At 46.3% G+C, this 111,705-nt stretch carries 99 protein-coding genes, 14 pseudogenes and 1 other annotated feature; of the genes and pseudogenes, 11 read left to right on the top strand and 102 right to left on the bottom strand.

What is annotated here, in order from left to right; all coding sequences use genetic code 11:
* The 23 genes and pseudogenes from FU659_RS10835 to rsgA form a co-directional block, all read right to left on the bottom strand.
* Nucleotides 1–345: pseudogene (locus FU659_RS10835) on the bottom strand (hypothetical protein); the annotation flags it as partial.
* Between the two features lie 164 nt (nucleotides 346–509).
* Entirely contained in the window at nucleotides 510–1,625 is a 1,116-nt protein-coding gene (gene rpoD, locus FU659_RS10830; protein WP_090816012.1) for an RNA polymerase sigma factor RpoD, read from the bottom strand.
* A 37-nt stretch (nucleotides 1,626–1,662) separates the two neighbouring features.
* Nucleotides 1,663–3,509: pseudogene (gene dnaG / locus FU659_RS10825) on the bottom strand (DNA primase).
* A 48-nt stretch (nucleotides 3,510–3,557) separates the two neighbouring features.
* Nucleotides 3,558–4,022 carry a YaiI/YqxD family protein gene (locus FU659_RS10820; RefSeq protein WP_147947587.1) on the bottom strand — a complete coding sequence of 155 codons (465 nt, stop codon included), beginning with the start codon at nucleotides 4,020–4,022 and terminating at the stop codon, nucleotides 3,558–3,560.
* Nucleotides 4,023–4,113: 91 nt separating this feature from the next.
* Nucleotides 4,114–4,929 (bottom strand): pyruvate, water dikinase regulatory protein, encoded by an 816-nt coding sequence (locus FU659_RS10815; RefSeq protein WP_147947586.1) that lies wholly within the window; start codon nucleotides 4,927–4,929, stop codon nucleotides 4,114–4,116.
* 180 nt (nucleotides 4,930–5,109) lie between these two features.
* A pseudogene (gene recO, locus FU659_RS10810) lies at nucleotides 5,110–5,857 on the bottom strand (DNA repair protein RecO).
* Between the two features lie 37 nt (nucleotides 5,858–5,894).
* Complete coding sequence (locus FU659_RS10805; protein WP_147947585.1) at nucleotides 5,895–6,047, bottom strand: YqzL family protein; 153 nt, start codon at nucleotides 6,045–6,047, stop codon at nucleotides 5,895–5,897.
* Between the two features lie 97 nt (nucleotides 6,048–6,144).
* Nucleotides 6,145–7,044, bottom strand: a complete 900-nt coding sequence (era, locus tag FU659_RS10800) for a GTPase Era (RefSeq protein ID WP_147947584.1) — start codon at nucleotides 7,042–7,044, stop codon at nucleotides 6,145–6,147.
* A 6-nt stretch (nucleotides 7,045–7,050) separates the two neighbouring features.
* Nucleotides 7,051–7,464, bottom strand: coding sequence for a cytidine deaminase (gene cdd / locus FU659_RS10795; protein ID WP_147947583.1), 414 nt, complete (start codon nucleotides 7,462–7,464; stop codon nucleotides 7,051–7,053).
* A gap of 31 nt (nucleotides 7,465–7,495) precedes the next feature.
* Nucleotides 7,496–8,200 (bottom strand): diacylglycerol kinase, encoded by a 705-nt coding sequence (locus FU659_RS10790; protein WP_147947582.1) that lies wholly within the window; start codon nucleotides 8,198–8,200, stop codon nucleotides 7,496–7,498.
* Nucleotides 8,200–8,724 carry an rRNA maturation RNase YbeY gene (gene ybeY, locus FU659_RS10785; protein WP_147947595.1) on the bottom strand — a complete coding sequence of 175 codons (525 nt, stop codon included), beginning with the start codon at nucleotides 8,722–8,724 and terminating at the stop codon, nucleotides 8,200–8,202. Before ybeY ends, FU659_RS10790 begins: the two co-directional genes overlap by 1 nt.
* A gap of 39 nt (nucleotides 8,725–8,763) precedes the next feature.
* Nucleotides 8,764–10,992 (bottom strand): HD family phosphohydrolase, encoded by a 2,229-nt coding sequence (locus FU659_RS10780; protein WP_147947581.1) that lies wholly within the window; start codon nucleotides 10,990–10,992, stop codon nucleotides 8,764–8,766.
* A 39-nt stretch (nucleotides 10,993–11,031) separates the two neighbouring features.
* The gene (locus FU659_RS10775) at nucleotides 11,032–11,997 is read right to left on the bottom strand and encodes a PhoH family protein (protein ID WP_147947580.1); all 966 of its coding nucleotides are present in this window, start codon (nucleotides 11,995–11,997) and stop codon (nucleotides 11,032–11,034) included.
* 6 nt (nucleotides 11,998–12,003) lie between these two features.
* Entirely contained in the window at nucleotides 12,004–13,197 is a 1,194-nt protein-coding gene (gene yqfD / locus FU659_RS10770) for a sporulation protein YqfD (RefSeq protein WP_147947579.1), read from the bottom strand.
* 34 nt (nucleotides 13,198–13,231) lie between these two features.
* Entirely contained in the window at nucleotides 13,232–13,510 is a 279-nt protein-coding gene (gene yqfC, locus FU659_RS10765; protein WP_147947578.1) for a sporulation protein YqfC, read from the bottom strand.
* 22 nt (nucleotides 13,511–13,532) lie between these two features.
* Complete coding sequence (locus tag FU659_RS10760) at nucleotides 13,533–14,126, bottom strand: hypothetical protein (RefSeq protein ID WP_147947577.1); 594 nt, start codon at nucleotides 14,124–14,126, stop codon at nucleotides 13,533–13,535.
* A 40-nt stretch (nucleotides 14,127–14,166) separates the two neighbouring features.
* The gene (gene floA / locus FU659_RS10755; RefSeq protein ID WP_147947576.1) at nucleotides 14,167–15,156 is read right to left on the bottom strand and encodes a flotillin-like protein FloA; all 990 of its coding nucleotides are present in this window, start codon (nucleotides 15,154–15,156) and stop codon (nucleotides 14,167–14,169) included.
* A 32-nt stretch (nucleotides 15,157–15,188) separates the two neighbouring features.
* The gene (locus FU659_RS10750) at nucleotides 15,189–15,842 is read right to left on the bottom strand and encodes an NfeD family protein (RefSeq protein WP_147947575.1); all 654 of its coding nucleotides are present in this window, start codon (nucleotides 15,840–15,842) and stop codon (nucleotides 15,189–15,191) included.
* 142 nt (nucleotides 15,843–15,984) lie between these two features.
* The gene (locus FU659_RS10745) at nucleotides 15,985–16,428 is read right to left on the bottom strand and encodes a GatB/YqeY domain-containing protein (RefSeq protein ID WP_147947574.1); all 444 of its coding nucleotides are present in this window, start codon (nucleotides 16,426–16,428) and stop codon (nucleotides 15,985–15,987) included.
* Nucleotides 16,429–16,436: 8 nt separating this feature from the next.
* Nucleotides 16,437–16,610 carry a 30S ribosomal protein S21 gene (rpsU, locus tag FU659_RS10740; protein ID WP_029195880.1) on the bottom strand — a complete coding sequence of 58 codons (174 nt, stop codon included), beginning with the start codon at nucleotides 16,608–16,610 and terminating at the stop codon, nucleotides 16,437–16,439.
* A 114-nt stretch (nucleotides 16,611–16,724) separates the two neighbouring features.
* A complete protein-coding gene (locus tag FU659_RS10735) occupies nucleotides 16,725–17,075 on the bottom strand; it encodes a histidine triad nucleotide-binding protein (RefSeq protein ID WP_147947573.1) in 351 nt (116 codons plus the stop codon).
* 161 nt (nucleotides 17,076–17,236) lie between these two features.
* Complete coding sequence (locus tag FU659_RS36310) at nucleotides 17,237–17,416, bottom strand: hypothetical protein (RefSeq protein WP_222708526.1); 180 nt, start codon at nucleotides 17,414–17,416, stop codon at nucleotides 17,237–17,239.
* 6 nt (nucleotides 17,417–17,422) lie between these two features.
* Nucleotides 17,423–18,484: a ribosome small subunit-dependent GTPase A gene (rsgA, locus tag FU659_RS10730; RefSeq protein WP_261807743.1), complete on the bottom strand. Its 1,062-nt coding sequence runs from the start codon at nucleotides 18,482–18,484 to the stop codon at nucleotides 17,423–17,425.
* A 190-nt stretch (nucleotides 18,485–18,674) separates the two neighbouring features.
* Here rsgA and FU659_RS10725 point away from each other — a divergent pair, with 190 nt between their 5' ends.
* Nucleotides 18,675–20,597, top strand: a complete 1,923-nt coding sequence (locus tag FU659_RS10725) for an FAD-dependent oxidoreductase (protein ID WP_147947571.1) — start codon at nucleotides 18,675–18,677, stop codon at nucleotides 20,595–20,597.
* Nucleotides 20,598–20,674: 77 nt separating this feature from the next.
* On the opposite strand, the gene FU659_RS10720 is transcribed toward FU659_RS10725, so the two are convergent.
* Nucleotides 20,675–22,624 carry a stalk domain-containing protein gene (locus FU659_RS10720; protein WP_147947570.1) on the bottom strand — a complete coding sequence of 650 codons (1,950 nt, stop codon included), beginning with the start codon at nucleotides 22,622–22,624 and terminating at the stop codon, nucleotides 20,675–20,677.
* 77 nt (nucleotides 22,625–22,701) lie between these two features.
* Nucleotides 22,702–23,544, bottom strand: coding sequence for a TrmB family transcriptional regulator (locus FU659_RS10715; protein WP_147947569.1), 843 nt, complete (start codon nucleotides 23,542–23,544; stop codon nucleotides 22,702–22,704).
* A gap of 162 nt (nucleotides 23,545–23,706) precedes the next feature.
* On the opposite strand from FU659_RS10715, the gene FU659_RS10710 reads away from it, so the two are divergent.
* Complete coding sequence (locus tag FU659_RS10710; protein WP_147947568.1) at nucleotides 23,707–24,627, top strand: DMT family transporter; 921 nt, start codon at nucleotides 23,707–23,709, stop codon at nucleotides 24,625–24,627.
* Nucleotides 24,628–24,819: 192 nt separating this feature from the next.
* Here FU659_RS10710 and FU659_RS10705 read toward each other — a convergent pair.
* From FU659_RS10705 to addB, 6 genes and pseudogenes are all read right to left on the bottom strand, one after another.
* Nucleotides 24,820–25,383, bottom strand: a pseudogene (locus FU659_RS10705) (SbcC/MukB-like Walker B domain-containing protein); the annotation flags it as partial.
* Between the two features lie 113 nt (nucleotides 25,384–25,496).
* Nucleotides 25,497–28,301, bottom strand: a complete 2,805-nt coding sequence (locus FU659_RS10700) for an AAA family ATPase (RefSeq protein WP_147947566.1) — start codon at nucleotides 28,299–28,301, stop codon at nucleotides 25,497–25,499.
* Nucleotides 28,302–28,371: 70 nt separating this feature from the next.
* Nucleotides 28,372–29,549 (bottom strand): annotated as a pseudogene (locus FU659_RS10695) (exonuclease SbcCD subunit D).
* A 55-nt stretch (nucleotides 29,550–29,604) separates the two neighbouring features.
* Nucleotides 29,605–33,558 (bottom strand): helicase-exonuclease AddAB subunit AddA, encoded by a 3,954-nt coding sequence (addA, locus tag FU659_RS10690; RefSeq protein WP_147947565.1) that lies wholly within the window; start codon nucleotides 33,556–33,558, stop codon nucleotides 29,605–29,607.
* Nucleotides 33,559–33,583: 25 nt separating this feature from the next.
* Nucleotides 33,584–34,168 carry a PD-(D/E)XK nuclease family protein gene (locus FU659_RS37025; protein ID WP_261807747.1) on the bottom strand — a complete coding sequence of 195 codons (585 nt, stop codon included), beginning with the start codon at nucleotides 34,166–34,168 and terminating at the stop codon, nucleotides 33,584–33,586.
* A complete protein-coding gene (addB, locus tag FU659_RS10685) occupies nucleotides 34,129–37,110 on the bottom strand; it encodes a helicase-exonuclease AddAB subunit AddB (protein ID WP_261807741.1) in 2,982 nt (993 codons plus the stop codon). The genes FU659_RS37025 and addB overlap by 40 nt, the downstream gene beginning before the upstream one ends.
* A gap of 183 nt (nucleotides 37,111–37,293) precedes the next feature.
* Here addB and FU659_RS10680 point away from each other — a divergent pair, with 183 nt between their 5' ends.
* Nucleotides 37,294–37,731 carry an Rrf2 family transcriptional regulator gene (locus tag FU659_RS10680; RefSeq protein ID WP_147947564.1) on the top strand — a complete coding sequence of 146 codons (438 nt, stop codon included), beginning with the start codon at nucleotides 37,294–37,296 and terminating at the stop codon, nucleotides 37,729–37,731.
* A 56-nt stretch (nucleotides 37,732–37,787) separates the two neighbouring features.
* Here FU659_RS10680 and FU659_RS10675 read toward each other — a convergent pair whose 3' ends face one another.
* The 3 genes from FU659_RS10675 to FU659_RS10670 all read right to left on the bottom strand — a co-directional run bounded on the left by FU659_RS10675 (nucleotide 37,788) and on the right by FU659_RS10670 (nucleotide 41,625).
* Entirely contained in the window at nucleotides 37,788–38,915 is a 1,128-nt protein-coding gene (locus FU659_RS10675; protein ID WP_147947563.1) for a citrate synthase/methylcitrate synthase, read from the bottom strand.
* Nucleotides 38,916–39,312: 397 nt separating this feature from the next.
* Nucleotides 39,313–39,543 carry a hypothetical protein gene (locus FU659_RS35350; RefSeq protein WP_187274066.1) on the bottom strand — a complete coding sequence of 77 codons (231 nt, stop codon included), beginning with the start codon at nucleotides 39,541–39,543 and terminating at the stop codon, nucleotides 39,313–39,315.
* A 711-nt stretch (nucleotides 39,544–40,254) separates the two neighbouring features.
* Entirely contained in the window at nucleotides 40,255–41,625 is a 1,371-nt protein-coding gene (locus FU659_RS10670; RefSeq protein ID WP_147947562.1) for a class I SAM-dependent rRNA methyltransferase, read from the bottom strand.
* 99 nt (nucleotides 41,626–41,724) lie between these two features.
* Between FU659_RS10670 and FU659_RS38255 the strand changes: the two genes are divergently transcribed.
* Nucleotides 41,725–42,420 (top strand): Na/Pi symporter, encoded by a 696-nt coding sequence (locus tag FU659_RS38255; protein ID WP_315971301.1) that lies wholly within the window; start codon nucleotides 41,725–41,727, stop codon nucleotides 42,418–42,420.
* A complete protein-coding gene (locus FU659_RS38250; protein WP_315971302.1) occupies nucleotides 42,315–42,755 on the top strand; it encodes a Na/Pi symporter in 441 nt (146 codons plus the stop codon). The genes FU659_RS38255 and FU659_RS38250 overlap by 106 nt, the downstream gene beginning before the upstream one ends.
* 201 nt (nucleotides 42,756–42,956) lie before the next feature.
* Here FU659_RS38250 and mtaB read toward each other — a convergent pair whose 3' ends face one another.
* From mtaB to prmA, 4 genes are all read right to left on the bottom strand, one after another.
* The gene (mtaB, locus tag FU659_RS10660; RefSeq protein WP_147947561.1) at nucleotides 42,957–44,306 is read right to left on the bottom strand and encodes a tRNA (N(6)-L-threonylcarbamoyladenosine(37)-C(2))-methylthiotransferase MtaB; all 1,350 of its coding nucleotides are present in this window, start codon (nucleotides 44,304–44,306) and stop codon (nucleotides 42,957–42,959) included.
* 6 nt (nucleotides 44,307–44,312) lie between these two features.
* Nucleotides 44,313–45,080, bottom strand: a complete 768-nt coding sequence (locus FU659_RS10655; protein WP_147947560.1) for a 16S rRNA (uracil(1498)-N(3))-methyltransferase — start codon at nucleotides 45,078–45,080, stop codon at nucleotides 44,313–44,315.
* Between the two features lie 104 nt (nucleotides 45,081–45,184).
* Complete coding sequence (locus tag FU659_RS10650) at nucleotides 45,185–45,856, bottom strand: site-2 protease family protein (protein WP_147947559.1); 672 nt, start codon at nucleotides 45,854–45,856, stop codon at nucleotides 45,185–45,187.
* A 13-nt stretch (nucleotides 45,857–45,869) separates the two neighbouring features.
* Complete coding sequence (prmA, locus tag FU659_RS10645) at nucleotides 45,870–46,841, bottom strand: 50S ribosomal protein L11 methyltransferase (RefSeq protein ID WP_147947558.1); 972 nt, start codon at nucleotides 46,839–46,841, stop codon at nucleotides 45,870–45,872.
* 347 nt (nucleotides 46,842–47,188) lie between these two features.
* On the opposite strand from prmA, the gene FU659_RS10640 reads away from it, so the two are divergent.
* The gene (locus FU659_RS10640) at nucleotides 47,189–47,995 is read left to right on the top strand and encodes a glycerophosphodiester phosphodiesterase (protein WP_147947557.1); all 807 of its coding nucleotides are present in this window, start codon (nucleotides 47,189–47,191) and stop codon (nucleotides 47,993–47,995) included.
* 93 nt (nucleotides 47,996–48,088) lie between these two features.
* Here the strand turns inward: FU659_RS10640 and FU659_RS10635 are convergent, their stop codons facing one another.
* The 22 genes and pseudogenes from FU659_RS10635 to gpr form a co-directional block, all read right to left on the bottom strand.
* Nucleotides 48,089–48,460, bottom strand: coding sequence for a hypothetical protein (locus tag FU659_RS10635; protein ID WP_147947556.1), 372 nt, complete (start codon nucleotides 48,458–48,460; stop codon nucleotides 48,089–48,091).
* Nucleotides 48,460–48,549: a YfhD family protein gene (locus tag FU659_RS38245; protein WP_147947555.1), complete on the bottom strand. Its 90-nt coding sequence runs from the start codon at nucleotides 48,547–48,549 to the stop codon at nucleotides 48,460–48,462. Before FU659_RS38245 ends, FU659_RS10635 begins: the two co-directional genes overlap by 1 nt.
* Before the next feature lie 162 nt (nucleotides 48,550–48,711).
* Entirely contained in the window at nucleotides 48,712–49,500 is a 789-nt protein-coding gene (locus tag FU659_RS10625) for a hypothetical protein (protein WP_147947554.1), read from the bottom strand.
* Between the two features lie 15 nt (nucleotides 49,501–49,515).
* Entirely contained in the window at nucleotides 49,516–50,730 is a 1,215-nt protein-coding gene (locus FU659_RS10620) for an ABC transporter permease (protein WP_147947553.1), read from the bottom strand.
* Entirely contained in the window at nucleotides 50,727–51,404 is a 678-nt protein-coding gene (locus FU659_RS10615; RefSeq protein WP_147947552.1) for an ABC transporter ATP-binding protein, read from the bottom strand. The genes FU659_RS10620 and FU659_RS10615 overlap by 4 nt, the downstream gene beginning before the upstream one ends.
* 87 nt (nucleotides 51,405–51,491) lie before the next feature.
* Nucleotides 51,492–53,228: an alkaline phosphatase gene (locus tag FU659_RS10610; RefSeq protein WP_261807746.1), complete on the bottom strand. Its 1,737-nt coding sequence runs from the start codon at nucleotides 53,226–53,228 to the stop codon at nucleotides 51,492–51,494.
* A 255-nt stretch (nucleotides 53,229–53,483) separates the two neighbouring features.
* Complete coding sequence (gene dnaJ / locus FU659_RS10605; protein ID WP_147947551.1) at nucleotides 53,484–54,602, bottom strand: molecular chaperone DnaJ; 1,119 nt, start codon at nucleotides 54,600–54,602, stop codon at nucleotides 53,484–53,486.
* A gap of 142 nt (nucleotides 54,603–54,744) precedes the next feature.
* Nucleotides 54,745–56,589 (bottom strand): molecular chaperone DnaK, encoded by a 1,845-nt coding sequence (gene dnaK, locus FU659_RS10600; RefSeq protein ID WP_147947550.1) that lies wholly within the window; start codon nucleotides 56,587–56,589, stop codon nucleotides 54,745–54,747.
* 72 nt (nucleotides 56,590–56,661) lie between these two features.
* Nucleotides 56,662–57,087, bottom strand: coding sequence for a nucleotide exchange factor GrpE (gene grpE, locus FU659_RS10595; protein WP_315971300.1), 426 nt, complete (start codon nucleotides 57,085–57,087; stop codon nucleotides 56,662–56,664).
* Nucleotides 56,970–57,248 (bottom strand): hypothetical protein, encoded by a 279-nt coding sequence (locus tag FU659_RS38240; RefSeq protein WP_315971299.1) that lies wholly within the window; start codon nucleotides 57,246–57,248, stop codon nucleotides 56,970–56,972. Before FU659_RS38240 ends, grpE begins: the two co-directional genes overlap by 118 nt.
* A 65-nt stretch (nucleotides 57,249–57,313) precedes the next feature.
* A complete protein-coding gene (locus FU659_RS10590) occupies nucleotides 57,314–58,855 on the bottom strand; it encodes a TCP-1/cpn60 chaperonin family protein (RefSeq protein ID WP_147947549.1) in 1,542 nt (513 codons plus the stop codon).
* Nucleotides 58,852–59,880: a heat-inducible transcriptional repressor HrcA gene (gene hrcA / locus FU659_RS10585; RefSeq protein ID WP_147947548.1), complete on the bottom strand. Its 1,029-nt coding sequence runs from the start codon at nucleotides 59,878–59,880 to the stop codon at nucleotides 58,852–58,854. The genes FU659_RS10590 and hrcA overlap by 4 nt, the downstream gene beginning before the upstream one ends.
* Before the next feature lie 110 nt (nucleotides 59,881–59,990).
* Entirely contained in the window at nucleotides 59,991–60,470 is a 480-nt protein-coding gene (locus FU659_RS10580; protein ID WP_397355493.1) for an N-acetyltransferase, read from the bottom strand.
* Nucleotides 60,471–60,630: 160 nt separating this feature from the next.
* Nucleotides 60,631–61,781 (bottom strand): annotated as a pseudogene (gene hemW, locus FU659_RS10575) (radical SAM family heme chaperone HemW).
* A gap of 86 nt (nucleotides 61,782–61,867) precedes the next feature.
* Nucleotides 61,868–63,681, bottom strand: a pseudogene (gene lepA / locus FU659_RS10570) (translation elongation factor 4).
* 74 nt (nucleotides 63,682–63,755) lie between these two features.
* Nucleotides 63,756–64,148, bottom strand: coding sequence for a DUF3679 domain-containing protein (locus FU659_RS10565; RefSeq protein ID WP_147947546.1), 393 nt, complete (start codon nucleotides 64,146–64,148; stop codon nucleotides 63,756–63,758).
* A gap of 17 nt (nucleotides 64,149–64,165) precedes the next feature.
* The gene (gene spoIIP, locus FU659_RS10560; protein ID WP_147947545.1) at nucleotides 64,166–65,395 is read right to left on the bottom strand and encodes a stage II sporulation protein P; all 1,230 of its coding nucleotides are present in this window, start codon (nucleotides 65,393–65,395) and stop codon (nucleotides 64,166–64,168) included.
* 231 nt (nucleotides 65,396–65,626) lie between these two features.
* A complete protein-coding gene (locus FU659_RS35345) occupies nucleotides 65,627–65,794 on the bottom strand; it encodes a hypothetical protein (RefSeq protein ID WP_222708525.1) in 168 nt (55 codons plus the stop codon).
* On the bottom strand, nucleotides 65,766–66,743 hold the full coding sequence (locus tag FU659_RS10555; RefSeq protein WP_147947544.1) for a TIR domain-containing protein: 978 nt from the start codon (nucleotides 66,741–66,743) through the stop codon (nucleotides 65,766–65,768). Before FU659_RS10555 ends, FU659_RS35345 begins: the two co-directional genes overlap by 29 nt.
* Nucleotides 66,740–66,874, bottom strand: a complete 135-nt coding sequence (locus tag FU659_RS37015) for a hypothetical protein (RefSeq protein WP_261807740.1) — start codon at nucleotides 66,872–66,874, stop codon at nucleotides 66,740–66,742. Before FU659_RS37015 ends, FU659_RS10555 begins: the two co-directional genes overlap by 4 nt.
* Before the next feature lie 23 nt (nucleotides 66,875–66,897).
* Nucleotides 66,898–67,212, bottom strand: a complete 315-nt coding sequence (locus FU659_RS10550) for a TIR domain-containing protein (protein ID WP_147947543.1) — start codon at nucleotides 67,210–67,212, stop codon at nucleotides 66,898–66,900.
* 136 nt (nucleotides 67,213–67,348) lie between these two features.
* A pseudogene (gene gpr, locus FU659_RS10545) lies at nucleotides 67,349–68,346 on the bottom strand (GPR endopeptidase).
* 201 nt (nucleotides 68,347–68,547) lie between these two features.
* Between gpr and rpsT the strand changes: the two are divergent.
* Nucleotides 68,548–68,817: a 30S ribosomal protein S20 gene (rpsT, locus tag FU659_RS10540; protein WP_079411747.1), complete on the top strand. Its 270-nt coding sequence runs from the start codon at nucleotides 68,548–68,550 to the stop codon at nucleotides 68,815–68,817.
* Nucleotides 68,818–68,888: 71 nt separating this feature from the next.
* Here the strand turns inward: rpsT and holA are convergent, their stop codons facing one another.
* From holA to FU659_RS36305, 11 genes are all read right to left on the bottom strand, one after another.
* The gene (gene holA, locus FU659_RS10535; protein WP_147947542.1) at nucleotides 68,889–69,908 is read right to left on the bottom strand and encodes a DNA polymerase III subunit delta; all 1,020 of its coding nucleotides are present in this window, start codon (nucleotides 69,906–69,908) and stop codon (nucleotides 68,889–68,891) included.
* A gap of 218 nt (nucleotides 69,909–70,126) precedes the next feature.
* Nucleotides 70,127–71,350 carry a zf-HC2 domain-containing protein gene (locus FU659_RS10530; protein ID WP_147947541.1) on the bottom strand — a complete coding sequence of 408 codons (1,224 nt, stop codon included), beginning with the start codon at nucleotides 71,348–71,350 and terminating at the stop codon, nucleotides 70,127–70,129.
* Nucleotides 71,347–71,895 (bottom strand): RNA polymerase sigma factor, encoded by a 549-nt coding sequence (locus tag FU659_RS10525; protein ID WP_147947540.1) that lies wholly within the window; start codon nucleotides 71,893–71,895, stop codon nucleotides 71,347–71,349. Before FU659_RS10525 ends, FU659_RS10530 begins: the two co-directional genes overlap by 4 nt.
* Before the next feature lie 325 nt (nucleotides 71,896–72,220).
* Complete coding sequence (locus FU659_RS10520; RefSeq protein ID WP_147947539.1) at nucleotides 72,221–72,823, bottom strand: response regulator transcription factor; 603 nt, start codon at nucleotides 72,821–72,823, stop codon at nucleotides 72,221–72,223.
* Nucleotides 72,820–73,953, bottom strand: a complete 1,134-nt coding sequence (locus tag FU659_RS10515) for an ATP-binding protein (protein ID WP_187274063.1) — start codon at nucleotides 73,951–73,953, stop codon at nucleotides 72,820–72,822. Before FU659_RS10515 ends, FU659_RS10520 begins: the two co-directional genes overlap by 4 nt.
* Before the next feature lie 12 nt (nucleotides 73,954–73,965).
* Nucleotides 73,966–74,709: an ABC transporter permease gene (locus tag FU659_RS10510; protein ID WP_261807739.1), complete on the bottom strand. Its 744-nt coding sequence runs from the start codon at nucleotides 74,707–74,709 to the stop codon at nucleotides 73,966–73,968.
* A 26-nt stretch (nucleotides 74,710–74,735) separates the two neighbouring features.
* Nucleotides 74,736–75,620: an ABC transporter ATP-binding protein gene (locus FU659_RS10505; protein WP_147947537.1), complete on the bottom strand. Its 885-nt coding sequence runs from the start codon at nucleotides 75,618–75,620 to the stop codon at nucleotides 74,736–74,738.
* A gap of 94 nt (nucleotides 75,621–75,714) precedes the next feature.
* A complete protein-coding gene (locus FU659_RS37010) occupies nucleotides 75,715–76,086 on the bottom strand; it encodes a ComEC/Rec2 family competence protein (protein WP_261807738.1) in 372 nt (123 codons plus the stop codon).
* The gene (locus FU659_RS10500) at nucleotides 76,014–78,263 is read right to left on the bottom strand and encodes a DNA internalization-related competence protein ComEC/Rec2 (RefSeq protein ID WP_261807737.1); all 2,250 of its coding nucleotides are present in this window, start codon (nucleotides 78,261–78,263) and stop codon (nucleotides 76,014–76,016) included. Before FU659_RS10500 ends, FU659_RS37010 begins: the two co-directional genes overlap by 73 nt.
* 93 nt (nucleotides 78,264–78,356) lie before the next feature.
* Nucleotides 78,357–78,869, bottom strand: a complete 513-nt coding sequence (locus FU659_RS10495; protein WP_147947536.1) for a deoxycytidylate deaminase — start codon at nucleotides 78,867–78,869, stop codon at nucleotides 78,357–78,359.
* Nucleotides 78,870–78,939: 70 nt separating this feature from the next.
* Complete coding sequence (locus tag FU659_RS36305) at nucleotides 78,940–79,452, bottom strand: ComEA family DNA-binding protein (protein WP_222708524.1); 513 nt, start codon at nucleotides 79,450–79,452, stop codon at nucleotides 78,940–78,942.
* A gap of 131 nt (nucleotides 79,453–79,583) precedes the next feature.
* Here FU659_RS36305 and comER point away from each other — a divergent pair, with 131 nt between their 5' ends.
* Nucleotides 79,584–80,423, top strand: coding sequence for a late competence protein ComER (gene comER / locus FU659_RS10485; RefSeq protein WP_147947535.1), 840 nt, complete (start codon nucleotides 79,584–79,586; stop codon nucleotides 80,421–80,423).
* Between the two features lie 13 nt (nucleotides 80,424–80,436).
* On the opposite strand, the pseudogene leuS reads toward comER, so the two are convergent.
* The 20 genes and pseudogenes from leuS to FU659_RS10385 form a co-directional block, all read right to left on the bottom strand.
* Nucleotides 80,437–82,895: pseudogene (leuS, locus tag FU659_RS10480) on the bottom strand (leucine--tRNA ligase).
* A gap of 55 nt (nucleotides 82,896–82,950) precedes the next feature.
* Nucleotides 82,951–83,187, bottom strand: a binding site (T-box leader).
* A gap of 71 nt (nucleotides 83,188–83,258) precedes the next feature.
* The gene (locus tag FU659_RS10475; RefSeq protein WP_147947534.1) at nucleotides 83,259–84,020 is read right to left on the bottom strand and encodes a class I SAM-dependent DNA methyltransferase; all 762 of its coding nucleotides are present in this window, start codon (nucleotides 84,018–84,020) and stop codon (nucleotides 83,259–83,261) included.
* Nucleotides 84,017–84,916 carry a CvfB family protein gene (locus FU659_RS10470; RefSeq protein WP_147947533.1) on the bottom strand — a complete coding sequence of 300 codons (900 nt, stop codon included), beginning with the start codon at nucleotides 84,914–84,916 and terminating at the stop codon, nucleotides 84,017–84,019. The genes FU659_RS10475 and FU659_RS10470 overlap by 4 nt, the downstream gene beginning before the upstream one ends.
* Nucleotides 84,913–85,260: a ribosome silencing factor gene (gene rsfS / locus FU659_RS10465; protein WP_147947532.1), complete on the bottom strand. Its 348-nt coding sequence runs from the start codon at nucleotides 85,258–85,260 to the stop codon at nucleotides 84,913–84,915. Before rsfS ends, FU659_RS10470 begins: the two co-directional genes overlap by 4 nt.
* Nucleotides 85,261–85,281: 21 nt before the next feature.
* Nucleotides 85,282–85,845 (bottom strand): bis(5'-nucleosyl)-tetraphosphatase (symmetrical) YqeK, encoded by a 564-nt coding sequence (yqeK, locus tag FU659_RS10460; RefSeq protein ID WP_147947531.1) that lies wholly within the window; start codon nucleotides 85,843–85,845, stop codon nucleotides 85,282–85,284.
* Nucleotides 85,835–86,422 carry a nicotinate-nucleotide adenylyltransferase gene (locus FU659_RS10455; protein ID WP_147947530.1) on the bottom strand — a complete coding sequence of 196 codons (588 nt, stop codon included), beginning with the start codon at nucleotides 86,420–86,422 and terminating at the stop codon, nucleotides 85,835–85,837. The genes yqeK and FU659_RS10455 overlap by 11 nt, the downstream gene beginning before the upstream one ends.
* 13 nt (nucleotides 86,423–86,435) lie before the next feature.
* Nucleotides 86,436–86,729, bottom strand: coding sequence for a ribosome assembly RNA-binding protein YhbY (yhbY, locus tag FU659_RS10450; RefSeq protein WP_147947529.1), 294 nt, complete (start codon nucleotides 86,727–86,729; stop codon nucleotides 86,436–86,438).
* Nucleotides 86,730–86,749: 20 nt separating this feature from the next.
* Nucleotides 86,750–87,610, bottom strand: a complete 861-nt coding sequence (gene aroE / locus FU659_RS10445) for a shikimate dehydrogenase (protein WP_147947528.1) — start codon at nucleotides 87,608–87,610, stop codon at nucleotides 86,750–86,752.
* Nucleotides 87,611–87,679: 69 nt separating this feature from the next.
* Nucleotides 87,680–88,794 (bottom strand): annotated as a pseudogene (gene yqeH, locus FU659_RS10440) (ribosome biogenesis GTPase YqeH).
* Between the two features lie 8 nt (nucleotides 88,795–88,802).
* Nucleotides 88,803–89,297: a YqeG family HAD IIIA-type phosphatase gene (locus FU659_RS10435; protein WP_147947527.1), complete on the bottom strand. Its 495-nt coding sequence runs from the start codon at nucleotides 89,295–89,297 to the stop codon at nucleotides 88,803–88,805.
* 91 nt (nucleotides 89,298–89,388) lie between these two features.
* Nucleotides 89,389–90,165: an alpha/beta hydrolase gene (locus FU659_RS10430; protein WP_147947526.1), complete on the bottom strand. Its 777-nt coding sequence runs from the start codon at nucleotides 90,163–90,165 to the stop codon at nucleotides 89,389–89,391.
* 61 nt (nucleotides 90,166–90,226) lie between these two features.
* Entirely contained in the window at nucleotides 90,227–91,138 is a 912-nt protein-coding gene (locus FU659_RS10425) for a DUF4129 domain-containing transglutaminase family protein (protein ID WP_187274062.1), read from the bottom strand.
* Nucleotides 91,084–92,220 carry a TgpA N-terminal domain-containing protein gene (locus FU659_RS10420; protein WP_222708523.1) on the bottom strand — a complete coding sequence of 379 codons (1,137 nt, stop codon included), beginning with the start codon at nucleotides 92,218–92,220 and terminating at the stop codon, nucleotides 91,084–91,086. Before FU659_RS10420 ends, FU659_RS10425 begins: the two co-directional genes overlap by 55 nt.
* Nucleotides 92,178–92,456 carry a hypothetical protein gene (locus FU659_RS10415; RefSeq protein WP_147947523.1) on the bottom strand — a complete coding sequence of 93 codons (279 nt, stop codon included), beginning with the start codon at nucleotides 92,454–92,456 and terminating at the stop codon, nucleotides 92,178–92,180. The genes FU659_RS10420 and FU659_RS10415 overlap by 43 nt, the downstream gene beginning before the upstream one ends.
* Nucleotides 92,449–93,777 carry a DUF58 domain-containing protein gene (locus FU659_RS10410; protein ID WP_261807736.1) on the bottom strand — a complete coding sequence of 443 codons (1,329 nt, stop codon included), beginning with the start codon at nucleotides 93,775–93,777 and terminating at the stop codon, nucleotides 92,449–92,451. Before FU659_RS10410 ends, FU659_RS10415 begins: the two co-directional genes overlap by 8 nt.
* Nucleotides 93,740–94,699 carry an AAA family ATPase gene (locus tag FU659_RS10405; RefSeq protein WP_147947522.1) on the bottom strand — a complete coding sequence of 320 codons (960 nt, stop codon included), beginning with the start codon at nucleotides 94,697–94,699 and terminating at the stop codon, nucleotides 93,740–93,742. Before FU659_RS10405 ends, FU659_RS10410 begins: the two co-directional genes overlap by 38 nt.
* Nucleotides 94,700–94,971: 272 nt before the next feature.
* Nucleotides 94,972–95,322 (bottom strand): stage V sporulation protein AE, encoded by a 351-nt coding sequence (gene spoVAE / locus FU659_RS10400; RefSeq protein ID WP_147947521.1) that lies wholly within the window; start codon nucleotides 95,320–95,322, stop codon nucleotides 94,972–94,974.
* Nucleotides 95,319–96,338, bottom strand: coding sequence for a stage V sporulation protein AD (gene spoVAD, locus FU659_RS10395; protein WP_147947520.1), 1,020 nt, complete (start codon nucleotides 96,336–96,338; stop codon nucleotides 95,319–95,321). The genes spoVAE and spoVAD overlap by 4 nt, the downstream gene beginning before the upstream one ends.
* Before the next feature lie 4 nt (nucleotides 96,339–96,342).
* Nucleotides 96,343–96,816 carry a stage V sporulation protein AC gene (gene spoVAC, locus FU659_RS10390; RefSeq protein WP_147947519.1) on the bottom strand — a complete coding sequence of 158 codons (474 nt, stop codon included), beginning with the start codon at nucleotides 96,814–96,816 and terminating at the stop codon, nucleotides 96,343–96,345.
* A gap of 33 nt (nucleotides 96,817–96,849) precedes the next feature.
* Nucleotides 96,850–97,709 (bottom strand): annotated as a pseudogene (locus FU659_RS10385) (DUF421 domain-containing protein).
* A 194-nt stretch (nucleotides 97,710–97,903) separates the two neighbouring features.
* On the opposite strand from FU659_RS10385, the gene FU659_RS10380 reads away from it, so the two are divergent.
* Complete coding sequence (locus FU659_RS10380; RefSeq protein ID WP_147947590.1) at nucleotides 97,904–98,110, top strand: DUF1657 domain-containing protein; 207 nt, start codon at nucleotides 97,904–97,906, stop codon at nucleotides 98,108–98,110.
* Between the two features lie 168 nt (nucleotides 98,111–98,278).
* Here the strand turns inward: FU659_RS10380 and FU659_RS10375 are convergent, their stop codons facing one another.
* Nucleotides 98,279–98,419 (bottom strand): N-acetylmuramoyl-L-alanine amidase, encoded by a 141-nt coding sequence (locus FU659_RS10375; RefSeq protein WP_147947518.1) that lies wholly within the window; start codon nucleotides 98,417–98,419, stop codon nucleotides 98,279–98,281.
* 20 nt (nucleotides 98,420–98,439) lie between these two features.
* Nucleotides 98,440–99,198, bottom strand: a complete 759-nt coding sequence (locus tag FU659_RS10370) for a C1 family peptidase (RefSeq protein ID WP_147947517.1) — start codon at nucleotides 99,196–99,198, stop codon at nucleotides 98,440–98,442.
* A 221-nt stretch (nucleotides 99,199–99,419) separates the two neighbouring features.
* On the opposite strand from FU659_RS10370, the pseudogene FU659_RS10365 reads away from it, so the two are divergent.
* A pseudogene (locus tag FU659_RS10365) lies at nucleotides 99,420–99,976 on the top strand (nitroreductase family protein).
* 566 nt (nucleotides 99,977–100,542) lie between these two features.
* Here FU659_RS10365 and FU659_RS10360 read toward each other — a convergent pair.
* The 9 genes and pseudogenes from FU659_RS10360 to FU659_RS10320 form a co-directional block, all read right to left on the bottom strand.
* Nucleotides 100,543–101,270: pseudogene (locus tag FU659_RS10360) on the bottom strand (DUF6081 family protein).
* A gap of 35 nt (nucleotides 101,271–101,305) precedes the next feature.
* Nucleotides 101,306–102,229: a prenyltransferase gene (locus tag FU659_RS10355; protein WP_147947516.1), complete on the bottom strand. Its 924-nt coding sequence runs from the start codon at nucleotides 102,227–102,229 to the stop codon at nucleotides 101,306–101,308.
* Nucleotides 102,230–102,485: 256 nt separating this feature from the next.
* On the bottom strand, nucleotides 102,486–103,511 hold the full coding sequence (locus tag FU659_RS10350; RefSeq protein WP_147947589.1) for a glycoside hydrolase family 88/105 protein: 1,026 nt from the start codon (nucleotides 103,509–103,511) through the stop codon (nucleotides 102,486–102,488).
* A 55-nt stretch (nucleotides 103,512–103,566) separates the two neighbouring features.
* The gene (locus FU659_RS10345) at nucleotides 103,567–104,412 is read right to left on the bottom strand and encodes a carbohydrate ABC transporter permease (RefSeq protein ID WP_147947515.1); all 846 of its coding nucleotides are present in this window, start codon (nucleotides 104,410–104,412) and stop codon (nucleotides 103,567–103,569) included.
* A gap of 11 nt (nucleotides 104,413–104,423) precedes the next feature.
* Nucleotides 104,424–105,310 (bottom strand): annotated as a pseudogene (locus FU659_RS10340) (carbohydrate ABC transporter permease).
* 83 nt (nucleotides 105,311–105,393) lie between these two features.
* Nucleotides 105,394–106,722, bottom strand: a complete 1,329-nt coding sequence (locus FU659_RS10335; protein ID WP_147947514.1) for an ABC transporter substrate-binding protein — start codon at nucleotides 106,720–106,722, stop codon at nucleotides 105,394–105,396.
* A gap of 118 nt (nucleotides 106,723–106,840) precedes the next feature.
* Entirely contained in the window at nucleotides 106,841–108,391 is a 1,551-nt protein-coding gene (locus FU659_RS10330; RefSeq protein WP_147947513.1) for a response regulator transcription factor, read from the bottom strand.
* Between the two features lie 6 nt (nucleotides 108,392–108,397).
* On the bottom strand, nucleotides 108,398–110,167 hold the full coding sequence (locus FU659_RS10325) for a sensor histidine kinase (protein ID WP_147947512.1): 1,770 nt from the start codon (nucleotides 110,165–110,167) through the stop codon (nucleotides 108,398–108,400).
* A gap of 151 nt (nucleotides 110,168–110,318) precedes the next feature.
* Nucleotides 110,319–110,546 (bottom strand): Beta-galactosidase C-terminal domain, encoded by a 228-nt coding sequence (locus tag FU659_RS10320; RefSeq protein WP_187274060.1) that lies wholly within the window; start codon nucleotides 110,544–110,546, stop codon nucleotides 110,319–110,321.
* 94 nt (nucleotides 110,547–110,640) lie between these two features.
* Here FU659_RS10320 and FU659_RS10315 point away from each other — a divergent pair, with 94 nt between their 5' ends.
* A complete protein-coding gene (locus FU659_RS10315) occupies nucleotides 110,641–111,420 on the top strand; it encodes a sensor histidine kinase (RefSeq protein ID WP_261807734.1) in 780 nt (259 codons plus the stop codon).
* Nucleotides 111,421–111,705 lie beyond the last annotated feature (285 nt).

Raw genomic sequence — 111,705 nt, 5'->3', positions numbered from 1 at the left:
AAGCAAATAAGAAACTACAGGCGCTTTGCTGTATTGGCGATATGCGAATACATAACAAATGATGACAAAAACAATGGAAATTCCAATTTGCATTGGCATTCCAAAAGAGTTAAAATTAAGAGCAGATAAGGCCAGAGCGGCAATAACCGCCATAATGACTAACCAGATCTTCCAATTACTGTTTGCTACCGAAGAGGCTGTTACACCCATGAATGAACTTGGTTTCGGTGTACTTTCATCCAGGTACAAATTCAATAAGAAATCGCAATAATGCTCTGGCAATAATTTACTTCGGCGCCAGTGGTCAATTTCTTTAACGATTACTTTCCGTTTCTCTGTATCCATTCGTTCGCTCACCTTCCTAGCTACTTTATCGGTGATTTCAAGCTTTCGTTTTAGTATTACTTTTAAATGGACCCCGGATAAATGACTTCGTCGTCCTTCATGGACACTTTCTAATCAACAAAAAAAGACCCCACCGCAACTGGCAGGGCCCTCTTACAGCGTTTTTATTCCAAGAAATCTTTTAACCGCTTGCTGCGACTAGGGTGTCTTAGCTTACGCAATGCTTTTGCTTCTATTTGACGAATCCGTTCACGTGTAACACCGAAAACTTTACCCACTTCTTCCAACGTACGTGTGCGTCCATCATCCAAGCCGAAACGCAGGCGAAGTACATTCTCTTCTCTTTCTGTCAACGTATCCAGAACGTCTTCAAGCTGTTCTTTCAGAAGCTCATACGCGGCAGCATCTGCCGGAGCCAGCGCTTCTTGATCCTCGATGAAATCACCCAAATGGGAGTCGTCTTCCTCACCGATTGGTGTTTCTAATGAAACAGGCTCTTGTGCGATCTTCATAATTTCACGAACTTTATCTGTACTCAAATCCATTTCCTTAGCAATTTCTTCTGGAGTAGGTTCACGTCCTAGTTCCTGCAGCAATTGGCGCGAAACGCGAATGAGTTTATTGATCGTTTCAACCATATGTACAGGAATACGAATCGTTCTTGCCTGATCGGCAATAGCGCGAGTAATCGCTTGGCGAATCCACCATGTTGCATACGTACTGAATTTATAGCCTTTAGTATGGTCAAATTTTTCAACAGCTTTAATAAGCCCCATATTGCCCTCTTGAATTAAATCCAAGAACAGCATTCCTCGACCTACATATCTTTTGGCAATACTGACAACGAGTCTAAGGTTCGCTTCGGCTAAGCGTCTTTTTGCCTCTTCGTCCCCATTTTCAATCCGCTTCGCTAAGCCCACTTCATCTTCAGCAGAAAGCAACGGTACACGGCCAATTTCTTTCAGATACATCCGAACAGGATCATTAATCTTAATCCCCGGCGGCAAAGCCAGATCATCATCAAAGTTAAACTCATCGCGCTCATTTTCTTCAGGATTCAACGAGTCCTCATCGGATTCGTTCCCTACATCGATGCCTTGCTCAGAGAGCTGTTCAAAAAACTCATCGATTTGTTCAGGATCCTGATCGAAGGGAGCTAATTTTTCCATAATATCCTTGTAAGTTAGTGAGGACCGCTTTTTCCCCTGCTCAATAAGCTGGTCTTTCACCTGGTCTAGGGTCAACTCTGTCTCTAATTCTGTACGCTGATCATTCGCCATAGTACGGACTCCCTCCTCCCTAGTCATTTCAGTAGTTCTACGTTGACTTCAACCGTTTGTCTAGGGCAATAATTTCAATTGCAATTTGTGCTGCTCTTAGATGATCGCCCGCGCGCTCGGCACGAACTCGTTCTTCCCTCTTGCGTTCAACTTCTTCTTGCATTGGAACTTTGCGAATTTGGCGAATATAGTCGTCAATCACTTGTTCATTCACTCCGTGGCCTGATCCCATCATAACGATGGAACTGGCTAAGCTCTCCAACTGTTCATCTTGCAGCATGGCGATGTATCGGCTTGCATCCGGCTCAGAATTCTGAGCGTAGTAAGCATATAAATAAGCAGCTAGTACTGCGTGAGCTTCGACATTGAATTGATCACCTAACTGTGTTTCCACATGTGTACATACATCACGATCATGCATCATAATGGCAAGAAGCAGGCGTTCTGCATTGTGATATGCGGGTAAAAGTGTAGGTATTTTCTTGCGTGTTCGTTCCGCTGTTCTCTCATTATTCATAACATTATTCCACAGAATTGGTTTATTATCCCCATCCGGCCTGTTTTTTTCCGATTGCAGCAAGATTTCATGAAGGTCTAACTTCATCGCCTCATAGGAGGAATCCGGAAATTCAGAAGCCAGTTGTTTCAAATAATGTTCGCGTTCCATGGGAGAGTGAAGATCACTAATCATTTTCACAGCAGATTGCAGATAACGAATTCGGTCACCGTCCTCATGCAACTTAAAATTTTTACGAATGTACAGAAGCTTATATTTCATCGATGGTACGGCAGGCTCAATAATTTCCCGTACGAATCGGTCAAACCATACGTACTAACATAATCATCGGGATCTTTACCGTCTGGCAGCATGGCTACCGTAACCCGGCTTCCCGTTTCCTCAAGAATAGGAATACTTTTGAATGCAGCGGATTGTCCCGCATTATCTCCGTCGTAACATACGACGATTTGATCTGCGTTACGGTTCAACAAAGCCGCATGCTCCTTGGTTAAAGCAGTTCCCATTGTTGCAACACCATTGCTTATTCCAGCTTCCCAGGCTTTAATAACGTCCACGTAGCCTTCAAATAGCACTGCCTGCTGGAGCTTACGCATATTAGGTCTTGCTTGGTGAAGGTTGTACATCGTTCGGCTCTTATTAAAGAGAAGAGATTCAGGACTGTTCAAATACTTCGGTTGAGCATCGCCCATGGCTCTTCCACCAAACGCGATTACCTTGCCTGTGGAGTCGCAAATAGGGAACATGATGCGTTCCCGGAATTTATCCACATAACCGCTGCCTTCCTGTTTGGCTGAAATCAATCCGCCCTTTTCCATCAGCGGCAGCGCATACTCGCGTTTGTCCAACTGTTGAACAAGTGTGTCCCACATGGCCGGAGCGTAGCCAATCTGAAAAGCATCGATCAGCTTATCCGATATTCCTCTGGAAGTTAAATAACCTTTGGCTGCTTTGCCTTGCTCTGTGTTGCCAAGTATATAATGATACAACTTTGCAGCAAAATCATAAGCTTTCAGCAAAACAACTTTCTCCTGCTGCTGCTCTGTTTGCTCCTCCGATGCTTCCTCCCATGTAATGGGAATATCGACTTCCTCCGCTAGCTTGGTTACAGCTTCAGAAAAGCTGAGTCCTTCAATTTCCATAATGAAACGAATTAAATTCCCACCGACATTACAACCAAAACATCGATAAATCTGTTTGTCCGGTGTAACCGTGAAAGACGGGCTTTTCTCCGAATGGAAAGGACATAACCCTTTCATATAATGCCCTTGCTTGCTCAAGTGTACGTGCCTGCCAATCACATCAACAATGTCATGGCGCTTGAGGACAGCATCAATAACCTCTTCAGGTATGCGTCCGTACCTCATTTTCTTCCACCTACAATTCAGGTCGCTTTTCCGACTAATTACTATTCGCTACTTACTTTCGATTTCCTGCAAATATTTTAAAAGTTTTGTCAAACCTTGTAGAAAATTTTGACGATCAACTTCAGTAAAGGGTTTGGGGCCCTTCGTATGCTTCCCACTTCTGCGCATTTTGGCCGATACATGGCGACGTTCCAAAAGAAAGTCTATCGAGCTATCGGTATATTCTTGGCCGCGATTCGTTAAGCAAATGGATCCCTTAGCCAGCCCTAAAGCAGCAAGTCCAAAATCCTGGGTCACCAAAATATCGCCTGGTTTAATCTGATTGGCAATATACAAATCAACCGATTGATCGGAGCGATCCACTTGCACGACCTTAACACCGGGATTCTGCTTCATTCGGTGATCAAAGGAGGCCACGAGAACAACCTGGACACCAAACTGCTTGCCTGCCAGTTCAATTTCAGCTTTAACGGGACAAGCATCGGCGTCGACGATAATACTTCTCGCTTGCATGCAACTCAGCCCCCACTCTATCCGCGAAATCTCACCGTACTATTATATACGATGAACTTATAAAAAATCCTGCAAGGAAAAACATAAAAGCTTACTGGATTCGTTCAATATGATCCATAATTAAACTGGCGGTTTCCTCAACGGCACGATTGGAAACATCAAAAATGACACAACCGATTTTGCTCATAATTTTGTCAGCAAAATCCAGTTCTATTTTAATACGTTCTACATTCGCATAGGTTGCATTTTCTGCAAGACCGAGTGTCCGCAGTCGTTCTTGGCGTATGACATTTAACTTATCCGGATCAATGCGCAAACCGATAATTTTCTCTTTTGGCACGGTATAAACAGCTGCCGGCGGCTGCATTTCGGGAACTAAAGGGACATTGGCCACTTTAAACCTTTTGTGCGCCAAATACATGGATAAAGGTGTTTTGGATGTTCGCGAGACACCCAGCAAAACAATATCCGCCTTCTGAACACCGCTGAAATCACGGCCGTCATCATATTTTACAGCGAATTCTACTGCTTCTACTTTTTTGAAATAATCTTCATCCAGCGGATGAATCATCCCTGGCTGCCTCCGCGGCTCTTGTCGCAAAGCTTGCCCCAGCGTTGCAACAATAGGACCCAAGAGATCAATATGCGGAATCCCGTAATCTAAAGCCTTAGCAATCAAATCGTCTCGCAGCTCGGGAATAACTAAGGTAAACACCACAATACCGCCATGAACTCGAATGGCATTCATCACCTTATCGATACCTTCATAATCATGAATAAATGGAGCACGAATGATCTCTACCGGTATCGGATGAAATTGCATGGCGGCTGCTCGAACGACAGATTCTCCGGTTTCTCCTACGGAATCTGAAACCACATAAACACGGGTAGGTAATGGCTGATCCATTTGGCCCAATGCTCCTTTCAGCAGGGACGAGGCCCCTACATTAGTCATTTGTATGTAAACTAGGCTAGAACAGAACGAAAGCATAAAAAAACTCACCGATATGCTGACAGCACAAGGGCGAGGCGTTTTCCATCACATCATATCAAAGCATATATCGCATGTCAAATTGGTAATTGGACACTAAATGTTATACTTTTCCATTTGTTCAATAAAGCCTCTAGACTTCCATTGAACGCCTATATGAACATCCATGTAATCGCGCATACACTGCTTTAATTGCATTTTTGTTTCTTCCTTAACCTGCACGGTGCCAAGCCTGCGCATATCCATTCTAGGAAAAAGCTTGAGGAGCTTTAACGTGCCTTCGCCGATCAAAATGGCAGCTGTGTCCTTATGTCTACAGCGAGAGCATAAAATCCCTCCCATAGCCGGACTGAAGCTGGTTAGGCCCGAAGTTTCCCCGCATGAAACACAAGCATCCGTAACAGGCAAATATCCGGCCGATCAAACATTTTCATTTCATACAGATGAACCGACATCTGCATATCTTTATTCTCTTCAATCGCCATCAAACCGGCTTTTAACTGTTCAAATATGTAGCGGCTGCCAACTCATCGCCGAGCATTCGATCCGTCATTTCGACCAAATAAGAGGCATGAGCGGACTTATGCAGATCCTCGCGCAAAGCATGATGAGCCTCGATAATTTCTGCCCCATTGAGCGAGCCCATTTGGCCTCTCTGCTTGAAAAATACAAAATCGCCGTACGTAAAAAGCTGCGTAACGGCGGCATGTCGACTTTTCACTTTTTTTGCGCCCCGAGCCATGACACTAACTTTACCCAGCTCAGGGGTGAACAAACTGATTATCTTGTTTCCCTCTCCATAGTCCATACTACGGAGCACGATCCCCTGTACGCTGCGCAGCACATGACGTCCCCCATGAATGCCGCATCGAACCTAAGAATTAACCATTCCAACCTTCGAGCGGCTCTTCGTTACTTTGATCCTCATCCTGTATATCCGTATCCATACCGGGCTGGCCAGATACTTGTTTATACAGTAGGTAGGCATCTACATCACCGGTCTTTGAAAAATACGTCCACGAAAAGTCTTTCATGTTCAGCATCCTCCCCCTTGAACGTGATGTTCATAGGATGGTACATAAAAGGCTTCTCTATGCTAAGAAATAACTGGTACTTTCGAAGCCGAGTTTATTAATCGTGGCGGAAACCTAAATCACGCAGTACTCTGTCTTGATTTCTCCAGTCTTTCTTTACCTTAACCCATAGTTCAAGGAAAGTTTTCGAGCCCAACAAAGTCTCAATATCGCGACGAGCTTGTCTGCCAATTTCTTTGAGCAAGCTTCCTTGCTTGCCTATAACAATTCCTTTTTGCGAATCTCTTTCCACAAAAATAACGGCTGAAATATGCACAATGCCATTAGGTTCAACGCGCATATCTTCAATTTGCACAGCAATGGAGTGAGGAATTTCTTCCCGTGTTAGATGCAATATTTTTTCACGCACAAGCTCCGCACAGACGAATTGCTCCGGATGATCCGTAATTTGGTCAGCAGGATAATATTGTGGCCCCTCAGGCAAATAGCGGACGATTTGTTCCAGCAATGTCGTTACATTATTTCCTTTGAGCGCTGAAACAGGGACAATTTCCGCAAAATTATACAAATCTTTGTAATTTGTAATAATCGCCAATAAAGCTTCGGGTTGAACCAAATCGATTTTGTTTAATACCAAAATAACCGGCGTTGTAATATGTTTGAGCTGTTCGATAATATAGCGATCACCGCCACCCAATCCATCTGCGACATCAACCAGAAACAGCACCGCGTCCACTTCGCCTAGTGTACCATGAGCTACTTTACTCATGTAATCTCCTAGCTTGGATGTCGGTTTATGAATCCCCGGAGTGTCCAGGAAGACGATTTGACCATTGCTCGATGTATATACACCGTGAATTTTATTTCGTGTTGTTTGAGGTTTGTCCGACATAATCGCAATTTTTTGTCCGATGATTTGGTTCATCAACGTGGATTTGCCTACATTTGGACGCCCAATAATTGCGACAAAGCCTGATTTAAATTCTTTTTTAGCCACTTCGATTTATCCTCCATTTGAATGCAAATCTTTTGTTGTAAAAGCACCCGGCAGCAAAGCGGACACCGTCGTTTGTGCAAAAGCACCTTTCAGGTTACCTAAATAAACGGGCATATCTGGCGCACATAATTCAACCAGCACTTGGCGGCAAATTCCACACGGGGAAATTGGGCCTTCCGTATCTCCCATTACAGCAATCGCTTGAAAGGTACCCGGCTTTATACCACCTGCTATAGCGCTGAACATTGCTGTTCGCTCAGCGCAATTCGTAGGTCCATAGGCCGCATTTTCGATATTGCAGCCAAAGTGAACGTGGCCATCCGCATCTAGAAGTGCCGCTCCAACTTGAAAGTTGGAATACGGCGTATACGCTCTTTTCATCGCTTCTGTTGCGTATTGAAGTAATTCTTGTGGATTCATAACTTATCATCCTTTTCATATTATATTAATGTTATAGCATGTTTAAGCAAGAAAAAGCGAGAATCGTTACGACTGTACCGATCAACGCTCCCAAGATTAAAGCAGGAAAAGGCCGCGTTTTTTTATCGTAAAGCATTAAAAAAATAAGTGCAGATAAGGTATAAGCCAGCAAAGCAACTATGGTCAAGCTAACGAAAATCGTGATAACTGTTGACACTGCAAACGCAATAGCCGTGAGTAAACTCGGACGCACGAGCTTTCCTTTATCCGCAAAACGGGTTTCAATTACAATAACAGTCAATATAACAAGGGAAATTAACACCCATATCGTGCCTGCCGATATCGGCGTATCTTCTACACTTGCATGTCGAATCAGACGATCCAAGGGTTCATAGAAGACAACCATTCCCACAATAACAGCGAAACCGGCAGACACCAAGACGGACGCCGCGGCGACGTCCTTCGCAATTTTAGCTAAGGGATGGCGGTCCGGCATAGCCAAGTCCACTGTTTTCTCCACAGCTGTATTGATAAGCTCGGTAACAATCATTAATGTTACGGCTAACAAAATAAACAGGATATCCGTTTTGGGCAACCGCATAAAGAGCGCAGCTAACAAAACAAAAAAAGCCACACAAAAATGGAATTTCATATTACGCTGTGTATCTAGGGCATATTTGATTCCTTCGTATGCATACCGGAAGCTCCTGCGCCATTTACGGAAGCCGTCCGTCATTAGCGAGTAAGACCTGCCTTCTGCAATATCTCTTCCTGTTTGCCGAACATCACTTTCTCTTCCTCTTCACTTTGATGATCGTAGCCAATCAAATGCAAGAATCCGTGCACGAACAGAAAGCCAAGCTCGCGCTCAACGGAATGCCCGTAATCTTCGGCTTGAGAAATAGCACGCGGTACAGAAATAATAATATCCCCAAGAGGCTCGATAAAGCCTTCAGAAATGTTATCATCCTCTTCTGTATCGGAATCAGCCTCTTCATCAGCCTCATAGTTGATTTCGATTTCATCCTCACCAAACTCGCTCATCGCAAATGAGAGTACATCCGTGGGTTTATCCATATCCCGATACTGTTTATTTAGCTCTTGAATGGCTGCATCATCTACGAAAGTAAGGGCAACTTCACCAGTTGTAACACCTTCCTGTTCTCCCGCTAAGCGCAGCAACTCTTCCAATTTCGCAATAAATTCCGATGTGATCTCTTTCACGTCTTGTTCGCTGTTCCATTCCAACGTTAAATCCAAACTTGCCATGCTGCATGCCTCCTAAGCATTTTTTTCCAGTTATGCCCCTGATTTCTTGGGAGCAAGCTCGCTAGGGTATTCAATCCGCGAATGGAAGATGCCTAACAACGTTTCATTCAACGTTTTGGCAATGATATCCAATTCTTTGAGCGTAATATCGCATTCATTGAATTGACCGTCGTCCAAACGGGATTTAATAATTTTGTGAACCATAGAATCGATCTGCTCCAGTGTCGGATTGCGCAGTGAGCGAACCGCAGCCTCTACACTATCGGCAATACCGACAATAGCTGATTCCTTGCTTTGCGCTTTCGGTCCCGGATAACGGAAATCTTCCTCGCGAACTTCTTTAGCGTTTCCTTCTTCTTCGGATTGCTTTATTGCTTTATGATAAAAATAATGCAACAGTGTTGTGCCATGATGCTGTTCAGCAATATCTCTGATCGGCTTCGGCATTTTATAATCTTTGAGCATTTCGACCCCATCGCGCGGATGTGCGATAATGATCGATTTGCTCAAATTCGGATCGATGCGATCGTGCGGATTTTCAATATTGGTCTGATTTTCAATAAAATAGCTTGGTCGCTTCGTTTTACCGATATCATGATAATAAGAACCGACTCTACAGAGCAGCCCATCAGCCCCGATAGATTCCGCTGCTGCCTCGGATAAATTGCCTACCATGACACTGTGGTGATACGTGCCTGGCGTTTCCGTAAGCAGCTTGCGCAAAAGCGGGTGATTCGGATTCGACAGTTCCACGAGTTTAAGTGGGGAAAGGATACCGAAGGCAACCTCAAAAAAGGGCAGTAAGCCAATCACCAAAACAACGGTTAATAATCCACCGGCAGCGGCAAAGGAAAGCGAAGTTAGCGCTTCTTTCTGATAAAAATGATCCTCCAGCAGCAACATAGATGTGATCGTGAGCATAGAGAAAAAAGCAATCATAAGTCCAGCTTTCAAAATAGTCGCCCGCTGGCTGGCACGTTGAATCGTAAAAATAGCGCTGTATCCGATAACCAAGCTGACTAAACCGTATTTGAAATCAAATAACAGGTCATGTTCCGTATTAAATATAATACTTACCATTACGGAGAATAAGACCGATGAGATAAAAGCTAGCGGAGCATCCAGTAAAATAACGATCAGAATGCTGCCTAACGCTGTTGGCGCAAGATAACCAATATACGGATAATCCAAATTTTGTACAAGTGAAATAATTTTGATGCACATCACATTAATGATGAAAATGAGAATAAGCATGACTAACTGAGAATTATTGTATTTGATTGACAGCGTGCTTTGTCTGACGAACATGTACATCACAAAAGACATAAGAGCTGAAAAAATCGCTAAACCGAACTGTGGCAGATGGTTTGCTTTGTCTTTCAATAATTCTAGTTTATCAAGTCTTGCATAAATCTCAGCGGTAATGACATCGCCAACTTTCACCAATACCTCGTTTTTGTTAATATACACCGGCTTCACATTTTCACGGGCTTGTCCTTTGGCATCATCCGTACCTTTTTGATCAAAAAATTTATTCGGCGTTATGACCGCTCGTGCGATCTCAGTTACCATCTCACGCGACGTGTTTTTCGTCAAATTCGAGGTGTTTACAAGCTCAGCTACTTTTGCTCTCACCGTCTGAGCATCCAGAATTTGATCATTCATCAGCTTTGCGACAATGTCCTTGGTGACAGGACGCATATTCGTTAAGTCTTCTTTAGTCAGCCTAGGAATTTTAAAAAAGGATTCCTCAGGCAGCGGGTATTGCTGTTCGACTAGCGCTTGTTGAATTTGTTCCAAAAGCGGGTCATTGTATTGGCCGCTGGCCCGAAACGATTTAATCGATTGATTCTCTAAATCGCTAATCAATTGTGGAATAACCCGACGATAAATGCTGACTTTATCATCAAACTTCACTTCTTCATCGGCATTTATTTGAGATAATTTATCATAAATAGCGTCAATCAAGGCATCGTTCTTTAAATTGACAATTCGGTAAACAGGCTGTACGCGCTTGGCTGCATCTTCTTTGGCTTGCTCCGTGGCAATGGCATTCTCGATTTGTCTCGGCGCGTAAATCGTTTTTTCACTGATTGTTCCTAGTGCAATATCATAAACTTGCGGTACAAGCTTGGCGTATAGCGACAAATAGAAAATGAACGCCAGCAGGAGAAACAACAGCACCCGTAACCATGTACTGTATTTCCAACCGATCAGCTGGTAATGAAATTTGCCTTTCATTTGCACTTCATTTTTCATCTCGGAAGGTCATCCCTCTCTACCTAACACCTAGCTTGGCTACTTATCCTTTTCAGCATTATAGGCCACGATAATTTTCTGTACGAGTGTATGGCGAACAACATCCTGTTCATCAAAGTAAATAAATCCAAGCTCATCAATTCCGCTGAGTATGCGATCCGCCTCTACAAGACCCGAAGATTTGCCTCGCGGTAAATCGATTTGAGTCACGTCGCCAGTAATAACCATTTTGGAACCGAAACCAAGTCGGGTTAAAAACATTTTCATTTGTTCAGGCGTCGTGTTCTGTGCCTCGTCCAAAATAATAAAAGAGTCGTCCAAGGTTCTTCCACGCATATAAGCCAGGGGTGCAATTTCAATCAACCCTCGCTCTAAGGATTTGGCGACTTGATCAGGACCCAGTACGTCATTAAGAGCATCATACAATGGGCGCAAATAAGGGTCAACTTTTTCCTGAAGGTCACCAGGCAAGAAACCCAAGCTTTCCCCAGCTTCAACAGCAGGTCGGGTTAATACAATTCGTTTGACCGCTCCCTCTTTGAGACGGGTAACGGCAAGCACAACAGCTAAATACGTTTTGCCTGTCCCAGCAGGACCGATTCCGAAGACAATATCCTTCTTCTTAATCGTCTCTACATATTTACGTTGGCCAATGGTTTTAACCCGAATCGGTTTCCCACGGTGGGTTGTCGTAATCTCGCCTTTGAACAAATCTAGCAATTGATCCGCTTTCATTTGTTTGGCCAGTTCGATCGCATACTGAATATCACGCTCAGTTAACGTGTAGTTATTGCGAATCAGCTGTAATAGAACATCAAAAAGCTGCTGAAGTGAATTCACTTCCGCAGCAGCCCCTTGTATCGTAATCTCAGCTTCGCGTGTGAAGATTTGCGCCGCAATCTCCCGTTCAATCAGATGAAGGAATTTATCCTGCGGTCCAAACAAGGCTAGTCCTTCTGCCGGATTTTTCAAAGTTAATTTCACAATTTGTGCGTTGTCTGCCAACAGGTCTCATTCTCCTTGTATCACAATTGGTTGCTCTTCAGCTATATTTTCTTCCATTTCAAAATGCACTTCCATATAAACTTTACCATTCTCTGTTTTTTCATGCAAAATTTTTTCACCGACAAGCCTGGAGTCGGCTCCTGTTTCTGCCAGCAATTTGGCTCTGGCTTGCTCTAAACCAATCTTTTTCGCAGCTGCGAGTTCGATAGGCTCCTCAATCATTTGAACTTCCATCACCTTCTCATGCAGCCATCCTAGAGGCGAGGCAAATGTTCGCCAAGCGAGCGCTTTACGTTCAGAAATCGTTTCAAAAAGTGTATAGGGGAGTTCTCCATAGCCGCTGACCTTCAGCGCTCGAGTCCCAAAAACGATATAATTGCGATTCTTGGTTTCACCTGTGTAGGTCTTGTATGTACGGGTAAGAGGCGCTTCGATTTTGGAGGTATACCAAACCACTCCCCTTACTTTACCATTAGCGACCACCACTTGACTATTTTGGTCGTCGCCGATCGTACCGGAGATAAGCACGTCCCCTTTTCGCACATACGTATTTGGCTTTACCATGGGTCTTCCTTTGACTGATAAAATCTCGGTAACAAGCGCATTTTTGGAAGCGACCAAATTTCTTGGGTTCATGAGAGGTCTGCGGTCCGGGATGGTTGCCTCCACAATTTTAATTGTAATGTGCGTACCTCGTATTTCAACACCGACCCAAGACGTGCTTGGCAGCATGCTTTGAATTTCGCGGGACAAATCTTCACTTTTCTTAAGCTTGAATTTCCACTGAAAGGTATGGATCCCTACCTTGGATGCCGCTTGCAAAATATCCGCTTCCGCGATCCGATCATTCCCTTCCACGGTAACCTGCCAAACTAAGGAGCTCAGTACGTAAAGTCCAATAATAAATGCTGCCAGTCCGCCGAAAAAAAATTTTCTGTGCCCCAGTCTATCCATAAAAAATGGAAGCCCATGTCTGCTGAGGACATGCACCCTGCAGCCTGTCCGCTTGAGCAGCGGCCTTAATTTAAAAAAGTCTCTGACAAGGATATGAAATTCCAACTTGCCGTCCGGTGCAGCTTGAATATCCCAAATGGAGAAGCCTTTCTCCATCATGGGATTAATCAACCCTTCACACTCCTTGCCGCGCAATTGTACGCGCACGTACCCTCGCAAACGAGCAATGAATAGTGATTGTTTCATGACTCAACCTCCCCTTCGTCCCCGATACCCGCATCTATGGCATGTATTTCACATAATCGATCAAGCCCTCAATAAATACTTCCTCCGATAAAATAGCTCGAATAACCAAGTCTTTGCCGAATACCTCGAGCGTCCCTTTCGTTAATTCAAGCTTTAAGTTCTCGCTGGAAAAATGAAGCACGCCCCGGTGATTCTCTACATAAAGCTGTACGTTGCCGATCATCGTAATACGCGGCAAGTCCTGTACCACATCCTGCGGCAGATCCAGGATTTTGGCCGTGAATTGATTCCATTTGCGGGTCAAGCGACGCATAGCTGGGCAGTACCCCCTCTAACTAGATGATCATGACAGCAGGAAAGCACCAGACTTTCTTCCAAATTATGCGGGAAGAGCGGTTTTTATGTGAAAAATTTACATGAGAAAAACGCCCGTCTTGGAATTTCAAGAGGGCGTTAAGTATAAAGAGATTACCTTCGGTGCGGCTTTTTTGACCTTGGCGGCCGAGGATTTCGGCCCACACGATACCTTGCAGCAGCTGATCTTGAGTCGGTTGTTCAGGAAAACGGCTCGATGTGGATATATCATCCTCATAAATGGGAGAGCTCTCCGTACTAGCCTTGGCCGATGAACCGAAAGGTGATGCTTTCGGCTTCATTGACGAATCCATAGGTCGCTGCGTTTCAGAACGAGCGTATACGCTTTGAGCGCTTTCCATTTGCTTCATGGGCATTTGTCCCTGCACAGGTACCCCACGCGCTTCTGGGGCTCTTCTGGGCGCCCCTTGACTGTCTCCGAAGGAAGGCATCCCTGTTCCATTGCGATTGCTTTGCGTACTCTGATTCTTTTTGTTGCGCAGCTGATAAAGAAAAGTGATGGCAATAATGACTAGGTACCAGTGTTTCAGCAAAAACTCGATCAGTTGTTCCAAGGGATCACCTCCTAAACATTATCCTTATGGAAAACGGTCATTATTCCTTCTCGCTTTTGCCTTCGTTATTCTTACCTAAAGAAGAACGCATTTGTGTATCCGACTCAATATTTTTAAGATTCATATAATCCATAACGCCAAGCTTACCGCTTCGAAGTGCTTCTGCCATCGCAAGCGGCACTTGGGATTCCGATTCGACAACCCTCGCACGCATTTCGACAACTTTAGCTTTCATCTCTTGTTCGGCAGCTACAGCCATCGCACGTCTTTCTTCTGCTTTGGCCTGGGCAATACGTTTATCCGCTTCCGCTTGCTCGGTTTGTAAATGCGCACCGATATTTTTACCTACATCCACGTCCGCGATATCAATGGATAAGATTTCGAAAGCTGTTCCCGCATCCAAGCCTTTACCCAATACCGTGCGCGAGATCATATCGGGATTTTCCAATACATCCTTGTGAGAGTCGCTGGAACCAACCGTCGTTACAATCCCTTCCCCAACACGGGCAATGATCGTTTCTTCGCCTGCGCCCCCAACCAAACGGTCAATGTTCGCACGAACCGTTACTCGAGCGATAACTTTGACTTCAATCCCGTTCTTGGCAACAGCGGATACATTCGGTGTTTCAATAACACGAGGATTAACGCTCATTTGAACCGCTAGCAAAACATCGCGTCCAGCCAAATCAATCGCGGCGGCACGTTCAAACTCCAAATGAATTTTCGCGCGATGAGCCGCAATCAAAGCATTCACTACACGGTCTACATTACCACCGGCAAGAAAATGACTCTCAAGTTGATTCACGCTGAGATCAATTCCTGCTTTTGTCGCCTTAATCATTGGATTGACGATTCTGCTTGGCGTAACACGACGAAGTCTCATGGCAATCAATGTGATAATGCTAATACGCACACCGGAAGCTAATGCGGAAATCCACAACATCACAGGAACAATACTTAATAATATCGATAAAGCTATGATAACAATGGCTACGAGCAATACTAAATACAAGCCTGGTTCTATAGTCATACCTGAATTCCTCCTAAGAATCTCACATTTTCTTATTGTTCATATTCTTTAACCACAACACGAACGCCTTCAACCTGCACCACGATAATTAATTTAGCGTTTTGAATAAAGCTGCCATCTGTCACAACATCCACACGTTCATCATTAATGAGCGCAGTGCCTGCCGGACGGAGCGGCGTTATAGCTTCGCCTGTCATTCCAATTAAATAAGAGCGATCAGGACTCGACGTATATCCTTTATCCGTTGACAGCTGCTCCTTTAAAATAAAACGGTTCCATACGCCGCGATGCTTAAAGGTTCTGATCGCATAGGAGATGGCTACTATGGCTATCAGCAACGCTACACCAAGCATGACCGCGGCTTCCTTGGGATCCGAAGAAGCCATGATCACCCCGCCGAATAAACAAATTGCCCCCAAGACACTTAAAATGCCGAAGCTTGGAATGACCAATTCCAAAATAAGCAGTAAGAGTCCAATTCCGAATATCGCTAGGTCGCCGAATCCTGCGAAACCAGCTAAATAGAATCCGAGAAAATAAAGCCCAAAACTTACAACACCCGCTAGGGCAAGTAAACCGCTGCTAAAAAACAACAGCTCCAGCGCAATTCCTACAATACCGACAATTAAAAGAACAGTAGCTGTAATCGGATGAGTAAGGAAGGCGGACAAGTTTTCTGCAAACATACACTTTCACTCCTTTCCTAAAATCTCCTAACCTTACTTTGTACGTTTAATCGCACAAACTGTTTCACTTTATGCCCAGAAAAAAACAAAAGACCGAGAGGAACGAATTCCACACGGTCTTTTCATACATTTTTTGTTTGTATTATCCCAATAATTGTTGGACTAACTGATTGATAATCTTGCCATCAGCGCGTCCTTTTACCTGAGGCATCAATGCCGTCATCACTTTGCCCATATCCGCTTTGGAAGAAGCACCAACTTGCTGGATGGTCTGCTGTACAATGGCTTTCACTTCTTCCTCAGAAAGCTGTTGCGGCATGTACTCAGCTAAAATAACAAGTTCTGCTTTCAGGTTGTCGGCCAGATCATCTCTGCCCGCCTTTGCAAACTCTTGGAGGGAATCCTTACGCTGTTTGATTTCACGAGTTAGAACATCAAGCACTTCATTGTCATCTAAGGCTCTCTTCAGATCTATTTCTGAATTCTTAATAGTAGACCGAACCATACGGATTACGGAGAGTTTGAACTTGTCCTGACTCTTCATCGCTTGCTTCATATCTTCGTTTAATCGATCGCTTAAGCTCATGTTGCCTCCTAGAACTTTCTCTTCCGAGCAGCCTCAGATTTAAGCTTACGCTTAACGCTAGGCTTGTCATAATGTTTACGTTTTTTAACCTCTGCTAGAATGCCATCCTTAGCGATGGAACGCTTAAAGCGACGAAGTGCAGCATCTATAGTTTCGTTCTTACGAACTCGAGTTTCTGACAACAGTTTTCCCTCCCTCCGAACAGACCATCTAAGATAAAACGGTTCATCAAATCTCATTATAGGTTATAGTAATTAGAGTGTCAATCGGAATCCTAAGCTTTCTCAAAAACAACCCTAGTTATGCAAACCTAAAGGAGATAATCTAGCCCCACCCATGAGGTGATAATGAAGATGATGGACAATTTGTCCTGCGTTAGCTCCAACATTCGTCACGACACGGTATCCTGATTCAGAGACACCTGATTCACTGGCAACTTGCTTCGCAACACGCTGAATGTGCCCGATAACTGCCCAATCCTCTGGCCCTGCATCGTCCAATGAAGCGATATGCTTCTTGGGAATAATCAGCACATGAATGGGTGCGGCAGGTTGAATATCATGAAATGCCAAAATTTCATCGTCTTCATACACTTTTTTAGAGGGAAGCTCGCCCTCAACTATTTTACAAAAAATACAATCACTCATCGCTTAGCTTGTCCCCTCCACCTTCTTCAAACTTCTATCTTTAATTTTATCGGAAATAAACGAAAAAATCCAATCCAATTAACTGATTAAAATGGTATAGCTGCAAAAAAAGAAATATCATGCCAAAGGCACGATACTTCTAGCATTTATATCCTAGATTCCTAGTAATAAGGCAGTAACGATAGGACGACAAAGCCAGCCAACGGAAGAATTTGTCTAACGAAACGACGTCTGCCAAAACCATATCCCGGATACCCGTAGTAAGGAAAACCATAACCATAGCCAAAAGGTAAAAAGGCCCTTGTATATTCATGGTCCGTCCCATCGCTCATCCGACCCATGAGATTTTAACGATGAGGCTGACTTTTTACAGACTGGTGAATCTTCTTCCATTTCGCTTTCTCAGCAGCCTGAAGTCCCTTATCTTCTTTGCGGGCCAAATAAGCAAGCTCCTTTTGAAGCTTCCGGTAGCTTCGAAAACGCTCATTATCCAATTTTCCATCATCCAGCGCATTTTTCACTGCACATTTGGGCTCATTCTCATGCCCGCAATCCTGATAGAAACACTGTTCCGCCAATGCCTCCACATCTTGAAAGGAAGCGCTCAACCCCTCAGGGGCATCCCATAATTGAAGCTCTCGCATCCCCGGTGTGTCAATTAAAATACCGCCTCCAGGCAGCATGATCAGCTCACGGTGGGTAGTCGTATGCTTCCCTTTGTCATCACCCGTGCGAATATCTCCGGTATCCAACCTATCATCCCCAAAGATACGATTCACTAAGGTTGACTTTCCCACTCCTGAAGAGCCTAAAAGCGCGACCGTTTGGCCCTTAGTGATGTATACAGCAAGCTCTTCTAGGCCGCGGTTTTCCGCCGTACTAATAATATGAATCGGAACACCAAAAGCAACAGCGGAGACCTCTGCGGCTAACTCTTCCGGGTTATCACACAAATCAGCCTTACTCAAGACAATTACAGGACTGGCGCCGCTCTCCCAGGCTAATACAAGATATCGTTCTAAACGTCGCACATTGAAATCAAGGTTAAGTGCTGTTACCAAAAAGACAGTATCCACATTTGTTGCCACAATCTGCTCTTCCGTGACTTGACCTGCTACTTTGCGGGAAAACTTACTTCTGCGGGGCAAGATGGCGTGAACGGTTGCACGCTGCTCTTCCTCCCGAATGGAGAGAACGACCCAATCTCCCACGGCAGGGTAGTCTTCCCGTCGATCAGCCAAATGACGCATTTTCCCCGAAACCTCGGCTAAGGCCTCGCCAATTTCCGTTTGAACCCGGTACATATGTTTATGTTCCAGTGTCACTCGACCTACTTGGTACCCTTCCTTTCGGAAAGGTTCAAAGGCTTGTTCAAAAAAAGAATGCCAACCTAGATCAGTTTTAAACAAGTGTTGCATTCATCCTTTCTCGTGCATCTGCTCTAAAGTATAGGCCGTATACAGCCGTTCCACACGGTAAATAATCATTAGAATAGTTTTTTCCTTTTCAATATTTATACTTTGGTTAATTAACATGTAGACTGTGAGTCTATTTTTTCATATAATAAGAATAAATCGATGTTTGGAACGGAGTGCGTGGATGAGTCAATTCATGAGAGACACCACACGCAAGAAGCGTGACGTGATGATGGAAGTCGCCTTGGCCATGTTTATGGAAAAAGGCTACGAAAGTGTTTCTGTAGATGACATCATCGCAGCGACCAGTACCTCCAAAGGAACTTTTTATCATTACTTCAAAAGTAAAGATGCTATTATTTCTGCTCTTTATGGCCAGCAAACCGAATTGATTCAAGAATGGGTGAAACAGCCCCCTTCCAAGGTTCAATCCCTTGAAGGCCATATCAATCGATTATTTCTAGACTTAGCGTCCAACATTCATTTGTCAGCTCGTCTAATACGCAGTTTACAAGCACTATCCCTGCAAAATGAAACCGTCAGAGCAGAAGAACAGCAATATTTGGAAACTCTCTCGGAGAGCTTGCTGCGCTGGCTGCCTGAACCCAGAAAAATTGAACTGCTCACTTGCATGTACACCGGAACGCTCCAAACCTGGTGCAACCAAAACAATGCCGATTTGCTCTCCATGATGAAAAACAACTTAGCCTGGCTGTGGGCCGGCCTTCGTTCGGAAGAGCCTAATGCCCCCCTACAGGTAGAACCAGTCCCCAAGGAGGAAAACAAAATGAAAGTAGCTATTATTGGCGGAGGTCTGGCAGGATTAACAGCGGCCGCATACTTATCTGATAATCCACATATTGAAGGCACACTATTCGAACGCAGTCCACAACTGGGCGGGCGAGCTTTCACTTACGAAAAAGCAGGGTTTACCCTCAACTACGGTGCTCACGCCATCTACGGAATTGATCGTCATACGCTAACCTCCATGGAGCGGGAATTGGGACTTTCTTTCTCCTCCAAGCAAGTGGATAAACGCAAAGTTTTTTATGCCAAGCATGACCAGCTTACACCGGCTCCACTTGATGCGATTAACCTCTTGAAGACAGATTTATTAAGCACCGCTCAAAAAGTGCGATTCGTAGGTGAGATCGCAGCCATTATTGCGAATATTCATAACCTCAAAAATTATGCAACGTTAGCCGATTACCTAGCCGAATCAAACGCGGATGAAGATGTTAAAGAGTTATGGGAGCATCTGGTATGCTCAAATTTCTTTATCACACCTGAAGATGCGCGGAAAGTATCCGGGGCGGTTATTAGCGAGTACTACCATAATTTGTTTCTTTCCAGCAAGCCTGTGAATTATATCTTAGGCAGTTGGGCCGTTATTACGAATCAGCTGAAGCAAAAAGTGACAACAACCGGACGGTGGGAAATCGCCATACAAGAAGGTGTTGAAAACCTCCGCTATGCGGACCGTAAGTTCATTCTGCAAACGAAGAACCGCGAAGCTGCTTTTGACAAAGTCATCTTTGCAATGCCAGTCCAACAGGTTGTCAAACTGCTGAAAGGATCCGCTTGGGAGCCCTTCCTTGCTCCATATGAGTCCAATACAGCTACTGAAGTTATGGTATACGATATCGGCTTAAGTCGTGTTGTCGCTCGACCTTTCAGCTACATTAGCGACATGGACAACAAATTATTCATCAGCGATGTATCTGCAACGGATCATACATTGGTCCCGGAAGGCGGACAGCTTCTGCAAGGAATCGCCTATCTCAGCGATAATTTCGATAGCGATGACGATCGCAAAGCCTACCTAGAGCAAAAAACCTTACAAATGGAAGCATTGTTCGATCGGCATTACCCAGGTTGGCGCGATGTTACGGCCGTGAAGCGGGTTTCGAAGAAAGCCATGGTTGCCAGCGTTAAAAATATCGCGAGCAATAACCTTTTACCTACACGCGTCGAAAATATTCCTTTCTATTTCTGCGGGGACGGGTGTACAGGCAAAGGCGAGTTGGCAGAGCGCGCATTTTCCAGTGCTCGTAGCGCAGCTCTATCCATTGTTCAGGAAGTACAACAGGCACTTCAAACTGTCTAAAAACTCAAAAAAGAGCTGGTTCAAGGCTGACGATTTCGTCAGCGCATGGACCAGCTTCTTTTTTATAATAGCCTTCTTTATTTTCCTGTTGCAATCTGAACGGTTCTACTTGCACCGTCCCAACCCACTTTACCGCCAAAAGCTTCCCCAACGAAACGGGCAGGAGCCACTGTAAAGCCATTCACCAGTCGAGCAGGCTCCTCCAAAAGTACGGCCTTCTCATTCACAAATACCGTCTTCTGATCCAACGTGAGGCGCACTGTAGTGCTTCCCTTCCTTGCAGTTACGGTTCTCGTTGCCGCATCATAGTCAATCTTTGCTCCTAGAGCCTCGAAAATCGCGCGCAGCGGCGTTAAGGTTACGCCATTCACAATGACAGGAGCTTGTTCAAAGCTTACGTCTGCCTCATCAATCTGAACAGAAACTTGAGAGGATAAGCCAAACGTTCGCACAGCCACTTGCTTACCGGATTGATTATAAACCCGAATCTGAATCACAGACCCTTCCGGCACCTCGCCCGCTTTTAACGCCAACCCATAAGGCAAGTCCGTTTGAGACGCTACGAGTCTTCCATTTAGGACATACTCGATTTTACCGATGTATACTTCAGGTATTTTCACAAATGGAATCAGCTTGGTTTGCTTTGTAAAAGCTTGATGATTGGCATCAACAGGGACGTACCCCTTACCATTGGAAGGCTTTGCTGAATCGGATACAGTAGAGAGCAAGTAAGGATTATCAATAAGTTTGCTATAGTAGCTTTGGATCTCCGAAGAGCTGCTTAGGGAATAATCATTTTTGGCATTTTCCATTTTTTGATCCACATTAAAATACGTAATAGCTTTCAATCTCGGATATTTATAAGGCATAATCTCGTATAAACACTGCAAGTTCAGCTTGGCCCACTCTGTAAAGTCCTCTCCTGCTCCGTGGGCGTAATGCGGAACTCCCGTCTCGCTTAACATCAGCGGTTTACGATCGGAGTACGTGTTGTAAAGCCTTGTTAACCGCTCCACATTGCTTGTTGCAACCATCGATGGCAGCGAAGGATCCCCGTTTTCGTAGGGCTCAATGTAGAGGCTGACACCAACCCAATCCACATAAGCATCGCCCGGATAGTAAGGATCGATATCATTCGCAGGAACGTCGCCGGGGCTCCATACCATGGCAATATTCGGCGCCTCCGCGGCAAATACATCATGCAGCATGCGAAATTTCTCGATATATTGCGTAGGATTGCCATGCCATTTGACCCAAGCGCCATTCATCTCACCGGCAAAGCGCAAGAAAATTGGAATGCCTGAAGCCTTCGCGTCCTTAGCCCATTTTCGCAAATAAGCGCCATCCGCAACAGGATCTAATCCATCATCCGGCTCCCAAGCAATTTGCAAAGCGGCACCCGCTTCTTTGGCTCTCTTCGCATAAACATCAGGAAAGCCTTGTCCCCAATGTGCGTAAGCCAGATGAATGGCATGCTTTTTGCCATACACCGATGGCATCTTCGTAAATAGATTGCCAACCTTTGGGTCCTGCTCCGAATACATGCCCAAATAAGTCCCATAGGCAGGTTCAAACTTCGCCAATTGTCCGTTTGTCGGCAAGCTTAAAGCTTGCATTTCTGATACGTCATCATCTTGTCGGTAAAGTTCAACCGTTGTACGAATTTGATCCGCACGCTGCAGCTTCACGGCTCCCCAATCTTTGCCGGCTTTTACCCAATACTTATTTTCCATTTCATAATAAGGGATTGCCCGTTCATAATTGCCTACGCCATCATAATAAGCAGCCAACTGACCATTGAAGAGCGCTGCATTTTCCCATTCTCCAGTGCTTGCATAGTGGTTGGCTAAAAATTCCCAATGCGGCACAGCCCCTCCTTTATTCCCGCTTGCTTCAAGTGACTGTGCTTTTTGCCAATGATCCCAGACCATATCCGCTCGAGCAGGCGCAGGAGAACTGGCCAAGCTAGCTGCGATGAAGCCTATAGCTAACGTCATGATTCCGATTCTTTTTCTAGCTGGTCTCATTCGTCTTTGCCCCTTTTCATTGTGATTAATTGCTTATACATGAATACGTGTCAGGTGAGTTAAAGTAGCATACTAAGCTAATTCCCCACCCCTAGCTTCATCGCCATGTTGTAGCCAGAAGGCCCGAAGTTATACCTTTTTCGTAGTTCGATTAGATTGGGTCCGAATGTCTGTTCCAGCGTTTCGCGGTGTGCTTGCATAATCTCATAGATGTATAAGTCATGGATGATAACCTCGGTGATCGGCATGACGAGACCGGGATGCATAGTCCAAGCCGCACGGCTGTCCGTGCCAAGAGACACGATGCCAGCTACCACTTCGCGGTCGTCTATGCTCGCCACAATCCAGCGGCCGCCGTATTCCTGTGTAATCTCTTCGCTCGAATCGTGCGGGTAGACCTGCGCAAATTCGAACTCCAATTCTCCGTAAACAACAATCAGAATCTCAACGCCTCGTTCCGCGGCCTTGCGCAGCGCCGGTTCCAGTTTCTTGGCTTCTTCTGTCCAGATTTCCAGCAAAACACGCCCTGCCGCTCGGTTGATAGCTTCCTCGGTCCGGCTCAAGATGGCTTCGCACCCTGTAATGTTCCAAATGTTTTCCCGATTCAAGGAGAGATAAGAGTAGTGGGCAAGCGCAGTTTCGGCAGCTTCGAATGAGGATTCGATTTTGCTTTTTTTCAGTCGGATCAGCTCTTGCGGTGGAAGTGGCGTGTATAGGGAAGGATCTTCGTGGCTGACCATAACTTCGCCACGCTCCACCATTCCGCTTAGCACTTCATATACTTTAGAACGCGGAACGCCCGAGTTCAAAGAAATCGCATACCCCGATAAGGGTGATTTATCCAGCAGCGCCAGATACGCTTTGGCTTCATATTCAGTAAAATTCAAATCCTGCAGCATGTTTATTATTTCTAATTTCATTTAGAACCTCCTAGCTTCCGCTCCAATCAAATTAGGTCCGCTCGCTTCCCCGAACTCCATTATTACACTTGACAGAAGATATTGCCAATGTTATACCTTTCATATAGTAGCTACATATGTAGCTACTATAAACAATTCCTTAAAATTCTTTGGAGGTACCACATGAATGTTTCAAATGAAAGCCAGAAGGTAGTACTTTCCAAGGCTCCAAAAAGCAATAGCCTTTACTTCATCACTGCCACAAGTGCCATTTTGCTATGGAGCACCTCATTTGTCGGGACTAAGATTGCTTACAATTCTTTCCCCCCTCTCACACTGGGGGCGGCACGCTTTATAATTGCTTCGGTTATTTTAGGAGCTATTATGCTCGCTAGAAAAGAATTTGTAAGGCCCACACCGAAGGATATGGGATTAATGGGGCTGAGCGGAATATTGGGGACGACACTTTACTTTGCGTTGGAGAATATCGGGTTGGAGATGACAACGGCATCGAGCGCTGCGCTAATCGTCGCTTCTTACCCGGCGATAACAGCGCTGCTTGAGTTCGTTTTATTTCGCGTAAAAATTTCCTGGCTGAAGGTGCTGGGGATTGTGATGGCAGTAGTCGGCGTATATCAAATTTCGGGCGGCAGCCAAAGAGATAGTTCTGACCAGTTGACGGGCAACTTGATTCTGATTCTGGCGGGCTTTGTGTTTGCAGCTTATAACTTTACCACACGTAAAGTTGTCAAAAACTATTCGATGGTAACCGTTTCTTTTTACCAGACGATTGCAGGAACGATTGCCTTTATTCCTCTTGCGATAATTGAACGGTCCAGATGGCAGGTGCCAAGCACGGAGTCTCTCTGGATGCTGCTTTATCTTGGCATTTTTTGCTCTGTAGCAGCTTTTATGCTTTATAACTATGGACTGCGCAACCTCAGCTCCGGGACTGCAGTAGCGCTAATGAACCTCGTTCCGCTCTTTGGCGTGTTATTCTCAACCCTGTTTTTACACGAAGTCTTACATCTATTTGATTTGATCGGCGGCATGATAATCATCATTGGGGTTATTCTGAGTGTGAGGGAAAAACGAACATCATAGTTATCGAAGTATTCCACGTCATCGTACAACAGCTTTAGACTGACACAAATCATTAAACAGGTGGCGAGGAACCCTTTATGTGATAGGCCAACTTGTACACATTTGTTTGATGCGTTGCCTAGCGTGCTGTTTCAACTAGCAAAAAAGGCTGCTGACGATTCAATCGTCAACAACCTTTTTGTGAGGTTTTTCTTATAGCTCTTCAAGCGTAATTCTACTCCCCCGACCCGAAGGCTCTGCCGGATGGACAATCAACTTGCGCGCAAGTCGGGCCCTTAGCTCGGGCACATGTGAAATGACGCCGACAGCCAAGCTATCCATATGAAGCTTCTCCAGAGCGCCGATAACCATATCCAGCAATTCTTGATCCAAGGTGCCGAATCCTTCGTCCAAGAAGAAAAACTCCAATGGATATTCCCCTTTGAGTTGAATCTGAGCCGAAAGGGCTAACGCCAGCGCCAGCGAGGTGAGGAAGGTTTCGCCGCCCGAGAGCGTGCTCACCGGTCGCTTCACCCCTCCGTTGGCATCGTCACGAATGACAAAGCCGCCACCGGAGTCGACTTCAATGGCATAACGTCGACGCGTCAACTCACCCAGCCGCTCTGAAGCGGCGCGGCTGACCTGCATGAGCTGCTCTTCGGCCAAATACTCGACGAAGGCATTCGCCTTCAACACCGCTTGCAGCTTACCAAGCCGCTCCAGCTGTGCCGCTAGCTCCATGCGGTGCGCTTCCAACTCGGACCAACGCGCATGCCGGACGGCAAGCTCGCTCGCGCCTTGCGCAGCTTGAGCGCGCTTCTCCAGCGCCAGCTCGGAGCTGGCCTTGGCCGCGCTAAGCTGGGTCTGCGTCTGCGCCCATTCGTCCGCGCTCAGCACGCGGCCTTGCAGCTTCGCCGCCAGCTGCGCCAGCTGCGCGCGCAGCGCTTGATCGCGCTCGCGGTGCTCGGCCGCGAGCTGCGTCCACAGACGGCGCTGCTCGGGCGCCAGCGCCGCTGCTTCCGCGCTTCGCGCGACGCGAAGCCGTTTTCCTCGAGCGCGCCATGCAGCGCGCGCTCGGTGTGCGCCAGCTGCCGTGTCGCGGCGGCAGCTGCTTCGGCGGCGGCGCTGTAGCGCTGCGTCGCCGCGAACTGCTCGGCTAGCGCAGCGGCATGCGCATGCTTGGCCTGCTGCGCGAGCAGACGCAGCCGTTCCAGCGTGGCGGTCGCTTCCGCCATAAGCTGCGGCACGTCACCGACGGGTGCACGCAGAGCGAGCTGCCGCGACTTGTCAGCCGCAAATTGCGCCAACCCCTGCAGCCGTTCATGCAGCTGCAGAGCCGCTCTGTCCTGCTCCATCGCAGCACGCTGGAGCTCCTCCATTTTTGCAGCCAAACCATCGAGGAAAGGAATACTCTTCTCAATACGACCACGAAGCTCATCCGCCAGACGTTCGTTCGCCAGCAACTGCTCAAGCTGCTGTTCAATGGTATCCCATGACAACTCAATGAAACGCTCGCGCCACTGCTGCGTTTGCTCCGTTAAAGTTGTTGTTACAGCAACTAGTCGGCGATTAGCTTCTGCGAGCAAGTCTGCAGCTGTTTGCTGCTGCGTACGAACTTGAACGAACTGTTGTTCTAGTCCTGTGCAATCTTTTTGGATCATGTGGAAGTCCTGTTCCAAATGATCTACATCGGAATGACAAGATCCTGTTGCTTCCTCTAGAGCCCTCCAGGTTTGGAGAGCAGCATCCATATTTAATTCCGCAGACCCTTTTTTCTCTTCTTGCGTTACCGCAGCTTCATAAAGCCCCTTGTTCAACTGTTCCGTGGCATCCCTTTGCTGAGCAGGAAAGAAGACTGACATCTCGATAGCTTGTTGATAACTGCTTGCCATTCTACGCTGCAATTGCTGATGCGCGTACTGCCTTTCTTTGGCTTTTTGAAGAATCTCTTCTCCATGCTGAAGAAGTTCTTCAATCGAACCGGTAGTCGCTGTCTCACTATGTCCTATAACAGCTTCAGCACTTCTGGAGTCATTCGGTTGTTTAAAAAGAGGATGCTCCGTTGCTCCACAAACAGGACATGGTTCGCCCTCGAGAAGACCATGAGCCAAAGACGCAGCCAACGCATGCCGTTCAAGTGTTTTCCAACGCATTTTTTGCTCATCTATGTTAGCCTGCATAAAAGGTATGAATCTAGTTAGATTTTCACGTTGGACTAGAAGAGAATCACTTAATGCTTGTGATTGCTGCTGCCACATAGAAAGTCTTTGCTGTAAGACCTTCTGTTTACTCACTAATTGAACGTGATTTTGCTCCAAGTCTTTATAGAGCGCTTCCTTCTCTTTCTGGTTCTGGCTTGCTTCCTGCTCTTGGGTTTTAAGCTGCATAATCACTTGCTTCTCTTGACTAGCCGCTTGCGTCAGCTGCCGAGCAACAGCATTCGTTTCGATTAATGCCAGCTGTTCTTTCAACTCAGCTTGCTTAAGAATCGCTTTTTGCTTCGTTTCTAAGTTTTTGGCCAGTTCCGTTTGCAGCGCTGTGAAATGAGATTTCGCCTCACCTTCTTGACGTTGTGCGGCTTCTATCTGCGCTTGTACCTGGTTAAGCTCCTGCTGGATAACAAGAGCTTGCTGAAGTTGGTCCACACGCAGCAGCAGAGGCCCCTCTTGGGAAGCCAGTTCTTGTTGTGCATGGTCGTACGTCAAGGTTGCTTGTTGATAAGTCGTTTCAGCTGTTCGTTGGCTATGCAGGGCTGCATCAAGTTGATCTTGTCCTGTTAACAATTCCTTAGAAGCCACAGCAAACTGCTGCAAATATGGAACTACCTTTTCTGCTTGCTCTGCTTGCTGCAAAAGCTGTTCTTTTTCCCGAATCGACTGTTCCTGTTCTTGCTGTTTCAGCACTTCATTCGCGAGTGACGCTTGTTCACTCTGCCACTGAAACACTTGTTTATGCTCTTCATATAAAATTTCCGTTTGTTGCAAGTAATTGCGACTTCTAACAGCTTCCTGTTCGGCTTCCACCAATCTTGCTTGTGCCTCTTCAAGTGCTTGATTCGAAGCATCTCCAAGGCCTTGCTGTTCAGCGGCAAGTTGTTTAATTGTACTGTCTGTTTCTTTCACGCAGGAACTAACCTTTGCGCTTAAATGGTCGCCGTACCGTTCCAGATGAAAAAGTCTTTGCAGCATTTGTCTGCGATCTTTGCCGGTAAGCGTTAGGAATTCAGCGAATTTTCCTTGCGGAAGCACAACGGCTCTCGTAAAATCCTGCATCGATAAACCAAGAATATGATATACTTGCTGATTCACTTCTCCCGCTTTGTCGGCTAGTACGATCGTCTCATTGTCACGAAGATGGAGAAGACGTGTAATTGTTCCGTTAATGGACTGCTCTGTTCCGCGCTTGAATTGCCGTTCAACACGATAACGCTCCGTTCCGGCCGCATTCGTGAGTTCAAATGTGAAAGAAACGAACAGCGTCTGCTCGGCTTGATTCATAATGGCCTGTGTACCTCCGCTAGCTCGCTCTACTTTGCCATAGAGTGAAAGCGTGATGGCATCCAAAATGGACGATTTCCCGCTGCCTGTTGGCCCAAAAATCCCAAAAACGCCCGCATCGACAAGCTGTCCGAACTCTATGGTTTGCAGCTCGCGATAACTTTGAAGTCCGGATATTTGCAATTGAATCGGTCGCATTGTTCAAATCCTCCTTTCGATAAACAATTCCTAAGCACCATTCAAGTTAATCTATAGATCACAAACGGCCCTATTCACCGGCTGCTTCTGCCAGATCATTTTCCTGCAGCAGCTCCAGAAACAGCTGAACAAGCTCAGGCTCAGGCTGAGCGCCTCCGGTCTGACGCGAGTAGAATCGTGTGAAATGTTCCTCCATGGATAAGGCTGATCTTGGCTCAGCCGCTCGTATCACTTCCATTTCCGGATAAATCGGACGAATATGTATGAAGCCATCATACGCTTTACGCAGCGTTTGGATTTGTTCCATCGACATCGCTTCGGTCATGGTGATTTCGAGATCGATCCACGCCGAGGCATCTCGTCCTTCTTCCAGCCATTGATGTACCTGCTGAACGCCTTCTTTGGCTTTCCAGCTCACGAGGGCCGGCCAGAAGTTAGAAAAATTTCCCTCGGTTCAGCCGCTTGGCCTGGAGCCAGATCGAGAACAGTTACCGATTTGGCTTGACCAGCTTCCGAAAAGCTATATGCGATAGGCGAACCACAGTAGCGAATAGGTGAGTCTGCTTTGACATTTTGCGGTCTATGCAGGTGACCAAGCGCAACATATTGCGCTCCAGCGGTTAAAGCCATGGTGTCAACCGTATAGGCGCCGCCAACTTGAATCGGTCGCTCCGATTCGGTTTCATGTCCGCCTAATACATACAAGTGGCTCATGATCAAATTGACTGTTCCCGCTTCAAAGGAAGCGGCCTGCTTGCGTATCAGCGCTCCTACGCGCTCAGAGTACTTACTGCGCAGCACTTCCTCTTCGGCCACATCCGAGAGCAGTTCCTTCAATCGAGATTCCGACGGATAAGGAAGTGCTACAAGCTTAGTTAACTCACCTGTTCGCGGAATACCGATGGTTTGAATGTCAGGAACAGGCAGGCCTATGAGCGTAATTCCTTGTTTAGCTGCCAGAGGTCCTGAAGCGGCAAGCCGATCCGGATGATCATGGTTGCCTGAAATAACAGCAACATGACGTTTGCCGCCGTCAGCTAGTCTCGCTATTCCCTCGTAGAACAGCTGCTCGGCTGCCGCAGGCGGGTTCACGCTATCATAGATGTCACCTGCTATGAGAACCAAATCAATGGACTCCTCTTGCACAATTTGCACAAGCTCGTCCATAAAAGCGGCTTGCTCCACAAGCCTGCTGCGACCCTCAAGGGTCCTGCCAAAGTGCCAATCTCCTGTATGTAAAATCCGCAAGATTCAACCTCCTCGTTCATAATCCTAGAAACAACTAGTTATTGCGCGACCAAACCTACATTTCCAATAATTTGGCGCCATCAAAGAAATATAAATACTTACTTGTCACAGGTCGTTTCCAACTATGTTCAACCGCGCGTGTATAGAGCGATATTTGCTTCTCATAACGCACTTGCAGTTCACTTTCACCGCTTCCCTTGACTGCGTCCGTTTTATAATCAACAAGGACAAGCCCGAGCTCGTCTTCGAATAAACAATCGATAATCCCTTGAATCAGCACGGTTTCTCCAGTTGTTGAATGATTGTCGCCTGCATAAACCTCATCTGCAGGCAGACCATAGCTGAACGGAACCTCACGCTGAACACGGGACGCTCCGACCATGCGTTTTCCTATCTCCGTCTGAAAAAACTGTAGAATGACCGGGATATCTACGACATCCCGCTGCTCATTCGTCAGCGTCTGTTTACTCAGCATTTGCTCCAAAGTGGCCTGAATGCTCGCTTCCGTCGGCATACAATCCAAGGCCAAGTTTTGCATAACCGCATGCACAACGGTACCTCTTTCAGCAGCCGTCAGCTTCTTTTCTTCCATGAATCTCGGCCTGCGCCAAACAGATCCCCTTGAAGAAGCTGCTGCCTCTGCTGAAGGGTATTCCAACTCGTCCTGTAAACGGTTCAGCTCCGACAATCGTTTCAGCTCCGAAACGGTCGTTTTAGCAAAAAGCTTAGGCGCTTCTGGGTAGGCGTATGTCCACGCAAGACGATCGGCCAGCCATTCCTTCCATTTATCGCTCGTAGGAACAGCAGCAAGGTTTCTCGTCGCTTCCAGCCGATTTGCATCAGGCAGCGTATTCGCGAGCTCAGCTGCGGCTTCTTTTTGTAAGCTTTCAGGGGTCAGAACGGTTAACTTCCATTCCGATTTATCTTCCAATAAACGCACGCCAGATGATGATTCACTCAAACCTAAACGCTCTCTCCACAAGGCCGCATTCGGATGGCGCAGCAACGCAGGTCCAACCCAATCGAGATAACTTCTCGCTTTAGCCAGTTCAAAATCCGGTAAATACCATTCTGACCTCGCAAGCTGGCGGCCCCATACACGCAATAATTTGTCTAGCGATTTCACTGTGCCAAGTAAATAGAGCTTCTCCCTCGCACGTGTAAGAGCAACATACAAGACGCGCATTTCCTCGGCAAGCAGTTCCAACTTCATTCTTCTTTTAATCGCTAAGGAAGGCAAAGTCGGATAACTGACCCTTAAAGCTGTATCTACAAAACGAGGCCCGAACCCGAGCTCTTTATGCAATAAAAAGGCATCGTTCAGGTCACGTTGATTGAACATTTTGGCCATACCGGCAACGAAAACAATCGGGAATTCCAGACCCTTGCTTTTGTGGATCGACATGATGCGAACAACATCTTCTTGCTCGCCGAGCGCTCGTGCCGTACCCAAATCGCCTCCGCTGTCTTTCATTCGCTCAATAAATCTCAGAAAGCGGAACAATCCGCGCAGCGATGTGCTTTCATACTGTCTGGCACGATCATACAATGCCCGTAAGTTGGCCTGGCGCTGCAGACCTCCGGGTAAAGCGCCTGCGAAGTCATAATAGCCCGTTTCTCTATAAATGTTCCAAATTAAATCGGCTAAAGAACCTTGTCTGGCCTCGTTTCTCCATTTCTCCAAGTGTGCAAGAAAGTCATTAAGCTTTTGCAATAGGACGATATGGTCTGGATCGTTGAAGTGATCTTGCGAATCTGGCTGCCGCACTAGCTGCAAGACAGACTCATAGAAAGGCACAGCTTTGTCTGTTCCCCGAATTTGCGCCAACTCTTCTGCCGTCAATTGTGCAACAGGAGAGCGTAGAACAGCGGCCAGCGGCACATCCTGATACGGATTGTCGATGACTTTCAATAGAGAGAGCATGATTTCCACTTCTGTTGCGGAAAAATACCCAATGCTTAGTTCCGCATAAGCGGGAATTCCTTGCTGCTTCAACTCGTCAATAAGGATAGGTGACCACATCTGGGTAGCGCGCAGCAAAATGACAATGTCCCGATAAGTAGCTGGTCGGCTAGCACTCGTTCGCTTATCAAAAACTTGAAACGGCTCCTGTTTGCCGCCATCCCCCAACATCTGTCTGATCTGAAGAGCGATAGCACGGGCTTCCAGCTGCGCAGTTTCCATCTCCTGCGCTTCCAGCACGGGGTCTAACGCACCATTCGTTGGATCAGAAGTTTCTGCATCATTTTCTTCTTGTTCCTCGGAGCCATCAGAGATTGATTCACTTTTATCCACAGCATTCAAGCCACGATCTACAATTAGCATTTCAACGGAACAGTCGGAGTCAGGCGGTGGATAGCCCGCTCCATATACAAGCTCGGCACGATCGTCGTAGGCAATCTCACCTACCGTCTCATTCATCACTTGTTTGAAGATGAAATTGACCGCATCGACGACTTGAACCCGGCTGCGGAAATTTCGCGCCAAATCAATTCTTCCACCCAAACCTGAAGGTTCTGGGCTTTCATCTTTATTGGAACGGTACGCCTTATACTTCTCCAGAAAAAGTCCAGGTTCGGCAAGTCGAAACCGATATATACTCTGTTTCACGTCGCCGACCATAAAGCGATTGCCCGGCTGCGTATTGGATATTAACTCAACAATGGCTTCTTGTACACGATTTGTATCTTGATACTCATCAAGCAGCACTTCTGCAAACTGTCTGCGGTAGGAGAGCGCCGCCTCGGAAGGAACCAATTCACCGGGGATGGATCCCTCTGCGCAAAGAATTTGCAAGCAATAATGTTCCAGGTCGGCAAAATCGATCAGCCCTTTTGCTGCTTTGGCTTCCTGATAGCGTTGTCCGAAATCGACAACAAGATCGACTAACGTATGCAAAAGCGGCGCCATCTCGGCTATTTCCTGATGAAATTGCTCTGGTGTGCGTCCGAACAACTCATCCTTCAATTTGTTAATTTGATCCTTCGCTCGATTGCGCAGCTCCTTAACTTCTTCCTGAAGCTCTTTATCGTAGTCGTCGCCCTTACAAGCTTTGAGTTTGCCAAACTCTACGGTTTGAAACCCGAGATACAGAACGGACCATGGATAGCTCGTTGTTTCACGCAAGTTTTGTACGAGCAGTATATCTTCCCGCAAATTATCCAAATAAGGTGCCGGGCCGCCAGGCTGCTCCGCGATTTGCAGTGCCTGTTGAAGCAGATCGGCTGCTCCCTCCAGCTCTAGCGTAAGATCGCGGACGAGGCTCTGCTCCCAAACCGAATAGTCCGCTGGCTCTGCCGAAGCGGCAACATATGGCAGCACATCCTCTTTATCAGAGATGTCTTCCTCTGAGTCTGACTTAGCCTGCGTCTCTGGTGGTCCAAACATCGAAGCCGTACTTCTTAGCCAATACGTCGGCCAAGGATGGCTGCGCGACACATCATACAGCTTCTGAATAAGCTGCATGATCGCGTCGTCGTTACGTTCGCCGCTAAAGGAATCGACCAGCCGCCAAAAGGCGCTGTTCTCTCCACTCGCTGCGTAGTAGCTTTCAAGCATCTCGCCGAGCAAATCCTGACGAAGCAAATCCGCTTCCGTTTCGTTGGCGATACGGAAGCCTGGATCTAGGCGAATGAGGCTGAAGTAGCGCTGAACAACCTCCAAGCAGAAGGAGTGCAGCGTAGTTATGGAAGCACGCCCCATCAGTGCAAGCTGCTTGCGCAAATGTTGGGAATGCGGCTGCTTCATCAGCTCTTTCTCCAGCGCCTCGCGAATACGATGCTTCATCTCGGCGGCCGCTGCCTTCGTAAAGGTCGCGACTAGTAAGCGATCCACATCGATAGGCTCCCACTCATTGGATATGCGTCTAATAATCCGCTCAACGAGTACAGCGGTTTTGCCTGAACCTGCGGCAGCAGCCACCAGCATATTTTGACCATGAAGGGTAATTGCATCCCATTGATCGTCCGTCCATGTACTGCCGGCAGGTTTTGGTTGCTGTTTGTTCATAGATGCATGCTCCTTTCTTGCCTCATCATTGTTCGACTTCCTGCTCCATTTCGGACCAAATTTGTTCTTTTCCCCGCTGTTTCCACACCTGAACTTCATTGCCCTCAAATAAGGGATCAATTTGACAGATCGATTTATAAGAACAATGCATACAAGCGGTTTTTTTACCTAAACGGTACGGCGAAATATCCACGTGTCCATCTGTAATGTCCGTGCCGATTTGTTTCACCTGTTTGCGTACATATTTGCGTAGCGCATCCCATTGATCATCCGTAACGACAGAGGAACTGGAGTAGAAGGTTCCATCTTTCTTCAAGGCGACGGGAATAAGTTGAGAATGTCCTGCACTATTCACCAATTGATCATCCATTAGCCCTGCAACGTCGGCGTCGGCCGTAATCAGACCTTTCATTTTGAACCGTTTACGAAGTTCTTTCTCAACTTCCGTAGGGTCCATTGCGTTTTTTTGCTGCAGCATCGGATTATGCACGTGAAAATACAGCACGCCCGCCGGCTTCGCCGAAATGCCCAGCCACTGTTCAGCATGAGTAATAATGACGTCCAAATACGTCAGCATTTGCAGCGATAGCCCATAATAAACCTCTGACAGCTGTAAAGAGGTTTGACTCGATTTATAATCAATGACACGCAGTAGGACGCTTGCTCGCCATCAGCACGGTCTACCCTGTCAATCCGACCAATAATCTCCATGGTGCAGCCATTATCCAATTGGAAGGTAAGTGAAGGCAAATCTTTGCCTGGACCAAAATCAATCTCCAGGCCGAGCGGTATAAATTGACCGTGTTTAGCATGCTCGCCAAGTACGATGGCTGCTCTGCCGACGACTTGTTTAAGCTTTCTGGCTATGTAGGCGTAGCGGCTAGAGCTTAACAAAATCTCACCTTGCAGCCTCGGCGCGAGCTCGTCCACAACCTGAGCAGAACGCTCCATGCATTGTTCAGCGGTCAGCGAGCCCCAATCCAGTTGATCCTGCTGGAGCTTTTGGACGAATTGATTTAAAGCTGCGTGAAACAATTGCCCAATGTCGGGTGCATCCAACCGATACACACGTCTTTCTTGAAGTCTAAGTCCATGTGATACAAAGTGCGAGAACGGACAAGCCACATACTTTTCCATTCGCGATACACTTGCCCGCAAATTTTGTCCATAAAGAAGCCTGCTGGTTGCAGGTCGTAAAGCCTTCTCTTTATTGGTGTATTGAAGCGCGTGAACTAACGCTTGCAGCTTCATACGCCATTCGGGTTGGTCCACATACCAATTGTAGGTCTCCCACCACAGATCGGTCATTTTCCCACCCAACATCCAATGTTTCATGCGTACAGCCAAATAAGAGATCGTTGGGATCGGATGCGCCATGTAGGCGGATTGCTCACTTTCTGATGTCTCATTAGATGGCTCTGCCAGCAGCAGCGGCCGCTCAGCTCCACGGAACATTCGGCTCAACTGCTTGATGATCTCTGAAGGGAGCAGGGACTTCCCCTCCTCATCCGCTAACGGATAGCTGAGCCAAAGCCTTTTGCCTGGCACCGTAAGCGACGTATAAATAATAAACTGCTCATCCAGCAGCTTGCGTCGGCTTCCATCGGCCATCGGCAATCCCGACTCGGTCAAAACATGCCTTTCCGCCTCGGTAAGCACCCCTTTTTCATCCATCTGAGCCGGGATAACACCATCATTGACACCCAAGATATAAGCATAACGAATCCCGCTTGAACGGGTCCGATCCATGCTTCCGATCAATAACTGATCCATTGATGGGGGCACCAAGCCAAGCTTCATACTCTCCATCCCTGTCTCGATAAGCCCATTAAAGAGTTCCAAGGTCAAATGATCTTCACCCATGGTCTCAACAAGCTGATCCAGCATATCCATCACCGAGTTCCACATCTGGGCATGTTCACGAGCTTTATCAGGCTTCCCTTCTGCCAGTGCCTGCTGACTCCATGCTTCTAATTTATCCGGAGCCTGCACAATAACGAGAAGCTCGTACAGCGCCTCAACTTGTCCCTTTACATGTTTGGCTTGCGTAATTTTTTGGGAAAAGGCCAAAAGCGGCTTTACAATCCACTCTTTACTCCTATTTAAAGCATTCATTTCAGCTGTTTGCTCCTGAATCCCTTCATTTGCTTGTTCAAGGTTAGCTCGAAATTGGTATGTCCATGGTTTGCCGTCTGTCCATCTGTAACCTTGAATTCCGAAGGCAAGCACATAATTTTCCAACTTATCGAGTTCCTGACGTTCAGTTACGCCATCTATAGGTATCAATAAATCCGTTTTCGCGCAACGAAACACAGCATCGTAATGCCAGTTATGCTGCACAACTTCCAATGCGGAGCGAATAAATTCAACAAGTGGATGGTGCAGGACCGTACGCTTCTGATCAAAAAAGTGAGGAATTTCGTAATCGGTCAACACGGATTTCAATAAATCCTGGTACCCTTCCATGTTCCGCACCATAATGGCGATTTCTCGCCAACGAACACCCTGCTCTCGCACAACCTGCAGCATATCCCGGACAGCGCCTTCCACCTCAGCACGTCGATGCACAGCCTCTTGGATGACGAACTGATCATTCAGCTTCTCACCTGCCATCGGTTGATAAGGCTGCGCTCTCCCGCCAATACGTTGATCGAAACTGCGCTCCAAGTAGCCCAGAAGCGGGCTGTCCTCATAACGCGGAGAGGTTTCCGGTGCCAATACATCAACCTCGGCGGCAGGCAAACCTAACTGCCAAATTAGCTCTTGCAGGCGCACCATCGTCGTTGCGGTAGGATGAAATAAATCCAGTTCATCCGGCGTATCTCCCGCTTGCAGCTCGCGATCCAAACAGAGCGTGACCGTTACGTCTCTGGCGGAAGCGAACATTGCACCCAATACGGCAAATTCTTGCGGTGTAAAACCATGGAACCCGTCAATCCAAATCGTTGCTGACTTCAAATAAGCCGAATTTGGAATTTGCTCGGCCAATAAAGTCAAATAATCCTCTCCATCCAAATACTGACGGGCAAGCTCGGACTCAAACGACCTGTAAACAAGCCGAATGTCATGCATTTTCTGGCGCAACAAGCCGCTTTCCCCCAGCGTTGTTGCCCGTTTGCTCTCATGCACATCCAATTGCTCAGCCGTAACACAATATCGTTTCATTTCGGTGAATAGTTGATTAAGTCGATCCACGAACCCCATCTTTTCGGCCGAATGTCCGAATAACTGCAGCTGAGCTTTGTGCTTATGTAAAATGCTCGTCAGGAGCAATTTTTTACCGGTATCGTCGATTGGAAGCCTAGCCGTGCCTCCTTCCTCCTGCATGACACGCCATGCTAAACGATGAAAACTTAGCACCTGCGCGCGAATCATGCCATGAATAGCAGGATCAGAAACTAACGCATGCTCGGCCTGAAACGTCGCTTGCTCAGGGACTAATAGAATAAGCGGGTGACCTTCCGGCTCCGCTGCCAAAACCTGTTTCATTTCAGTTAAACAGCGCTGGCTTTTGCCGCTTCCCGCTCTGCCAATTACGAATCGAATGGTCATACAGGGTCTCCTTCACGTTTGGCAATGCCAAACTGACTTTGTACAGGGATGCTAAACCTACTTACTATCCTTCCTATTCTATCATACTTTTGGTAGAAAAGAGGTGTGGCAGATGATGGTGCTGCCCACTTGACATTCCTATTCCCTGTTATTAAACTATGTACAACAAAGAGGGTGAAACTCATGAAAAAGTTCAGCAGCCGCTTTACAATCGGTGTTCACATTTTATCCATTATCCATGTCGAAAAAGGCATCAACTGCACATCCGAAATGATCGCTGGCAGCATTAATGTAAATCCTGTCATCGTGAGGAAGCTGAGCGGCATGCTCAAAAAAGCAGGCTTTATCCATATAAGACCTGGTGTGGGTGGTGCCGCACTTGCCAAACCGCCGGAGGAGATCACACTGCTCGATATTTACCGTGCTGTTGGGGTAGCAGAGGAAACCGAATTGTTCCATTTTCATGAACAACCTAATCCGAATTGTCCGGTCGGCAGAAATATTCAATCTGTTCTCCAAACCTCTCTCCAAAGAGCGCAGCAGGCATTGGAACAAGAACTCGCGCAAGTGACACTAAGTCAAGTCGTTCATGATCTTGCAGCTAAAATTGAAAGTTTATAAATAGTCAAAAGCTGTATCCTCGTCAAGACTGTGACGGAAGATACAGCTTTTATTCGTTAGCTAAGCTTTTGGGAGAAGGCAATCCGCTCCGGCATCTCACCCATATAAATCGATTGCGGTCGAAAAATCCGATTGCAGCTTGCTTGCTCCAGAAAATGAGCTGTCCAACCTACGATTCGGCTAGCTGTAAAGCTAGGGGTAAATAAGATTGTGGGCATCTCGACAGCCCGCATGACAGCCGCGGCATAAAATTCTACATTGGCAAGCAGTTTTCTGCCAGGTTTATACTCAGCCAACAAGTCGACCGCTGTCTTTTCCACATGAATGGCGAGCTCAAACCAAGGATCCTCCGAAGCAAGCTCCGTCATAATTTCTCGAAGCGCCTCTGCGCGCGGATCACTCGTTTTGTATATGCGATGGCCAAAGCCCATAAGCCGTTGACCTGTTTCCAGTTGTGATCGGAGCCACGCCTCCGCAAGGTCTTTGCTGCCTATTTCATCAAGCATATGAAGAACCTCAGAGGGAGCTCCACCATGAAGCGGTCCTTTCATAGCCCCAATGGACGCACACAGCGCCGAAGTAAGATCAGACTGCGTTGAGAGTACAACACGTCCAGCAAAAGTAGAAGCATTCATACCGTGTTCCATAGCCAAAATAAAATAAGCTGTAAGCGCCTTTACGTGAACGGACGATGGCATTTCGCCTGTCAGCATGTATAAATAATTGGCTACATGCCCGAGCTCTGATTTTGGTTCAATAGGTCGAAGGCCCCGCGAATGTCGATACGTATAAGCAATAATGGTTGGAAGCAAGGCAGTGTAGTTCAAAATATCCTCATAACGTGGAGGCCAAACATTTTCTTCGCCGTTACTTGTACCCATCACGGATACCGCTGTTCGTACTACACTCATCATATCACTATTCACCGGAAGCACATCTATCACAGCCTTCACTTCTGCAGATAATGAGCGATGAATGGCAAACTCAGCCTTAAAATTAGCAAGAACCTCGTCGTTGGGCAGCACCCCTTTCCAAAGCAGATAAGCGATTTCCTCAAAGCTGTGGTGAAGGGCTAACTGCTTAGCTTCATATCCACGATATACAAGATAGCCTTTTTCCCCGTCTACCAGAGACAAGTCTGTTTCTGCTGCCACAACTCCTTCTAATCCTGTTACAGATGGCATATCGTCATCTTTCCTTCCATGAGGTATTTGCAATTCTTCTATTCTTACATCCTACTGGAAGTTCTCACATTCATCCAATTGTTGTTTTCTTTCATTTCAATAAATAAACGTGTTCACTCAAATTAATTCAATCATTTATTTTTATGAAACTACAGCTGGAATCGGTATAAACCGAGCCTCATGTTACTCTGGTGCCGAAGTGCAGCATGTGTCGCGTTAAGCGTCTATTCCGTTGTACAAACTAGAAAAACCGTCAGGGAAGATCGAGGCCACTGAAAAAGCCCCTTTTAAAACTTAAAACCCGGGGGGGGGGGGGGTTCCAATATCTATTCTAAGGGATGCACTTTATAAGTAAAAAAAAGTAAAAAAGGCTCACTTTTAGAATCCGTGCTTGACTTTAAATAATCAGGTAAGAATGGCTCCCTGTGAATTCGGACCCACCTGTCTCGACTGCGATGGTAACACCTTTGGATAGGCAAGCGGACACAACAGCCGTTATTTGCCCATTATCCCTCGCCTTGCGCCTGCTTCCGGACATACGTTCCGTTAAGTGCGGAGAAATCGTAGACATCGGCCTCTGATCGCTCGAATAACGGCACTGATGTCCGTTAAGTTCCAAATAGGCCATTCAAGACGACAATAACGGCTGCACGGTCCGTTCATCAGTTCGTTCATCGGTCCATTTATTGGTCCTTTCATCTCCTCCCCCTCTTGCACCCTCTTTCCCAAGCTCCGCTTTCGATGTTGAACGCCTAAAAAAGACGACTCTAAAATTCGAAAATGAATTTGAGTCGTCTTTTTTGATACAACTATTTAATTCCTTCAAAAAACGGAAGTTTTTCAGTGGCCTCGGAAGACCTTGCACTCCTTTTGCGTGTAAACCCATACGTTCCGTTAAGGCGATCAGGGCACTCTGCAAATGACAAGTCACCCTTCACTACAAGGATTTAACATCCGTTTCGAAGATGTCATAGCCATGAAACTCTTGCACCCATCGTTCTTATCCTTAACGAACTCCATAGTCCTTATTTGATCAAAAATAATCAAATCGAAGGGATAACGAATTCCAGAGACGTTATTTCTAGGAAAAGCTTATCATTACGCCTATTTGCTAAGCTATAACGCTCAGTCAGTTCGTTAGATCGATAAGCATGCTGTTTTCTCGTCCATAAAGACCCTACAGTTCGTTAGAGCAATGACGCTACCTATACGAACTTTCAGCGAGCTCCACAGTAAATAAGAGGTAAGCTTCGCTTACCCCAAAACCCAAAACATATAAATTTAAAAAGCGCCTAACAGCTTATAACGCTGCTAGGCCACTATTAATCATGCTAATGTTTTATTTACTACGAACCTCAAAAATGGCAAATTTTAAGTAATGCCCTTCATCTACCCCGAGAATCCGCGGATGATCCTTGCCTGCGCCACGGAACTCGACCAAACGCAGCAGCTTGCCTGCGTCGGTTGCAGCAGCGTGAATCGTTTCAAGAAACAATTCAGGATGCATGTGATACGAACAGCTCGCCGTAACCAGATAGCCGCCTTCGTTCACAAGCTTCATGCCATGTAAATTGATATCTTTATAACCGCGGCATGCGCCTTCCACAGCGCTTTTCGTTTTGGCGAAAGCAGGAGGATCAAGAATGACCACATCCCATGTGCGTCCACCGCTGATAACAGGCTTCGAAGTGTCTACTTTCGTTTGACCGCTTCCTGCCGCAGCGCGAGCCTTGCGATCATCCAAGCCTCTAACCTGCGTGCGCAAATATTCAAAAGCATCCGCCACAACAAATTCTACGCGATCTTCGAAGCCATTTAATGCGACATTTGTCCGTGCGCTTTCAATGGCATGCTCAGAAATGTCCAGACATGTTACTTTTTTCGCCCCGAACTTGCACGCATTGAGTGTGAAGCTGCCTGTGTGTGAGAAGCATTCCAGTACAGATGCTCCGTCCCAGTCAGGAAATGTAACGATTTTACCATTCGCGTTCACTGGCAGCGTCTGGCTCACTCCGTCAACTTCAACCTCTTTGAGATGAATTCCGCTGCGATGGCCCCAACCTGTCATAAGAGGCGCAATGGCCGCCCGATTCTCTCTTTGATCGAAGAAGTAGCCCGTCTTCTGCCCTTCCTCGATATCAACACGAATGCGCAGTCCATTTTCCAAAATGTCGACATGCTTCGGACACTTGCCATAAAGTAGTCCTTTGACTTGCTTCAAGCCCTCTAGCTCACGAATCGATACATCGCTGCGCTCAAAAATGCCAGTTGGGTTCATAACCTGCACTAAAGCTTCTACGATTTGTTCCCTGCAGCGATCCATCCCTAAGGTAAGCAGCTGGACAACCAGCGTATCCTCAAATTTATCCACAATGAGCCCTGGCAAAAAGTCAGCTTCTCCATAAACCAATCGATAAGAAGCTGCTTCTTTCACAAAGCGTTCACGGTGCTGCAAGCATCGCGTAAAGCGCTCGACAAAAAAGGCAGTCGTCATCGCTTCAAGCGGTTTGTAGGATACAATGCGAACTGTAATTTGCGAAGCTTCGTTATAATATCCCGTGGCTAAATATTGACCAAGATGGGTTTGAACAGGAACAAGTTGACCCGGTTCTATATCGCCATCCACACGATCAATCTCACTTTTGTACACCCATGGGTGTCCTTGCTCCAAACGAGCCTTGCGTTTTTTGAGTAAAAGTACTGCTGCCATTAGATTTTTGCCGTCCTTTGTGTGAAACCGTTCACCTGTATCTGCTTGTCATGCTTGTCTGTGCGGTCACATATATTGGTTAAAAACTTGTGCAAGCCCATGAAGGAGAATTTCTATCATGATAACGACCATTGTGCTGCCTGTGCTGACAGGCTTAGCTTTATTTCTATTTGGGATGAAGCTGATGGAAACCGCGCTTCATCACTGGGCGGCGCCCGCCTCGAGCTGTGGCTGGAGCGGTTTACCCGCACGCCGGTGCGCGGACTCGCCACCGGCACCGTACTCACGGCGGCGCTCCAAAGCAGCACAGCCATCACGGTGATCTCCATCGGCCTCGTCAACGCCGGCATCCTGACCTTCCCGAGAACGCTCGGCGTCATTCTCGGCACGAACATCGGCACGTGCCTAACAACCGAGCTGATCGGCCTCAGCATCGGCGGTATCGGCGTGCCGCTGCTGCTCGCGAGCGCCAGCATCTGGCTCGCGAGCTGGTTTGCCGGACCGCTGCCACCTGCCCTGCAGGGTCTTGGTTTAGAGCAGACCGGCGTTCCCGCTGGACAACGCCGACTGCCTTGGCTGCGCAGCGTCCGTTACGGATCGCTGGCAGCAGCGGGCTTCTCTCTCGTGCTGCTCGGCATCGAGATCATGCAAACGATCGGGCCTGCGCTGCAGTCCCGCGGGCTCTTCGCCTGGTTCGTCCACCAGCGCAAACGAGCCTGCTGTGGGGCGTTATCGCTGGCGCTGCGCTCACCGCGCTGGTCCACAGCAGCGCAGCCGTCATTGCGATGGCGATGAGCCTCGCAACCATCCAAGGCATTCCCGTCGAGCTGGGTGTCGCCATTACGATCGGTGCGAATGTGGGCACCTGCGTAACGGCTCTAATCGCCGGAATGAGCGGTTCTCGCGCCGGGCGCTACGTCGCGTGGTCACACATCCTCCTCAATGTCGGAGGCGCTATTCTCTTCTATCCATTCATACATCAGCTTGTCAGCGTTTCAGCGATGCTAGCCAGCGACGCCTCCGAGCAAATCGCCCGCTCACAGACCCTATTCAATATAGCCTGTTCGCTGCTTGCTTTGCCATTCTGTTATCTTAATACGTGGAAACGCATTGAATTCCGTCCACAATAGCAACCCCTGAGCTTGTGCCCAGTCTCGTCACGCATGCTTCTATCATGGCTTTCTACCTTCATCATAGATATTCAATGAGAAAACCTCTACCGCAGCTCTCCTTTGAAGAGTGACCGCGTTTAGAGGTAGATTTGCTTACTTATGTGAGAAACCGGGAACATACGCAACGTCAGAAACGAAATGACATCTTCTGGCTCGTCTCTACAAATTCACCACTTGAGCTGTTTCAGCGGTTTCCAAGACACGCACCAGGTGTCCTCTACTTTCATTCACACCGGCTTCTGTCACCTTAACCAGACACACTTCACCGATTAAATCCTCTGAGCCTTCAAAAACAACCTGGACATAATTATCTGAGTACCCCATAAATAATCCACTGTCGGACGTGCCTTTATGAGCTCGTTCAGGAATCACTTCCAGCACTTGGCCTATGAACTTTTGCGCATAAGCAAGCTGCATAGTTTCAGAAAGATCGATCAGCTCGTGTACGCGCGCATTTTTAATTTCTTCATCCACCTGATCCTCCATCCGCGCAGCAGGCGTACCTGTTCGTTTGGAGTAAGGGAATACGTGCATTTCGGAAAATTTCATTCGCTCCATGAAAGCAACGCCATTTCGGAACATCTCCTCCGTTTCACCAGGGAAACCAACAATGACGTCCGTTGTAATCGCCACATCCGGCATAATCTCATGAATACGCTCGATTTTTCTGGCAAACTCGGCTGTTGTATATTTTCGACGCATGCGCGCCAGCACTTGATCGTCACCGGCTTGCAACGGAATATGCAAATGGCGGCACATTTTGTCCGAGGATTTCAAAACCTCAATGACTTCATCTGTAATTTGGCTCGCTTCAATCGAGGAGATCCGAATACGCTTCAAGCCTTCGACTTTATCGAGGTCCCACAGCAGCTTAGCCAAGCTGTAATCTTCAATATCTTCGCCATAACCGCCAGTATGAATACCCGTCAGAACGATTTCCTGATAACCCGCGGCTACCAATTGCTCGGCCTGTTGAATGACACTTTGCGGCTCGCGACTGCGCATCAGACCACGTGACCAAGGAATAATGCAGAAGGTACAGAAGTTGTTGCAGCCTTCTTGAATTTTCAGGAATGCTCTTGTCCGATCGGCAAAATCAGGGACATCCAGTTCCTCGAACTGACGTGTTTTCATAATGTTGCGCACCGCGTTAATTGGTTGACGATCCTGCTCGAATTGCTTTACAAGCGGAATAATATTTTCTCGGTCTTGTGTCCCGATAACCATATCCACACCCGGAATAGCCAAAATTTCAGCAGGCGACGTTTGGGCGTAACAACCTGTAACAGCTACAATTGCTTCAGGATTCCGGCGAATCGCGCGGCGAATCATTTGGCGACTCTTTTTATCTCCTGTGTTCGTAACGGTGCATGTGTTTACAACATATACATCCGCGGTTTGCTCGAAATCGACTTGCTCGTAACCCTCATTTTTGAACAGCTGCCAAATGGCCTCTGTATCATAGAAATTCACTTTACAACCTAATGTATGAAACGCTACCGTTGCCATACTTGCTTATCCCCCCATCTCTCCGGTTTCATAGAAAAGGCACGTTAGTCCTACCATAGCAGCAGTCTCCGTGCGTAAAATGCGTGCACCTAGCGATACAGAACGAAAGCCAGCCTCTTCGGCCTGTTTAATTTCCTGCTCTGTAAAACCGCCTTCAGGGCCTACAGCAATCAACACTTGCTTCCCTTGTCCCAATTTACCTGCAGCCAAAGCTTCCTGAATCACAGGCTTCAATTGTTGACCGTCTTCCTTCTCATAACAAATCCAAGCGACATCCGCTTCCTTTGCGCGCGCCAGCAACTGCTTCCAGCTGTATACAGACTCGATCAACGGCACACGATTTCTGTGCGCTTGCTCGGCCGCTTCCTTGGCGATCTTCTGCCAGCGTTCCGAACGCTTCGCTTCCTTCTTCGCATCATACTGCACAATCGTACGTTCCGATAAAAAAGGAAGAAACCGGGCTGCCCCGATCTCGGTCCCTTTCTGGATAATGAGTTCCATCTTATCGCCTTTGGGCAAGCTCTGTGCAATCCACACCTGAACAGCCGACTCGGCGTTCATAGGAAGCTCTTCCACGATTTCGGCAGTGACACGCGTTTTATCCAGCTCCATAATGCGAACCAGCACTTCGCGGTCAACTCCGTTGCTGCAAATGACCTTATCCCCCAAATCAGCTCGCATGACCCGCTGCAAATGGTGCGCGTCATCGCCCTCTATGGTGACCGTGTTCATCGATGGTTGAAACTGCTCAGGCGGGAGAAAATAACGCTGCATAGTTCAAAGCCTCTCTATCTTCATTCTTGAAATTTTTCGTGAAACTTCCACTCACCATCATACCCTTTTTGGTCACAAAAATCTAGAAGGGTTTCCTTGCAGAGCTACATGCCCAAGATCCAGCCAATCGGTTTGAGGAAAAAGACTACAATCTCATTCCCTAAGCGAAGATAGGGATCCAATGTCACTTGTCGTAGCGGTCTTACAAATACAACCAGCAAGAAGATCACGGATGCCCATTGCTCGAACTTTTGCAAGGATTCTGTATATTTCAAATTAACTAAATCTTGAATAATGCGGTACCCGTCCAGTGGTGGGATCGGAATTAAATTGAACAAAAACAAGGTCAAATTAATATTTAACATCAGCCGCAAAAAGAGAACAATCGCATCTCCGCTGCCTTTGGACATTCCTTGCAACCAACCATATTTCTCGAATATGGCAAAAACAAACAAAGTAATAAATACAAGAATTAAATTACTAAGCGGCCCTGCTGCGGTTACGATAATCCCCATAAGCCGCGGCTTTTTAAAATTACCGCGGTTCACGGGCACAGGCTTGGCCCAACCAAAACCGGCAATTAACAACATGATGGTACCGAACAGGTCAAGATGTACCATCGGATTTAATGAAACTCGGCCAAACTGATAAGCCGTTGAATCTCCTAATTTATAAGCGCTATACGCATGTGCAAATTCATGAAGGGTAAAAGAAATAACGAGGACCAGAATAACGAACGGCAGTGTACTCCAGTCATAAAACAATAATCCTCCCATACGCGGACACCTGCTACTTTCTAGCTACAATCGCTACCCAATTGGAATCATAGTTTTTCTCTACGATCGTAAATTTAGCGGCAATTAGCGCTTTCTCAACATCATCTTCTTTACTTGTAATAATACCTGAAGTTATATAATAGCCACCTTGTTGCAACACTTCATATACGTCATCTACGAACAATACAATAACTTCCGCTAAGATATTAGCGACAACGAGTTGAACAGGTATCGTTACGCCCAATTGTGTAGATGCCTCTGTCTCGCTTGCCTTCAAAACACCAAGCAAATCACTGAGCTTTACAGTAATCTTGTCTTCAAGCTCGTTCTGTCTTGTATTATCCAGCGCACTTGTTACCGCTACAGGGTCTAGGTCAACAGCAAGCACATGCCTAGCTCCCAGCTTTGCAGCGGCTATCGCGAGAATGCCTGAACCTGTTCCTACATCGATGACATCATCACCCGGCTGCAGCATCTTCTCTAATGTTTGCAGACATAGCGACGTTGTTGCATGTGTACCTGTACCGAAGGCCATTCCCGGGTCCAGCTCCAAAATGATTTCTTCCGGTGAAGGCGTATAGTCTTCCCAAGTCGGTTTAATCGTTAAACGCTCAGACACGCGAATCGGCTTGAAATACTGCTTCCACGCATTGGCCCAATCCTCATCGTCGACTTCTCTGCATTCAAATGTTGGGTTTCCTGTATCGATATCGAAATCTTTTAGTTGTTCAACGGATGCTTTCAAATCGGCTAAAATCGGCGCCATGTCTGTTTCATGATAAAAATAGCCTTTGATAATGGCTCTTCCTTCCGGGATGTCGTTAAAGGGAGTGTCATATAACTGCCCTAACGAGGTGTCCCGTTCTTTGTTTAACGTTCCTGATTCTTCAATAGAAACGCCCCCTGCTCCAAGCTCATGAACAAAATTCGTAATCATTTCTATTGCTTCTTCTGTTGTATGTACAGTAATTTCTTGCCAAAGCATCGGTATTGCTCCTCCTGTCGGTTTCACCTTCACATCAAAACAAGCCCAATCGGGCTATTTTCACAATGATTATTGTACTACACTTCGCTTCTTGGGTAAAATAGGCCGGAAAATGGGGTATTTTTTTCGCTCAGTAAGCAAACGCTCTAGGATAAATGACTTCGTCGTCCTTCAGGGACGAGCGAGTTTCTCAAGGTAGATGCGAAGGAAACGTATAGACATGCTTTCATATCTACTAAAATAATTTTTTTCCTAATCAATTCCTAATACCTGCATGCTATTTTAATTGCATAGGCAGCAGCGATACCTACTATCGTACTCATATAGCCAAGAACGGAGTCGTTTTTATGCTAAAAGTTATTTTCTTCTCTGCATTATTCCTTACTGCAACGCTAGTCACTCCATATACGGCAACCACAATGATTGTCGATCCTTATAATCAAGTCACGGCTCACCGTGGAAGCTCGGGCAAAGCACCTGAGAATACACTAAGCGCCTTTCGTCAAGCGATATCCGATCGAGCCGGATTTGCCGAACTCGATGTACAAGAAACTGCTGATGGTGTGGTTATGGTCATGCATGATGAGAATGTCCTGCGGACTACCGGAATCAATAAAAACATGTGGGAAGCGAGCTCATCCGAACTTATGAAAGCTAGCGCTGGAAGCTGGTTTCATCCAAAGTTTCGCGATGATCATGTGCCGACCTTGGACGAAGTCATTGAAACAGCCAAAGATCATATCAAGCTAAACATTGAATTGAAAAATAACGGGCACAGTAAACAGCTTGCCGAGAAAACCGTTAGCATCATTGAATCCCAAGGATTTGAAAAACAATGCACAGTGACTTCCTTCGACCCCGCCCTGCTTCATACCGTTAAAAAAGTGAATCCGAACATTAAGACCGGACTTATCGTCGGGCAGAAAACGGATCAATTTAACGTAATCTGGAATAACCCTGATTTCGATGTTATCTCCGCCGCCTATCCGCTGGTAGGAGAGGAATTTATGAAACAAGCCGCTGAGCATCACAAAGAAGTGTACGCTTGGACAGTGAACGATCCAGCAGTTATGAAACGCATGCTCACACTCGGGGTTTCGAGTATTATTACGAATTATCCTGATCAACTGGTTCAATTAATCAACCAGCCTTAACAAACTCTCGCGTTCAAATCTCAATAGAAATAAAAGCATCCTCACTTAGCGTTTATGCGCTTGGTGACGGATGCTTTTATTTTGACGCTCAATTTAGATAGATCCCCCGGCGCTTTTAATCACGCGAACAGCCTGTTCATAAGTAGCTTCATCAATAGCACCGGCTAATATGATGTCCAAGCCAGTCACGCCACCATCTCCACCGTCACTCAAACCACTAGCTGCCGGATCAGCGGCAAGTAAAATGCCTTCGTCGGGGGTAGATACATCGGCTGACTGCGTGAGAGTCCCCAAACTGCCAAAATTACCCGCATACGGGTTCATCTCCGATCGCACCCCGCCACCTGGATATCGGCCGAATCGTTCAACCTTTACATCCACTGCGCGCAGAGCTTTCAGCTTGGAAGCTGCACCCTCAGCCTGCTCGGGAGAATGGAAATAGGCGATAATTCCTTTCTCGGCCATTACGGTCTTTCCTGTCTGTAATCCGCTGCCTGCGCTCTTTCAGAAGCTTCGAAATCATCGGCATCCGCTACTTCTGCCGCGAACTCCACATCCTCATTTTTGCAATCGGAATATGGCTCTGTCCTTGTTGATGTTGTTCTCTGTTTGGCTCATGACTCATCTTTTATACCTCCCAAAACGGAATTTAAAGCAATCCCGTTTATTTGCCTAAGGGAGACATTCTTATGCTAACAAATCTGAAAGCTATTCCTTTATTTTTCAAAGGAAGCATCGTATAGGCGAAACATCGTTTTATATCCTGATTCGTCCAACTTAATCCCGACATCCAGTTTCCCTGTAATAAGCAGAGGTCCCGATGTATAACGCAGCTTCACATTGTCTGGAACGAATACAATCATGATTTTATTCCAATACGTTTCATCGCCATTATCAAAAGGGCACTCTGCGCCTGGCTTAGGAATGAGCAGAAACCAATGCTTATCAAAGGACAATACTTCCCCCATAAATCCTTTTATTTGCACGGTTTTTCCACTCATATCCCAAAAACGGTCGGAGGGCTTATCTTGCTTATCATCGTCAAAAAACTGCGTCCAATTGATTTCATTTGAGAGTGCGGCTTGCTTGGCTTTGGCACTTGGCTGAGGTTCATTTGGCTTCGTTTCCACCGTGGCCGCAGCCGCAGGAGCAGAACTTGCGTCATTCTTTGGCTGGATAGAAGCCTTTGCTGGCTGACTAACCTCTGTTTGCTTGACAGTTTCCACCCCATTCTTAGTCTCCGCGAGTGCCGGGGGAACAGTTGGGGAGGCTGTAGGAGCCACTGTAACAGTAACAGGCGTATCCGAAGGTTTCGCTTGTAAAGCCGCAGGCGTGACTATTGGACTCACCGTTGGAGCAGCGGACTGGACCGCAGCAGACATTGCGGAAGTCGCTGCGCTGCCAAATGACTGCCCCGTGCTTTCAGTCTGTTTTTGACCGCAGCCAGCGGAAACAACGAACAGAATCAATGTACTCATCCATAGGATAGATTGCTTGTTTCTCATTAAGACATCCTCACCTCAAGTCCTGAATAATTGCAGCGGGTCGACACGATACGCTTGCAGTGCAGGACCCAGGGAAGCCAGAACGCCAATTAACAACGTTCCCACTACGAGCAGCCATTCGCCTGGCATCACATTCAAAGATTGAATCTGCAGTCCCGAATATTCGAATACAACTTCACGGCTCGCATACCCGCCAATATGACCTAAGAATAAACCAATAATCAATCCGATGAATGTCAGAAGAATCCCTTCTCCTAGAAGCGACATCCAGATGAACCTCTTGGATTTGCCGATCAACCGAAGTAGACCGACATCTTTTTTGCGTTCATTCACCGCAGCAATCAACGATAATAATATCGAAACTGCCGCAAGCAAAATACAAATAACGGTTACTACACTCAACGCTTGTGTGCCTTTATCTACTACATTGACAACATCCGCTACAGCCTTGCTTGTATAGATGGCTTGAACATTGTTCATTTGTCCGTACTTCGTTTTCATGCTTTGAGCACCCAACAGCGTTTTGGGCTTAACCAAAATGGACGTTACTTCCTTATGGTCACCTTGCTGCCCTTCATGAACAGCCCATGCATAATCCAGTGTCGTGAAAACAGCACGGTCATCCGAAGTTGACAAAGGAGGCAAAATGCCAACAACCGTGTAGATAAAGCTATGATGGTGATCATGATCTTCGGCCCCGTCTCCATCATCCTCATCTACGGTGCCTTTCACCAAACCATGAGCGCCTTGGAACTGGTCGCCTACATGAAGACCCAACGTTCTGGCCACATGCGAACCTACAACGGTATCGCCCAATTTTTCATACAACTTTCCCTTGGCCATCTGTTTGTTAGCGCCGTAGCGTGTAACAAAATAGTCTGGTTCCATGCCTACAATAGGAAAGCCATTATAATTATCTCCCGTTGTCATCGCATAGGCTTTATCTGCCTGTTCATCCTTACGCACTTCGTCCAACAAGGCATATGGCACATTGCCAGTTGGCGCTCCAACATGGTAGTAAGTGTTTAACGCTAGTTGCGTAGCACTTCCCTTGGCACCAATCGTCACTTCAAAAGGACCGTAGCCCTTCTCCGCCCCTTGTTCGACGCCTTGACTGCATAGTAACAGAAAGACAACGAGCGCAACCGTTATAGCAACAGAGAATATGGTTAGCAGTGAAAGCGTTTTACGATGCAGCATATTGTTCCACAGCAATGAGACTACTTTCATACCGCTTCTCTCCTATGTATTTCATTTAAATCTTGCACTTGAACCCGTTTAGGGAAGCGATCTGCCAAATGTAAATCATGGGTAACTGTCAGCAATGTTAAGTTTTCACTTTCACATAACGCCAACAGAAGCGACATAATGTCTCCTGCTGTTTCCCAATCCAAGCTTCCTGTTGGCTCATCAGCCAGAATAAGCGGAGGTTTAGCAACTAAGGCTCGAACAATCGCGGCTCTCTGCTGTTGACCACGAGATAGCTGCGAAGGAAGGTGATGCTGACGATCCTGTAAGCCCACCCGCTCAAACCAATGATCTAATTCTTCCTTAGATTGCTTGCTCGACCAACCAGATGGAACAACCAATTCTACATTTTGCTTGACCGTTAGAGACGATATCAGGTGAAAATCTTGAAAAATGTAGCCTACCTTCTCAGCTCTAAACCGGTCTCGTTTACTCTCCGAATATTGATGAAGCGGCTGACCATCCACCCAGATTTCACCGCGATCCGGTGTCATTACCCCGCTAAGCAGATGAAGCAGCGTGCTTTTCCCACTGCCGCTTGGACCGATCAAAGCTAATCTTTCACCCTTCTCCACATGCCATTCGGCAAGTTCCAGAATCGGCAAGCTTTTCCCATTTATCATAAATGATTTGGAAATTCCACGGACATCAATCATGCGAACACTCCTTATTTCAACTGAATCCTAAATAGGAAAAGAGGACAAGGGCCACGTGATCCCCTGTCCAACTCTTCTCTTCAAAATTTAGTTTTTCAAAATACGTTCGTTGGCGGAATCCCAAGTGAAAGTTTTTCCGGTCAATTTGTTAAAGGCTTCAAGTGGCAAATATAGCTTGCCGTTATCTACTTGACCAACCAGAGCACTTGCTGCCCCATTTTCTGTGATCGCGCCTGTTTCAACAAGCACGGACAATTTTTGGCTATCTTTTGTAAGCAATACGGATTTGGAAGCTTCATCCCAAGTTACTTTGATGTCCAATGCTTCGGCCAGAGACTTTGCTGTAAACAATGTTTTGTTATCGCGAGTAACTTTGAAAAGCGGGTACAAGTACTTATCTTGCAATTCTTTTGTAGCTGCCGTTAGATCAGCACCAATCACTTTCGCTCCGCTCTTAGCGATGTCTGTATTATCGATATCACCTTTTACCAAGGAAGCAATCGGTCCGTAAGCCCATACGCCTACGTCAACACCTGTATGACCATGACCTGTCCAACCAACAGCCAGACGCTTGGATACGACTGCGTTATAACCACCGCCACGACCATAGGAAGAACCGTCGCCTTTGAGAATGAGTGCAATTTCCTCATCGGACAAATCTGTGAAACCAATATTATCCGCAACGATTTTGCGAACGTCATCAGCCGTTTGCGCTGTTTTCAAAATCGCATCCAAATACTCATAGGAACGTTTCTCTTTGTTAAACAGGTCCACATTCAATTCATAAACGTTATTAATACCAAGGGAAAGACCGCCTGTTTCATGGTCAGCTGTTACAACTACTGAAGTATTGCCGTCTTTTTTCGCAAAATCAATTAACGTTTTGAATGTTGCGTCCAGTTCCAATGTTTCCTGAACATTCGCCGGAAGATCGTTGGCATGTCCTGCATGGTCAATACGGCCTTGTTCGACCATCAGAACGAAACCATTTTTGTTTTGGGATAAAATATCAAGTGCTTTTTGTGTCAGTTGCGGTAAGTTAGGCGTTTTGTCATCGCGATCAAGCACATATGGAATTTCATTAAGAGCGAAAAGTCCAAGCGCATTACCCGCCGTTGCAGGAATTGCATCTAAGCCTGCTTTGTCATAAGCGGTTTTATAACCTTTTGCTTCGAAGTCAGGAATGATGTTTTTGTCCGTACGTTTACCCTTATCATCCTTCGTTACGAAGTTCACTTTACCCCCACCGAAGAATACGTTAACGCCGCTGTTCAAGTATTGGGAAGCGATCGCATTTTGGTTGCTGCGCTGACGCACGTGGGATGCCCAAACTGCAGGTGTAGCTCCAACGATACTATCCGTTGTAACAAGTCCAGTCGCTTTTCCTTGTTTCATTGCAGCTTCAATAACAGAGCCATACGGCTTTGCAACATCACCGTTCGATACGCTAATCGCATTATTATATGTTTTGTTCCCTGTGGAGAACGCTGTGCCCGCTGCAGCTGAGTCGGTTACCGCTCCGGATTCAGATGTGTAAGGACCTGCTTGAGAGTATGTAGTTGCTTTACCAACATAATAACCGCCGTCAAGTTCAAGACGGTCTTTATTTAGAAACTTCTTGGAGTAATAACGCGCTGCCGTTACTTCGGCTGGGCCCATACCGTCGCCAATGAGTACAATTAAATTTTTGGATTGCGTTGGTGCTGTTTCTGGAGCTTTCGTTGTTGTTGTTGTTGTCGTTGTGTCTGCCGCTAGAGCAGCACCACTAATGCTCAACGTAAGTAAGGAAATCGCCATGCTTGAACCCATCACTTGCTTTAACACTTTTTTCAAATGTTTTCCCTCCAAAAATAGTATTTCACCTTATCTAGCATAAGGTTTATAGATGATGAGAACGTTATGCAGGTGTATGCGCTATGTAAAATATTAGGATGTTTGTTAACAGACGGTTAACGTTTGCTGACGCTGACTGATAGCCGCTGATGGACCTTCCAAAAGCAAAAAAACACTCTACATGGGCACTCAACAGTTAATTACTGCAGGGTGCTTCCATGAGAGTGTTCGGTAAATCAGCATCGATTAATCGCCTAAAAAAGCTCTTTTCATACGTTCGAAAATCGTTTGATTTTGTTCATGCGTATGCTCTCCGTTTTGCTTGCCAAATTGGCGAAGCAAATCTTTCTGATCCTCGGTCAAATTGGTAGGTGTCATGACGATCACTTTGACATGTTGATCGCCTTGGCCAAATCCTCGCAAGTGGGGAACCCCCTTGCCTTTCAAACGGAAATACGTATCCGTCTGTGTACCCGCCGGAATTTTGAGCTTAACCTTCTCCGTCAACGTTGGGATTTCAATCTCATCGCCAAGCGCTGCTTGCATGAAAGTAAGCGGCACTTCACAATAAACATCATTGCCTTCCCGTTCGAAGAATTCATGGGATTTCACACGAATGACCACGTACAGATCTCCTGCCGGGCCTCCACGTGTTCCGCCTTCACCCTCGCCAGATACGCGAAGTTGAGCGCCATCATCTACGCCTGCAGGAATCTTGATATGAATCGTGCGTTGCTTCTTCACTTTGCCAGCACCGTGACAGTTTCCGCATTTCTCTTTGATGATGCGGCCTTGCCCGTTACAGGTGGAACATACACGTCGGTTAACGATACGGCCGAACGCTGTGTTTTGCACAACTTCCTGCTGACCGCTGCCATGACAGACGCCGCAAGTTTCCGGCTTCGTCCCCGGCTTAGCGCCGGACCCACTGCAGGTGTCGCAATTCTCGGTACGCGGAATGACAATATCCGTTTCCTTACCGAAGATAGCTTCCTTGAACTCGATGGTCATCGTATACTGCAAATCGTTGCCGCGCTGCGGAGCATTCGGATTGCGCCGGTTGCCGCCGCCTCCGCCACCGAAGAACATATCAAAAATGTCGCCAAAGCCGCCGTTAAAGTCTTGCCCGCCACCCATACCTTGGTTAGGATCTACATGGCCAAAACGGTCGTATTGCGCTTTTTTCTGATCATCACTCAGCACATCGTAAGCATCTTTTGCTTCCTTGAATTTATCTTCGGCATCTGCAGCTTTGTTCACGTCAGGATGATACTGACGCGCCATTTTACGATAAGCTTTCTTAATGTCTTCTTGCGAAGCATCTTTGCTTACGCCAAGCACCTCATAAAAATCACGTTTACTCATTGTTCCACTCCCATGTTCAAGACTACAAACGGAAAGTCAAAGCCACGGAGAGACTCCAACCGGCTTTGACTTCACCCGCTACAAGCTTAAGATTCCTGTTTAAAAAGTCAGACTTTTTAAACTTCCTTACAATAGGATATGTTTACTTCTTCTGTTCGTCAACAACTTCATAGTCTGCATCGACAACATTTTCTCTACCCTTTGGTGCTTCGCCGGCTCCGCCGTCGCCATCAGGGCCTTGACCGCCAGCTTGTGCAGCTTGCTCATACAGCTTCACGGATAGTTGTTGGATGATTTCAGTCAACTCTTCCGTTGCTTTTTTGATCGTTTCAAGATCGTTGCCAGCAAGTGCCGCTGTCACTTTCTCTTTTGCTGCGTTTGCTTTATCAATCTCACCTTGGTCTACTTTGTCGCCAAGATCTTTGATTGTTTTGTCAACGGAATACACCAGTTGATCCGCTTCGTTACGAGCTTCAACAAGCTCTTTACGAACACGATCTTCCTCAGCATGAGCTTCCGCATCTTTAACCATTTGTTCAACTTCTGCATCGCTTAAACCGCTGGAAGAAGTGATGGTGATTTTTTGGCTTTTGCCAGTTCCTTTATCGAGGGCAGAAACGTTAACGATACCATTCGCATCGATATCGAAGCTAACTTCGATTTGCGGAACGCCGCGTGGAGCCGGAGGAATGTCACCCAACATGAAGCGGCCCAATGTTTTGTTGCCGCTAGCCATGGAACGCTCCCCTTGCAGAACGTGAATCTCAACGCTAGTTTGGTTATCTGCATAAGTGGAGTACACTTGTGATTTTGTTGTAGGAATCGTCGTGTTACGGTCGATCATCTTCGTGAACACACCGCCAGCCGTTTCGATACCAAGGGAAAGAGGTGTTACGTCAAGAAGAACAACGTCTTTCACTTCACCTGTCAATACGCCTGCTTGAACAGCCGCTCCAAGTGCAACAACTTCATCTGGGTTAACGCCTTTATGTGGATCTTTACCCGTTAATTTTTTGATGGCTTCAACAACAGCAGGAATACGCGTAGAACCACCAACTAGAACAACTTTATCGATTTGGCTTGTAGACAAACCGGAATCGCTAAGAGCTTGACGAGTTGGTCCTAATGTTCTTTCCACTAAACCAGCGGAAAGCTCTTCGAACTTAGCACGCGTCAGGTTTAATTCCAAATGCTGTGGAACGCCGTCCGCTACGGTGATGAACGGTAGGGAAACCGTTGTTGTTAAAACGCCGGAAAGCTCTTTCTTAGCTTTTTCAGCGGCATCTTTCAAACGCTGAACAGCTGCCTTGTCTTTGCTAAGATCAATGCCTTGCTCTTTTTTGAATTCAGCTACGAGATACTCAATGATAACTTGGTCGAAGTCGTCCCCGCCCAGTTTATTATCGCCGCTTGTTGCTTTAACTTCGAAGAAACCGTCGCCCAGTTCAAGGATGGATACGTCAAATGTACCGCCACCAAGGTCATATACGAGGATGGTTTGATCTTCTGTTTTTTCCAAGCCGTAAGCAAGCGCGGCTGCTGTTGGCTCATTCACAATACGTAAAACTTCAAGACCGGCAATTTTACCAGCATCTTTTGTCGCTTGGCGTTGGCTATCGTTGAAATATGCAGGAACTGTAATAACAGCTTGCGTTACCGTTTGGCCTAAATAAGCTTCCGCATCAGATTTCAGCTTTTGCAGGATGATCGCAGAAATTTCTTGTGGCGTGTAATCTTTGCCATCAATCGTTTCTTTGTGGTTTGTACCAATGTGACGTTTGATCGAGCTGATCGTTTTGTCCGGATTCGTGATCGCTTGACGTTTTGCCGTTTCACCGACAACACGCTCGCCATCTTTCTTAAAACCTACAACCGAAGGGGTTGTACGGTTACCCTCTGGGTTAGGAATAACGACGGCTTCTCCGCCTTCCATAACGGCAACGCAAGAATTTGTTGTACCTAAGTCAATACCGATAACTTTACTCATGTAAAGCTGCCTCCTTTGGCTCCAATGGAACATGTTTTTTATTTAAATTTGGAATAATAAGATCCATTACCCTTATACACTAACTTTAACCATAGCGGGTCTGATCACTTTATCTTTAAGGATATACCCTTTTTGCAATTCTTCTACGACGATACCTTCTTCATGCTCGTCGGATTCAACCTGCATCACCGCTTGGTGGAAATCAGGATTAAACGGTTGACCTATGGAGTCAATTCGTTTAAGTCCTTCTGCCGTCAGCAGTTGATCAATCCCACGATACGTCATATCCAAACCTTTCACCAATGCGTCAAAATCCTTGGTCTCTTTGCTTGAAGTAAGCGCGCGATCAAAGTTATCCACGATAGGTAGAAGCTGCTCAATCAATTTAAGGGAAGCGTATTTCGCGAAATCTTCCTTCTCCGCTCTAGCGCGGCGGCGGAAATTGTCGAAGTCCGCTTGAACGCGTAATAAACGCTGATAGTTATCATCGGCTTGCACACGCGCCTGCTCAAGTTCGCTAGGTTCGTTGCTTCTTCCGAAGCTTCCGTTTGCGATTCTTGCTGTACCGCTTCTTCTTGCTGATCAGCGGCTTGCTCGTTGTCGGCTGCGTATGTAGCGTTCACGTCTTGCTCAGCTGTTTTGTTATCTCCAGTACTCAATTGTCCTTCACCTCCTTCAAAAGCATGTTATTTATTATACTCCCTAGCCGTCAGTGTGCCCAGTTTCAGGCTTCTTCAAAAGGCTGCTTCATTTTTATGACGGTATGAATGCGCAGTACGGCCGCAGCCACTTCTCCGGCAGCCTGCAGCGCATGAATTTTCACATCGGCCGGGTCGACGATGCCGGCTTCCAGGAAGTCAGTCACTTGACCCGTGTCGCAGTCGATGCCCAGACTGTCTGTTTTCAGAGCAATCTGCGCTGCCTTCAGTTCTTCGACCTTCTCAAGCGGATTATAACCCGCGTTAACAACGATCTGAGACAGCGGCTTGCGAAGAGCTTCTGCGACAACGCCAACACCAAAGCTTTCCATGCCCTTCATCGTTTCGCGCACACGCTCCAGATCATGGGCCACCGCCATCTCGGCCGCGCCGCCTCCGGGCAAGTACCCGCCGCGCACGGCGGCTTGAACGGCTGACGCCGCGTCCTTCGCGATGCGCGAGCGCTCGTGCGCAGCTTCTCGCGTAGCTGCGCCGACAATTATGGTCACGTGCTGATCGCCGTGACCGTGCGCCACGCGCACGCGCTCCAGCCGCTCATCGTAAGCGGCGTAGCCCGCTTGCCCCAGCGCCGCCGCAAGCTCGACAGCGCTCTTGCTTAGCGCCGTGCGCCGCACCGGCCTAGCGCCGGTATGCTCGCTCAGCAGCTGCAAGTCCCTGCGGGACAGCCGCTGCAGCACGAGAATGCCATGGTCGGAGCAGAATTGCTCCGCCTCTGGATCCACCCCGCGGTCAGCGGCAATCAGGCCGACGCCGAGCTCCAGCAGCAAGCCGAGGCTGCTGCGGAACTGCTCTTTCAGCTGCATGTAGCGTTGGAATCCTGCCTCCGTAACCAGCGATTCCTCGCTGACCGCCTCAGGTTCCAGTGCGTCATGCAGCACAAGAATGCGAGCATCTCGCCGTTCATGCTCCAGATGAAGATTCATCGGCTTCTGATTCAGCAAAATGCCGGTCCATACTTCACTGTTCGCTTCTTCATGAGCGATTACGCTATCGGCGAAGCGGTAGCCCTCTTCGCGCAGCTTCGTTTCGCCCACCGCTGCGGCAGCAGAAACAATGAGCTTTGCGATATCCGCCTGCTCGCGCCCAGCCGTAATTGCAATACGTTTCATTGCTGCATCACTCAGGTCAACAATGGCGCGACTGCGGCTGCGTAAACTCTCAACCGCCAGCTCAATGCCCTGCAGCATACCGCTTACGACTTTCGCCACTGGCACCCCGCGCGTTACTTGAGCAACGCCTTCTTGCACCAGGGCTCCGGCAAGAACCGTTGCCGTCGTTGTTCCATCCCCGATTTGCCGCTGTTGACTGCGGGCAACCTGAATCATTAATCTGGCCGCAGGATGCGTGACATCCATTTTTTCCAGTATCGTAACGCCGTCATTTGTAATAATAACTTCGCCCTGTGTACCAACAAGCATCGTATCCAGTCCTTTAGGACCTAGTGTACCCTCAACGGCCGAACAGATTGCTCTGACCGCGGCTGCATTGTTGACAAGGGTGGAAAAGCGTTCCTCACCTTCGCTGTGCACCGTCTTCATCCCGCTCATTTGCCATACCATCGGCCAAGAGCGACTTCCATATGCTTGGACAAGTGCTCAAGCAAGCTAATGACTCTACCATATTCCATGCGAGTAGGTCCGAGGATACCAATGGTGCCTAACGGCTTATCTCCTATTGAATAAGAGGCTGTAATCAAACTACAATTGTTGATTGCTTCTATGCTGTTTTCGGCACCGATTTTAATCTCTATACCTTCATTAGACGGAGTAAACAATTTAATGAGCGTTGGCGCTTCAGCCAACAAGTCAAAAATGCTTTTAACCTTCTCCACATCTTTAAACTCTGGTTGAATCAACATATTTGTCATACCGCTTAAGAATACACGGTCTCTTTCATCACTATGAAGGACGCTTTCCACAACAGAAAGCAGTTCTTGGTACCCACTTGCATATTTGCTTAGTTCGTTAGCAATCTCATTATAAAGTCTAGCTTTAAATTGAACGAGCGGTACGTTCTTAAGTCTAGCGTTGAGAATATTCACAACCTTCTCAATTTCTGACATCGGAATGCCTTCCGGAATGGAGACCGTCTTGTTCTCCACATGCCCCGTATTCATCACAATAATGGCTACAGCTGTCGTTTCCGAAATCGGAATAATTTGCAAATGTTTAAGCGTCGTGCTGAAAACCTCAGGCCCAAGCACAATCGACGTATAATTCGTAAGACTGGAAAGCATACCGGCTACATGCTGGATCACATTATCCATCTCTTGAATACGTTCTGCAAAAGTGCCCTTCATGGCGTCCAGCTCATGTGTCTCCAAGCTTCCATGTTGAAGCAAATGATCCACATAATAGCGATAACCTTTGTGCGAGGGTATACGACCTGCGGACGTATGAGGCTGTTCCAGATAGCCCATTTCTTCGAGATCAGACATTTCGTTACGGATGGTTGCCGGACTGAATCCGACGTTCCCCCGCTTAGAAATACTACGCGATCCAATCGGCTCTGCTGAACGAACATAATCATCTATGATTGCACTTAAAATCATGCGCTGACGTTCCGACAACATACAGTACCCCTCCTCTTCACAATGCACTATTTACGCTTTCGTTAGCACTCTTATTTAGTGAGTGCTAATTCCTAATACAAAAATAACAGACCCTAAGGTCTGTTGTCAAGTCAATCCAAACGTTTAAGTACGGCGATTTCATCGCAGCAATACTGTTTTTTGCAGTGCATGCAATCTTTCCAAACCTTCTCGGGAAAAATCTCTTTCGGCACTAAGGTAAAGCCGTTTTTTTGGAAAAATGCAACTTCATACGTGAGGGCCATTACTTTAATGACACCTTGGCTTCTCGCTTCCTCCACGAGAAATTCCACAAGCTTGCGGCCAATACCTTGTCCTTTATAACCTTCCGTCATCCCCAGTGAGCGAATCTCAACAAGGTCGGGCCCAAGCCGGGTCAAGGAACCGCATCCGATCAGCAGGCCGTCGTGCTCTGCCACAACGAACGTATCGATTTGCTCTTCGAGCATTTCTCTCGTTCGCGGGAGCATGATCCCCTGCTTGGCGTAGCCTTGTATAATATCATAAAGCTTCTCGATATCTAGGACCGAAGCTTTTCTTACGGATACTGTCGTCGATGAATTCATCGTCATCCCACCAATCGCAACAAAATGCATAAAACCCACGCTAGCTTCATCGCGGCTTTACCGCTGTTTCGCTTGTGGATTCATGTATAAATATACAATAAAACGTATATTTGCACAAGAGACATTTTTGCCTATCATTGTGGGCATATTTTCATTCATAGACTTATTAGCTTAAGAAAGAACCGAAAACTTCATTACCCAGCAGGATGCCATGTTTGGACAGCCTATAACCTTCCGCGGTTTGTTCGAGTAATTGCTTGCTCAACCATCCAGTCAAGGTTTCCCCAAATTGAGATTCAATGGTAACTCCGAATTGTTCGATAAAGTCAGCATTTCGCACACCTTCCAATAACCGCAAGCCCACCATCATGAAGTCTTCCATCGCTTCCTGCCGCGATACTTCGAATTGCTCCATGATCGGCAAGCCTACCTTAGATGCATCGATGTAGGGCTGAATCCCCTTCACATTGACGTGCCTCTGCCCATTCATGTATCCATGAGCGCCAGCACCGAGCCCATAGTAGGAACGATTGCGCCAATACATCGAATTGTGTCTGCTTTCCCGTCCCGGTTTAGCAAAGTTGCTGATCTCATATTGCTTGTAACCGGCAGCTTCCAGCCTCTTCATAATGAGCTCATACATATCCACTTCTTCATCTTCACTCGGTAACGGCAATTGATTTTTGTTAAATAAGGTATGGAAAAGTGTATTTTCTTCTACTTTCAAGCTGTAGATGGAATAATGCTGGAGATCCAACGAAAGCGCCTCGTCCAAGGTAGCCTGCATGATCTCAACGGTTTGCTTGGGAAGTCCGAACATCAAGTCAATCGATAAATTATCGAAACCTAGCTTTTTGGCATTGGCAATACTTCTATGCACGTCATCCGTATTATGGATACGCCCGATTACCGCAAGCAGATCATTATTAAACGATTGAACGCCGAATGAAATACGGTTAACGCCGCCTTCTTTCATGACTGCAAGCTTGTCTTCATCCGTTGTTCCCGGATTAGCTTCCATCGAGAACTCAACTTTGTGCTGTCCGCGGGAAAATAGGTCCGAACCATCTGTAGAAAACGCTCCATTTGATTGGGCAGCAGTACGGTAGGCGTTCCTCCGCCAACGAAAATCGTTTCAACTTTCACAGGTGGATTATTTTTAACTGTAAGCTCCATTTCCCGTTCAAGCGCATCCAGATATTCCATCACTGGTTGGCCTTTGAGTACATATGAGTTGAAATCGCAATAATGACATTTATTCGTACAAAAAGGGATATGAATATACACAGTTGTTGGAGCCGTATAGGTTACTAACATAGGAATATTTCCTTTCTACCTGAGAAAAAGCCAAGGGGCAGAAGTACTCTGCCAGCCTGGCTTCTCATTCATTTACATCTATTCGTCTATTCGTCGATTTTGAGCACGGCCATGAACGCTTCTTGCGGCACCTCTACGCTGCCCACTTGCTTCATGCGTTTCTTACCTTCTTTTTGTTTATCCAAGAGCTTACGCTTCCGTGAAATGTCACCGCCGTAACATTTGGCGAGAACGTTTTTGCGCATCGCTTTAACGGTTTCACGCGCAACGATTTTCTGTCCGATTGCCGCTTGAATCGGCACTTCAAACATTTGTCGCGGGATCAGTTCCTTCAGCTTATCACAAATGATTTTGCCACGATGGTAAGCCGTATCGCGGTGAACAATGAAGGAGAGCGCATCCACTTGCTCCGCATTCAGAAGAATATCCATCTTCACGAGATTCGATTTCTTATAGCCCGATATCTCGTAATCAAACGAAGCATAACCCTTTGTTCTCGATTTCAACATGTCGAAGAAATCATACACAATTTCGGATAAAGGAATCTCATACGTTAATGTTACGCGATTCGTATCCAAGTACTCCATATTTATATATTCGCCGCGTTTGCCTTGGCACAGCTCCATAATCGTTCCAACGTAGTCATTAGGCACGATAACGGATGCTTTAACGTAAGGTTCTTCCACGAAATCAATGCGCTGTGGATCCGGATAATTGGACGGATTATCGATGTCGATAACATCGCCATTCGTCAATGTGATGCGATAAATAACGCTTGGCGCGTTGTAATCAACGGAATATTGAACTCACGCTCAATTCGTTCCTGAATAATTTCCATGTGCAGCAGTCCCAAGAATCCGCAGCGGAAGCCAAATCCTAATGCGGTTGAGGTTTCCGGTTCAAACCTAAGCGAAGCGTCGTTAAGCTCCAGCTTTTGCAGCGCTTCACGTAAATCATTGTAATCGGTTGTTTCGATCGGATACAGTCCGCAGAATACCATCGGGTTGATGCGACGATAACCTGGCAGCGCCTCAGGCGCTTGGCGATCCGCTTCAGTTACAGTATCCCCAACGCGCGTATCCCCCACGTTCTTGATGCCGGCCACGACAAAACCTACATCGCCGACTTCAAGGGAAGGCACCGAAGACATTCTAGGCTTGAATGCGCCTACTTCAATGACTTCAAACACTTTATTGGTTGCCATCATTTTAATTTTAGAGCCCGCCTTGATGGAACCGTCTACGACACGCACATACACAATAACACCTTTGTAGCTGTCGTAATGAGAATCGAAGATCAACGCTTTCAAAGGGTTGTCCGGATTGCCCTGCGGTGCCGGTACCTTCAAGCACACTTGCTCCAAAATCTCTTTAATGCCGATACCGGCCTTTGCAGAAGCATGAACAGCATCCGTCGCATCCAGTCCGATGACATCTTCGATTTCCTGCTTCACCCGTTCAGGGTCAGCGCTCGGCAAATCAATTTTATTGATGACAGGTAAAATTTCCAAATTATTCTCTAGCGCCAAATACACATTGGCCAGTGTCTGCGCTTCAATACCCTGAGCCGCATCCACAACAAGCAAAGCGCCTTCGCAAGCGGCAAGGCTTCGAGATACCTCGTATGTAAAGTCTACGTGTCCCGGTGTATCGATCAAATTGAGGATATAGTCGACGCCATCCTCAGCTCGGTAGGCCAATCTTACGGCCTGAAGTTTAATGGTAATGCCACGTTCACGCTCTAAGTCCATCTGATCGAGCACCTGCTCCTGCATTTCACGCGAAGAAAGCGCGCCAGTAAATTCCAGGATACGGTCGGCTAGTGTTGACTTGCCATGATCGATGTGCGCAATAATTGAAAAGTTGCGAATTCTTTGTTGTCTTTCCCTAATGTCCGTCATGCTAAAGACTAACCCCCACTACATGCAAATAATTTTCATTATAGCAGTTGTCGGAAGTTGCAGCAATGTAACCTTTAACCTTTGCCTAATATGGCATCAAATATGGACACGAACAACCGGATACCATGGTGGGCAGCAATCTGCAGCAAACCGCCTAATTTGTTGCCCACATGGTTCAACGAATTATCATGATCAGCTACCGGATCAGCTTTCTTATCGGACTCTGCTTTGGTTGCTGGCTTAGCTTTTCCTGCCGCATCACCTTTAGTGGCAGGTGTTACTACCGATGCTGCCGTGATTGCCTTCCCCGTTGTTTTCTCCCCTGCTGGCTGGACCGTTTTGACAGCTGGATCGGGGCTTTGTATCCGTTCCATGCCGCTGGATGCCAAGCTGACACCGAAGAGGATACAGAACAACAGCAGCAATCCAAACAAACCTACCTTGATATAAAATTGCCTAAGCTTCATGACAGCTGTTCCTCCTTCTACGATTGTTTTGGGGGAGCCACAGGGGCATCCACTTTTTTGGCATTCAAAATAACTTCCGAAATCGCCTCTGCCAGCCAATCTGTTGTGCGATAACATTCTTCAAGCGTGTTGTAGGGGCCACCAACTTCAATCAATATATTGTTAGGTGAAAAGTTCTGATTGTATAAACCATTTCCCTCTGTTGCTTCTTTGGCATGAATCCCTTTGGACACGCCTGGATGCTTGGCTTCAAGCACTTGATGAATTTTGTTGGCGAATTCCTCATTCTGCTTCCAGTTCGGATTTTTGCCACCAATAATGAAATACACCTGTGCGTAATCCTTCCCATCAATGCTGACTGTAGTCTTATTGCGTGCCGCGGAATCACGATGGATATCGAAGTAATACTGCAGATCCGGATGCACCGCGGCAGCTTCCTGCAATGTTTTCAACGAATACTTATAGGAGTATGGATACTCAAAATTTTTCACAATGCTTGGATAAACGGTTTCGGAATGTACAGCGCCGATGCCATCCTTCTCTAGATTTTGCGCTAATCTTTGACCTACAGAAATAACATTGACCTTATCACTATAGGCTTTATCTGGGTTCGTAATCCCTTTCAGCTCTGGCAAAAAGGACTCATTGCTATGGGTTTGATAGACAAAAGCCATATTGCTTCCGGCGGTTCTTGGCGGCTGACCAGACGGGCTAGTCGTCTGAATGGGATTCACAAGCGGAGATGGATCTGGCAACGGCGATGACAGCGGTGTCTTCGCTTCCCCCTCCAGATCATCACGATTGGGATTGTAATCAATAGGATCACTTGGATTTGTTGCGCTGCCCTTTACTAAAACTGTCGTCTTCGTAGCATCCATGCCCGGCACTTCACTCGCTATCATGCTTTTAGGGTCTCCCGGGTTAATATTCGTCATGAAACGGAAGGCGAAATGGAATACATTATGCTGCGAAAAGGTGAATTTCTTCTGATCTTTATGTAAATGCGGCACTTCCATACCCAGCATATCAATGAAAAATTGATTGGTGACCGATGCGGCGAGGCCTTTCATGGAAGAAACCGGCGAGGTCGTCATGAATCTATTTTGCACAAATCCACCTATACCAATAAGCACAAATAGGGCTAGTGTAGCAAAGCTGAGAATAAAAAATGTTTTACCGACGGAACTTGCGCTCTGAAAGGTTTTGCGAACATGGCTGAGATTCAGCGTGGCTGATGTCCATTTCATAGTGTTGATTCCTCCTAATCTATCTTAATTCAATCTATGAAACGAGCTGCGACGATAGAACTCGAAACAATAGATTTTTTGATAGAGAAAAGAAGCGCAAAAAAAGATCTTCAGAAAATCCTGACGATCCTATCTGTAAGCATATTTTCCAGTGTTAATTACGCTATATAAATTCTGGCGCAAAAAAGACCCCTCTCGGAGTCTCTTGGTACTGCCTGTATGAATGCTTGTTCACGCAAGCGACTCGAAATCAAACGAGCCCTTGGCAACAATGGTAACCCCACCCGTTTTGTTAAGAACGGTAGGACCATTATATAATTTCAGCGATGTCTTCTCGTTTTCTTTACGATCCGGCTTAGCGGTTAATCGGTTACGAACTTTCTTCATGTGCTTCAGCATAAAGTATCCTTCCTTTCACAATGGATTTAAGTGAAGACACAAGCTTCGCATTTCTTTCCGATAGCTCCATCATAACTTGATGATGACTGCCGGACGGAATATCTGTCCGCGATTTGAAATGGATGGAAGATACGATCGTAGGATGCAGCTTAATGCAATAAATGTATTCGAACTCACCATCTTCTTTGTCCTTGGCGCGCCCGAGATATATGTTCGTATCCATGCCGCGGTAACACTCGGCTAAATAACTGTTAGGATCATTCACCTTGAAACTATGATTATTGCTGACCTGACCGGCACGACCAAATTGCTGCAAAGTCACTCCGTCATCCAGAAGCTCAAAAAGCGTTGCCGCTGTCACTTCTTGGAGCTCAATTATACCACAATTGGTATCAAATGTCTTATGGAATTTATCCAGAACACGGTCATAATCCACACTTGAAACGCTCAATGAATCTAACGCATCGAAAAGAAAGCTCCGAATGGCCTCGTTCTTTTTGATATCTGAAGGCTTGAATCGCTTGTGATGAGAACCTATGCCCATCTTGATTGGATAAAGATGAGGCCCCGCCTGCAATGCAATCTCCTGAGTCAGATCTTGCTCCTCAATTAAAAGCGGATTAAAGCCTTCTAAATAATCTGGCAGCTTACAATGCTTAGACAACACGATGAACGTCCTGCTATATCCTAGCTCGCCTATGCACAATCCTATCAATATTAATATATTCGCAAATACCTGAGGATCATGACAATCAGCGCGCGTAACAATAAGAAGGGCGAAATCCGCCTCTTCGATATGTTTTTTCAGCATTCTGAGTTTCTGATTGGAAGCTGCTAATATGCCCTGATTAATAACCGTAACCTCGGAGGATGATGACAGCTGTGTTTGATAGAACTCGGCCCACAAAGAACTACCTGGCGAGCAACCGATGAACATTTTAGGTTTCATTTCTCTCTCAGTCCTAATTCCTTAAGCATCTGCTTAACAATAAATGTCGCAGGTCCCAGGCCGGCCATTAAACCGCTGCCATGATTAGGATCATAGGTAAGCGGCGTTAACCCGATTAAATCGGTTGCCAAATGAAACGTCTCTTTTTCCGGAATCAAAAGTATGTTCTTTCTAAACCCAGTTGTCCAATAAATAAGCCAAGCTCAAGAATAACATTATCCCTAACCGTACTTACGACTAGATCTCGGAGCAAGGTCAGATCATCGGGTTGAAAAACAAAAACAGCAAAATCACTAGTTTTAGCCTGCTTGATGAGAGGCGCCAAAGTTGTATTTGAAGGGGGAAATAGCAACTGACTCCACACGGTTACATCAAAGGAATAATGCAAATTTGCCTGTAAAGCCTCTGCCACATCTATACTTTCAGCCGATGACCCGATAAATAATTTCGCTTTGCCTACGCTGCTCACTAGACCACTTCCTTATCAAAGGTTGATCGTCAGTTATTTCGACGTCACCCTCCTATCTCCTTCCAAATCAACCCAGAAATGATAAAAAAGAAAAACCGTTCCGCAGCATACAGCAGGAACAGTCTTCTAGGAGCTTTTAATGCGTATAAGCCGCAACATTCTCTACACTAACGGCATCATGTAAGGCGGCATTCAAGCCGCTAGCAATGATATTCGCAATATCTTCGATAAATTGATCAATTTCTTTAGGCGTGACCAGTAAATCGTGTCCTACGGGGTTTAAGACCTCTTTAACGAGCATCAACCGTTCTTCTTCCTGCATGTTGTCAATCAACCCCAGAATCTGCCCAGTGTTGCTTGTTTGCTCGCTAAAATGCTTATGCATTAAATCGAAGGCGTTATTTACAATGGTTGAGGCATAGACAACCGTTGGCACCCAATGGCAACAACCGGAATGCCAAGAGTCTCCTTCGTCAGTCCTTTCCGCTTGTTGCCAATACCCGAACCGGGATGGATGCCTGTATCAGCGATTTGGATCGTTGTATTCACGCGATCCAGCGACCTGGAGGCCAGCGCATCTATGGCAATAATGAAGTCGGGCTTCGACATGTCCACAATCCCCTGGACAATATCGCTGCTCTCAATGCCTGTTGTCCCTAATACTCCCGGCGCCACAGCGCTAACGGCTCGATAGCCGGGACTGACATCCTCTGGCACCAGTTCAAAGTAATGACGGGTGACCATTACATTCTCAACAACAAGCGGACCCAAGGCATCGGGTGTCACATTCGAGTTGCCCAATCCTATGATCAGTGCCTTCGCCTGTTTAGGAATGCCGATTTCACGTAAAAATTGCTCAAATTCTTGGGCCAATTTCGTAGCAACGCGATCCTGGAGATTACTGTCTTTTTCCCGCAGTGCAGGTACTTCAATCGTTATATAATGACCGAGCAGCTTCCCAAGTGCTTTGGAGCCCTCCTCGTTCAGAACGTTGATTTTCGTAACTCGAATCCCATTTTCCCGCTTCGTTTCGGTTTCTATGCCAGGTATGGGTTGTCCCTTATTGGCTGCTTGAGCCATGTCTCTTGCGTCCAGTGCAAGGTCCGTGTGTGTGGTGAATGAGCTTAAGTCCATAGATAGTCCCCTTTCTCAGGTGCACAGCCTCACTTATTGTGTGAAGATTTTATACCGCTTATTCACAAAAGTAGACACCTGATAACCTATTGGTAGCTCTTGCATTTTAAATTATTGCATGGTAGAATACTTAAAGTTGTCAGCAAACATTAACATGCAAATGTAACGTTGAACGTGTTTTGTAAGTAGGAGGTGAATTTCATGCCAAACATTAAATCCGCTATTAAACGAGTAAAAGTTAGCGAAAAGCGCCGTCTTCGTAACGCTTCCCAAAAGTCCGCTTTGCGTACTGCTGTGAAAGCTTTCGAAACAGCTGCTAGCAATAATGTAGAATCTGCCAAAGATGCTTTGATCAACGCTTCTAAGAAATTAGATAAAGCAGCTTCTAAAGGTTTAATCCATAAAAATGCCGCTAACCGCAAGAAGTCCCGTCTGGCTAAAAAGCTAAACGCTCTTACGGCGCAAGCGTAATCCAAGAACATAAAGCGAAAGTCCAGTCCTCGCACAACGGGAACTGGACTTTTTTCTATTTCTTTTCGTGTTCAAGCTGCTAGTTTCAATAAAAACAGCTCCAAGCCTAGCACTTTATCGATTTTACCTGTTTTCATTTGAAAATCGAGATCAGCCAGCTGCGACATAATCGTACAGAGCTTCTGGGCATCATACTTTCGGGCTTGTCCTTCCGCTATTTTGACCGCATAGGGATGAAGCCCAATCTGGGAAGCCATCTGCTGCTGCGAGTAGCCCTGCTTGCTTAGCTCCTTGACCTGGAGCATGATGCGGAACTGTCTGGCTATCAAGGCTGCTATTTTAATCGGTTCCTCACGCTGCTTAAGCAGTTCCTCGAGAATGACAAAGGCCCTCTCCAGCCTCACATTCACAATGTCTTCGATCAAAATGAACACATTTTGTTCTGTGCTCCGCGAGACAAGTTGATCAATAATCGTGACCGATGCCTCGGCACCGACACCGACATATAACGAGATCTTTTCAATTTCAGCCGATAGCGATTGTAAATTACCGCCTGTATACAGAATGAGCTGGTTGGCTGCCTCTTCCGTAAATGAGAAGCCTAACTGCTTGGCCTGCAAAGCAACCCATTGCTGCAATTCTTCTGCGCTAAGTGATAGAAATGGAACCGCAGCTTCCCGATCCTTGAGTGCCTTGACAATTTTCTTGCGTTCATCCAACTTATCAGCATCAACCGTAAAAACAATAATGGCATGTTCTGCAGGAGCTTTCAAATAGTCCGTTAAAAGGTCCAAATGGTGTTCAACTTTGTTGCTTTCCTTAGCCCCAGTGAAGAAAAGGGCATTCTTCGCAATCACTAGCTTTTTGGGGACCATAAAAGGAAGTGTCTCTGCGTCCTCAAGTACGGTGGATAGACGAGTTTCCCCTAGATCATATTTACTAACAGCGAATTCCTTATGCTCCGGCTCAATCATGAAATCCGTTAGCACCTGAATAAATTCTCTCATCTTATATTTCTCAGGTCCGTAGCACAAATAAACCGGTGCCGGACGGCCTGCCTGTATGTCTTTTAGAGCTCTCTTGGCATCCATAGCTTTACGTTCACTCCCTTGCCTTCATTTTACCAACAACAAAGGGATTGCGTCAAAGTATAAACACCTTTGACGCAATCCCTTTGTCAGTCTATTTAAACACAGGTACAAAGGCTCTAGAAACCCTTGACCGTGTGGTCGAACCACTTGCTTCTTTGTTGCCTCGTCATACAGCATATGCAAATAGGTTCATCTGGTGAATAAGAAGCAGACAAAATTTAGGGAGAACTTTCTTTCTTCGCTTTCACATCAACCGTAAAGCTTCGCTTCGCGTCTCCGCTTACGATTTCATAAGAAAACTTATCCTCTTTGGACCATTCCACCAAACGAATATTATCGGCTGGACTCCCTATTTGCTTGGATGCGAATATAATTTCTTTGGTCGACACATTCCGAATAACAACATGTTGTTCCTCAACAACAGCTTCATAAGCCCCCGTCACAGATACCATACTACGATCTACAGTTGGAGCTACCAAAGCAAAACTGTTCATATCACTGGAACTCGCATTAGGATCGCTCTTTCTCGTAACAGGTGAAGGTGTGGCTTCATTTCCTGTTGCAGCCTTTAATTTAGACCCTTCAGTTCCCTGGTCGGAACTTCCGACTTGTGGAACCGGATCGGTCAAGGAAGGCGGCGCGATCTTTTGCTCACCCGCACCAAATGAACTTTGATCTCTCAATGGCTCGGGTTTGGTTGGTACAGCATTAGACTGCTGGCTCTCCCGAGCTGACTCACTGCTTTTCAAAGAATCGGTTGCAAGTGGCTGCGGCTTCTCCAATTTGGCATCTGTGGTCGCTTGAGGCGCGCTTGCGCCTGCCGCTTTCGGCGAATGTTCATCTTTTTTTGCAGGTTCGGAAGAAGCTGCCGGAGCAGTTGCCGATGGTGTATCTGCATTCATTGCCATCTTTTTCTGATCAGCAGTTTGCGAAGAGTTTCGATCTTGCCCAACGCTTTGCGATTCCGCGGCACTTGGCGCTCCAGATTTGGTTTTTGGCTGCAGCAAACCATCCGCTTGATCTAACACAGGATGCTGCAAATTGAAAGCGAAAAAACCTAGGATAAGACCAGCGGCTACAACACCGCCTGCAAATTTCCAAGAGAACTGTGATCCAAAACGGCGTGTCCAAGGAAGTTTGGGAGGCTGTTCAAGCGTTATCTGGCTAGCATTTTTGCTGAGAACGGCCGTCGATTCGGTAATGGATGCCGCTGCCTGTCTATCTAAATCAGCCAGCTGTGGCATAATAGCATCGACCAAACTGTATGGAGGAACCACTTTCGGTAATTGGGTTAATTCTTCAGACAATCTTTGTAAACGTTCAAACATCTGCGCACAGTCTAAACAATTCATCAGATGAACATGAAGCTCATCTTCCTCCTGCGCATCTAAATCTCCATCCAGCTGTCTATGCATAAATTCCATCACCTCTTGACAATTCATCCCCGAACACCTCCTTTCTGATAATCTTGGAGCAGCGACTGCAATTGCTGTCTGGCTCGGAATAAGTAAGACTTCACCGTATTTAACGGTAGATTAAGTGACTCTGCAATTTCATGATAGGAAAAGTCCTGCAAATAACGGAGAACAACTACAGATCGATGGTGTTCGGGAAGCTTATCGATTGCTTCTCGAATATCTTTGGCTAAATAGCCTGTCATAATTTCATGCTCAACATTATGCTCTGCTGTAAACGTCATTTCATGCTCATCAATAGAAACCGTCGGTTTCGCCTTGCGAAATTTATCGATGCAGATGTTGGTGACAATCCGCTGTACCCACGTCTTGAATAGCGCTTTTTCTTCATATGAATTAATTTTTGTATAAATTCGAAGGAGCGCCTCCTGTGAAGCATCAAGGGCATCCTGTTCATTATTCAAAATATAATAAGCGGTTCGATAGACGTGAGACTCAATTTCTCGCAATAGGGTAATGAGAGCATCACGATCACCGGCTTGAGCTTTTCTAACCAGTTCGGGTGCTACCACTGGGATCCCTCCCCCTTGCAATCTTACAGACGCAGCAGCATCCAAGAAGGTTGCAATCTTTTTTAGAATAAAAACAATGGCAGTCTTGCAACTACCAGAATACCAAATTTCCATAGATAAATATACTTGTTTAGACGCAGCAAATACGAATTAGTTTATTGATAATTATGGACTCGGTTTGCCCCCTTTAGTTAAACGTGAAATCACTCTCCATTTTAACCCTTTTCCATAAAAGGAATAGTACTATGTTTGTGTAGTACTGCTGCAAGAATAAGTCCTGCAATAAAGACGAAGAGCCCGTAAACCCGAAGGTCACGCGCTCTCTTTAGTTCAACCAGCCGTTTTTTTCAGCAATAGCGATAGCTTCAATGCGATTTTTGGCATCCAACTTACTCAAAATTTCTGACACATAATTGCGAATCGTACCGTTGGACAAAAAGAGCTGCTTAGCCATCTCGCTTGCAGACAGTCCTTGGGAAATCAGCTTTAATATTTCCTGTTCCTTGCTTGTCAGCGGATTCCCTGCATCCCAGAAAGACATGGCTAATTCGGGGGAAATGGCTTTACCGCCAGTCTGTACTTTACGAAGGGCTTCACTCAGTTCCTCGATCGGAGCGTCCTTCAGCAAATACCCGTGGACCCCAGCTTTCATCGCTCTTTGGAAATAGCCGGAACGTGAAAATGTGGTTAAGATAACCACGCGGCAAGGAAGCTCTTCCTCCCTTACCTTTTCTGCAACATCAAGCCCCGTTAATTGAGGCATCTCAATATCCATGATACATATGTCAGGCTTAACTATGCGAATCATTTCGAGCGCTTGCGCCCCATTTTCCGCTTGACCGACAACCTCAATGTCGTCCTCCAAGTCAAGCAATGCACTGAGCGCTCCGCGCAGCATCCCTTGGTCTTCCGCAACTATAACCCTCACCTGTTCTCGCCCCCCTTTGCTTGCTGATGTCTGATGATTCTCGGAACCTGAATGACAAGACGTGTCTCAGAACCTGAGCCCCTATGGAAAGCTATCGTTCCTTCGATCAACTCCAGCCTCTCTTTCATCCCTAATAGTCCACGTCCAGATGATGGCGATGACGCTTTATTTTCGTTGCATACTGGCCCATTATCCGTTATTGTTATCATCCACTTCGCATCTTCTTCGTGCAGCATCAGCATACATGCAGTGGCTCCACTATGCTTAATGACATTCGTTACGGCTTCCCTCAGACACATGCCCAAAATGTTTTGCACCAACGGAGGGGCTTGCCAGCTTCCGAAACTGCCTTCTACTTTAAATGCGATGCCTGCAGTTGATAAAATTTCTTTAGATCTCTCTATCTCGTCATCTATCGAAATTGCATGCATACCGGATATCAATACCCGCACCTGTTTCAACGCGGCTCTTGAGGTCGCCTGAATATCCTTCACTTCTTGCAAAGCTCGTTCGGGCTGCTTGATCATTAATTTTTCGGCAAGCTCGCTCTTAAGTGTAATCAATGAAAGGGTATGACCCAGCGTATCATGCAAATCACGGGAAATTCGCTGTCTCTCATCCATCGCAGCCAACCTCGCTATTTCATCATTCGCCAAATTCAGCTTCTCTTTTAGATCATTTGCCCTCACCTTGGCCCGAATACCAAAAGGGAGTACCAGCATAACGACGAGAGAAGGGAGAAAATACCACAGGCCTTCTCCATAAAACAAGTTAAAATCAAGTAATATAATCACAATAACCGTCAAAAGCAACCCGCTTAGCATAATAATAAACTGCTTAGTAGTAGGCAGCATACTTAGCAATGGCATCATATAAAAAAACATATAAATCAAATAGGGACTGTAAACCGTTGAAAATATCCCAATAATGACATATGTAACACTAATATAAAGTAATCTTCGTTTACTGTCTTTGAATGCAAGTGTTAATACAATGGAGAAAACAGCTAACAAGGCAAAGCCGATCCACCTTTGGGGGAGCGGCTGCGTGATTAATGTCATAATGGGAAAAATCAGATACACAAACCATAAGAACCACAGGTCAAACGGACCCCTTTGCTTTTTGAACATCTTCAGCATACGTTAGACCGCTTTCTGTTTTTGAATGATATACGAAGATAATACCACAAAAATGAGGCCATAACCCGCTAAAATGAGAAGCCCTGTATAGCTTAGTCCCGCTCCAGATATTAAGTTCCACGCCCCCTGTCCATAGCGGAAAGTAGGAATGTAAAAAGCTATATCTTGCATGATTTTGGGCATCGCCTGCGTGGGGAACCAAAGACCTCCCAAGATTGAAGTCCCCATGAAGATGAGCTGCGCTACTACTTGTGTGACCTCTACGCTCTTTAGTGTTCCGATTAACAAACCTAAGGCCATAAAAGGCAGGGCCCCAAACCAAATCCATAAACCGCACCCAATCCATTGGGCCATGGAAAGATCAACACCTTTGACAACACTGCCAAGGAGAAACATGAAGAGAATTGTAACTAAATTAATAATCGACTGGGAAACGATTTTAGACAAGACATAAGCACTGGAAGGAAGGGGCGTAATTTCGATCATGCGCAGCCAGCCCTGTGTTCTTTCTTGAGCAAACTTGATGCTGAGCGTATTTACACAGGCCCCGACCACCCCGAAAACCGTCATGGACATCAAGTAGTAAGCCTTCCATACCGCCCCGCCAACATCTGTGTTATCTCCTACTGTAGAAGAGAAAATAAAGTAGAATACGGCAGGCATAATCATTGAAAACACGAAAAACCGTTTATTGCGGAACGTTCTAAGCAGTTCAGCCTTGCACTGAGCAATCATCGCTCTCATCATGTTTCATCTCCCTTGCATTGTCTATTTTATTGTTGTACCAGAAACTGAAAAGCATCCTCAAGACCGCCCGTATGGATTTCAATATCCTTGATATCCAGCCCTTTTTGGATCAAGGCCATGATGACTTGATCGGTATCCGGACTTGTTATCTTTACCCTCCGGCCGCTCCACGTCACATTCGCAATCATCGGAATATCCGCTAACATGTCAGCCGTTAACTGAACCCCTGCTGTGAACATAATGGTTTTCTGATTGGTAGAAGCTTTAATCTCGGCAGAGGTGCCGTCTGCGATTAGCTTTCCTTTATTAATAACGACGATTCGATCGGCAATACTATCTGCTTCTTCCAAGTAGTGTGTAGTCAAGATGATTGTTCTGCCATGTGCAGCCATATCGCGAACCGTATCCCAAAATTGCTGTCTGGAAGTAATGTCCATTCCCACTGTTGGTTCATCCAGAAATAACAAGGAAGGATCACCAGCCAAAGCTAACGCAAAACCAAGTCTGCGCTTCTGTCCACCGGATAAGGCTGATGCCCGTTTGTTCTTTTCTGCTTCCAGACCCGATACATGCAGCAATTTTTGCAAAGGAAGCGGGTTTGAATAGTAGTGTCGAAATAAGTTGATCGTTTCCACCACCGTCAAGCCATCGATGATGTTCACATCCTGCAGCATAGCCCCCATCCGATCGCGTACGGCTCTGTCCTGTGGTTTTCCGCCGAGCAAGCGAATATCGCCTTTGGTCGGCTGCAACAACCCTAGTGTCATGGACACTGTTGTTGTTTTACCAGCGCCATTGGGCCCGAGAAGAGCCACCACGCTTCCTTCTTCAATGGTTAGCGAGACGTTATCAACAGCCGGCTTTCCTTTGAACACCTTGCTCACTTCAACTAACTCAATAATAGGTTTCATACGCCACCTCGCAACAGTTTTAATATGCCTTTATCTTATCGCGTTGCCCCGCGAGATGTAATTCACATCTATCATGAATTCCAGATGACAAATGTCATTTGTCTTTTATCCTTACAACCCCAGCTTTGCTCTTGTGTAAAGCTTTCCCTGACGTACCTCGATCTGCACTTCCCCCATTTGATCCGGTTCGGAATATCTGTACCCGGTTTTCTTGCAAGCCGTTTGTAAAACCGCAGGAGCTGGAATGACCATATCCATTCGTAGCACCAACGGAAATAATCGCATAGTTTGGTTTCCAGAAATCTAACCACTGTGGTGTCGTTGACGTTTTGCTGCCGTGGTGAGCAACTTTCAAAACGTCTATTTTGGCGAGGTTGTCGTCATTTAGGTTTTTCATAGATGCAAGCACCGCGGCTTCTGATTCTTTCTCCATATCTCCTGTAAAGAGCCATCGAGTGCCCTCCATCTCAAGGATGAACACAACGGAGTGCGCGTTCTGGTCTTTAGCCACTTCCAGCATCTGGGTCCTGCAGGGAATAAGATTTGCAGCCTTGTTACCGGATCGATCTGAACCCAATCGCGCGAGCTGCTGGCGGGCAGCAGGGGAACTTTCCGGGTCAATGCGGATCGGAATAGTTTTTCGATCTTTACCCCTGGCTTATAGGTTCCATTAAACAAAAACTGCTTAACTGGGATTTGCTCCATAACGGCCTGTAAGCCCCCACTGTGATCATTATCCTCGTGTGTAAGAATGACAAGATCCAATTGATGAACACCACGCTTTTTTAGTAAAGGAACCAGCAGCTTTTGTCCGACTTCGAAAGGGTTCTGTCGCAATTTCCACTCCTCGCCCGGTTTGTGAAATACGACTGTGCCTCCTCCATCAATTAGCAGATGCCGTCCATACGGCGTCCGAATCAGGATTGCGTCTCCTTGGCCAACATCAATAAATTGAACGAGGCCAGTACGGTTGAAGCGTTCAGGCGAGTAGCCACCCCACAGCAAGAGGAAGAAACCACCCATGATACAAGTAAGGCATAACGGTAGGTTGAATCGGAGTGGATGCTTGACCTTAACCAACGAGATTGGATTTCCTTGCTCCTTTGCCTGGGACAACGCATACCAGCAGACATAAATGAATACAAGCAAACTATAGTAAACGACAATCCATGCAAGACTCGGCGAAGGCCACAACATCTTAAACTGGTCAAACTTCTGTATGTTGTCTGTTGTCCAAAATATGACTTGATTTAACCAAGAAATGAGATGCCCCATCCATGACCCCGCAGGCGCATACAAAATGCCCACTGCCAGAGCCATAAGTCCTGCGGGAAAGACAATCATGCCAATCACAGGAACCAAAACAGCATTTACTAACCACGACAATAATGAATATTGATTAAAATAATAAATCGATACTGGAAACGATATGAGTTGGGAAACGAAAGTAAGGGAGGCTGTATTTCGAAGAATGGGCCACGAGATCCATTTCTTTAATAAATTGTCGATTCTTTGAACCCCGAGAATGAGTCCAAGTGTAACCAAAAAGGAAAGCTGAAAACTAACATCCAGCAAATAATAGGGATTCCATAATAGCATTGCCCATGCCACGATGGCCATGATGTGCAGCACATCTTTAAGCAGCCCCCGTCTAGCCGCATAGAGAGCAACCATGGACATGAGACCCGCTCGTACAACGGAAGGTGAAGCGCCTGTCAGCAGGATATAACAGGGGAGCAGCCATATACAAACGAGAAGATACGTTTCCTTAGCGAACTTCAATTTACGCATGACCCAAATAAGTACACCTAAAAATACAGCCACATGCAAGCCTGATATTGCTAAAATATGTGTTAACCCCAGCTCCGAAAATTGCTGGAATCGTTCTGCATCTAGATCGTCCTTCTGACCGACCAGCAAGCTTTTCATAAACCCAACTTGGGACGCGGGGAATATGAGGTCCACTCGCCTGCCGAGCGCATCGCGCAGCCCGTCATTCAAGCGCAGCAGTTGAACGACGCTTAGGCTAGGCGCCATGGGCTCCACCAGCGCCTGATCCACACCTTTGACTGTGAGTAGCCAATGGGTGTGGTGAAGGTGCAAATAGCGGCGGTAATCGAAGCCGCCGAAGTTGCGGGCCGGCGACGGGCTGCGCAGCGTCCCGTGCAGCGTTAGGGCGTCGCCTCGCCGCCAGCTCAACGCCTGTGCCTGCTGCTCCTGCGCAAGGAGGCGCAGCGAGACCTGGACGCTTTCCCCGCCAAGCGGGAAAGCGTCGTCGTCCTGGAAGCGGATGGACTCCGCTTCCAGCGTAAAGCCAGCCTTGTCGCCATCGACGGCGACAGGGCTGGCGAATCGACCGTGCAGCGTGACCTCGCTGCCGTCCAAGTTTGCATGCTGCTGCGCGAGCGGCAGCAGCGCAGAGTGGTTGCGTTGGTCGGTCCATTGAAAGTAGCCATAGGCAATGCCGACCAACAAAAGCATACAGATCGGCTGTCTGCCAGGCATCCGGAACAAATAGATCCCGAGCAGTGTGATCAACAGCAGCACACTGGCCGTCAAGGACAACCACCTCAGCTCCGTATAAAGCGCAAGCACATAGCCAGTTATCCACATGATACATCCAAGGACAACAGGTCGTTTCATTGGCATCTCCTCTTTTCCTATACCAAACTAAAAAACCTCTTTCCCACGCAGGCCCTAGGCCGCACGCTGAAAGAGGTTCTTCCTCATTATAAATTAATTGATAACATCCGATACAGTTCCTGGCGGAGGCTCATAAGCCTCCATTTTTCGAAATATAATGCCTCTTGCTTGCATTAAATCACTTACTTTATCTTGATCCTTTGGGTATCCCCGATGAAAAACAATTTCCGTCACACCACTATTCGCTAACATATTCGCACATGTCCAGCAAGGCTGATCGGTCACATACACCGTTGAACCTTCCCGATCTTCACGATCTGTAAACAAAAGCAGGTTTTGCTCGGCATGGATCGTTCGGATACATCGCTGCTTGCGGATAACTTCTTCAATCTCCTCAACAACCTTCAGCTCGATCTCTTCAACCAGCATACAGCCAGCCTCCGTGCAATCCGGCACGCCCATAGGCGCACCATTATAGGCGGTGCCTAGCAGTTTTTTGCCTTGAACCAGCACAGCTCCGACATGTCGGCGATTACATCTTGAACGTGTAGACGCCATATAAGCGATATCAAGGAAATAGGTATCCCAATCTTTGCGGTTGCTCATATTAGGTAAGCGACTCCTTCTTATCATTTCTAGTATTCTCTCATATTTCCATGCAAAATAAAAGAAAGGACTAGGGCAAAGCTACATAAACAAGAGGCTTTAACTTTTCTAGCATTTTCTCTCCGATTCCCTTCACCTCGGTCAGCTCATCAATGCGCTTAAATGGTCCTTTTTGCATCCGGTAATCCAAAATAGCCTTCGCTTTGCTCGGTCCGATGCCCTTAAGCTTAACCAGTTGCTCTAATGTCGCTGTATTGAGATCCAGCCTATCCTCAGCAGTTGCTGCCGGCAATACAGATTTTACTTCCGGAGATACCTGGAGCTTAACTTCAGGAGTTGTTGTAAGTTTCATATCCGGTTGTGCAGATCCTTCTGGCTTTTTTAATAGAGGTGGGGTCGCATTAGGCTTTGGCGTTTGTGCCATCTCTCCAATCAACTCTTCCATTTGGCTGTTCATCGGTATAAATTCGCTTTGTATAGCCGATCGGCCACCAAGTAAATATTGCCAAACCATATAAGCAAATAAACAAACCACGATTAGTATACATACAATTTTTCCTTTTCTATGACCAAACAAGTCCACAAATTCCCTCCTTTTTCGGTATAATCGCTAATCAATAAGCATATATATGAAAAAGCATCTGAATGGCATCCAAAATAAGGCCTAGTGCTGTACAATAAAAAGGCAACTGATTTTTCGGGAGGGATTACTTGATGAAAGCAGGGTTCATCGGTACTGGGAGTATGGGGAGTATTCTGATTGAAGCGTTCATCCATTCCGGTGCATTCAATCCAGAGCAAATAATGGCAAGCAATCGAACGATTCAAAAAGTAGAACGTCTTGCGGAGACATATCCGGGGCTTCAAGTGGCTCGATCGAATAGAGAAGTTGTTATAGACAGCGATCTTATCTTTCTGTGTGTGAAGCCATCTGAATTCAAACAGGTTATTAATGAAATCAAAGAGGACGTGCTTCCCTCACAAATGCTCGTATCGATTACTAGTCCTGTCCTTATTCGACATCTGGAAGGAATCCTCCCTGCCAAAATCAGCAAAATTATTCCTAGTATTACGAACTATGTATTGAGTGGAGCTACGCTTTGCATACATGGCAATCGCATGCAGCCTGAGGATAAAGAGTGGCTTGAAAATATACTGGCTCATATCTCTTCGCCAATTCGGGTTTCTGAAAGTTATACGCGCATTTCATCCGACCTCTCGAGCTGTGGCCCTGCATTCTTGGCAAGTTTTATTCAATCCTTTATTCAATCTGCTGTAGAAGAAACGGGAATTTCAATGGAAGAAGCAACCCTGCTTGCAAGTGAAATGACATTAGGAACCGGAAAATTGCTTACAACCGGAGGCTTTGATCCTATTTCTCTACAAAAACGGGTCTCAGTACCAGGAGGCATTACAGCCGAAGGGTTACGCATTTTGGAAAGTGAGTTGTCTGGGGTTTTCAAACAGGTCATTCAAGCGACACATACCAAATATGAAGAAGACCTTGAGAAGGCTGAGCTCTTACTCGCCGGTAAGCAGTCGCCTTCTCAATAGTCAACATTTTCATTTATCCTACAACAATATTAACCAATTTGCCTTTAACAACAATCAATTTGCGAACGGCCTTTCCGGCGGTCGCTTCTTTGACTTTATCCAGACCAAATGCCAGCTTTTCCATTTCAGCCTCATCGGTATCCTTGGCAATCAGAACGCGATCTACGATTTTCCCATTCACTTGAACGACAATTTCAATTTCATTGTCTACTGTCCAAGCCTCATCATAGGTCGGCCATGACTCATAGGTAATCGACTCCGTACCGCCCAGCTTCTCCCACAGCTCTTCCGCTAAATGGGGAGCAATCGGTGAAAGCATCTGTACAAAGTTGCGCATAGCTTCAAGCGGCAGACGCTCCGTTTTATAGGCTTCATTAACGAAGATCATCATTGGCTGATTGCCGTATTGAACCTAAGCGCCTCAAAATCTTCGGTAATTTTTTTAATTGTACGATGCCAAGTACGTTTGAACGTATCGCTTCCAAGCGTCTCGTCTGCGCTGATTTTGGCATGCACGTGGCCATTGTCGTCTATAAACAATCTCCACACACGATTCAGATAGCGATAGATGCCATCTACACCTGTTGTGTTCCACGGTTTTGTAGCTTCCAGTGGTCCCATGAACATTTCGTAAATACGCAGTGTATCCGCACCTTGGTCGCTTACAATATCGTCCGGGTTCACGACATTCCCACGAGATTTGCTCATTTTCTCCATGTTTTCCCCAAGAATCATCCCTTGATTCACGAGCTTATGGAAAGGTTCTTTGGTGTGAACAAATCCAAGATCATAAAGCACTTTGTGCCAGAAACGTGCATACAGCAAGTGAAGAACCGCATGCTCAGCCCCACCGATATAAAGATCAACAGGCAACCATTGCTGCTGAAGCTCCTGAGAGCAGAACGCTTGGTCATTATGCGGATCGATGAAACGCAGATAATACCAGCAGCTTCCAGCCCATTGCGGCATCGTGTTCGTCTCGCGGCGCGCCTTCATCCCTGTTTCTGGATCAATCGTATTGACCCATTCGGATACATTAGCAAGCGGTGATTCTCCTGTACCGGATGGTTTGATTTCGTCCACCTGAGGAAGCAGCAGCGGCAATTGATCCACAGGCACCGGTTTCATTGTGCCATCTTCCAGATGAAGGATCGGAATTGGCTCTCCCCAGTAACGTTGACGGCTGAACAACCAGTCTCTCAGACGATAGGTAACTTTGCCGCGGCCTTTGCCATTCTGCTCCAACCAGGCGATCATATGACGGATCCCTTGTTCGATGTTCAAGCCATTGATAGGCTCAGAATTGACATGTGGACCATCTCCTGCGTAGGCTTCTTTCTCCACATTCCCACCTTGAACAACCTCAATAATCGGCAAATCGAATTGCTTAGCAAACTCCCAGTCGCGTTGATCGTGCCCCGGCACAGCCATAATAGCCCCAGTCCCGTAACCGCCAAGCACATAATCGGCGATCCAGATTGGCACTTGTGCGCCATTTACCGGATTGATTGCATAGCTTCCCGTGAATACACCTGTTTTATCTTTAGCAAGGTCTGTACGCTCCAGATCGCTCTTACGCGAAGCTTTTTCTTGGTATTCCTTGATGGCACTGGCTTGAGCTTCCGTCGTAATCTGCTGAACAAGCTCATGCTCCGGTGCTAACACGCAATACGTTGCGCCAAACAAGGTATCCGGTCGCGTAGTAAATACGGACAAGCTTTTATCCTCATGGCCCGCAATCGCGAATTGCACTTCAGCGCCTGTTGACTTACCAATCCAGTTGCGCTGCATATCTTTAATGCTTTCAGACCAATCCAGTTCTTCAAGATCTTCCAACAATCGTTCTGCATATTCTGTTATTTTCAGAATCCACTGACGCATCGGCTTGCGGATCACCGGATGGTTGCCGCGCTCGCTTAAGCCATCAATCACTTCTTCATTGGCCAAAACAGTACCTAGCGCCGGACACCAGTTCACTGGCACCTCATCTACATAGGCAAGACCTTTGTTGTAAAGCTGAATGAAGATCCATTGTGTCCATTTATAGTATTCAGGATCTGTAGTGCTGATTTCCCGATCCCAATCGTAGGAAAAACCAAGCGATTTAATTTGACGACGAAACGTATCAATGTTCTTTTTGGTAAATTCACGCGGATCATTTCCTGTATCGAGCGCATACTGCTCCGCTGGAAGACCGAAGGCATCCCAGCCCATCGGATGAAGGACATTAAATCCTCTCATTCGTTTAAAACGTGAGACGATATCCGTAGCTGTATATCCTTCCGGATGTCCGACATGCAGACCCGCTCCGGATGGGTAAGGAAACATATCCAGCGCGTAAAATTTCGGTTTAGTCGAATTTTCCAACACCTTGAATGTTTTCTTCGCATCCCAATAGGCTTGCCATTTCGGCTCAATCGCTTGCGGATTATAGCCTTGTTGCTCTTTAGTTTCTTTGATTTCCTGTGACATGTACAAAATCCTCCCTGTATAAGCGTCAAAAAACCCCTCATCGCTAGCGGAAATCGCTAGGGACGAGAGGTTAAATTCCCGTGGTACCACCCTAGTTAACACAAGGCATACTTTGCCCGTGTTCACTCTGCCCCTTAACGCGGGTGAGACGATCCGGCTAGAACCGCAATCCGCGGTATTTCACCTTCTGGCTCCAAGGCGAGTTCACTTGACTATCATCTGCCGGCTTCCACCCTTCATCCGGTTCTCTGTGAGACGTGTCCAAGCTACTGATCCTCTTCAAGGCTTTACATAGATCTAATTAGCTTTGATTATATGTAAAATAATGCCGCACTGTCAAGCCGCGAACCCAAGTGAGCCCTCCTATTTCTTAGCCACGAAGAAAGCCCGCTCTGTCAGTGAAGTCGGCTTCTCCCACGTAAAGTCTGCGACGACAGTGACTTCAGTGAATCCGACATCGCGCAGCTTCTGCTCCAACCAATGCAGCGGATAGGCCCGCTGCTGGTGAACTTCTTCGATGCGCCTGAATACATCGGAACGCTGTTCGTCCTTCAAAAATATCGTCAAATCGTGTTCAATTTGTACTCTATCCTCATCCAGCTCGCTTGTCCATATGTAGGCAACATCCTCTTCGTTCAAAAAGAAGGGCTGTGATTCTGCATAAGCAAACAACTGCTCAGGCGTATGCACATCGAATAAAAACAGACCACCCGACTTAATCCCTTCAAACGTTTGCCGGAAAGCATCCACAATGTCTTCTTCCTCAAGCAAATAATTTAAACTGTCACAGAACGAGAGCGCAACATCCACTTGCTCCCCAAGATCCCACTCACGAAGATCCTGCTGCACCCAGCGAATGGCACTGCTGCGAAGAGGAGCGCTAATCTGCCCTGTTTTTTGCTCGGCAACAGCTAACATATTCTCGGACAAGTCAATACCTGTGAGCTGGTAGCCTTCTAACGCAAGAGGAATCGTCAAATTCCCTGTTCCGCACCCTAAATCAACAATGGTGGAAGGCTCAATCGCGAAACGTTGGAAGCTCTCTTTTACAAAAAGGAGCCATTCCGCGTAAGGCATGCTATCCATCAAGCGATCATAAGCATAGGCAAACTTCTCATAACTCATGTTAGGCTTTTAGTCTCCTCTGGTTTGAGATAAGTCCAATCTTCCTCTTGATAGATAAGACCGTCTTTCATTAGCTTACCGAGTGCGCGTTTGAAGGCTGCCTTGCTGAGGCCAAACCGTTCCTTGATAATATCGGAAGACGTTTTATCAGAAAAAGGCATGGCGTGTCCAGGACGCTCTTTGAGAACGCTTAATATGCGTTCCGCATCTTCATCGCGGCCCAACTCTTTGGGAAGTCTCATAGAAAGATTAACACGCCCGTCCTCTTCCCTTACAAACGCAACCCTGACTTCAATCAACTCTCCAACACGAAGGAGCCGCGTTCGTTCAGGAGCTGCGATGAGTCCAATCACACCATAGCCCAAAACGCCAGCTTCACAGACAACAAAAGTGCCGATTTGCAGAGGTCGGTACACACGTGCTTTCACCCATTGGTTATTCCATGTCGACGGAGCTCTGACGCAAAGAGGAGCTAAATCCTCCTCAAGCGCCAACTTAGCTATTAAACGTCCCTGCCGATCATGAGCCAAGGTAGCAAAAACTTTATCTCCAACGAGCGGACGCAAAGTCTCCAGCTCAGGCACGTTTTTATAAGGAAGAAGCAAATTGCGCCCCAATCCGATTTCAAGGAAATAACCAAACCTAGGGTGAATGTCTACAACTTCCAGCAGCCCTACTTCTCCCATGATCAGATGTGGGCGCTTCATCGTTGCCATCAATCTATCCTGCGTATCATGGTATAAAAATGCCTCTACCTGATCGCCTGGCGCAATCTTACCTACGATTTCTGCATAAGGCAGAAGCACATCCTGATAACCGTCCGTCAGAAAGTAACCGTTAGGTGGAACTTCTCTCGCAACCTCTAAGGAGACGAGGGTTCCTGCTTCCATTCTCATACGCGTTCCACAATTTTGGCGTCAGACCAAAGTCTCTCGATGTTGTAGTATTCGCGTTCATCGCGGTGGAAAACATGGAGTACAACATCGCCAAGATCGAGAAGCACCCATCTTGCTGTATCAATACCCTCGTAGCTGCGAATGTTCACGCCGTATTCATGCGCTTTTTTTCGTGCTTCAGTGGCAATAGCTTGAACTTGTGTTTCCGAATTTCCGTGACAAATGACGAAATAATCGGCAATAGGTGATACACCCTTCAAGTTCAACGTTACTAAATTGGCCGCCTTTTTATCTTCTGCTGCTTCTACGACGAAAGCCATAATTTCTTCCGGGTTTTTGCTCATTCCATCAGCCTCCAAGTGTTATTACTGAATTTGTAGTATCAAATCATTACGTGTCAAAATCGTCAGTGGGTAAATCCGTTTGCCTTTGCCGAGCAAGAAGCTGATTGTGGAATCAAATCCGGCAATAAGCGCCATTTCCAAACTATGTTTAGCAAGTTCACGAATATGATCCACACCGGGAAAGTCACGTCCTGGTTCTATATAATCCGCTAAGCACACAATTTTGTCCATTAAGGACATCTGTTCACGACCGGATGTATGATAACGAATTGCATCTAGTATCTCCTCGTCATGAATACCAAATTCGGTTTGTGCGATATAGGCGCCAGCATGCGAGTGCCACAGTTCTTTTTCATAATCGAGCAAATCCTGTGGGAGACTGTTTTCCCGAATCACTTTCGCCTGATCTTGAACAGGCCAATATTTGCAATAATCATGGAGAATAGCCGCCAAATCGGCTTTGACAGGATCTCCGCCAAAACGCTTAGCCAGAATGACACTTGTTTCCATAACCCCTAATGTATGCAACCAACGTTTTTCGGGCATTTGCGCTTTTACCGCAGCCATGAGCTTATCACGATTCATACAACCTGTTCACCTCCATATAGGCATATACAGCATCTGAAACGAGGTAACGAACAGAACCGCGCTCCCGCCTCTCCTCGCGGATCATCGTCGAAGAAACTTCGACAAGCGGCATCGGAAAGATGGAGACACTCTCACGAATGTTCACAGGCATATGCGCCATGTCAAGATCATAACCAGGTCTAGCCAGACCGATAAAACGAATATGCCGCACGATGTCATCGATACGATGCCACTGCGGCAAATATTGAACCATGTCAGCGCCAATAATATAAGAAAATTCCGTGTCGGGATACTCCTGACATAGCAATTCAATCGTATCAATACTATAGGATACGCCGCCTTTGGTGATTTCGATATCGAGCGGACGAAAAAAAGGATTGCTTTCCGCAGCCAGGCAAACCATCTCCCAACGCTGCTGTGTTGTTGCTTTAGGCACATTCGGTTTATGCGGCGGCCGATTGGCTGGCATCAACCACACTTCATCCAATCCTGCCCCTACCCTTGCTCGCTCAGCAGCGATCAAATGTCCCGTATGAATCGGATCGAAGGTTCCTCCCATAATTCCTACGCGCAATGCTTCCACCTCTTTAACGCGGCAGTTCAATCTTCTTCTTGTCGCGAGATTCTTTGTAGAGAACAATGATCTTACCAATCACTTGCACGAGTTCAGCACCGGACTTCTCGGACAGTTCTGCGCCCACTTCGTCGCGGTCTTCCCCACTATTGTTGAGAACTGTAACTTTAATCAATTCACGAACTTCCAAAGATTCTTGAATGTGACGGATCAAATGATCATTGACGCCACCTTTACCTACTTGAAAAATCGGATCTAAATGATGCGCCATCGAGCGCAAATAACGTTTTTGTTTACCTGTTAACATGGATGTCCCTCTATTCATTCTTATTCAGCTAATGACTGTTCTACCACTTGCCTCATCGCAGCAACGGGCGCAGATGATCCTGTCCAATATTCGAAGGCGTACGCGCCTTGATAAATAAACATGCCGAGACCGCCATGAATACGTGCCCCTCTTGCTTCCGCTTCTCGAAGAAACTTCGTAATTCGCGGGTTATAAATTAAATCGCTGACCAAATGATACGGCTGAAGCAGCTCTGTTGGCATGGGTAGTTCATCGACATGGGGATGCATGCCCGCCGATGTCGTATTTAAAACGAGCTCTACCTCTGCAATAACTGATGCCACCTCATCAAGACCAAGACCCTTTGCTTGGGTATATGGACGGATTGTATCGGCTAATTCCACTGCACGTTCTTTGGTACGATTGGCCAGATAAATGCATGCGACACCTTCTTTGGCAAGTGCGTAAGCGACGCCTCTGGCTGCTCCTCCTGCCCCAAGAAGGAGGACGGTCTTGCCTTTAAGCACAATCCCCGTCTCTTCTTTGAGTGAGCGAACGTATCCGATACCATCTGTATTGTAACCGACCAGTTTGCCACCCTCATTGACAATCGTGTTGACGGCGCCTACGATTCTAGCTCCTTCATCAATCTCATCAAGGTATTGCATGACCTCTACTTTATGGGGAATCGTCACATTCACGCCCCGATAACCAAGTGAGCGAATGCCGCGAACAGCATCGCCAAGCCCCTGCGGAAGCACGTGGAATGCCGCATATACGGCATTTATGCGTGCCTCCGAAAAAGCGCGATTCAACATGATAGGCGAACGCGAGTGACGAATCGGATCACCGAAAACCCCATATAAAATCGTATGACTGTCTATCGTCCGGTCCTTCTCCATGGTTTCCCCCTATGAAAAATCTGAAAACGATTAGATGCGAAGCAAAAGTATAGACATATACTTTCTTATCTAAATCAAAGATTCGCGTGTAATCACTTTAATTCCTTTAGGCGCATGGACGGCAAGCTGTGCGCCAGCCAAGCTGTTCACTTTGATCCAACCTAAACCTGAGATCAGCACATCCATCTGTTTCCCCTTTGGAATGTGCAAGGGATGTTTGACCAGCTTCGGCAGATCTTCCAGATCATCTTTATGAGGAGGCGTAAGCATCTCGCCTTTATGACCCTCGTAAAGCTCGTCCGCCCGTTCCAACTTCGTACGATGAATTTGAATCGCATTGGAGGTATAACAGGTGAAGGACTGATGGTCACCTTTAATAAAATCAAAGCGAACTAATGCCCCGAAGAATAACGTTTGAGCTTCATTTAATTGAAACACCATCGGCTTCAGCGGTTTATCCGGCATGATCCGTGTTAAATCGCGTTTCTTCACAACTTCCGTCAAACGGTGTGGGTGCACAATGCCTGGCGTATCAATAATAAATCGGCCGTCATCCAGCGGAATCTTCACGATATCCAAAGTCGTCCCTGGATATTGCGAGGTGGTCAACTCTGCTTCCAAATCGCTGTAATCGCTGATTAAGCGATTAATAAGCGTGGATTTGCCCACATTCGTTGCCCCGACCACATAGACATCCATATTGCCGCGATACTCCTGTACAGCCGTAATCACACGATCAAATCCTATGTTCTTCTTGGCACTGCAAAGGACAATATCAACAACCTTGAGATTTTCTTCTTTCGCTCTACGCTGTACCCAGTTAATGATTTTATTCGAATTCGTCACCTTAGGTAATAAATCAATTTTGTTCACGACAAGCAGAACAGGGTTCGTTCCGACAAAACGTGCAAGACCACTGATCATACTGCCTTCGAAATCGAATATATCCACGATTTTGACGACTAATGCTTTCGTTTGGCCGATATGACCCAGCAGCTTAAGAAAGTCGTCCTGCTGTAAGTAATGCTGGACGATTCATTATAATGCTTGATGCGGTAACAGCGCTGGCAAATAATCGGATCCTTTTGCAATGCTTCTGCGGGGACATACCCCAATTTAACTGGTTCTTCCGTCTGGAGCCCCACGCCACAACCGGCGCAGTGCATAATGGTTTCTTCGCTCATGAAGCCTCCTATTTTTTCATCCACTTTAAAGCTAATTTCTCAATACGGCGATTAATTTTGGTGAAAAAGCCTTCATCCATGACCGAGATCGGTTTTACAAGGATCGTATAAAGACCCATTCGATTGCCACCTAGAACATCGGTTAACATTTGATCGCCTAACACAGCTGTTTGCCGCGCATTCGTGCCAAGCAGCCTCATGGCTTTATGAAATGAAACGTTCGTCGGTTTCTTGGCACGGTAAATGAACGGAATGCCTAATGGTTCCGCAAAAGTAGAAACACGTCCACGGTGATTATTGGACACAATAACAACCTTAAAGCCCACCTTTTGCAAACGTTCCAACCACTCTATTAACTCCGGAGTCGCATGCGGATCACGAGCGCCCACGAGTGTATTATCGAGATCAGTAATGATGCCGCGAACACCAAATCCCCATAGATGATCGACATCAATATCATAGATTGTATGTACGGACTGTCTGGGCAAAAGCTTTTTCAGCAAACAAATTCCCTCCAACTGCTTCCTCGACATATACGTGAAACTATACCATAGTGACCCGTTTGTTGCAAAAAGAAAAGAACATACTTTCCCACTAGGAGCGCATTGGAAGCGGCAGCCAATTCAGCACACTTTGAATTTTGCGATCCCAATAGCCCCACTCGTGTTGACCGGGTTCTTCTTCATACGTTACATCCAAAGATAAATCCCGGCAATAATCGCGGAATCGAATATTGTCCTCGTACAGGAAATCTTCTGTTCCGCAACATTGATAGAGCTTTGGAGCCTTATCTATATCAAGCACAATTTGATCAGCTAAATGAAACAAATCGTTCCCGCTGCCTTTGATTTCGGATACATCGCCATAAATAAGTTCGAAATCATTGGACAAATTCAACGCTCTGCTCGCCACATCCACTGCACCTGATAAACTTGCCGCTGCTGCATAACGCTCGGGATGCGTAAGCGCCAATTTGAATGCACCATAACCTCCCATAGAAAGTCCTGCCACATAATTCAATTCCTTTTCCTCAGCCAACGGAAAAAAAGAGCGCGCAATGACAGGCAATTCTTCGCTAATAAAAGTCCAATACTTAGGACCTTTCGCCATATCCGTATAAAAACTGCGATTCACAGCAGGCATGACGACAGCTATTCCAAGCTCCGACGCATAACGTTCAATAGAGGTTCGCCGCATCCAAATCGTATGGTCATCCGATAAGCCATGCAGTAAATAAAGGGTTGGATGCTTTTTTCCGAAGACATTCGTCGCCATACCAATTTGACTTTGTGCCGCCTGCGGCAAAATAACATACATGGAGGCAGAAACACCCAATGCCTCGGAATAAAAATGACAATCTATAAACGCCATATCCATCTTCTCCTTTTATAGGGAAAACCACTCCCTTGGAAGGTGGAGTGGCTTATTTGCCCTATTTCATCTGTTCTCTTAATTTAACAATCGATTGGCTGACAAGCTGATATTCATCTTCCGTCGAGCTTATCTGACTATATTTGGCTCGTTCGAATAATTCGATGACGGTTTCCAGCTCATGCTTCATCCATTTACTTTGCTTTGCCCAGCGGTTCGTCGCCTCCCGCATCGTCTCATGCTCAAATCTTGTATATCCTTTGCGGCGACTAAGCCGGAGCAGTCTTTCAAATTCTACGATAATCTTCTGATTGAAATTAACGGTACGCAAGTCCTTACGCTGGTTTCGCCATGCTTGCCAAGAGGCGCTCCTTGTAAGGAAGTACAGCGCTGCGCCGGCCAATCCTGCAGCAATCGCGCCAGCTAATGTCAACCACAGCCAAGACAAATTCTTTGTCTCTGTACTTGGGGTCGGCAACGGTTCAGCATCACTCTCAACAACAGGTTCTGTAGGCGGCGGTGTGTTTTCCGGAAATACATTAGGAAGTCTGAAACCCGATGTAGGCTCAAAGGAAATCCAACCATAGCCTTCAAAATAAACTTCTACCCAAGAGTGCGCGTCAGCGTTCCTAACTGTATAGGTGCCAGCCCCATTCACATCAATTTCTGCTCCCATTTGACCCATCACACCGAACTCTCTGATTTGATCAGGAATCGGAGAGGCTCCGGACGAGTACCCTTTGACCCATCGTGTCGGAAGACCAATGGAACGTGTTAACACAGCCATTGATGTCGAATAGTAATCACAATATCCTTGCTTCACTTCGAACAAGAAACGATCAACGAAATCTTTGCTTTTGCCTTTACTTTCGTCCGGGGTATTTGTGTACGGATAATGTTCATTCAAATACTTTTCGATCAATTTGGCTTTATCATAGGCATTCGTACCTGTTTTGGTAATTTCGACAGCCAACTGTTTAACCCGCTCCGGAAGATCTGCCGAACTTGTAAATACTCGCTCCATTCCAGCTTGTCCATATAGTCGGCTTTGACTTCTCGCAAAGCGGGCTCATCAATCACAGGTTCTTGTGAAATAATCGTATAATCTTTGGGATAATTATTTTTCCCGGTAAAAAGAAGCTCTGTTTGACGTGGTGACCACAAAATAGGTTGAAAAGCATTTTCTCCTTGGTTTAGCTGGACGATCTGCTCAATCGCGAACCCTCCAAATAATACAGGGAATACTTCTTCCCTATTCATAACAATGCTTTGTTTCACTTCTTTGGTTTTCAGTAAAGAACGATTGAATCTAGCATCTAGCTGCAGCGGATTGTTATTCACTCGCGTAAGAGGCATCTTCTTCTCATTCGGACCATATTCCCAGCCTTTTCCATTGTACAATGATCTCGTTTCACCGCGAAAATAAGTTCGTTTCGTGGTTTCCACCGTCATCACTGGGGTGTAGTCATAGCGGAAACCGCCGCCAAGCTTACTGTCGTCGCGGCTGTATCCGGAAGAAGCGTCTCCGGTAGAGGCCGTTATGCTCACTCCTTTTCCTAATAAAGGAACGGATTCGCCGCGGCTCACTTTCCATGCTGTATAAGGATCAGTTAATATTGGATTAACCGTAGGAGCCAACAAGCCTACCAACGTAGTTACCGCGATGATCAAGATGATCGGAACACCGATAGCGGAAGGATAGTCTGTGATCGTTTCCCAAATAACCGGAGCCCGCATCTTTAACTGCACAAAGTGCAAGAGCATCAGCAGTAAAAAACCGCAAAATAAGACCATCGCCACTTGAGGCCATAAAAAGATTGTACTGAACGAATCGCGTATTGAAAAAAATAAAATACTGACCAGAATAAGAACAAACACGTGCAGTCGGGTTTGCACAGCCCAAAATGTGAACAAAAAGACAATCCACGCGGATAAACTGAACCAGATATAAGGCTCCAGTTGCCCGCCATTTCTTCCTACCCAGGTCATAGCATCTTGCCACGAATGCACACTTATTTTGACAAATGATAGTTCATCCCAAGCCCATGAAGCCATATAATAAGCAAAAATTGAATCACATAACGCCAACCGCGCTGGAGATGAGGAATGAAATAAGATATTACCGCGATGCTCAGCGTGCCAATGACAAAAGCAGTCGTCTCAGGGAGCCAAATCACTTCTTCCTTTTCGATCCATAGCACGAATTGATAAAGAAACAGTCCTGTCAGAATAGCAGTTACGCGCTGCAACCAATCTGTAAGCACAATTTTTCCCCATAAGGAATTAGGCATAACGTTTCGCCCCTCCCAAGAGACTAGGCAGGTCCGTTAATTGACCCACTTCATACCCCATATAGCCTTGTGAGCGAATAGCTTTAATCCAATCCTCCTGAAGGTTCGAGCTGTCTGCTGCCTGAGGATTGAAAAGATTAGCGGGCTTCGTATGAACCCAAATGTGGCAAGGATTCATCTGTAAGTGTTCCAAATGACTAAGCACCTGCATGATAGCTGCGCCTTTTTGTGGAGAAATGATTACAAAAAAACAGCCTGCCGGCAGATCGCGAGAGCGTTCCTTAACAATATGCTGGAGCGTATGAAAGCTGTCTGCCTCTACCCCGACCAGATGCTTCAGGATTTGTTTATGGTGATTTTGGCTTTGTTTTGCTTCAAAATAAGTTGATTCTTTGCCGATCGAAAGCAATCCCAAAGCGAGGTCACGACTGGCTCCATATCGAAATAAGGAAGCTGCGACAGAAACCGCCAGCTCAAACTCTGCGGCATCTCGATAGGAACGAGACGTACGGTCCAATAAAATAATCGTCTTCGGCAGCGATTCACGTTCGAATTCTTTGGATTTCCATGTGCCTGTTTTGGCCGTGGCATTCCAATGAATACGCGATAAGCGGTCACCGTAAATATATTCGCGCACACCGTTAATTTGAGTCGTTTCACGATGCGCTCGCGTCGTAGTGGAATGGTGCTGCATGCCTTTTAGCATTTGGTGAAATTGTACCCACTCACGAATTGAAACGGTTTGAGGATATAGCGTGAGCGACTGTTGCAGCTCTATTCGACCCTTATGCTGGAAAAAGCCAAAAATATCTTCGGTTAAACACTCGGTAGCGCCGAATCGATAATATCCTCTTCGTAAAGGCGGTGTGCTATAAAGCAATTCACCTTTACGCTTCCAATCCAGAACTAGCGATCCTGTAAATACGGTCTCTTCACCGTTTTGTCGAATGAGTTGATCCTTGATGATGACGTAAGGAATTGGCCAAAAACCGGGTATTTGAACTTGTATGCCGATTTGCAAGGATTGACCTGCTTCAAGCTGGACATCCGTACCTGCATTTGTAAATTTGCGGGATCCCTGGGCTCGTTTGACACCGCTCCAATTGCCTAAGAACAAATATATGGATAATAGCGTCATGATGATGAAAAGCATGGAAGCCAGCTTTCCTCCTTGAAAAAGAAGGAAAAATAAGCTAAAATGAAGCAGGATGCAAGTAGCCATAAAGCTGCCGGAAACCGGAGATGTTCCCCGAATCGTTTGGATACCGGTCGATTCATAAGGCTCACTTCTCCAATCGTACCGGCACGCGCACCTGTTCAAAGATCGCGCTCAGTACCGAATTGACGGAAGCTCCATCCATTCGGGCTTCGGAATGAAGAATCATCCGGTGACCAAGGACATAGGGAGCGAGATATTTAATATCGTCAGGAATCACATAATCTCGATGATGAAGAAAAGCATAAGCCTTAGCAGCGAGAACAAGTGAAAGCGTCGCTCTCGGGCTCGCTCCCAGGAAAACGGCATGATGCTCACGCGTTTTGCGGGATAAAGTAACTAAATAATCAGCTACGGCATCATCCATATGTACGCGGCGAACTTGCTCTTGCATGGCTAGTACATGCGAGGTGTCCATAACCGCCTGCAAGGCTTCCATTGGATGCGCCTGGCTCTGTGAAGCGATCATCTGCTTCTCCGCAGCTTCACTGGGATAACCAAGACTGAGCTTGATCATAAATCGGTCGAGCTGTGCTTCTGGCAGCATATAAGTGCCTTCGAAATCAATCGGGTTCTGGGTAGCCAGCATAAGAAAAGGTGTAGGTAGTTCATGCAAATCGCCGTCTACGGTAATGTGCCGTTCTTCCATGGCTTCCAGAAGCGCGGACTGCGTCTTCGTTGTAGCACGATTAATCTCATCTACAAGCAAAATATGGGTCATGATGGGACCTGAACGAAACAGGAACTTCTCTTCTTTGGGATGGTATATGGAAACGCCTGTAATATCGGAAGGCAGTAAGTCAGGATTGCATTGAATTCGTCGAAATTGACCGTCAATCGATCGCGCGAGCGCTTTAATCAGGACCGTCTTCCCTGTGCCCGGTACATCCTCTAACAAAACATGCCCGCCGGCCAACATCGCGGTTAGCAACAATTCAATCTCAGAGCTCTTGCCAAGTATGCATGATTCCAAATTCGCTTTCAGCCTAGCTAGAACTTCTACATGATGATGGGTGGCAGCTTCCATGTCTTAAACCTCCTTAGAGTTTTGCTTTGCAAAACATTATCGTAAGCGTAACCAAGAGGGAGAAATAACCCTCAGCGTCCGTATTCCTTTGAAATATTAAGAAAATGGGCGTAAATCTAGTTTACAGGAAAGCTTTTCGTCCGTATACTTGTAAATTCTCTAAATTTATTTGTTAAATTTAACCATAACGGGTGGACAGCCTTCACATTCTCTTAGACGCAATAAAAGCCCGATCGGTTTCATCCGAAGGGGCTTGTCTATCAACTTTATTTTTATCCTTTAGGTTTTACAACAAGAGCAGCAAGAAACGAGAAGATGATGGCAGCAGATATGCCCGCGCTGGTTACCTTAAAAATCCCGGTAATAATGCCGATATAACCATCCTCATGCAGTTCCTCCAACGCGCCATGCACCAAGGCATTGCCGAAACTGGTAATCGGGACAGTAGCTCCGGCTCCGGCAAATTCAATGAACGGATCATACAGATTGCAGCCGTCAGCTATTGCACCCAGAACGACCAGTGTGCTCATCGTGTGAGCAGGCGTCAATTTGCCAATATCCATCAACAATTGACCAAAGACACAAATAGCGCCACCAATAAGAAAAGCCCAGAAAAAACTCATGAATACAACCCTCCAGACTCAATAGAAACAGCATGCGCGATACATGGGATGCTTTCGCCTTGTTGAAAAGAAAGCGGCGATAGCAATGCACCAGTGGCAACAACAAGAATTCTTTTTAATTCACCTTTTTTTATCCGTTTAAGCAGGTGACCGTACGTGACGGTTGCGGAACATCCACACCCGCTTCCACCCGCCTGCACACTTTGCTTCTCCCGATCATATACGATCAATCCGCAATCATCGTAAGTCGTTTGCTCAATCGGAAATTTATGCTTGTGGAACAGCTCGCGCGCAATGTTAGAGCCTACCAACGCCAGATCCCCAGTCACAATGAGATCATAATAACCAGGCTCCCTGTTCAAATCGCGACAATGCGCCTGAATCGTATCGACGGCTGCGGGTGCCATGGCGGCGCCCATATTGAACGGATCTTTGATCCCCATATCAACGATCCGTCCGATGGTTGCGGAGGTGACTACAGGACCGTCCCCCTTCTTGCCCAGCAGGGCTACACCGGCGCCCGTCACTGTGTATTGTGCCGTAGGCGGCTTCTGCGAGCCATATTCCGTAGGATATCGGAATTGCTTCTCCGCCGTGCAGTTGTGGCTGCTCGTCCCAGCCATCACATAGTTGGCCGCACCCGAGTCCATCAGCTGCGCGGCGAGCGCCAGCCCCTCCATCGACGTGGAGCAAGCGCCAAATATGCCGATATAGGGCATACCAAGCGTACGCGCAGCAAATGTGTTGGAGATAATCTGATTCATCAGGTCTCCGCCAATATAGAACTGAATCTGACCGCCGGTCAGGCCAGCATTATCCAGTGCACGCGCCGCCGCTTCCTCAAGGAGCGCTTTCTCCGCCTTTTCCCACGTCTTCTGACCGACAGTTAGATCCCCGTGGACAATATCAAAGTCTTCACTGATGGGCCCTTGTCCTTCATCAGGTCCTACGACAGTTCCCGTCGATAAAATGACGGGACGATTCTCAAAGATCCAGCTCTGATGCCCCTTCAGCATATGGTCAACTCCCGCCTACAAAGATAAGATGCACGATACCAACCACAAAGGCTGCGACTGTACCAAAAACAATGACTGAACCCGCTAACTTGAACATGTTGCCCCCGACTCCAAGCACTAGACCTTCAGAACGATGTTCAATTGCCGCAGAGCATAATGAATTAGCAAAACCTGTCACAGGAACTCCGCTCCCGGCCCCGGCCCACTGCGCGATTTTATCGTAAACGCCAAAGCTGGTCAGGACGACAGAAATGAAAATAAGCACAGCCACTGTCGGATTTCCAGCCGTTTTTTCAGTGAAGCCAAACCACTTAATAAACATTTGCATAAAGCATTCACCGATCAAGCAAATCGTTCCGCCAACGACAAACGCGCGCACACAATTGCGCAGAACGGGTCTTTTCGGCTCCTGTTCTTTGGCCAGTTTCTGATATTCTTGCTGGGTCATCGTCATGTTTTTTTTCTTATTATTAGCCATAGGTTCCCTCCTGATCCGTTGTTCGCCTTTCGATTACGTTTTTAGAATCGTGCTCAACTCGTTAATGACCTTGGTGAGCTGTTCGGAACAATCACTGTACATCATCTTTGCTTGCTTCTTGTTGGTTGTCAGCGAAAAGAGTTCCAGATCCGCTTCACATTTTTTTAACGTCGCGAGCAGCAGCGGCCTTGTACTCGGTTGAGGCACTTGAAGCTTATCATCATATAAATCCATCGTTAATTCGCCGTGCGTATCGACCTGACCGAGAAACACATTTTCCTTCGTTACGCCGATTTTATCCATCTCTTCATGCAGCCATCCTCGACCTCTTCCAGCTGCGGCCAGAGGTTCGTCCTGTATAGCACCGTCCATAACAACGGCTTGTGACGGCTTATCTGCAACTAGCTTCAAACCGATATGCTTCGGTGTAAGCGGCTGATTTTCGCTTTTGAGCAAAACACTCAAATCGCCACTGGCCTCCAACATGGCAAACTCTACATCGGCCAGTTTGAACACGCTCTTGGTCCGCAGCTGCTCGAGCAGTTCGTCGGCGGTGTATCGCTCTTTCTTCAAATTTTCCTCGAGTATTTTGCCATCCTTGATCATGACCGTTCCCTTGCCTTCAAACCAAACCCGCAATGTCTTGCTCTTGAGGGTTAAGATTTCCAAACCAAAAGGAACAAAACACCATACGAGGATGGCAATGATCCCATGCCAGAAATTGCTTTCTACATCTGTGGAAATATTCCCAGCCAAGTCGCCCAGCGTAATGCCAATGACATATTCAAAAAAAGAAGTTGGGATATTTGCTTTTTTCCAAGAATACGCGTTAAAACAAACAGAAACACCAATGCCGTTAACGCTCTGACGACAATATGTAACCAATCCGACATAACTTTGCCTCCTTTACCTTTTGCTCCAAACAAAGTCATTATGCGCTTATTTCCGGACAACTATGATCAATTGCAAATGGATTTAATTGGTCATCATTATCACAAAACCCGTGGACATACTAATGAGCGCAAACCCCTGCAAAACAAAGATGGATGAGATTGTTTTGCAAAAAAATGACAAAGAGGTGTTTATGATGACCGTATCCGCACAAGTAAAAACAACATTAGCTTCCCTAAAAAGTGCTCAAGCTAGCTTAGAGACATTTGCTCTAAGCACGCAAAACCAAGATGCGAAGCAATTGTTTCAAAATGCTGCCAAATCCACGCAAGATATCGTTGATCAGGTTTCGTCACGTGTTCAACAATTGGAAACGGAAGAACCACAGTACAAGGGATTTTAGTTTCAGCATCAAAAAACAGCCTGCTGCGAGGACGCTCGCGAGCAGGCTGTTTTATTTAGAACAAACATATTAACAGTAACAGAAGTAGAAGATACAAAATCAAGATAAGCAGCGTAAACTTGTCTTTTGGCATATAAGCCGCCCTCGTTTCATTGAAATTTCTTCTGCTTATTCCACAGGTTGATCCGATGCTTTTCGGAGCTCATTGGCCAGCCGATTGAACTCGGCTCTAGCTTGAGGATCGGTTGTTGCGAAATAAGCTGCGGATAAAAAAGCAATGATCTTATTGGCATCATCAGCACTTATCACAGTCTCGTAACCTCCCTTTCCTATTTTCCGGTCCAGTAATCAAACGTAACTCGTTTATTTTTGAAAAAGGAATAAGGAATATAACAGTATCCTTGATCTCCCCAATCTTTTCCCCAAGAATTTCGGACAATGACCGATCCTTTGCCTTTCTCTTTACCATCCTTAAACCCTACAGCAAGCAGTGCATGACCACCCAGCAGCCGCTCTTTCTTCCGGTTCGGATAGGGAATGCGACCTGTTTTGGCCGCTTGAGCGCTCTCAAATGACTCATAAATCCAAATCCCGAATACAACAGGTTGACCGTCAGCTAACGCAGCTTTGATGCCCGCTAAATCGTGAACCCGATGATAGGCCCCAATTCGATATGCACTTGCGGATGATTCAGCTCCTGTATCCGGCTTCTCTTTGAAATTGGCAACACGGTATGGCCATTCAGCTTCTGTACATACCCCTGTCTTCTGTAGAACCTTCATACCATCGCGAATTGTTGCTCCCGCATCTCGATTAATCGTACCTTCCAATTCTCGTTCATGATAATAATGGAATAATCGAGATAATCGGATCGATGAATCACTTTCCTGTCGCAGCCAATACTCACGCAGCCCGCTTACTATCGCATTCGAGGTGCATGAACCTAATTGCCCTTGATTTACGACGGGAGACAGCTTATTACGCAAATCAACCATGCGTGGCAATTGCGATTCACGAATATAGTTGGCGCTTCGGTAAAAATGATCGCGAAAATCCCGTTGATCGCGTTTTACCGTATATTTTCTCATCCTATTTCCTCCCAAAAGTTGCGCTAGCTTGCTTGCTCATGTCAAACCTCGACGCTTGTATCGAGATCAATCCGCTAGTTTTCAACGCCCGTTGTGCTCACAGTATATTCAAGAATGGGCAGATAGGTGCCAGAGCAAATCCTGGATGTGTTGGTAGGATTCTTCGTGCTGATATGATAGAATACCAGAAAAGAAAGGTAGAGAAAGGTTGAGGTCATACGATGCAGGTACTGGAACTATTAAAACAGCGACGCGCTGTTCGCAATTACGAAGCTCGTAAAGTGGAAGACAGTCAAATTGCCGCACTTCTCGAGGCAGCCGTATGGGCCCCTAATGATCGATTGCGCGAGCTTGGCATTTCTATGTAATTCGTGGAGAAGCAAAATCCACATATGAAGGATTGGCTAAGCAATATTTGGATGAACGTTTTCCGACTAAGCCTCACCTTGTGAAAGAATCCTTGCTCGTACTAGAGAATACGCCACTGGTTATCATCGTCACAGCTGACGTCATTCCCGGTGATGTAGCCTCTTCAGAGGATAACGAATATGCCGCTGCCTGTGCGATACATGCAATGTGGTTAAGAGCCCCGGAACTTGGTTTGGGTCTCGTATGGCGCACGCGCGGGATCGGTTTAGTCCGTGATGAGCGTCTCCATCAATTCATCGGCTCTCCAGAAAACAAGAAAATTATCGGAACGGTGTTTGTGGGTTACCCGGCTGCCGAATCACCGACTACGGTTCGCACTCCTCACGAACAGAAAACAACTTACCTATGACGTTTCAGATCTACTTTTCTATCTGTAAGCACGGTTTTCAGCGTTAAAGTGGAGGTATTGCTCTAAACGGCTGCTGTAACGCGGAAAAACCGTCTTATCTTCTTAGAAATTCCGTTTTCGGATCTACTTTTCTATCTGTAAGCACGGTTTTCAGCGTTATAGAGGAGTTATTGCTTGGACTGACTGCTGTAACACTAAAAAAACAGTGTTATCTTTCTAGACATACCGTTTGCGGAGCCATTTCCTTGTGGGACTCTTCGTAGTTCATGACATCCTTCGCAAACTAAGAGTTTAAAGCCGTTTCATGGATCGCATCAGTTTTGGTACTTCCTTGAGAACATTTGGCCTTATATGTTCCTTCTGATTTTTCACAAACGCATCCCAATGATTATCACGTTCATCGCAAAACATCATCTCAAGTAGGTCTGACTCCACATGTTGACAATAAATTAAATAAGACTTAAGCTTCCGCTTAAACCAAAACAAATATAAAAATTCTTATCTCTTAAAACCCAAAACACCCCTCTGTGGAATTCCACAAGAGGGGTGTTTTCATGATTAAAGCCTTATTCGGTAATTGTCACCGTAACCGGCGACCATTCGCCAATAATGGTTTGTCCATGCAGCGAGACGCTGCCTTGCGGCGTCAGATCTTTCTCCGTCATCAATCCAAGGGCAACAACAAAACGATTGAATTTGATCGGCACGTTCTTTTCTCGACGTACTTCTTGTCCATTCACATAAAAAACGACTTCATCTTTGCCGCGATGATAAGAGATTTTGTACGTATTGAACTCACGCGGCTGAAAATTGGTTTCTTCTTTAAAATGCAGAAAAACCGCGTTTTATCTGTTTCAGGCACTTCAACGCCAGGAAATGGAAGCACGGCATATACGCTGGCATACTTGTCATTGCCGGCGAAGAAATCGAGCGCTGCCCCAGTCGTAAAGTCCAGCAGATTCAACGATACGAAGCCATCGTAGAGGTCATCTGGCGCCGTATTTTGTGTGCGTGCACGAATCTGCAGCTCGAAAGAGATCTCTCCTTCTTCCGGAACCTCCACTTCCTTTGCCGAATAGTACATGTGCTTCGCATTATCGAGAAATTGCACATAATTATGGCTTCGGCTGAGTGGCGCACGTGCGTAAAGAATCCCGTTCCTAACGATAATAACGGCATTTGGTTCGCGGAACTCCCAATATGAACCGTCCGGCAGCGGGAATCCTCCTATTTTCCAAACTTCGCCTTCGGACAAGATCGTATGAAAATCACCAATTGTGAATTGTTTACTCATAACTCAGCCTCTCTCTTTGTTTGATCTAGAAGTTATTAATTTTGCATAAATGCTTGCACGATTAGGGCCAGGATCATGATAATCCCACTGCGTGTCGTAGCTTTCAGCGAAGCCACCATCAGTGGTAGATAGGCCTGAGAAGGATTTTCTGCTTTCAAATTGCCATAAACACGGTAAAACGGCAGCGCAGTAAGCAGCGCCAATAACGCATAGAAAGGAAAGATTTGCAAAACCACACAAATAACTAAAGCAAGGTAAGCCAGAACACATAGAAACTTGGAAAAGGAGAGCGCACGCTTCTCACCCCAGACAACGACTAAAGTCCGCTTACCCACACTTTGGTCCGCTTTCCAATGTAAGAAATGGTGATTAAATAAAATCAATGTCGTAAGCAAACCTATCGGAAGCGAAATGAGCAGCGCGCGATAATCCGTGAGTGAGGTCTGCACATAATAGCTACCCAACGTAGGTAAAATACCAAAAGACAACAAAATAGCAATTTCACTGTAGCCTTTACCTCTATAACCAAATTTAATGGGGGGAGCGACATAGAAATAAGCAATCAAGGCTCCTAGACCACCAAACAACAGTACGAGCCATCCACTCCATATACTTAGTAAGATACCGCAAATAAGTGCAGTTGCAAAAAGTGACCAAGTCAGAAAGCTAAATGTCCGTTCCGTTAACGTTCCGTTCGCCAGAAAGCCGGAGTTGGTCGAAATGGTTGCCGCCGTTTCCTTGGCCGCTGTATCGACGCCACTGCGGAAATCCCACAGATCATTAATCATATTCGAAAATAAATGCGCAGCTATCGAACCGATTAAAGTTAGTACAAAAAGAATAGGATGAAACGTGTCATTCCAAACAAGGGCACCTAAACCACCCAAAATAACTGGGATGACCATCACCGGAACAACCCGAAATCGGGATGCTTTCAAAAATAAAGTGAGGGCATTCATGGTATGCATTCCTTTCTGCGAAAAATACTCTGTTCCTCATACTATCGCATACCCCAGACTACTTCAAGTACGATTCTATTGCCAAAAAACCAGGAAGATCCAAGTCTGGCTGGCGACTTGTTCTGCCTGGTTCTTTATTTGCCTCTGACTATCAACGAAATTTGCGCTGGGGGCCCGCACAATGGCAACTCTGCCACGCTCCTGAAAGTGCCTATTATCTTCCGCCCATCGCCATTTGGTTCACATATCTGATTGCTTACCAATCTCTGCGGTTCAGCAGGGAGGCCAAAAATGTGAGTCCTAACCCTTGCCCCCACCCCTGAATACGTTTGTAAGGAACCCCTCTATAGCCATCGATATCTCGCATAACCGCGGTTCCCGCGGAAACCTGCGTAATGGTTCCATCTTCTGTTATCCGTGAGAGAATGCCTTTGATCGATTTATTCGTATATTTGTTATAGAGCGAACCTGAGCTGATCAAGGCAGCCGAAATACCCGCGGAGCCGGATGTTTCCAAATAGGAGGATTTATCCGTTAACACCGTGTGCCACAGTCCACTTTCGTCCTGTAAGCGAACTAGCGAACTCAATTGATCGCGCAGCGAGCCTTCAAGTATCATAAATGATGGATGCGTAACGTGCACAAGGGTAAGCGCACGAGACATCGTGATCGCCGCCCACGCATTGCCACGGGCCCAGAACATGCCCGACATATGATTTTGCGCCAGATGATCCCAGCCGTGATAGTACAAATTTGTTGTCGGGTCCTGCAAATAGTTCTCGTGCCCATGATACTGCTTCAAGCCGTCCTCGAAATAATCTTCACGCCCTAACAAAGAGCCGATGCGCACTAGGAAATAACCCGCCATGAACATCGTATCAACCCAAGCTTGCTGGGGAAAGTTGTACGCTTCAGAGTTAACGGTGTGCTGGAAAACTCCTTCTGCAAATCGCTCCGCATCATGTTTTAAAAACTCGGCCATTTGTGTGGCGATTTCAATATAGCGTTCCTCCCCCGTAACCTTGTATAAAGTTAGCAGTGAATGACCGATGGATATTCCGTTTACAGATAGTTTGGGTAAACCATCCTCCAACTTTTCGTCTACCCACTCTTTGAGCAGCTCCATGTAGGTCTCATTCCCCGTTGCTTCATAAGCTTCCGTTACGCCATAAAAGGCTACGCCGCCCGGCCAATCCCAATTAAAATCCATGCGGAACGTTCTGTGAACAACGCGATCAATCACTTTGCGAATCTCATCTGGATCAAATTGCAGTGCTGGCATCTCTTCGATTCCTCCTGGCATTGGTTCATTTGTTGTAGCAGACATATCAGTCCTCTTATCCTTTCAAGCCACTTGTCGAAATCCCATCCACGATGTATTTTTGAAAAATAATGAAGACGATGAAGATCGGAACTAAGGATAATGTTGACATCGCGAACATCCCTCCCCAGTTATTTAGTGATTCATTATCCAAGAAAAGCTTCAAGGCTAAGGAAACCGGATATAGTTTCGGATTGTTTAAATAAAGCAGCGGGGTGTAGAAATCATCCCATCTCCAATAGAAAGAAAAAATAGCTGAAGTGACAAGTGCAGGGACAATTAACGGTACGATAATTTTATAGAAAATACTGTACTTGCTGCACCCATCCATCTTGGCCGCCTCATCCAGCTCTGGCGGAATGGTGCGAATAAATTGCATGATCAAGAAAATAAAGAAAGGAACGCCGAAAAATTGCGGCACAATGATAGGTTTAAAACTGGACAACCAGCCTATTTTGGCGAATAAAACGTATTGCGAAATAATCGTTACATCTTGCGGCAGGAGCAGCGTGACCATCACAGCGGCAAACCAAAATTTGCTTCCGGCGAAGCGAATTCGAGCAAATCCATAGCCAACTAGAGCTGAGGATACGACGGCCCCAATCGTTGAAAGAATGACGATAATGAACGAATTCTTCATAAAAGTCGTAAATGTAATTCCCGCAAAGCCCTTCCAACCCGATACATAATTGCCCCATTCCAAACGGCTTGGAATCAAACTGCTGGCTGTCGTATAAATTTCATCGTTGGGCTTCAGAGAGCTGGCGACTAACCATAGAATCGGATAAATCGCTGCCACCGCAATGATACATACAATCAGATGGTACAGCATCGATTTCACATTTTTCACTCGTAAGACCATGTCGGTTCCCCCTAGCTTTCATAATGAACCCAATATTTAGATGTTTTGAAAATAACCAAGGTAATGATTCCGATCAAGATCAACATAAACCAAGCCATCGCTGAGGCATAACCCATTTCAAAAAATACAAAGGCACGGTGGAACAAATACAAGGAGTACAACAGCGTATTGTTCAGCGGGCGCCTTCTCCATTGGAAATTACATAAGCAGGCGTAAAGGTAAGAAATCCTGAAATCGTTTGCAGAATCAAATTGAATAGAATGATAGGGCTTAACAATGGCAGTGTGATATTAAAAAATTTGCGGACGGGTCCTGCGCCATCTACACTGGCCGCTTCGTAATAAGTGCCCGGAATATTTTTAAGTCCGGCAAGAAATATAAGCATGGAGGAACCAAATTGCCAAACCGATAGCAAGACTAAGGTGCCTAATGCCGTTGCCGGATATCCGATCCAGGAGATATCCGTATGAATACCGATCGAACCTAGGAGCGAATTGACAAGGCCTTTATCACCGAAAATTTGACGCCACATAATAGATACAGCCACACTGCCGCCGATCAAAGAAGGTAAATAATAGGTGGCTCGATATAAGCCGATCCCTTTTGCCGCGCGATTGAGCAGTATAGCGACAAACAATGCAATGATGAGTCGCAAGGGTACGGAGGTCAGCACATACGTTAAGGTGACGCGAATAGAATCCATTATTTTATCATCATCTGTGAACATTTTCTGATAGTTGGCAAGGCCCACCCATTTCGGTGCCGATAGCAAATCATAATCGGTAAAAGAAAAGTAAAGCGATGAAAATATCGGAAACAGCGTGAAGATCAAAAAACCCAAAATAAAAGGCGATATAAACACATAACCGACTATGTGATCATTTTCACGTAGTTTCATAATTCCACTCCCTCACGTTCGTCAATTTCTGTTTATTTGAGTTGGGCGGCAGAGATGCCGCCCGTTGCGCATACAAGAACGTTCTATTTCTTATTCTTGGCGAGAATCGTGTTTGCCTCATTCATGAATTTATCAGCTGCTGCTTCCACCGACAGCTTTCTAAACAAAATTTGCTCCTGCATATCCCGCAGCATTTTGCTAACCTCAACAGCTCCCGGCGGATCTGGCGGCTCCATCATGCTGCTGTTACGCTCGGCCCATTCGACGTAGTCGTATACCTTCTGATCTTCTACGGTCAGAGTTGGCTTCAAACCTTGCTTGATCTTCGCAGAGATTGGAATTCCGCGATCCCCTTTAATTAACTTATTGGCATCCAAATCATTAACAAACCAGGATATGAATTTAGCTGCTTCCACCTTCATCTTCGAACTTTTTGGAATGGAAAACAGCATCGTCGGCTTTAAGTAGAGCCCCTTTTGGGCATGAGGTCCAGGTAAACCTACGATTTCAAGCGACTTATTGGCAGCCTGCTCGAGCGTGATGAATTGATTGGACCATGCCATCGTCATGAATCCATCGCCAACTGCAACGGGATTCTCTTCCGGTGTCAGTTTGGACAAGGCTTGTTTATCCCAACCATGCATATAGCCGGCGTCGTACCACTTTTTATACATCGTAAAGTAATCAACAAAGTAGTGAGAATCGGTGTATCCAAGACTTGTACCATCCAAGCTGAAATAATGCTGTCCCTGTGTTCGCAGATAATAAGGAAAAAACTGATCAAAACGCATATGATCCAGCACTTTCCCATGTGACTTCATCCGCTTGGAAATTTGCTCCAAATCTGTCCACGTCCAGTTGTCCGGGATGGAGGCTATGCCCGCTTCTTTCAGCATTTGGGCGTCAAATGTAGCTCCCATCGCATTAATCCCAAGTGGGATACCGTATAGCTTGTTTCCAACCTGTCCTGTGCGAACCGTTTCCGGTGCAGCTGAGCTCACATCGAGAACACCGTTATTCGCCAGCTCCGTTAAATCTTCCAATTGCTCTTTCGTTCCATACTGGGCTATATAAGATATGTCCATCTGGATAATATCCGGAAGCTGGTTAGCCGCAGCTTGCGGAGCCAGCTTTTTCCAATAATCATCGAAGCCTGCATATTCGGCGTCGATCTTCACGCCAGGATTCTTCTGCTCATACAGCTCAATGAGCTTCAAAGTGTAATCGTGTCTGGCTTGACCGCCCCACCAAGCAATACGAAGCTTAACGTCGCGCTTATTCTCGTTTTTCCCTACCTCTATCGATCCTGATGTCCCTGTTCCCCCATTCACTGATTGCTTATCGGTGCTGCAGCCGACCGTAGTCAACAACAGTACCGCTAGGAGCAGGGGTGGCAATGGATTGTGTTTCATAGCAGTGTCCTCCCCATGAGTCACTTGTGCTCCACAGTTCTTATTATCACCTTATCGAGGTCAAAGATGAATCTAATTAACCGCGATAAATGTTCAAAAAACAGTGAAACATGTTCGACTAGCTCATCTTTTTATACTCGGAAGGCGCGCATCCCGCAATCTTTTTAAACACTTGCGAAAAATATTGCGGATTATCGCCAAAGCCGAGCTGCTCCGCCAGCTCGAACATTTTGATGTCGTCCTGATTTTTAATTAGCTCCATCGCCTTCATAATTCGGACCGTGACCACATAATTGGAAAAGCGCTCCCCCGTTTCTTTCTTAAACAACTTACCCAAATAATCCGGGTTCATATAAAGCATCCGGTGAGCAACCCAATTCAGGGAGAGCTCTGCATTACCTATCTCTTGAATGACAATATCCATAACCTTCTGCACGACTTGCGAATGCTTCGTTTTATGCTGTTCGAAGTTCAGTTTCGCGATTCCGTGAGCCATATCTTTGAGCAGCTCAATGTTGGCCTGCAAGGTTTCCATCTGAGTAATGTGTCCAATTCGTCCCATGTATACTTTCATTTGCTGTTCCGTACATAGCCGAGTCATCGAAATGTACAATTGCAGCACATAAGATTTCGTCGTCTGAACATCCAGTCTTGAATTCGCCAGCTCATGGTGAAATGCATCGATGCCCGCTTCCGCTTCCTCCCAGTTGCCTGCTCGAATCGGCAATAAAATTCGATCTTCGTCATAGACGAATTCGACCTTACTTACGGAGCTCGCGTCAAGGATATCACGCAACGTGATAAGTCCCCCTTCTCCCAAATAGAAGCGGTGACTCAAGCAATCCTGCGCCTGCACATACAGGCGTCTTGCTTCTACAATTTCTCCTACTTCACTTAGCGCGACCGTTGTATCGATTTTGTAATAAAGCGTAAAAATACGCCTTATTTCTTTAATTTGCTCTTGGAATCGCTCCATACTGCCGTGATCCTCGATTACAATCAATACTTGTTCAGCAATCGTTGAACTTAAAAGCGGTTTATCGAGGATATCTTCCGCTATATTTTTCACGGCAAAAAGATGCTCGTATTCGAATTTCCCCTCTAGCCGAAAAAGGAGCAAACGCACCCGCTTGCCGCTAGCATGCAGTCCGAACAAGTCCTGATAGTAGTCCCAGTCACGACTGCCATATGATTTATTCGTAACGAACTCTTTCAGAAACTGCTCTTTCACATGCGGCAGCACCTTCTGAAGATTCGTTCTCATCGCTTGAATAAAGTCTTCCTTGCTCTCCTCTTGCCTATATTCTGCCACGATTTCTTCCAGCGCCTTCAGGATACTGTTCTCGTTGCAGGGCTTTAGCAAATAGTGCTTCACCCCATACTGCATCGCAATTTGCGCATATTCAAATTCATCAAATCCCGACAGCATGATGAACCTCGTGCCGGGGTGCGTTTCTTTCACCTTGGCCACAAGCTGAAGTCCGTCCATCCCCGGCATTCGAATATCACTGATAATAATGTCCGGCGCATGTTTGCATACGAAGGCGTAAGCCTCAATCCCATTACGCGCAGTTCCGACCAGGCTTGTTTGTACGGACTGCCAATTAACAATGGCAGATATGCCTTCCAGAATCATTCTTTCGTCATCAACAAGCAGTACCTTATACATCAGTCATTACCCTCTTTTCGTCATCGGGATGCGGATGGTCACACGAGCCCCGCCTTCCGCTCGATTGTCTACTTGAATGCCATATTCATCGCCGAAAGACAGTTTGATACGTTCATCTATATTTTTGAGACCGATGCCTGTACCTTTCGATTTACGCTCGCCTGTAAGGATCTGTCCCAGATATAACTCATCGATGCCTGGCCCGTTGTCTTCCACCACCAGCTCCATAGCGTCGTTAACCTCGCGACCTGTTATTCGAATGCGACATGGTTCTAACATGACTTCTACTGCATATTTCACCGCGTTTTCCAAAAGCGGCTGCAGCGTCAGCTTGGGAATATGTTGACTCTTTAATTCGTCCGGGAGGTCCAATTCAAAATTCAAACGCTCTTCAAATCGAACCTTTTGAATGGTAATATAATGCTGAATCAACTGTAATTCATCTCCGAGCGGGATAATATCCTGCTTTAAACTGATAGAAGAGCGAAGCAGAAAGCCTAGTGCCTCTACCATCTGAGATACCTGCTTCTGTCCGTTCATCTTCGATATCCAATTAATAGATTCAAGTGTGTTATACAAAAAATGAGGATTAATTTGAGCCTGCAGGGAACGAAACTCCGTCTCTTTTATAATCAACTGCTTCGTATAGTTTTCTTTAATTAACTCTTGAATGCGCAAAATCATCATCCGATACGTTCGCTGCAAGAGACCTACTTCATCCATTTGCATGGAAAGGGCGGGCGCAGCGGGCATCGTGGAATTTTCCAAATCACCAATTTGCAAGCCACGCATATTCGCAATTAATCCTTCGATAGGTTTGGTGATGCTCCTAGCGACGGTCATCCCGAATCCGACAAGGAGGAAAAAACTGATTAAGAAAGCGGCAATCATCCAATTTTTCATTAAGATAATGTTGTGGAAAATCGTTTGGAAAGGCAGGATATTGTAATACGTCCATCCCAAATAATCAGAATGGATGTGCGAGACGAAATATTTCTCACCTGCCTGTTCAATAATTCGAAATCCTTTGGATGCCGGATCTGGGGGCTTCACGCTGTTGATTAATGACATCAAGTTCTCCGTTCGCGGATAAATCAAATGATCGCCGGAAACGATGAGCATCTCTCCTTCACGGGTTACGGATTCACGCACATACTGATGAACGATCTTATCGAGATTCACGTGAAGAACTAACGTGCCTAATTTCTTAAGCTCCAGATTATCAAAAGATTTGATTAACCGAATGGCCATTAGACTGTTACTTTCGGAATCTGGATACAACCACGCCAAACTGCCGTCATTTTGCTCAGAGTTCTTCAAAATTTGTTCTTTCTTTTCTGTTGAAATCGCTGTCAAATTGCCGCTAGAAAAATTATTTCCATTTACATCTGTAATATCCGCTGCAACAATGTATGTTTCCGAGTTAATGTATTGTACAAGCCGATCCACAAGTTTGCTCCGTGATTGAATACGAATATAGTCCGAATCACTCGTATTCATAATCATTAAATTTTGCTGAATTTGTTCGTCCGACATGATGCTGAACGACATGCGTTCCACCTTATTTACTTCATTTTCAATCATGGTTGATGATAAATTCAATACTTGTGAAGATTTTTCGTAAATTTGTTGGTCATAAATGGAATAGGCAATTTGCAGCCCGACTAAGGAAATCGTGGAGCTGACTGCCATCGAAACGGTAATAAGGAGAAAGAGCTTTGCTTTAATCCGCATATTGCGTATTTCATTAAACCAAAGCGCAATGCCGGATTTCATGCTGTGTCACCCCATTTCTTGGTTGAATTAAGATCATGTAGGAGAGTTTCTTCGAGATATAGGGAACATTTTCCTTTAAGAGTAACAAAAAAGAACGCTGCATCCACATTCTCAGCGTTCTTCTTCATCTTCTAGCAGCTCATTGATTTCCTTATTCTTGCTTGCTTCGTTTTAGAATCCGAACCCCATAAGGCTTGATCTGCACAGCGTCTTTCGCCTGTAAGACCTCTTCCCTGTCAGCGTTCAGCATATCTGTATACACCCGATTATCCAACAGGATCGTTTGTTCTTTTCGGCTAAAATTAAGTACAAATACATAATCGTTTACACCATCAGTTCTAATTTGAACGGTCACTTCATTGGGCAGATTTGTTGGCAAGGCACGCGAAATACCAGCCTCTTGTTTACTTATAAATGTTAATGATGATCACCCGAAAAACTATCGATTATCTGTGTTTTTTTCATAGTTTGCTTTGTTGAAAAGATTATTAATGATCGTAGCTGCTTGCGCCTGGGTAGAAGTATCATGCGGTGGCGAGTTGATTCAAACGTACAATTGTATGGTCGAACAAATAAGTACGATGAACAAAGAAAAGTACCGCTTGGGACAAGAGGTCAAAAATGCCGAATTGAAAGCTTTGCAGTCGCTAATCAATCCGCATTTTCTATACAACACGCTCGATCTTATCAATTGGATGGCTGACAGCGGCCTTAACACCGACATCAAGAAAGTCGTTAAAGCGCTGGCTCGTTTCTACAAAGTCAGCCTAAGCAGCGGCAAGGATATTATCACACTGCGTGAAGAGCTCCAGCATGTCTCTTTCTACGTGCAAGTTCAAAATATCCGCTTTGAAAATAAAATTGATTTTCAAATCCACGTGCCGGAAGAGCTGCTTAGTCATCTCATTCCCAAAATTACCCTGCAGCCCATTGTCGAAAATGCCATTCTTCACGGCATTCTGGGGCGCGTGCACCGCGAGGGAACGATTACGATACTTGGAACAATGGAAAGTGACAGCATCCACTTAGTGATTAAAGACAATGGGATTGGCATGCGTGCCACGCAAGTTGAAGACATCATGGCGGGAACAAGTCGCAGCAAAATCGGAGGGAGCGGCTATGGCGTCAAGAACGTCATTGAGCGTATCCGCCACTATTTCGGGGCTTCTGTTCAACTGGCGTCTCGGAGCGAACCGGGAGAAGGTACTGAAGTTGAGATTATCATTTCGGTTAAAACCGAAAAAGAGGAATAAAACATTAATAAAGAGTCTCCAGAAGCTATCGCTTCTGAGGACTCTCATTTTTCGATTATTTTTATATGAAATAATGACGCTTAAATGATTTGGTGGAGCCATTGAAAGACTTAGACGGAAACTTGGCCGAAGAATGCGGCCATTTGCACATTTAGAAGCTGGAAAAAGAGCACGCGGGCCGGATCTGGAAGCGTCAAGAAGTTTGTGTAAGGTAGGATTATCCATCGGGACGATGGATAAAAAATAAGCAAATAAATTTCAAGTATAATGATCAGAATTTTCAGT

The sequence above is a fragment of the Paenibacillus sp. N3.4 genome (assembly GCF_008017805.1).
Lineage (GTDB): Bacteria > Bacillota > Bacilli > Paenibacillales > NBRC-103111 > Paenibacillus_E.
The sequence above is the reverse complement of the archived record's forward strand: the minus strand, read 5'-3'. Positions and strand labels throughout refer to the sequence as shown.

What these genes read in the sequence shown, in the direction of transcription:
- mtaB (WP_147947561.1), bottom strand. Translation starts at nt 44,306, where the DNA reads ATGGCAACGGTAGCGTTTCATACATTAGGTTGTAAAGTGAATTTCTAT.
- addA (WP_147947565.1), bottom strand. Translation starts at nt 33,558, where the DNA reads ATGAACAAACAGCAACCAAAACCTGCCGGCAGTACATGGACGGACGAT.
- yqfD (WP_147947579.1), bottom strand. Translation starts at nt 13,197, where the DNA reads ATGAAACAATCACTATTCATTGCTCGTTTGCGAGGGTACGTGCGCGTA.
- aroE (WP_147947528.1), bottom strand. Translation starts at nt 87,610, where the DNA reads ATGGAGAAGGACCGGACGATAGACAGTCATACGATTTTATATGGGGTT.
- FU659_RS10415 (WP_147947523.1), bottom strand. Translation starts at nt 92,456, where the DNA reads ATGCCTAATTCCTTATGGGGAAAAATTGTGCTTACAGATTGGTTGCAG.
- FU659_RS10655 (WP_147947560.1), bottom strand. Translation starts at nt 45,080, where the DNA reads ATGCAGCGTTATTTTCTCCCGCCTGAGCAGTTTCAACCATCGATGAAC.
- FU659_RS10510 (WP_261807739.1), bottom strand. Translation starts at nt 74,709, where the DNA reads ATGATGAGAGCGATGATTGCTCAGTGCAAGGCTGAACTGCTTAGAACG.
- FU659_RS10745 (WP_147947574.1), bottom strand. Translation starts at nt 16,428, where the DNA reads ATGAGCTTAAGCGATCGATTAAACGAAGATATGAAGCAAGCGATGAAG.
- FU659_RS10590 (WP_147947549.1), bottom strand. Translation starts at nt 58,855, where the DNA reads ATGAGCGGGATGAAGACGGTGCACAGCGAAGGTGAGGAACGCTTTTCC.
- FU659_RS10500 (WP_261807737.1), bottom strand. Translation starts at nt 78,263, where the DNA reads ATGAAACGACCTGTTGTCCTTGGATGTATCATGTGGATAACTGGCTAT.
- FU659_RS10495 (WP_147947536.1), bottom strand. Translation starts at nt 78,869, where the DNA reads ATGAGCAACCGCAAAGATTGGGATACCTATTTCCTTGATATCGCTTAT.
- spoVAE (WP_147947521.1), bottom strand. Translation starts at nt 95,322, where the DNA reads ATGAGTTTTTTCTGGGCTTTTCTTATTGGTGGCGCTATTTGTGTCTTT.
- FU659_RS10355 (WP_147947516.1), bottom strand. Translation starts at nt 102,229, where the DNA reads ATGAATGCCCTCACTTTATTTTTGAAAGCATCCCGATTTCGGGTTGTT.
- FU659_RS10470 (WP_147947533.1), bottom strand. Translation starts at nt 84,916, where the DNA reads ATGAGAATGGAAGCAGGAACCCTCGTCTCCTTAGAGGTTGCGAGAGAA.
- FU659_RS10380 (WP_147947590.1), top strand. Translation starts at nt 97,904, where the DNA reads ATGACCGTATCCGCACAAGTAAAAACAACATTAGCTTCCCTAAAAAGT.
- FU659_RS10675 (WP_147947563.1), bottom strand. Translation starts at nt 38,915, where the DNA reads ATGCCATCTGTAACAGGATTAGAAGGAGTTGTGGCAGCAGAAACAGAC.
- prmA (WP_147947558.1), bottom strand. Translation starts at nt 46,841, where the DNA reads ATGCTTTGGCAAGAAATTACTGTACATACAACAGAAGAAGCAATAGAA.
- FU659_RS10720 (WP_147947570.1), bottom strand. Translation starts at nt 22,624, where the DNA reads ATGAGACCAGCTAGAAAAAGAATCGGAATCATGACGTTAGCTATAGGC.
- FU659_RS10345 (WP_147947515.1), bottom strand. Translation starts at nt 104,412, where the DNA reads ATGGTCTTACGAGTGAAAAATGTGAAATCGATGCTGTACCATCTGATT.
- FU659_RS10505 (WP_147947537.1), bottom strand. Translation starts at nt 75,620, where the DNA reads ATGAAACCTATTATTGAGTTAGTTGAAGTGAGCAAGGTGTTCAAAGGA.
- FU659_RS35350 (WP_187274066.1), bottom strand. Translation starts at nt 39,543, where the DNA reads ATGGCCTATTTGGAACTTAACGGACATCAGTGCCGTTATTCGAGCGAT.
- FU659_RS10710 (WP_147947568.1), top strand. Translation starts at nt 23,707, where the DNA reads ATGAATGTTTCAAATGAAAGCCAGAAGGTAGTACTTTCCAAGGCTCCA.
- FU659_RS10625 (WP_147947554.1), bottom strand. Translation starts at nt 49,500, where the DNA reads ATGAGAAACAAGCAATCTATCCTATGGATGAGTACATTGATTCTGTTC.
- FU659_RS10650 (WP_147947559.1), bottom strand. Translation starts at nt 45,856, where the DNA reads ATGGGAGGATTATTGTTTTATGACTGGAGTACACTGCCGTTCGTTATT.
- FU659_RS10715 (WP_147947569.1), bottom strand. Translation starts at nt 23,544, where the DNA reads ATGAAATTAGAAATAATAAACATGCTGCAGGATTTGAATTTTACTGAA.
- comER (WP_147947535.1), top strand. Translation starts at nt 79,584, where the DNA reads ATGAAAGCAGGGTTCATCGGTACTGGGAGTATGGGGAGTATTCTGATT.
- FU659_RS10580 (WP_397355493.1), bottom strand. Translation starts at nt 60,470, where the DNA reads ATGACGATGAATTCATCGACGACAGTATCCGTAAGAAAAGCTTCGGTC.
- FU659_RS10335 (WP_147947514.1), bottom strand. Translation starts at nt 106,722, where the DNA reads ATGAAACACAATCCATTGCCACCCCTGCTCCTAGCGGTACTGTTGTTG.
- FU659_RS38255 (WP_315971301.1), top strand. Translation starts at nt 41,725, where the DNA reads ATGAAGGAGAATTTCTATCATGATAACGACCATTGTGCTGCCTGTGCT.
- yqfC (WP_147947578.1), bottom strand. Translation starts at nt 13,510, where the DNA reads ATGCGTCGCTTGACCCGCAAATGGAATCAATTCACGGCCAAAATCCTG.
- floA (WP_147947576.1), bottom strand. Translation starts at nt 15,156, where the DNA reads ATGACTATAGAACCAGGCTTGTATTTAGTATTGCTCGTAGCCATTGTT.
- FU659_RS10430 (WP_147947526.1), bottom strand. Translation starts at nt 90,165, where the DNA reads ATGGCGTTTATAGATTGTCATTTTTATTCCGAGGCATTGGGTGTTTCT.
- FU659_RS10420 (WP_222708523.1), bottom strand. Translation starts at nt 92,220, where the DNA reads ATGGCTTCATGGGCTTGGGATGAACTATCATTTGTCAAAATAAGTGTG.
- FU659_RS10635 (WP_147947556.1), bottom strand. Translation starts at nt 48,460, where the DNA reads ATGGCCGAGAAAGGAATTATCGCCTATTTCCATTCTCCCGAGCAGGCT.
- FU659_RS10735 (WP_147947573.1), bottom strand. Translation starts at nt 17,075, where the DNA reads ATGAGTGATTGTATTTTTTGTAAAATAGTTGAGGGCGAGCTTCCCTCT.
- holA (WP_147947542.1), bottom strand. Translation starts at nt 69,908, where the DNA reads ATGGATGCCAAGAGAGCTCTAAAAGACATACAGGCAGGCCGTCCGGCA.
- FU659_RS10565 (WP_147947546.1), bottom strand. Translation starts at nt 64,148, where the DNA reads ATGAAGCTTAGGCAATTTTATATCAAGGTAGGTTTGTTTGGATTGCTG.
- yhbY (WP_147947529.1), bottom strand. Translation starts at nt 86,729, where the DNA reads ATGTTAACAGGTAAACAAAAACGTTATTTGCGCTCGATGGCGCATCAT.
- FU659_RS10325 (WP_147947512.1), bottom strand. Translation starts at nt 110,167, where the DNA reads ATGAAATCCGGCATTGCGCTTTGGTTTAATGAAATACGCAATATGCGG.
- FU659_RS10350 (WP_147947589.1), bottom strand. Translation starts at nt 103,511, where the DNA reads ATGCCAGCACTGCAATTTGATCCAGATGAGATTCGCAAAGTGATTGAT.
- FU659_RS10475 (WP_147947534.1), bottom strand. Translation starts at nt 84,020, where the DNA reads ATGAGTTATGAGAAGTTTGCCTATGCTTATGATCGCTTGATGGATAGC.
- FU659_RS37010 (WP_261807738.1), bottom strand. Translation starts at nt 76,086, where the DNA reads ATGGAGGGCACTCGATGGCTCTTTACAGGAGATATGGAGAAAGAATCA.
- spoIIP (WP_147947545.1), bottom strand. Translation starts at nt 65,395, where the DNA reads ATGAAATGGACATCAGCCACGCTGAATCTCAGCCATGTTCGCAAAACC.
- FU659_RS10725 (WP_147947571.1), top strand. Translation starts at nt 18,675, where the DNA reads ATGAGTCAATTCATGAGAGACACCACACGCAAGAAGCGTGACGTGATG.
- FU659_RS10640 (WP_147947557.1), top strand. Translation starts at nt 47,189, where the DNA reads ATGCTAAAAGTTATTTTCTTCTCTGCATTATTCCTTACTGCAACGCTA.
- FU659_RS10530 (WP_147947541.1), bottom strand. Translation starts at nt 71,350, where the DNA reads ATGAATTGTCAAGAGGTGATGGAATTTATGCATAGACAGCTGGATGGA.
- FU659_RS10515 (WP_187274063.1), bottom strand. Translation starts at nt 73,953, where the DNA reads ATGTTCAAAAAGCAAAGGGGTCCGTTTGACCTGTGGTTCTTATGGTTT.
- dnaK (WP_147947550.1), bottom strand. Translation starts at nt 56,589, where the DNA reads ATGAGTAAAGTTATCGGTATTGACTTAGGTACAACAAATTCTTGCGTT.
- FU659_RS10615 (WP_147947552.1), bottom strand. Translation starts at nt 51,404, where the DNA reads ATGATTGATGTCCGTGGAATTTCCAAATCATTTATGATAAATGGGAAA.
- FU659_RS10790 (WP_147947582.1), bottom strand. Translation starts at nt 8,200, where the DNA reads ATGACGGACGGCTTCCGTAAATGGCGCAGGAGCTTCCGGTATGCATAC.
- cdd (WP_147947583.1), bottom strand. Translation starts at nt 7,464, where the DNA reads ATGAATCCACAAGAATTACTTCAATACGCAACAGAAGCGATGAAAAGA.
- FU659_RS10700 (WP_147947566.1), bottom strand. Translation starts at nt 28,301, where the DNA reads ATGCGACCGATTCAATTGCAAATATCCGGACTTCAAAGTTATCGCGAG.
- FU659_RS10815 (WP_147947586.1), bottom strand. Translation starts at nt 4,929, where the DNA reads ATGGATCAGCCATTACCTACCCGTGTTTATGTGGTTTCAGATTCCGTA.
- FU659_RS10780 (WP_147947581.1), bottom strand. Translation starts at nt 10,992, where the DNA reads ATGAAAAATGAAGTGCAAATGAAAGGCAAATTTCATTACCAGCTGATC.
- FU659_RS10750 (WP_147947575.1), bottom strand. Translation starts at nt 15,842, where the DNA reads ATGTTTGCAGAAAACTTGTCCGCCTTCCTTACTCATCCGATTACAGCT.
- yqeK (WP_147947531.1), bottom strand. Translation starts at nt 85,845, where the DNA reads ATGAATCGTGATAAGCTCATGGCTGCGGTAAAAGCGCAAATGCCCGAA.
- rpsT (WP_079411747.1), top strand. Translation starts at nt 68,548, where the DNA reads ATGCCAAACATTAAATCCGCTATTAAACGAGTAAAAGTTAGCGAAAAG.
- FU659_RS36310 (WP_222708526.1), bottom strand. Translation starts at nt 17,416, where the DNA reads ATGGGTCGGATGAGCGATGGGACGGACCATGAATATACAAGGGCCTTT.
- FU659_RS10680 (WP_147947564.1), top strand. Translation starts at nt 37,294, where the DNA reads ATGAAAAAGTTCAGCAGCCGCTTTACAATCGGTGTTCACATTTTATCC.
- rpoD (WP_090816012.1), bottom strand. Translation starts at nt 1,625, where the DNA reads ATGGCGAATGATCAGCGTACAGAATTAGAGACAGAGTTGACCCTAGAC.
- FU659_RS35345 (WP_222708525.1), bottom strand. Translation starts at nt 65,794, where the DNA reads ATGCTGAAGCACATGAAGAAAGTTCGTAACCGATTAACCGCTAAGCCG.
- FU659_RS10620 (WP_147947553.1), bottom strand. Translation starts at nt 50,730, where the DNA reads ATGAAAGTAGTCTCATTGCTGTGGAACAATATGCTGCATCGTAAAACG.
- FU659_RS10405 (WP_147947522.1), bottom strand. Translation starts at nt 94,699, where the DNA reads ATGGAAGCTGCCACCCATCATCATGTAGAAGTTCTAGCTAGGCTGAAA.
- dnaJ (WP_147947551.1), bottom strand. Translation starts at nt 54,602, where the DNA reads ATGAGTAAACGTGATTTTTATGAGGTGCTTGGCGTAAGCAAAGATGCT.
- FU659_RS10820 (WP_147947587.1), bottom strand. Translation starts at nt 4,022, where the DNA reads ATGCAAGCGAGAAGTATTATCGTCGACGCCGATGCTTGTCCCGTTAAA.
- addB (WP_261807741.1), bottom strand. Translation starts at nt 37,110, where the DNA reads ATGACCATTCGATTCGTAATTGGCAGAGCGGGAAGCGGCAAAAGCCAG.
- spoVAD (WP_147947520.1), bottom strand. Translation starts at nt 96,338, where the DNA reads ATGCTGAAGGGGCATCAGAGCTGGATCTTTGAGAATCGTCCCGTCATT.
- FU659_RS10370 (WP_147947517.1), bottom strand. Translation starts at nt 99,198, where the DNA reads ATGAGAAAATATACGGTAAAACGCGATCAACGGGATTTTCGCGATCAT.
- FU659_RS10555 (WP_147947544.1), bottom strand. Translation starts at nt 66,743, where the DNA reads ATGAAACCTAAAATGTTCATCGGTTGCTCGCCAGGTAGTTCTTTGTGG.
- rsfS (WP_147947532.1), bottom strand. Translation starts at nt 85,260, where the DNA reads ATGAGCAAAAACCCGGAAGAAATTATGGCTTTCGTCGTAGAAGCAGCA.
- FU659_RS10805 (WP_147947585.1), bottom strand. Translation starts at nt 6,047, where the DNA reads ATGAAAGACTTTTCGTGGACGTATTTTTCAAAGACCGGTGATGTAGAT.
- FU659_RS10330 (WP_147947513.1), bottom strand. Translation starts at nt 108,391, where the DNA reads ATGTATAAGGTACTGCTTGTTGATGACGAAAGAATGATTCTGGAAGGC.
- spoVAC (WP_147947519.1), bottom strand. Translation starts at nt 96,816, where the DNA reads ATGGCTAATAATAAGAAAAAAAACATGACGATGACCCAGCAAGAATAT.
- FU659_RS10670 (WP_147947562.1), bottom strand. Translation starts at nt 41,625, where the DNA reads ATGGCAGCAGTACTTTTACTCAAAAAACGCAAGGCTCGTTTGGAGCAA.
- hrcA (WP_147947548.1), bottom strand. Translation starts at nt 59,880, where the DNA reads ATGTTGTCGGAACGTCAGCGCATGATTTTAAGTGCAATCATAGATGAT.